This is a genomic window from Streptomyces sp. NPDC001450 (genome assembly GCF_053597295.1).
Map to the genome: position 1 here is coordinate 1 of NZ_JBSFHY010000017.1, position 115,343 is coordinate 115,343.

General features: G+C 71.1%; 107 protein-coding genes, 1 tRNA gene, 1 pseudogene and 1 riboswitch (1 of these 110 running past the window's edge). Of the genes and pseudogenes, 89 read left to right on the forward strand and 20 right to left on the reverse strand.

Annotated elements, in window-relative coordinates; translation table 11 throughout:
- Positions 1-739: 739 nt before the first annotated feature.
- Positions 740-1,006 carry a hypothetical protein gene (locus tag ACWC5O_RS20045; RefSeq protein WP_450588582.1) on the reverse strand — a complete coding sequence of 89 codons (267 nt, stop codon included), beginning with the start codon at positions 1,004-1,006 and terminating at the stop codon, positions 740-742.
- 330 nt (positions 1,007-1,336) lie between these two features.
- On the opposite strand from ACWC5O_RS20045, the gene ACWC5O_RS20050 reads away from it, so the two are divergent.
- From ACWC5O_RS20050 to ACWC5O_RS20090, 9 genes are all read left to right on the forward strand, one after another.
- On the forward strand, positions 1,337-2,623 hold the full coding sequence (locus ACWC5O_RS20050) for an ABC transporter substrate-binding protein (RefSeq protein ID WP_450588584.1): 1,287 nt from the start codon (positions 1,337-1,339) through the stop codon (positions 2,621-2,623).
- A gap of 11 nt (positions 2,624-2,634) precedes the next feature.
- On the forward strand, positions 2,635-3,594 hold the full coding sequence (locus ACWC5O_RS20055) for a carbohydrate ABC transporter permease (RefSeq protein ID WP_450588586.1): 960 nt from the start codon (positions 2,635-2,637) through the stop codon (positions 3,592-3,594).
- On the forward strand, positions 3,591-4,472 hold the full coding sequence (locus tag ACWC5O_RS20060; RefSeq protein ID WP_450588588.1) for a carbohydrate ABC transporter permease: 882 nt from the start codon (positions 3,591-3,593) through the stop codon (positions 4,470-4,472). The genes ACWC5O_RS20055 and ACWC5O_RS20060 overlap by 4 nt, the downstream gene beginning before the upstream one ends.
- A gap of 10 nt (positions 4,473-4,482) precedes the next feature.
- The gene (locus tag ACWC5O_RS20065) at positions 4,483-5,073 is read left to right on the forward strand and encodes a hypothetical protein (protein ID WP_450588590.1); all 591 of its coding nucleotides are present in this window, start codon (positions 4,483-4,485) and stop codon (positions 5,071-5,073) included.
- 100 nt (positions 5,074-5,173) lie between these two features.
- Entirely contained in the window at positions 5,174-7,906 is a 2,733-nt protein-coding gene (locus ACWC5O_RS20070) for an exo-rhamnogalacturonan lyase family protein (RefSeq protein ID WP_450588591.1), read from the forward strand.
- 124 nt (positions 7,907-8,030) lie between these two features.
- Complete coding sequence (locus ACWC5O_RS20075; RefSeq protein WP_450588593.1) at positions 8,031-8,477, forward strand: SRPBCC family protein; 447 nt, start codon at positions 8,031-8,033, stop codon at positions 8,475-8,477.
- Positions 8,478-8,516: 39 nt separating this feature from the next.
- Positions 8,517-8,591 (forward strand) — tRNA-Val (locus ACWC5O_RS20080).
- A 128-nt stretch (positions 8,592-8,719) separates the two neighbouring features.
- Positions 8,720-9,148 carry a DUF2207 domain-containing protein gene (locus ACWC5O_RS20085; protein WP_450588594.1) on the forward strand — a complete coding sequence of 143 codons (429 nt, stop codon included), beginning with the start codon at positions 8,720-8,722 and terminating at the stop codon, positions 9,146-9,148.
- Entirely contained in the window at positions 9,097-10,491 is a 1,395-nt protein-coding gene (locus ACWC5O_RS20090) for a DUF2207 domain-containing protein (RefSeq protein WP_450588596.1), read from the forward strand. The genes ACWC5O_RS20085 and ACWC5O_RS20090 overlap by 52 nt, the downstream gene beginning before the upstream one ends.
- A 48-nt stretch (positions 10,492-10,539) precedes the next feature.
- Here ACWC5O_RS20090 and ACWC5O_RS20095 read toward each other — a convergent pair whose 3' ends face one another.
- Positions 10,540-11,265: an exonuclease domain-containing protein gene (locus tag ACWC5O_RS20095; RefSeq protein WP_450588598.1), complete on the reverse strand. Its 726-nt coding sequence runs from the start codon at positions 11,263-11,265 to the stop codon at positions 10,540-10,542.
- 168 nt (positions 11,266-11,433) lie between these two features.
- Here ACWC5O_RS20095 and ACWC5O_RS20100 point away from each other — a divergent pair, with 168 nt between their 5' ends.
- The 3 genes from ACWC5O_RS20100 to thrS all read left to right on the forward strand — a co-directional run bounded on the left by ACWC5O_RS20100 (position 11,434) and on the right by thrS (position 15,314).
- The gene (locus ACWC5O_RS20100) at positions 11,434-12,000 is read left to right on the forward strand and encodes a DUF4365 domain-containing protein (RefSeq protein ID WP_450588600.1); all 567 of its coding nucleotides are present in this window, start codon (positions 11,434-11,436) and stop codon (positions 11,998-12,000) included.
- A complete protein-coding gene (locus ACWC5O_RS20105; RefSeq protein WP_450588601.1) occupies positions 11,997-13,238 on the forward strand; it encodes a hypothetical protein in 1,242 nt (413 codons plus the stop codon). Before ACWC5O_RS20100 ends, ACWC5O_RS20105 begins: the two co-directional genes overlap by 4 nt.
- 99 nt (positions 13,239-13,337) lie before the next feature.
- Positions 13,338-15,314 carry a threonine--tRNA ligase gene (gene thrS / locus ACWC5O_RS20110; RefSeq protein WP_450588603.1) on the forward strand — a complete coding sequence of 659 codons (1,977 nt, stop codon included), beginning with the start codon at positions 13,338-13,340 and terminating at the stop codon, positions 15,312-15,314.
- Between the two features lie 34 nt (positions 15,315-15,348).
- Here the strand turns inward: thrS and ACWC5O_RS20115 are convergent, their stop codons facing one another.
- A complete protein-coding gene (locus ACWC5O_RS20115; protein ID WP_450588605.1) occupies positions 15,349-16,008 on the reverse strand; it encodes a potassium channel family protein in 660 nt (219 codons plus the stop codon).
- A gap of 67 nt (positions 16,009-16,075) precedes the next feature.
- Between ACWC5O_RS20115 and ACWC5O_RS20120 the strand changes: the two genes are divergently transcribed.
- On the forward strand, positions 16,076-16,633 hold the full coding sequence (locus ACWC5O_RS20120) for an HIT family protein (protein WP_450588607.1): 558 nt from the start codon (positions 16,076-16,078) through the stop codon (positions 16,631-16,633).
- Between the two features lie 33 nt (positions 16,634-16,666).
- On the opposite strand, the gene ACWC5O_RS20125 is transcribed toward ACWC5O_RS20120, so the two are convergent.
- A complete protein-coding gene (locus tag ACWC5O_RS20125; RefSeq protein ID WP_450588609.1) occupies positions 16,667-18,313 on the reverse strand; it encodes a hypothetical protein in 1,647 nt (548 codons plus the stop codon).
- 212 nt (positions 18,314-18,525) lie between these two features.
- Positions 18,526-20,724: an elongation factor G-like protein EF-G2 gene (locus ACWC5O_RS20130; protein ID WP_450588611.1), complete on the reverse strand. Its 2,199-nt coding sequence runs from the start codon at positions 20,722-20,724 to the stop codon at positions 18,526-18,528.
- 283 nt (positions 20,725-21,007) lie between these two features.
- On the opposite strand from ACWC5O_RS20130, the gene pgsA reads away from it, so the two are divergent.
- The 15 genes from pgsA (at position 21,008) to ACWC5O_RS20205 (ending at position 36,262) form a co-directional block, all read left to right on the forward strand.
- Positions 21,008-21,682 carry a phosphatidylinositol phosphate synthase gene (pgsA, locus tag ACWC5O_RS20135; protein WP_450588613.1) on the forward strand — a complete coding sequence of 225 codons (675 nt, stop codon included), beginning with the start codon at positions 21,008-21,010 and terminating at the stop codon, positions 21,680-21,682.
- Positions 21,679-22,587, forward strand: coding sequence for a phosphatidylinositol mannoside acyltransferase (locus ACWC5O_RS20140; protein WP_450588615.1), 909 nt, complete (start codon positions 21,679-21,681; stop codon positions 22,585-22,587). The genes pgsA and ACWC5O_RS20140 overlap by 4 nt, the downstream gene beginning before the upstream one ends.
- On the forward strand, positions 22,584-23,744 hold the full coding sequence (locus ACWC5O_RS20145; RefSeq protein ID WP_450588617.1) for a glycosyltransferase family 4 protein: 1,161 nt from the start codon (positions 22,584-22,586) through the stop codon (positions 23,742-23,744). Before ACWC5O_RS20140 ends, ACWC5O_RS20145 begins: the two co-directional genes overlap by 4 nt.
- 49 nt (positions 23,745-23,793) lie before the next feature.
- Positions 23,794-24,336, forward strand: coding sequence for a hypothetical protein (locus tag ACWC5O_RS20150; RefSeq protein ID WP_450588619.1), 543 nt, complete (start codon positions 23,794-23,796; stop codon positions 24,334-24,336).
- Positions 24,337-24,451: 115 nt separating this feature from the next.
- Positions 24,452-25,357 carry a pyridoxal 5'-phosphate synthase lyase subunit PdxS gene (gene pdxS / locus ACWC5O_RS20155; RefSeq protein WP_450588621.1) on the forward strand — a complete coding sequence of 302 codons (906 nt, stop codon included), beginning with the start codon at positions 24,452-24,454 and terminating at the stop codon, positions 25,355-25,357.
- 13 nt (positions 25,358-25,370) lie between these two features.
- Positions 25,371-25,976, forward strand: a complete 606-nt coding sequence (gene pdxT, locus ACWC5O_RS20160; RefSeq protein ID WP_450588623.1) for a pyridoxal 5'-phosphate synthase glutaminase subunit PdxT — start codon at positions 25,371-25,373, stop codon at positions 25,974-25,976.
- Positions 25,977-26,024: 48 nt separating this feature from the next.
- On the forward strand, positions 26,025-26,777 hold the full coding sequence (locus ACWC5O_RS20165; RefSeq protein ID WP_450588625.1) for a YebC/PmpR family DNA-binding transcriptional regulator: 753 nt from the start codon (positions 26,025-26,027) through the stop codon (positions 26,775-26,777).
- A gap of 136 nt (positions 26,778-26,913) precedes the next feature.
- A complete protein-coding gene (ruvC, locus tag ACWC5O_RS20170; protein WP_450588627.1) occupies positions 26,914-27,453 on the forward strand; it encodes a crossover junction endodeoxyribonuclease RuvC in 540 nt (179 codons plus the stop codon).
- Complete coding sequence (ruvA, locus tag ACWC5O_RS20175) at positions 27,450-28,055, forward strand: Holliday junction branch migration protein RuvA (protein ID WP_450588629.1); 606 nt, start codon at positions 27,450-27,452, stop codon at positions 28,053-28,055. Before ruvC ends, ruvA begins: the two co-directional genes overlap by 4 nt.
- Before the next feature lie 105 nt (positions 28,056-28,160).
- On the forward strand, positions 28,161-29,234 hold the full coding sequence (gene ruvB / locus ACWC5O_RS20180) for a Holliday junction branch migration DNA helicase RuvB (RefSeq protein WP_450588631.1): 1,074 nt from the start codon (positions 28,161-28,163) through the stop codon (positions 29,232-29,234).
- Between the two features lie 176 nt (positions 29,235-29,410).
- A complete protein-coding gene (gene yajC / locus ACWC5O_RS20185; protein ID WP_450588633.1) occupies positions 29,411-29,917 on the forward strand; it encodes a preprotein translocase subunit YajC in 507 nt (168 codons plus the stop codon).
- 140 nt (positions 29,918-30,057) lie between these two features.
- Positions 30,058-31,833: a protein translocase subunit SecD gene (gene secD / locus ACWC5O_RS20190; protein WP_450588635.1), complete on the forward strand. Its 1,776-nt coding sequence runs from the start codon at positions 30,058-30,060 to the stop codon at positions 31,831-31,833.
- A gap of 3 nt (positions 31,834-31,836) precedes the next feature.
- Entirely contained in the window at positions 31,837-32,946 is a 1,110-nt protein-coding gene (gene secF / locus ACWC5O_RS20195; RefSeq protein WP_450588637.1) for a protein translocase subunit SecF, read from the forward strand.
- Positions 32,943-33,491 (forward strand): adenine phosphoribosyltransferase, encoded by a 549-nt coding sequence (locus ACWC5O_RS20200; protein WP_450588639.1) that lies wholly within the window; start codon positions 32,943-32,945, stop codon positions 33,489-33,491. Before secF ends, ACWC5O_RS20200 begins: the two co-directional genes overlap by 4 nt.
- A gap of 260 nt (positions 33,492-33,751) precedes the next feature.
- Positions 33,752-36,262 carry a RelA/SpoT family protein gene (locus tag ACWC5O_RS20205; protein WP_450588641.1) on the forward strand — a complete coding sequence of 837 codons (2,511 nt, stop codon included), beginning with the start codon at positions 33,752-33,754 and terminating at the stop codon, positions 36,260-36,262.
- Between the two features lie 71 nt (positions 36,263-36,333).
- On the opposite strand, the gene ACWC5O_RS20210 is transcribed toward ACWC5O_RS20205, so the two are convergent.
- Both ACWC5O_RS20210 and ACWC5O_RS20215 read right to left on the reverse strand, forming a co-directional pair.
- On the reverse strand, positions 36,334-37,563 hold the full coding sequence (locus tag ACWC5O_RS20210; protein WP_450588643.1) for a DUF349 domain-containing protein: 1,230 nt from the start codon (positions 37,561-37,563) through the stop codon (positions 36,334-36,336).
- Positions 37,564-37,717: 154 nt separating this feature from the next.
- Positions 37,718-38,542: a peptidylprolyl isomerase gene (locus tag ACWC5O_RS20215; RefSeq protein ID WP_450588645.1), complete on the reverse strand. Its 825-nt coding sequence runs from the start codon at positions 38,540-38,542 to the stop codon at positions 37,718-37,720.
- Between the two features lie 178 nt (positions 38,543-38,720).
- On the opposite strand from ACWC5O_RS20215, the gene ACWC5O_RS20220 reads away from it, so the two are divergent.
- From ACWC5O_RS20220 to rpsD, 5 genes are all read left to right on the forward strand, one after another.
- Positions 38,721-39,428 carry an MBL fold metallo-hydrolase gene (locus ACWC5O_RS20220; RefSeq protein ID WP_450588647.1) on the forward strand — a complete coding sequence of 236 codons (708 nt, stop codon included), beginning with the start codon at positions 38,721-38,723 and terminating at the stop codon, positions 39,426-39,428.
- Between the two features lie 13 nt (positions 39,429-39,441).
- Positions 39,442-40,704: a histidine--tRNA ligase gene (gene hisS / locus ACWC5O_RS20225; RefSeq protein WP_450588649.1), complete on the forward strand. Its 1,263-nt coding sequence runs from the start codon at positions 39,442-39,444 to the stop codon at positions 40,702-40,704.
- A gap of 210 nt (positions 40,705-40,914) precedes the next feature.
- Positions 40,915-41,571, forward strand: a complete 657-nt coding sequence (locus ACWC5O_RS20230) for a vitamin K epoxide reductase family protein (protein WP_450588651.1) — start codon at positions 40,915-40,917, stop codon at positions 41,569-41,571.
- Positions 41,572-41,615: 44 nt separating this feature from the next.
- A complete protein-coding gene (locus tag ACWC5O_RS20235; RefSeq protein ID WP_450588653.1) occupies positions 41,616-42,971 on the forward strand; it encodes a replication-associated recombination protein A in 1,356 nt (451 codons plus the stop codon).
- 305 nt (positions 42,972-43,276) lie between these two features.
- The gene (rpsD, locus tag ACWC5O_RS20240; protein WP_020938857.1) at positions 43,277-43,891 is read left to right on the forward strand and encodes a 30S ribosomal protein S4; all 615 of its coding nucleotides are present in this window, start codon (positions 43,277-43,279) and stop codon (positions 43,889-43,891) included.
- Positions 43,892-43,912: 21 nt separating this feature from the next.
- On the opposite strand, the gene ACWC5O_RS20245 is transcribed toward rpsD, so the two are convergent.
- The gene (locus tag ACWC5O_RS20245; RefSeq protein WP_450588656.1) at positions 43,913-46,117 is read right to left on the reverse strand and encodes an ATP-binding protein; all 2,205 of its coding nucleotides are present in this window, start codon (positions 46,115-46,117) and stop codon (positions 43,913-43,915) included.
- 170 nt (positions 46,118-46,287) lie between these two features.
- Here ACWC5O_RS20245 and ACWC5O_RS20250 point away from each other — a divergent pair, with 170 nt between their 5' ends.
- From ACWC5O_RS20250 to nusB, 13 genes are all read left to right on the forward strand, one after another.
- Positions 46,288-46,737: a DUF948 domain-containing protein gene (locus ACWC5O_RS20250; RefSeq protein WP_450588658.1), complete on the forward strand. Its 450-nt coding sequence runs from the start codon at positions 46,288-46,290 to the stop codon at positions 46,735-46,737.
- 7 nt (positions 46,738-46,744) lie between these two features.
- The gene (locus ACWC5O_RS20255; protein ID WP_450588660.1) at positions 46,745-47,092 is read left to right on the forward strand and encodes a hypothetical protein; all 348 of its coding nucleotides are present in this window, start codon (positions 46,745-46,747) and stop codon (positions 47,090-47,092) included.
- A complete protein-coding gene (gene alaS / locus ACWC5O_RS20260; protein ID WP_450588661.1) occupies positions 47,092-49,764 on the forward strand; it encodes an alanine--tRNA ligase in 2,673 nt (890 codons plus the stop codon). The genes ACWC5O_RS20255 and alaS overlap by 1 nt, the downstream gene beginning before the upstream one ends.
- A gap of 25 nt (positions 49,765-49,789) precedes the next feature.
- Complete coding sequence (gene ruvX / locus ACWC5O_RS20265) at positions 49,790-50,254, forward strand: Holliday junction resolvase RuvX (protein ID WP_450588663.1); 465 nt, start codon at positions 49,790-49,792, stop codon at positions 50,252-50,254.
- Between the two features lie 122 nt (positions 50,255-50,376).
- Entirely contained in the window at positions 50,377-52,083 is a 1,707-nt protein-coding gene (gene mltG, locus ACWC5O_RS20270; RefSeq protein WP_450588665.1) for an endolytic transglycosylase MltG, read from the forward strand.
- Positions 52,064-52,903: a shikimate dehydrogenase gene (locus ACWC5O_RS20275; protein ID WP_450588666.1), complete on the forward strand. Its 840-nt coding sequence runs from the start codon at positions 52,064-52,066 to the stop codon at positions 52,901-52,903. The genes mltG and ACWC5O_RS20275 overlap by 20 nt, the downstream gene beginning before the upstream one ends.
- 177 nt (positions 52,904-53,080) lie before the next feature.
- On the forward strand, positions 53,081-54,265 hold the full coding sequence (gene aroC, locus ACWC5O_RS20280; RefSeq protein ID WP_450588668.1) for a chorismate synthase: 1,185 nt from the start codon (positions 53,081-53,083) through the stop codon (positions 54,263-54,265).
- A 32-nt stretch (positions 54,266-54,297) separates the two neighbouring features.
- Positions 54,298-54,780 (forward strand): shikimate kinase, encoded by a 483-nt coding sequence (locus ACWC5O_RS20285; RefSeq protein WP_450588848.1) that lies wholly within the window; start codon positions 54,298-54,300, stop codon positions 54,778-54,780.
- Positions 54,777-55,868 (forward strand): 3-dehydroquinate synthase, encoded by a 1,092-nt coding sequence (gene aroB / locus ACWC5O_RS20290; protein WP_450588670.1) that lies wholly within the window; start codon positions 54,777-54,779, stop codon positions 55,866-55,868. Before ACWC5O_RS20285 ends, aroB begins: the two co-directional genes overlap by 4 nt.
- A gap of 181 nt (positions 55,869-56,049) precedes the next feature.
- Entirely contained in the window at positions 56,050-56,913 is an 864-nt protein-coding gene (locus ACWC5O_RS20295; RefSeq protein WP_450588671.1) for a Pro-rich N-terminal domain-containing protein, read from the forward strand.
- A 194-nt stretch (positions 56,914-57,107) separates the two neighbouring features.
- On the forward strand, positions 57,108-58,214 hold the full coding sequence (locus ACWC5O_RS20300; protein ID WP_450588673.1) for an aminopeptidase P family protein: 1,107 nt from the start codon (positions 57,108-57,110) through the stop codon (positions 58,212-58,214).
- Between the two features lie 56 nt (positions 58,215-58,270).
- Positions 58,271-58,837 (forward strand): elongation factor P, encoded by a 567-nt coding sequence (gene efp / locus ACWC5O_RS20305; RefSeq protein ID WP_015661807.1) that lies wholly within the window; start codon positions 58,271-58,273, stop codon positions 58,835-58,837.
- Positions 58,838-58,839: 2 nt separating this feature from the next.
- Positions 58,840-59,274: a transcription antitermination factor NusB gene (gene nusB, locus ACWC5O_RS20310; protein WP_450588675.1), complete on the forward strand. Its 435-nt coding sequence runs from the start codon at positions 58,840-58,842 to the stop codon at positions 59,272-59,274.
- A gap of 164 nt (positions 59,275-59,438) precedes the next feature.
- On the opposite strand, the gene bldD is transcribed toward nusB, so the two are convergent.
- Complete coding sequence (bldD, locus tag ACWC5O_RS20315; protein ID WP_450588677.1) at positions 59,439-59,942, reverse strand: transcriptional regulator BldD; 504 nt, start codon at positions 59,940-59,942, stop codon at positions 59,439-59,441.
- Positions 59,943-60,194: 252 nt separating this feature from the next.
- On the opposite strand from bldD, the gene pyrR reads away from it, so the two are divergent.
- The 13 genes from pyrR to metK all read left to right on the forward strand — a co-directional run bounded on the left by pyrR (position 60,195) and on the right by metK (position 74,540).
- On the forward strand, positions 60,195-60,767 hold the full coding sequence (pyrR, locus tag ACWC5O_RS20320) for a bifunctional pyr operon transcriptional regulator/uracil phosphoribosyltransferase PyrR (RefSeq protein WP_450588679.1): 573 nt from the start codon (positions 60,195-60,197) through the stop codon (positions 60,765-60,767).
- Between the two features lie 123 nt (positions 60,768-60,890).
- The gene (locus tag ACWC5O_RS20325) at positions 60,891-61,871 is read left to right on the forward strand and encodes an aspartate carbamoyltransferase catalytic subunit (RefSeq protein WP_450588681.1); all 981 of its coding nucleotides are present in this window, start codon (positions 60,891-60,893) and stop codon (positions 61,869-61,871) included.
- 5 nt (positions 61,872-61,876) lie between these two features.
- Positions 61,877-63,163: a dihydroorotase gene (locus ACWC5O_RS20330; RefSeq protein WP_450588682.1), complete on the forward strand. Its 1,287-nt coding sequence runs from the start codon at positions 61,877-61,879 to the stop codon at positions 63,161-63,163.
- Entirely contained in the window at positions 63,160-63,720 is a 561-nt protein-coding gene (locus ACWC5O_RS20335) for a PH-like domain-containing protein (protein WP_450588684.1), read from the forward strand. Before ACWC5O_RS20330 ends, ACWC5O_RS20335 begins: the two co-directional genes overlap by 4 nt.
- The gene (gene carA / locus ACWC5O_RS20340; RefSeq protein WP_450588686.1) at positions 63,717-64,859 is read left to right on the forward strand and encodes a glutamine-hydrolyzing carbamoyl-phosphate synthase small subunit; all 1,143 of its coding nucleotides are present in this window, start codon (positions 63,717-63,719) and stop codon (positions 64,857-64,859) included. The genes ACWC5O_RS20335 and carA overlap by 4 nt, the downstream gene beginning before the upstream one ends.
- Entirely contained in the window at positions 64,852-68,160 is a 3,309-nt protein-coding gene (gene carB, locus ACWC5O_RS20345; protein ID WP_450588688.1) for a carbamoyl-phosphate synthase large subunit, read from the forward strand. Before carA ends, carB begins: the two co-directional genes overlap by 8 nt.
- Positions 68,161-68,244: 84 nt before the next feature.
- Entirely contained in the window at positions 68,245-69,351 is a 1,107-nt protein-coding gene (locus ACWC5O_RS20350) for a quinone-dependent dihydroorotate dehydrogenase (RefSeq protein WP_450588690.1), read from the forward strand.
- Complete coding sequence (pyrF, locus tag ACWC5O_RS20355) at positions 69,348-70,193, forward strand: orotidine-5'-phosphate decarboxylase (RefSeq protein WP_450588691.1); 846 nt, start codon at positions 69,348-69,350, stop codon at positions 70,191-70,193. Before ACWC5O_RS20350 ends, pyrF begins: the two co-directional genes overlap by 4 nt.
- A 269-nt stretch (positions 70,194-70,462) precedes the next feature.
- Positions 70,463-70,786 (forward strand): integration host factor, encoded by a 324-nt coding sequence (locus tag ACWC5O_RS20360; protein ID WP_003977346.1) that lies wholly within the window; start codon positions 70,463-70,465, stop codon positions 70,784-70,786.
- Positions 70,787-70,846: 60 nt separating this feature from the next.
- Complete coding sequence (gene gmk, locus ACWC5O_RS20365; protein ID WP_450588693.1) at positions 70,847-71,404, forward strand: guanylate kinase; 558 nt, start codon at positions 70,847-70,849, stop codon at positions 71,402-71,404.
- A 75-nt stretch (positions 71,405-71,479) separates the two neighbouring features.
- A complete protein-coding gene (gene rpoZ, locus ACWC5O_RS20370) occupies positions 71,480-71,749 on the forward strand; it encodes a DNA-directed RNA polymerase subunit omega (protein ID WP_023842852.1) in 270 nt (89 codons plus the stop codon).
- A gap of 106 nt (positions 71,750-71,855) precedes the next feature.
- Positions 71,856-73,058, forward strand: a complete 1,203-nt coding sequence (gene coaBC, locus ACWC5O_RS20375) for a bifunctional phosphopantothenoylcysteine decarboxylase/phosphopantothenate--cysteine ligase CoaBC (RefSeq protein ID WP_450588695.1) — start codon at positions 71,856-71,858, stop codon at positions 73,056-73,058.
- A 273-nt stretch (positions 73,059-73,331) separates the two neighbouring features.
- The gene (gene metK, locus ACWC5O_RS20380) at positions 73,332-74,540 is read left to right on the forward strand and encodes a methionine adenosyltransferase (protein ID WP_450588696.1); all 1,209 of its coding nucleotides are present in this window, start codon (positions 73,332-73,334) and stop codon (positions 74,538-74,540) included.
- 65 nt (positions 74,541-74,605) lie between these two features.
- On the opposite strand, the gene ACWC5O_RS20385 is transcribed toward metK, so the two are convergent.
- Positions 74,606-75,400, reverse strand: a complete 795-nt coding sequence (locus ACWC5O_RS20385; RefSeq protein WP_450588697.1) for a S1 RNA-binding domain-containing protein — start codon at positions 75,398-75,400, stop codon at positions 74,606-74,608.
- Between the two features lie 57 nt (positions 75,401-75,457).
- Here ACWC5O_RS20385 and ACWC5O_RS20390 point away from each other — a divergent pair, with 57 nt between their 5' ends.
- Positions 75,458-77,605: a primosomal protein N' gene (locus ACWC5O_RS20390; protein WP_450588699.1), complete on the forward strand. Its 2,148-nt coding sequence runs from the start codon at positions 75,458-75,460 to the stop codon at positions 77,603-77,605.
- Positions 77,606-77,694: 89 nt separating this feature from the next.
- On the opposite strand, the gene ACWC5O_RS20395 is transcribed toward ACWC5O_RS20390, so the two are convergent.
- Positions 77,695-78,246, reverse strand: a complete 552-nt coding sequence (locus ACWC5O_RS20395) for a hypothetical protein (RefSeq protein WP_450588701.1) — start codon at positions 78,244-78,246, stop codon at positions 77,695-77,697.
- A 300-nt stretch (positions 78,247-78,546) separates the two neighbouring features.
- On the opposite strand from ACWC5O_RS20395, the gene fmt reads away from it, so the two are divergent.
- The 10 genes from fmt to ACWC5O_RS20445 all read left to right on the forward strand — a co-directional run bounded on the left by fmt (position 78,547) and on the right by ACWC5O_RS20445 (position 88,380).
- On the forward strand, positions 78,547-79,479 hold the full coding sequence (fmt, locus tag ACWC5O_RS20400; protein ID WP_450588703.1) for a methionyl-tRNA formyltransferase: 933 nt from the start codon (positions 78,547-78,549) through the stop codon (positions 79,477-79,479).
- 101 nt (positions 79,480-79,580) lie between these two features.
- The gene (locus ACWC5O_RS20405) at positions 79,581-81,008 is read left to right on the forward strand and encodes an RsmB/NOP family class I SAM-dependent RNA methyltransferase (RefSeq protein ID WP_450588704.1); all 1,428 of its coding nucleotides are present in this window, start codon (positions 79,581-79,583) and stop codon (positions 81,006-81,008) included.
- A gap of 80 nt (positions 81,009-81,088) precedes the next feature.
- Positions 81,089-81,751 carry a GAP family protein gene (locus tag ACWC5O_RS20410; protein WP_450588705.1) on the forward strand — a complete coding sequence of 221 codons (663 nt, stop codon included), beginning with the start codon at positions 81,089-81,091 and terminating at the stop codon, positions 81,749-81,751.
- A gap of 116 nt (positions 81,752-81,867) precedes the next feature.
- Positions 81,868-82,554 (forward strand): ribulose-phosphate 3-epimerase, encoded by a 687-nt coding sequence (rpe, locus tag ACWC5O_RS20415; RefSeq protein ID WP_450588706.1) that lies wholly within the window; start codon positions 81,868-81,870, stop codon positions 82,552-82,554.
- Between the two features lie 90 nt (positions 82,555-82,644).
- Complete coding sequence (locus tag ACWC5O_RS20420; protein ID WP_145881078.1) at positions 82,645-83,688, forward strand: sugar-binding transcriptional regulator; 1,044 nt, start codon at positions 82,645-82,647, stop codon at positions 83,686-83,688.
- Between the two features lie 51 nt (positions 83,689-83,739).
- Positions 83,740-84,183 (forward strand): ribonuclease domain-containing protein, encoded by a 444-nt coding sequence (locus ACWC5O_RS20425; protein WP_450588708.1) that lies wholly within the window; start codon positions 83,740-83,742, stop codon positions 84,181-84,183.
- Entirely contained in the window at positions 84,180-84,509 is a 330-nt protein-coding gene (locus ACWC5O_RS20430) for a barstar family protein (RefSeq protein WP_450588709.1), read from the forward strand. Before ACWC5O_RS20425 ends, ACWC5O_RS20430 begins: the two co-directional genes overlap by 4 nt.
- 133 nt (positions 84,510-84,642) lie before the next feature.
- Complete coding sequence (locus ACWC5O_RS20435; RefSeq protein ID WP_450588710.1) at positions 84,643-86,085, forward strand: GuaB1 family IMP dehydrogenase-related protein; 1,443 nt, start codon at positions 84,643-84,645, stop codon at positions 86,083-86,085.
- 344 nt (positions 86,086-86,429) lie between these two features.
- Positions 86,430-87,917, forward strand: coding sequence for an amino acid permease (locus ACWC5O_RS20440; protein WP_450588712.1), 1,488 nt, complete (start codon positions 86,430-86,432; stop codon positions 87,915-87,917).
- A gap of 10 nt (positions 87,918-87,927) precedes the next feature.
- On the forward strand, positions 87,928-88,380 hold the full coding sequence (locus ACWC5O_RS20445) for an Lrp/AsnC family transcriptional regulator (RefSeq protein WP_030343799.1): 453 nt from the start codon (positions 87,928-87,930) through the stop codon (positions 88,378-88,380).
- Positions 88,381-88,468: 88 nt separating this feature from the next.
- Here ACWC5O_RS20445 and ACWC5O_RS20450 read toward each other — a convergent pair whose 3' ends face one another.
- Complete coding sequence (locus ACWC5O_RS20450) at positions 88,469-89,209, reverse strand: GntR family transcriptional regulator (protein ID WP_450588715.1); 741 nt, start codon at positions 89,207-89,209, stop codon at positions 88,469-88,471.
- Positions 89,210-89,435: 226 nt separating this feature from the next.
- On the opposite strand from ACWC5O_RS20450, the gene ACWC5O_RS20455 reads away from it, so the two are divergent.
- From ACWC5O_RS20455 to ACWC5O_RS20490, 8 genes are all read left to right on the forward strand, one after another.
- The gene (locus ACWC5O_RS20455; protein WP_450588717.1) at positions 89,436-90,596 is read left to right on the forward strand and encodes an ABC transporter substrate-binding protein; all 1,161 of its coding nucleotides are present in this window, start codon (positions 89,436-89,438) and stop codon (positions 90,594-90,596) included.
- Complete coding sequence (locus tag ACWC5O_RS20460) at positions 90,593-91,492, forward strand: ABC transporter permease (protein ID WP_450588719.1); 900 nt, start codon at positions 90,593-90,595, stop codon at positions 91,490-91,492. Before ACWC5O_RS20455 ends, ACWC5O_RS20460 begins: the two co-directional genes overlap by 4 nt.
- Positions 91,477-92,295 carry an ABC transporter permease gene (locus tag ACWC5O_RS20465; protein WP_450588721.1) on the forward strand — a complete coding sequence of 273 codons (819 nt, stop codon included), beginning with the start codon at positions 91,477-91,479 and terminating at the stop codon, positions 92,293-92,295. Before ACWC5O_RS20460 ends, ACWC5O_RS20465 begins: the two co-directional genes overlap by 16 nt.
- A 3-nt stretch (positions 92,296-92,298) precedes the next feature.
- Positions 92,299-93,375 carry an ABC transporter ATP-binding protein gene (locus tag ACWC5O_RS20470; protein ID WP_450588723.1) on the forward strand — a complete coding sequence of 359 codons (1,077 nt, stop codon included), beginning with the start codon at positions 92,299-92,301 and terminating at the stop codon, positions 93,373-93,375.
- A gap of 14 nt (positions 93,376-93,389) precedes the next feature.
- On the forward strand, positions 93,390-94,856 hold the full coding sequence (locus ACWC5O_RS20475; protein WP_450588725.1) for an HAD-IA family hydrolase: 1,467 nt from the start codon (positions 93,390-93,392) through the stop codon (positions 94,854-94,856).
- A 100-nt stretch (positions 94,857-94,956) separates the two neighbouring features.
- Positions 94,957-97,380 (forward strand): nitrate- and nitrite sensing domain-containing protein, encoded by a 2,424-nt coding sequence (locus ACWC5O_RS20480; protein WP_450588727.1) that lies wholly within the window; start codon positions 94,957-94,959, stop codon positions 97,378-97,380.
- Positions 97,370-97,807, forward strand: a complete 438-nt coding sequence (locus tag ACWC5O_RS20485; protein ID WP_450588729.1) for a roadblock/LC7 domain-containing protein — start codon at positions 97,370-97,372, stop codon at positions 97,805-97,807. The genes ACWC5O_RS20480 and ACWC5O_RS20485 overlap by 11 nt, the downstream gene beginning before the upstream one ends.
- Before the next feature lie 7 nt (positions 97,808-97,814).
- The gene (locus tag ACWC5O_RS20490) at positions 97,815-98,198 is read left to right on the forward strand and encodes a DUF742 domain-containing protein (RefSeq protein ID WP_450588731.1); all 384 of its coding nucleotides are present in this window, start codon (positions 97,815-97,817) and stop codon (positions 98,196-98,198) included.
- On the opposite strand, the gene ACWC5O_RS20495 is transcribed toward ACWC5O_RS20490, so the two are convergent.
- Positions 98,134-99,003: a helix-turn-helix domain-containing protein gene (locus ACWC5O_RS20495; protein WP_450588732.1), complete on the reverse strand. Its 870-nt coding sequence runs from the start codon at positions 99,001-99,003 to the stop codon at positions 98,134-98,136. The genes ACWC5O_RS20490 and ACWC5O_RS20495 overlap by 65 nt on opposite strands.
- Positions 99,004-99,124: 121 nt before the next feature.
- Here ACWC5O_RS20495 and ACWC5O_RS20500 point away from each other — a divergent pair, with 121 nt between their 5' ends.
- Together ACWC5O_RS20500 and ACWC5O_RS20505 are read left to right on the forward strand one after the other, a co-directional pair.
- Positions 99,125-99,547: a hypothetical protein gene (locus tag ACWC5O_RS20500; protein WP_450588734.1), complete on the forward strand. Its 423-nt coding sequence runs from the start codon at positions 99,125-99,127 to the stop codon at positions 99,545-99,547.
- A 49-nt stretch (positions 99,548-99,596) separates the two neighbouring features.
- Positions 99,597-100,082: a zinc-binding dehydrogenase gene (locus ACWC5O_RS20505; protein ID WP_450588736.1), complete on the forward strand. Its 486-nt coding sequence runs from the start codon at positions 99,597-99,599 to the stop codon at positions 100,080-100,082.
- On the opposite strand, the gene ACWC5O_RS20510 is transcribed toward ACWC5O_RS20505, so the two are convergent.
- Positions 100,051-100,602, reverse strand: a complete 552-nt coding sequence (locus ACWC5O_RS20510) for a Repetin (RefSeq protein ID WP_450588738.1) — start codon at positions 100,600-100,602, stop codon at positions 100,051-100,053. The two genes, ACWC5O_RS20505 and ACWC5O_RS20510, sit on opposite strands and share 32 nt — an antisense overlap.
- Positions 100,603-100,907: 305 nt before the next feature.
- Between ACWC5O_RS20510 and ACWC5O_RS20515 the strand changes: the two genes are divergently transcribed.
- Together ACWC5O_RS20515 and ACWC5O_RS20520 are read left to right on the forward strand one after the other, a co-directional pair.
- Entirely contained in the window at positions 100,908-101,696 is a 789-nt protein-coding gene (locus ACWC5O_RS20515) for a carbon-nitrogen hydrolase family protein (protein ID WP_450588740.1), read from the forward strand.
- Positions 101,697-101,769: 73 nt separating this feature from the next.
- Positions 101,770-103,467 carry a flavin monoamine oxidase family protein gene (locus tag ACWC5O_RS20520; protein ID WP_450588742.1) on the forward strand — a complete coding sequence of 566 codons (1,698 nt, stop codon included), beginning with the start codon at positions 101,770-101,772 and terminating at the stop codon, positions 103,465-103,467.
- Positions 103,468-103,500: 33 nt separating this feature from the next.
- Here ACWC5O_RS20520 and ACWC5O_RS20525 read toward each other — a convergent pair whose 3' ends face one another.
- Both ACWC5O_RS20525 and ACWC5O_RS20530 read right to left on the reverse strand, forming a co-directional pair.
- Positions 103,501-104,430, reverse strand: a complete 930-nt coding sequence (locus ACWC5O_RS20525) for an LLM class F420-dependent oxidoreductase (RefSeq protein WP_450588743.1) — start codon at positions 104,428-104,430, stop codon at positions 103,501-103,503.
- Positions 104,431-104,526: 96 nt separating this feature from the next.
- Entirely contained in the window at positions 104,527-105,213 is a 687-nt protein-coding gene (locus tag ACWC5O_RS20530) for a DUF5995 family protein (protein WP_450588745.1), read from the reverse strand.
- Positions 105,214-105,788: 575 nt separating this feature from the next.
- Between ACWC5O_RS20530 and ACWC5O_RS20535 the strand changes: the two genes are divergently transcribed.
- Positions 105,789-106,907 (forward strand): glycoside hydrolase family 6 protein, encoded by a 1,119-nt coding sequence (locus tag ACWC5O_RS20535; RefSeq protein WP_450588849.1) that lies wholly within the window; start codon positions 105,789-105,791, stop codon positions 106,905-106,907.
- Here ACWC5O_RS20535 and ACWC5O_RS20540 read toward each other — a convergent pair.
- Positions 106,889-107,131: pseudogene (locus tag ACWC5O_RS20540) on the reverse strand (nitrate reductase); the annotation flags it as partial. The gene ACWC5O_RS20535 and the pseudogene ACWC5O_RS20540 overlap by 19 nt on opposite strands.
- A gap of 190 nt (positions 107,132-107,321) precedes the next feature.
- Here ACWC5O_RS20540 and ACWC5O_RS20545 point away from each other — a divergent pair.
- Positions 107,322-108,578: an alginate lyase family protein gene (locus ACWC5O_RS20545; protein WP_450588747.1), complete on the forward strand. Its 1,257-nt coding sequence runs from the start codon at positions 107,322-107,324 to the stop codon at positions 108,576-108,578.
- A 98-nt stretch (positions 108,579-108,676) separates the two neighbouring features.
- Positions 108,677-109,135: an acyl-CoA thioesterase gene (locus ACWC5O_RS20550; RefSeq protein WP_450588749.1), complete on the forward strand. Its 459-nt coding sequence runs from the start codon at positions 108,677-108,679 to the stop codon at positions 109,133-109,135.
- On the opposite strand, the gene ACWC5O_RS20555 is transcribed toward ACWC5O_RS20550, so the two are convergent.
- Entirely contained in the window at positions 109,095-110,306 is a 1,212-nt protein-coding gene (locus ACWC5O_RS20555; protein WP_450588750.1) for an MFS transporter, read from the reverse strand. The two genes, ACWC5O_RS20550 and ACWC5O_RS20555, sit on opposite strands and share 41 nt — an antisense overlap.
- A 120-nt stretch (positions 110,307-110,426) precedes the next feature.
- Between ACWC5O_RS20555 and ACWC5O_RS20560 the strand changes: the two genes are divergently transcribed.
- Entirely contained in the window at positions 110,427-111,635 is a 1,209-nt protein-coding gene (locus ACWC5O_RS20560) for an ROK family transcriptional regulator (protein WP_450588752.1), read from the forward strand.
- A gap of 29 nt (positions 111,636-111,664) precedes the next feature.
- Here ACWC5O_RS20560 and ACWC5O_RS20565 read toward each other — a convergent pair whose 3' ends face one another.
- On the reverse strand, positions 111,665-112,405 hold the full coding sequence (locus ACWC5O_RS20565) for an SDR family oxidoreductase (protein ID WP_450588754.1): 741 nt from the start codon (positions 112,403-112,405) through the stop codon (positions 111,665-111,667).
- A gap of 104 nt (positions 112,406-112,509) precedes the next feature.
- Complete coding sequence (locus tag ACWC5O_RS20570) at positions 112,510-113,403, reverse strand: RNA polymerase sigma-70 factor (protein WP_450588756.1); 894 nt, start codon at positions 113,401-113,403, stop codon at positions 112,510-112,512.
- A 258-nt stretch (positions 113,404-113,661) separates the two neighbouring features.
- Positions 113,662-113,792: riboswitch (FMN riboswitch) on the forward strand.
- 164 nt (positions 113,793-113,956) lie between these two features.
- Between ACWC5O_RS20570 and ACWC5O_RS20575 the strand changes: the two genes are divergently transcribed.
- The 3 genes in view from ACWC5O_RS20575 to ACWC5O_RS20585 are tightly spaced (each overlapping or abutting the next) and all read left to right on the forward strand, a layout consistent with a single transcriptional unit that may run on beyond the window.
- A complete protein-coding gene (locus ACWC5O_RS20575; RefSeq protein ID WP_450588758.1) occupies positions 113,957-114,562 on the forward strand; it encodes a riboflavin synthase in 606 nt (201 codons plus the stop codon).
- Entirely contained in the window at positions 114,559-115,200 is a 642-nt protein-coding gene (locus tag ACWC5O_RS20580; protein ID WP_450588760.1) for a nicotinamide mononucleotide transporter family protein, read from the forward strand. Before ACWC5O_RS20575 ends, ACWC5O_RS20580 begins: the two co-directional genes overlap by 4 nt.
- A protein-coding gene (locus ACWC5O_RS20585; protein WP_450588762.1) for a bifunctional 3,4-dihydroxy-2-butanone-4-phosphate synthase/GTP cyclohydrolase II crosses the window boundary here: on the forward strand, positions 115,197-115,343 show its 5' end (the start). 1,215 nt of this gene lie beyond the right edge of the window; only the first 147 of its 1,362 coding nucleotides appear in the window; it begins with the start codon at positions 115,197-115,199; its stop codon lies beyond the right edge, outside the window. Before ACWC5O_RS20580 ends, ACWC5O_RS20585 begins: the two co-directional genes overlap by 4 nt.

Sequence of the window (115,343 nt, forward strand, 5' to 3'; positions counted from 1 at the left end):
GGTCGTGCGGCACATGGGTGAGATCGGGCTGCTCGTGGACCACCCGATACAGGGCGGTCGACTCCGGCTGCCGCGCGGTGCTCGTACGGGGCGGGGTCCCGACATCGTCTGCCTCCTCCTGTTGCTATCTCTATTCACATCCTGACTGTCTGAATAGAACTAGTCGTCGTCGTGTGCACGCTCCCCAAAGGTCACCGTGGACGTTACGCCGTCCGGTGGATCATCGTTCCGGGACCCGACTGTGTCCGCACCCACGAGCCGCCCGCCCGAATCACCTCCGCCGCTGCGGCCGAAGCCCGACCTCGCGGTCTGCGGCACGCCCGCGGCTCCGCTGCGGAGGTGCCGGCCGCGCTGCGCGCACTCCTCCATCCCGATCCGGCAGTCCAGGCCAGGGTCGTGACAGCGACCTGGAGCTGCTGCACCTGGAAGGGTGGATCCACCCGGCCGCGGTACCCGCCGTCCGGTACATCGCCGCGATCCCCTCCGACCCCCGCACCGCGGCCGTGGGCTCGTACCCGCACACCGGCGACGCATACCGACCGCGCCCACTGCGGGGAGAGCTGCTGAGCCGGCTGGGCGCCCCCCTCGGCCACGCGGCCGAGAACGCCGAGGCCGCCAGGAGATCCGGGCGGCCGCCCACTCCGGACGAGGAAGCCCCTGCTCGCCTCCCGCCCGGCGTTCTACCAGGCCGTGGCCCCGTTCCTGCACGACGACGACCCGGAGGTGTCCACCGCCGCGTTCATGGCCGCCGCCCCTCTGGCTGCCGCTCCCCGCGCCCCATCGCGCGGACCTCGCTGGTCGCGCCCGCCGGCTTCTCGCCGCCAGTGCCGAGCCCCACCGCCGCGTGCGCGCACTCGACGCCCTCGTGACCTGGGGGTACGACATCGAGGGCCTCCAGACCCCCGAAGACCGCCTGCTGCGGGCTCAGCTCGGCTCGATCGGTACCGAACCGCCCTTCCAGGGCCCACCGCGGCTGTCCCTCGGCCGGCGGCGCGAGCGACGCCACCGACGCGTTTCCGGGCGTCCTGCCGCGCCTTGCCGCCCGTACGTCCTCGACGGCCGTGGCCGCTTCGTCCCGTGGGACCGCTCCGCGCGGGCCACGGCTTCCGATCGGTCGGCCCGCCTCCCTGCCCGCCGGACAGTGACCCCCGACCTGCGCCATCTCCCCGCCCACGCGCCCCCGCACACCGGCTGGACGGCCCGCGCGCCGACCCCCGCCGCGAAGAAAATCCTGTCCGAATCATTGACGCACCTCCGGCCCCTCCGTAACTTGTGCCAGCAAGCGCTTACTTGAAACGATTCATGCGGCGACGACGCTGCGGGGAGGGGCCCGACTGTGGGAACCGGCAGGAATCTTGAGAGGCGTACGATCCTGAAGGCGGCCGGGGCCTCGGCCGCCGCGCTCGGGCTCGCCACGGCGACCGGGTGTGGTGGCGAAAGCGGTTCCGGGAACGGGACGGTGACGATCCGTTACTCGTGGTGGGGTGCCGAGGAACGGGCCAAGAAGATCAACCAGACGATCGCGCTCTTCGAGAAGAAGTACCCGAAGATCAAGGTCAAGACCGACTTTCAGACGTACCAGTCGTTCTGGGAGAAGTTCCAGACGCAGGCGGCCGGCGGAAATCCCCCGGATGTTTTCCAGAACGCCGTCACATTTCTTCGGAAGTACGACAAGCGCGGAATTCTTCTGGACCTCAAGTCCCAGGTGCAGGCGGGCAATCTGAGCCTGGATCACTTCCGCGCCGGCGCCACTAAGGTCGGCGAGGTCGACGGAAAGCAGCTCGGCGTTCCCGTCGGTTCCAACACCATGGCGCTCGTCATCGACAAGAAGGTCTTCCAGAAGGCGGGCGTCGAGCCGCAGCCGGGCTGGACCTGGGACGAGTACTTCAAGGCCCTGAAGACCATCCACGACAGGACGAAGGTCGCCGGGGACACCGGCTACTTCGCCATCATGTACCTGTACGACCTCTACCTCCGCCAGAACGGGAAGGCCTTCTTCACCAAGGACGGACTCGGTTTCGACAAGTCCGACCTGACGGAGTGGTGGACGGACGGCTACAACCGCGTCAAGGCCGGCATCGTCACCGACCCGAAGGTCGTCCAGCAGGACATGCCCAAGTCCTCCCTCTCCGCCGGCCACGGCGCCTCGGAGTTCACCTGGGACAACTTCACCGTCCGCTACTCCGCGGAAGGCGACAGCACATACGGCCTGGCCCCGATCCCCACGACCGACGGCAAGAACACCGGCCAGTACCTCGCCTCCCTGATGCTGAGCGCCTCCGCCCGCACCTCCCACCCCAAGGAGGTCGCCCAGTTCATCGACTTCATGGTCCACGACCCCGAGGTCGGCAAGATCATGGGCTACGACCGCGGCATCCTCGCGAGCACCGAGCAGTACGAGGCGTTCAAGCCGACCGACGCGGTGAACAAGGAGATCGCGCAGTACGAGGAGGACACCGCCAAGTCCGGCGTCCTCGGCACGATCACCCCGCACCCCTCCGGTGCCGACACCATCGAGGCCGCCTTCCTGCGCCTCGGCGGCGACCTCGGGCAGGGCAAGAGCAAGGTCGCGGACGCGGTGAAGCAGTTCTTCACCGAGTCCGAGGCCGCCTTCCAGGCCTGATGGGACGTGCCGTGACGCTCGTCAAGGACTCCGTGCCCGCCACCCGCGAGGCACGCCCGGCCGCCCGCGCCACCGCGGGGCGGCCGGGCCGCCGCCGGGAGAACCTCGCCGGCTACCTCTTCATGTCCCCGTGGATCGCCGGCTTCCTGCTGCTGACCGCGGGCCCGATGGTGGCCTCGCTGTACTTCGCGTTCACCGACTACAACCTCTTCAACACTCCGAAGTGGGTCGGGTTCGACAACTTCACCAAGATGTTCGACGACCCGCGCTGGCAGAAGTCGGTGGAGGTGACGGCCAAGTACGTCGTCATCGGCACCCCGCTGAAGCTGCTGCTCGCCCTCGGTGTCGCCCTGCTCCTCGCGCAGAGCCGCCGCGGCCAGTCCTTCTACCGGGCCGCCTTCTACGCCCCCTCGCTCATCGGCGCGAGCGTCTCGGTCGGCTTCGTCTGGCGTTCGCTCTTCTCCGACGGCGCCGTCGTGGACCGTACCCAGACCTTCCTCGGCTTCCACGTCGGCGGCTGGGTCGGCAACGCCGACTGGGTGCTGTACTGCCTGGTCGCGCTGACCGTCTGGCAGTTCGGGGCGCCCATGGTCATCTTCCTGGCCGGGCTCAAGCAGGTGCCCAGGGAGCTGTACGAGGCCGCCGAGATGGACGGCGCGGGACCCTTCCGGAAGTTCTGGAACGTCACCCTGCCGATGATCTCCCCGGTGCTGTTCTTCAACGTGCTCCTGGAGACCATCCACTCCTTCCAGATCTTCGGCTCGGCCTACGTGGTCTCCAACACCTACTGCGGGCCGGCCGACGCCACGCTCGTCTACACCTGCTACCTGTACCAGCAGGGCTTCAAGAACGCCCAGATGGGCTTCGCCGCCGCCATGGCCTGGATGCTGCTGCTCGCCGTGGCCCTGGTGACGGCCGTCCTCTTCTGGTCCCAGAAGAGGTGGGTGCACTACGAGGAGGACGCCCGATGAGCTCCCCCGAACCCTCGGCCTCCCTGAGCGGGGGAGCGGCCCGCAGGCGCACCGGCTCGCTGGTCTGGCATCTGGGCGCCCTGCTGATCCTCGCCGTCATCCTGTACCCGGTCGTCTGGGTGGTCGGGGCCTCGTTCAAGCCGGGCAGGGACATCATCAACAGCCTCACGCTGTTCCCGTCCCACCCGATCCTCGGCAACTTCAAGGGCCTGGCCGACGGCGTCGCGGACATCTCGATCCGGACCTTCTTCCAGAACTCCCTCGTCTACGCGCTCGGTGCCGTCGCAGGCGTCCTCATCTCCTGCTCGCTGACCGCGTACGCCTTCGCGCGCATCAGGTACGCCGGGCGCAACCTGCTGTTCTCCCTCATGATCGGCACGCTGCTGCTGCCGTACCACGTGCTGCTGATCCCGCAGTACGTGATGTTCCAGAAGCTGGGCTGGATCAACACCTACGCCCCGCTGCTGATCGGCAAGTACCTCGCGACCGAGGCCTTCTTCGTCTTCCTCATGGTCCAGTTCATGCGCAGCCTGCCCCGCGAGCTGGACGAGGCCGCCCGGCTCGACGGCTGCGGCCACCTGCGCATCTACTGGTCGATCGTGCTGCCGCTGTGCCGGCCCGCGCTGATCACCAGTGCGATCTTCACCTTCATCAACGCCTGGAACGACTTCATGGGCCCGCTGATCTACCTCAACGAGCCCGGCAAGTACACCGTCTCCCTCGGCCTGATGATGTTCCGCGACTCCGACGGCGTGGCCGCCAACTACGGCGGCATGATCGCCATGTCCCTGGTCGCGCTGCTGCCGGTGCTGCTGTTCTTCCTCGCCTTCCAGCGGTACCTGATCGACGGCATGGCGACCTCCGGACTGAAGGGCTGAGGCAGGCACCATGACGGAAGCACGTGTGAAGCCGCGCAGGGAGTCCCTGCTCGCGGAGAGGTTCGGGGTCTTCGCCGAGTGTCTGCTCGCCGGTGTGTGGATCGCGGTGGCCTCCCTCGGAGTCGTCACGTACCCGGCCGCATTCGCCGCCGGCGCCCGGCATCTGCGCCGTCGTACGGCTCATGAGGGCGGCGGCCTGCGGGAGTTCGTCGCCGACTTCCGGGGCGCGCTGCGCGGCGGCTGGGCCGTCGGGGCCGTCGGGTGGGTCGCGGTGGCGCTGGTCCGGGTGGACGTCCAGGCCGTGCGCGCGGGGCTGCCCGGCGGGCCGCTCGCCGGTGCCGTGGGCCTGTTCGCGCTGCTCGGCCTCGCTGTGGCCGGGCTGCGCACGGCGGCCGTGTGGACACCGGGGAGCCGCTGGCGCGCCCTGCTCGCCGACGCGGGCCGCCGTACGGTCCTCGACCCCGCCGGATCCTTCCTGCTCGTCGGCGGAGCGGTCCTGACCTGCTGTTCCGCTCTGCTCATCGCACCACTGGCGGTCCCCGTGCTCGGGGCCGTCGCGGCGGCGGCCGTCGCCGTGGAGGAGCGGTACCGGCACCGCTGAGCCTGCGGTGCCCTCGATCAAGGTCGGTGTCCCGGGGCGCCGCACCTGTATCTGTCATGCCCCTGACCAGCTCGCACGTGCCCGCACGGAAGGAAAGACCATGTCTCCCATCCCCCGCAGGTCCCTCCTCAAGGCGGCCGCCGTCGCCGGAGCCGCCGCCCGGTTCAGCTGGGCACTGGGGGCGAGCGACGCGCAGGCCGCGCCCGCGGCCGACGGCGCCGACCCGGTGACGCTGGACTGGCTGGAGGAAGGCGGCCTCGGCGCCGCGCCCGGCTCCACCGTCGGCGTGCCCTGGCCGATGGGCGCCTACCAGGAGGACCAGACCTTCGCGCTCACGGACGCCGACGGCAAGGACGTCCCCGTACAGACCTGGCCGCTCGCCCACTGGCCCGACGGCTCCCTCAAGTGGACCGCGCACGCGGTCAGTTCGGGCTCCGGCAAGCTCACCCTCACGACCGGCACCCCCAAGGCCCCCGACCAGAAGGTCACCGTCGACAAGAGCGGCGGCACCATCGACGTCTCCGCCGGTGTCATCACCGCGAAGATCGGCAAGAACGGCTCGACCCTCATCAAGTCGGTCATCCGCGGCTCGACCGAGATCGCCAGGAACGGGCGGCTGGTGCTCGTCCGGCAGCCCGAGGCCGAGGACGAGGACCAGGGAACGGTCAGGACGGAGCGCTTCGACGGCGCGATCGACGAGGTCACCGTCGAACAGGACGGCCCGGTCCGCGCGGTGGTCCGCATCGACGGCAAGCACCGCAAGGGCGACCGCAGTTGGCTGCCGTTCTCGATCCGGCTGTACTTCTACGCCGGTTCCGAGTCCTTCCGCATGGTGCACACCATCACCTACGACGGCACGCTGGAGCCCGGGAAGGCCGGCGGTGACTTCATCCGCGGGCTCGGCGTACGGTTCGCCGTGCCGATGCGGGACGCGGCCTACGACCGGCACATCCGCATCGGCGGCGAGGGCACCGGCCTGCTGCGGGAGGCCGTCCAGGGCATCACCGGGCTGCGCCGCGACCCGGGCGCCGCCGTCCAGGCCGCCCAGTACGCGGGCCGGAAGCTGCCCGACCCCGCCACCTGGGACCAACGCGTCACCACCCGCCTGCAGTACATCCCGCACTGGGGCGACTACACCCTCTCCCAGCTCTCCGCCGACGGCTTCACCCTGCGCAAGCGCACCAAGAAGGGCTACGGCTGGATCACCGCCGGCGGCGGGGGGCGGGCCTCCGGCTTCGGCTACGTCGGCGGCGCGAGCGGCGGCTTCTCCTTCGGCCTCAGGGACTTCTGGGAGAAGTTCCCCGCCCAGCTCGACATCCGCGACGCCCACACCGGCGAGGCCACCGTCACCCTCTGGCTCTGGTCGCCCGAGGCACAGCCCATGGACCTGCGCTTCTACCACGACGGCATGGGCCAGGACACCTACGCCGAGCAGCTCGAAGGCCTCAACATCACCTACGAGGACTACGAGCCGGAGTTCGGCACCCCCTACGGCATCGCCCGCACCTCCGAACTCCTCTTCTGGGCCAACGAGTCGACGCCCGCCGCCGAGACCCTCGCCGACCAGGTGACGGCCGTCCGGACGCTGCCACAGCTCGCCGCCCCGCCCAAGCAGCTCATCAAGGCCAGGGTCTTCGGCCCCGGCCTCTACTCCGAGCCGGACCGCTCCACCGCCGCCAAAGCGAAGATCGAGGACCACCTCGACTTCCTCTTCACCTACTACAAGGACCAGGTGGAGATGCGCCGTTGGTACGGCTTCTGGGACTACGGCGACATCATGCACACCTATGACTCGGCCCGGCACGTGTGGCGGTACGACGTCGGCGGCTACGCCTGGGACAACTCCGAGCTCTCGCCGGACCTGTGGCTCTGGTACGCGTACCTCAGAAGCGGCCGCTGCGACATCTTCCGCTTCGCCGAGGCGATGACCCGGCACACCGGCGAGGTCGACGTCTACCACCTCGGCAAGTGGGCCGGCCTCGGCACCCGGCACGGCGTCCAGCACTTCGCCGACAGCGCCAAGCAGCAGCGCATCGCCAACACCACCTACCGGCGCTTCTACTACTTCCTCACCGCCGACGAACGCGTCGGCGACCTCATGCGCGCCAACGTCGACTCCGACGAGACGTTCCTCGTCCTCGACCCGCAGCGCAAGGTCCGCACCGACCCGTACACCCCTGACCCGCACGCCCTGTCGATCGGCTTCGGCACCGACTGGAGCGGACTGGTGTCGGCGTGGCTGACGGAGTGGGAGCGCAAGGGCCCCAAGTGGGAGAAGGCCAAGGCCCGGGTCCTGTCCACCATGGAGACCATCGCCGCCCAGCCCAACGGCTTCGTCCAGGGCAGCGGACTGTACGACATCGACACCGGCAGGTTCGCCGTCGCCGACAAGCCGGTGGTGGCGGTCTCCCACCTCTCGGCCGTCTTCGGCCTGGGCGAGCTGTGCGCCGAGCTCATCGACCTGGTCGACCTGCCGAAGTTCAAGGAGGCCTACCTCGACTACTGCCGCTACTTCAACGCCACCAAGGCCGAACAGGCGGCCCGCTACGGCAGCAACTTCGGCACCCTGCTGCTCTTCCAGGGCCACTCGCGCCTGGACGCCTACGCCGCCGTACAGACCGGTGACGCGGCGCTCGCCAAGCGCGCCTGGACCAAGTTCTACAGCTCCGACGGCTACACCGAGTCCTCGCCGTGGAAGACCGAGAAGCTGACCGGACCGGCCACGCTGGTCGAAGGGAGCGAGGCGAGCTGGGTGTCGACCAACGACACCGCGCTGTACGGCCTCGCGGCCATCGAGAACCTCGCCCTGCTCGGCGACAAGATGCCCAGCTGACAGCATTGGGGGAGCGCCGTCGCACGGGCGGCGGCGCTCGTCCCCCGAGTGTGGTTCGCGTCACGGCACGGCGCATGAGTACGCGTACTCAGATCAAGGCGTCCACCAGGGCAGACTCTCGGACATGGACTGGACCCACTACCGCTTTCGCAGCCTGTGGTCCCTGCCCGCCCCGCCGGCCGCGGTGTACGCGGTGCTGGAGCGGCCCGAGGGCTATCCCGACTGGTGGCCGCAGGTACGGGCGCTGACCCGGCTCGACGACAGCACCGGCGTCATCACCATCCGCTCCGTGCTGCCGTACGCCATGACCTTCACCGCGCGCGAGACGCGCCGCGACCCGGCCGCCGGTGTCCTGGAGATCGCCGTGTCCGGAGACATCGAAGGCTGGGTCCGCTGGACGGTCACGGCCGACGGCGCGGGCACGCTGGCCCGCTACGACCAGGTCGTCGACGTCACCAGGCCCCTGCTCAGACGGCTGGCCGTGCCGGGACGCCCCGTCTTCCGGCTCAACCACCGGCTGATGATGGCAGCAGGGCGGCGCGGACTGCTGCGCCACCTGGAAGCGGTTTGAAGTAACACCGCAGGGACCTGTATTGTTCAGTGCGTTCCCGGGCGATTAGCTCAGTGGGAGAGCGCTTCGTTCACACCGAAGAGGTCACTGGTTCGAACCCAGTATCGCCCACCACCGACAAGGCCGACCTGCACATGCAGGTCGGCCTTGTCGTATGCGCCGAATGGTTTCGCGTCTGCTGCGCGTCTTCGAGGGGGTCTCATGAGCGGTGGGGAAGCGGGAGAAAGAGAAGACGGGGGAAGGTGACCTCCATACGACGGCGCAGGGTGCGGTCGCTGATCGTCATCGTCGTCGTCCTGGTGGTGTTCGGCGGGGTCGCCGCCGTCGCCCAGGCTCTCTCGAACAAGGAGCGGGTCACGTCGATTTGGGTCGGCGCCGTGATCCGCGCCGACGGCAGCGCCCGGATCACCGAGGTCATCGACTACGACTTCGGGCACTCGGGCGAAACCCACGGCATCTACCGTGACGTGCCGGACGCGGACTTCTACGACAAGGGCGTCCGCGCCACCATGGACGGCCACAAGGTCCCCTATGAAGGCACGATCGGCGACTCTACCGGGACGAGAACGGCAGGGAGGGCTACGCCGAGCGCCTCAAGGTGGGCGACCCCCACCACAGGGTGGGCGGAGTCCACCGCTACCGCATCGAGTACACGCTCCCGGACGTGGTGAAGGGCCGCAAGCTCGCCTGGGACGCGGTCGGCACCGGCTGGAAGGTCGACCGGGCCGACGTGGAGATCCATGTCGTCGACGCGTACGGCTTCACCCGCATCCGCTGCGTACACGGCAGTTGGGACGACGGGAAGCCCTGCACGGCCCGGCAGGGCGAGCCGGGCCACCTCGTCGTCAAGCTCGACAAGCTCAGCGGCCATGAGGGCCTCACCCTCTATGCCACGGCCGACAGGACCAGGACCGCGAGCACGGCGGCCCTGCCCGCGGCACCCACCGGCAAGGCCGTCGGCACGACCCTTCCGCATCCGATGCGGGGCGGTGGGATCTTCCTCGCCGTGGCGTTGGCCTGCGCCGCGCTGACGGTCTGCGCGCTTCGGTTCATCGGGCGCGACCGTGTGGTGGAGGACGGCGGGCGGGTGCGGCGCGTCGAGATCGAGCGGCTCGCCCGCACGGTCACCCCGTCCGCCGCGCCGCCCGACGAGCTGACTCCGGCGCAGGGCGGCATCCTGCGCGTCGAGACGGTCACGGACCAGCACAAGGTGGCCTGGCTGCTCAGCGCCGCGGCCGACGGCCATATCGCCATCGACGGGGATGACGAGTATCCGGTCCTGGAGCGGCACGACGCCGAGGGCCGGCCGGTGAACCGGGAGGTCAGGGACGTACTGGACAAGATGTTCTCCACCCGTACCAGCCTGGCCCTCGGATCGCGCGACCACTGGTTCCGGGAGGGCTGGCAGGACCTCTCCCGGGAGCTGGAGAACTGGCGCATGGGGAGCGACCTGTGGGACAGGTCCGCCACGAAGCGTGTCCTAGGGGCACGTGGGGCCGATCTGGCCGCGGCGCTGCTCGGCTTCGTCCTCGCGGTCACCGGCGGCATCCTGAACGGCCGTCGGATCGCGGCCGGACTCCCCGTCCTGCTCGTCGGCGCCTTCGCCGCCGGTCTCGGCGTCGCCCTTCTGGCCCGGGTCTGGGAGCTGGACCGGCGCACCCCGCGCGGCACCGCGCTCTGGCTCCGGGTCGAGGCGTTTCGGCGCTACCTGGCCGACCCGGCCGGCTGTCCTGGTGAACTGCCCGTCGGGGAGCAGGCGGATCGTTACACGGCATGGGCGGTGGCCCTCGGTGTCGAATCCGCCTGGGAACGGGCCATCGGCGCTTCGACATCGACAGCGAGGGCGCCGTGGCGATTCTCCCTCGACTCCACCGACGTCCTGCTCGCCGCCGTGGTTCTGTCCAGCGCCGCCCCGCCCTCCAGCTCCGGCGGTTCCGGCGGGGGCGGTGGAGGCGGTTCCTCCAGCGGCGGGGTCGGCGGCGGCGCCGGGGGCGGAGGCGGCGGCTCCTGGTGATGTCCGGGGGCGCCGGCCGCGGCGCCCCGCTCCCTCACGCCCCCTCCGTCACGCCGCCGCCGGCAGCTCCGGCCGCAGCGGCCACTCCGTGCTGACGATCTCCTCCGAGCCGCTGCGCGCGAACCACGCCTGAAGACCGCGGGCCTGCGCCGCGTGCCAGGTGGCCTGGAGCGTGTGCAGCTCGGCAGGAGCCAGACGCTCCAGCCGGGTCGCGAAACGGCGGCCCACGGCGCGTACGACGTCCAGCGCGGCCAGCGCGTCCGCCGCCGCGTCGTGCGCGCCCTCCAGCGTCACGCCGTAGTGCGCGCACAGGTCGGTCAGCGTGCGCCGGCCCTTGCGGTAGCGGTCCAGGTGCTTGTCCAGGACCCGGGGATCCAGCACGTGCAGCGGGCTCGCCTCGAACCAGCGGTCCAGCGAGGAGGCGCGGTGCCGGCGCAACTCCCGGTCCAGCAGCGTGAGATCGAACGGCGCGTTCATCACCACCAGCGGGCGGCCCATCGCCGCGTGCTCGGCCAGCTGCTCGGCTATCTCGAACATCACCGGCGCCGGCCAGCGGCCGTTGTGCTGCAGGTGTTCATCCGTCAGACCGTGCACCGCCGTCGCCGCCTCCGGCACCGGCACGCCCGGGTTCACCAGCCAGCGGGTGACCCGGGGCCGGGTGCCCGGCGCGTCCTGGACGACGACGGCGGCCGACACGATCCGGTCGGTCTCCACGTCGACGCCCGTCGTCTCCGTGTCGAAGGCGGCCAGCGCCCCCTCGTACCAGTACGTCATCCCAACCCAACTCCTCGTTCACCCACGGCAGATGAAGTTCCGTCTTCTGCCCGTTTGGTGATACCCGGGCCGTTTGCGCCGTACGCCGCGAGGACACAACAGGAGTGCGGGTCTTTGCAGTTCAGCAGCCCGCAGCGGGGAAACTCTTGGCTTGGAAGGCTGTTGGTCATGGCCATAGCGCAGCCCGAGCGGGGCGGGCTGCTGCCCGAACGCACGGGCACCGTCCGCGGCACGCTCGCCACCACGGCCTGCATGGAGACACTGCAGGTCGGATATCTGCACGCGGTCGCCGCCGCGGCGGGCTGCTCGCTGTCCCAGCCCTTCCCGGACAACGGCATCGACTGGCACGTCAGCCACAGCGCACCCGGACACACCGTCGACGACGAGGTCACCATCAAGGTGCAGCTCAAGTGCACCTACCAGGTCCCGCCGAACCCCCCGGGCCGCTTCTTCTCCTTCACGCTCGACAACGACCACCTGCGCAAACTCGCCCGCACGCCCGTCTCGGTGCACAAGATCCTGGTCGTCATGCTGGTTCCGCGCTCCCAGGACGACTGGCTGCGCGCCAGCCACGACCGGCTCGACCTCAGGCACTGCTGCTACTGGGTCAACCTCGCCGGCCACCCGGTCACCGGCCGGCACCGGAGCACCGTGCGGATACCGACCTCGCGCATCTTCGACGACCGTGCGCTGTGCGAGATCATGACGCGGGTCGGGACGGGAGGCAGGCCATGAGGATCCGTCCGTACGACGAGCCGGCCCGGCAGGTCCGGCCGCACCCCGACGACCTGGCCTGGAACCGGCCGCCCGACCCCGCCGAGGTCGACCCCGCCGTGCTCGGCGCCCTGCTGCGCAGGCACGGCTGGCAGCGGCGCGGGGGAGCGGCCGGGCGCTACGGCCGCTGGACCCCGCCCGGACCGGGCGGCAGCGGGACCAGCCTGCTGGTGCCCGAGAACCGGGCCTTGCCCGACAGCGACGACCTGCTGGGCGAGGCCCTCGACGCACTCGCCCGCAGCGACACCCCCGCCGCGCGCGAGGTGCTGATCTCCCTCGCCGTGCCCAGCGACGAGATCCGCTGGCGGCGGGACACCCCGAGCGGGCCCGTCGGCGCCTCCGCCTGGGCGGTCGACGAGCGCCTGCGCACCGCGGCCCGCCAGATGCTCCTCGCCGCCGCGCTCGCCACGCGCGCGCGTGCCGGCTACTACGGAGCCCGGCACCGCCGGTCCGCCGCCGCGCTCCTGGAGAACGTCCTCGTCGGCCCCACCGCCGAAGGCCACCGGCTGACCGCCTTCGTGCCCGTCCCCACCGGCCGCTCGCTCGCCGTCCGCCTCCACCAGGCCCTGTACGCGGCCCGCGAGGCCATCGACTACCAGCGGGCCACCGGCGGCATGGACGCCTTCGACGGCGCCGTCGAGGCCGGCGTCAGCCGCGAGCTGACCGAGGCGCTGACCACACTCGTCCGCGGCTCCGAAGGCGCCCGCATCGCCATCGCCTGGGCCCCCGGGGCAGGGGTGCCCGAAGGCTGCGCCGCCTCCGCCGAACCCGTCGAGTTCTCACCCGGCGACCTGCCCGTGCTGCACGCGGCCGGCGCCCGCTACCTGCAGGGGGAACCCTCCGTGCCGGTCCGGATCACCGGCACGGTGGTCCGCCTGCGCCGCTCCGGACCGCGCGGCGAGGGCACCGTACGGCTGCGGGTGCTCGCGGGCGCCGAGGTCCCGCACGTCCGCGTCACCCTGGACGAGGAGGACTACCGCATCGCCGGCCACGCCCACCTCGTCGGCCTCCCGGTGCGGGTGCACGGCCGCCTCGAACGCCGCGGCGGCTTCCGCAGGCTCACCGGTGCCTCCGGGGTCGTCCCCGTGCAGGTGGACGACGCCGAGCGGGACCGGCTGATGAAATCCCTGCAGGGGACCGATGAGGAAGGGACCTTCTTCGAGGAGGCGTACGGGGAGGCGTACGGGGGCGAGGACTGAGGGTGACCGTTTCGCGGTCGGTGGTGTCGGGTCGGTACGATCCCTTGTGCGCGCGCTCCTGGTATGGCGCCGCACCCCACCTTCAGTCAGGAGAGACCGGTGTCAGACGTCCGTGTGATCATCCAACGCGATTCCGAGCGGGAAGAACGCGTGGTGACGACGGGCACTACGGCCGCCGACCTCTTCGCGGGCGAGCGGTCGATCATCGCCGCGCGCGTGGGCGGTGAGCTGAAGGACCTCGCGTACGAGCTGTCCGACGGTGACGACGTCGAGGGCGTCGAGATCTCCTCCGAGGACGGCCTGAACATCCTGCGCCACTCCACCGCGCACGTCATGGCGCAGGCCGTGCAGGAGCTGTTCCCCGAGGCCAAGCTGGGCATCGGGCCGCCGGTCAAGGACGGCTTCTACTACGACTTCGACGTCGAGAAGCCGTTCACGCCCGAGGATCTCAAGGCCATCGAGAAGAAGATGCAGGAGATCCAGAAGCGGGGCCAGCGCTTCTCCCGCCGCGTCGTCACCGACGAGGCCGCCCGCGATGAGCTGGCGGACGAGCCGTACAAGCTGGAGCTGATCGGCCTCAAGGGCTCGGCGTCGCACGACGACGGCGCGGACGTCGAGGTCGGCGCCGGCGAGCTGACGATCTACGACAACCTGGACGCCAAGACCGGCGACCTGTGCTGGAAGGACCTCTGCCGCGGTCCCCACCTGCCCTCGACCCGGCTCATCCCGGCGTTCAAGCTGATGCGCAACGCGGCCGCCTACTGGCGCGGCAGCGAGAAGAACCCGATGCTCCAGCGCATCTACGGCACCGCGTGGCCGTCCAAGGACGAGCTGAAGGCGTACCTCGACTTCCTCGCCGAGGCGGAGAAGCGCGACCACCGCAAGCTGGGCAACGAGCTGGACCTCTTCTCGATCCCCGAGCAGATCGGCTCCGGCCTCGCCGTCTTCCATCCCAAGGGCGGCATCGTCCGCCGCGTGATGGAGGACTACTCGCGCCGCCGCCACGAGGAGGAGGGCTACGAGTTCGTCTACACCCCGCACGCGACGAAGGGGAAGCTCTTCGAGACGTCCGGGCACCTGGACTGGTACGCCGAGGGCATGTACCCGCCCATGCAGCTCGACGAGGGCGTGGACTACTACCTCAAGCCCATGAACTGCCCGATGCACAACCTGATCTTCGACGCGCGCGGCCGCTCGTACCGTGAACTGCCGCTGCGTCTCTTCGAGTTCGGGACCGTGTACCGGTACGAGAAGTCGGGTGTCGTGCACGGCCTGACCCGCGCCCGCGGCTTCACCCAGGACGACGCGCACATCTACTGCACCCGTGAGCAGATGTCCGAGGAGCTGGACAAGACGCTCACCTTCGTCCTCGGCCTGCTGCGCGACTACGGCCTGACCGACTTCTACCTGGAGCTGTCCACGAAGGACCCGGAGAAGTTCGTCGGCTCCGACGAGGTCTGGGAGGAGGCGACCGAGACGCTGCGCCAGGTCGCCGAGAAGCAGGGCCTGCCCCTCGTCCCGGACCCGGGCGGCGCCGCCTTCTACGGCCCGAAGATCTCCGTCCAGACCAAGGACGCGATCGGCCGCACCTGGCAGATGTCGACCATCCAGCTCGACTTCAACCTGCCCGAGCGCTTCGACCTGGAGTACACCGGCCCGGACGGCTCCAAGCAGCGCCCGGTGATGATCCACCGCGCCCTCTTCGGCTCCATCGAGCGCTTCTTCGCGGTGCTCCTGGAGCACTACGCGGGTGCCTTCCCGGCGTGGCTGGCCCCCGTCCAGGCGATCGGCATCCCGATCGGCGACGGGCACGTCGAGTACCTGGAGAAGTTCGCCGCGGCGGCCCGGAAGAAGGGCCTGCGCGTCGAGGTGGACTCCTCCTCGGACCGTATGCAGAAGAAGATCCGCAACGCCCAGAAGCAGAAGGTGCCCTTCATGGTCATCGCGGGCGACGAGGACATGTCGAACGGCTCGGTGTCCTTCCGCTACCGCGACGGCTCGCAGGAGAACGGCATCCCGTTCGACGAGGCCATCGCCAAGATCGCGCAGGTCGTGGAGGAGCGGACCCAGGTCTGATCCGGCACGTGTCCGGCACGAAGGTCCCCGGGGTTCAGCTTCCCGGGGGCCTTCGGTCGCTCTCGCGGGTGAAGGTCTGCATCAGCCAGGACGAGAACGAACCCGTCACCGCACCCAGCAGCGCCAGCCCGCCCACCATCATCCCGGTCGCGATCACCCGGCCGCCCGGGGTCACCGGCGTGATGTCGCCGTAGCCGACCGTGGTCAGGGTCGAGGCGGTCCACCACACGGCGTCCCCGAACGTCAGCATGGTGGCACCGGGCGCTCCACGCTCCTGCTGGTAGACCGCGAGGGCGCCGGAGAAGCCGAGCAGCAGGGTGGACAGGCTCGCGTAAGCCATCACGCGCGCGTGCAGGGAGAGCAGGGGCTCTCCCCGCCGTCTCTGGATGACGTCGTAGAGCGGGACGATCCGCAGTGGACGCAGCAGGGGCAGGAAGACCACGACCGTGTGCAGGAAATGCGTGGTCACGAAGTGCGGGAAGGGCTGCCCGCTGAGCCTCCAGCGCACCGTGTAGTCCCCGGCGAACAGCAACCAGAGGCCCAGAATCGTGAACCGGCACACGTCATGCCAGAAGGCCGGCATGTCTACGGCCAGGACATGGGTGGCATAGGCGCCGATGAAGACCAGCGACGCCAGGAAGAGGGGGATTTCGGTTCGCTGCTCCCAGCGAGCCAGAGAGCTGTCGTCGTCCACCGGCCAAGCTTGGCCGGTGACCGCCGTCCTGCCGCCCCGGCGACACGCCACGAAGGGACGAAGCCATATGCTGCCTTGCATGACGAGTGAGCCGGAGCAGCAGATGGGAGTGGGGACGCAGGACGCGTTCCAGCGCCTGTGGACACCCCACCGGATGGCCTACATCCAGGGCGAGAACAAGCCGACCGGCCCGGGGGCCGGCGACGGCTGCCCCTTCTGCTCCATCCCGGCCAAGTCCGACGAGGACGGCCTGATCGTCCGCCGCGGCGAGCATGTGTACGCCGTCCTCAACCTCTACCCGTACAACGGCGGCCACCTGATGACCGTGCCCTACCGGCACGTGGCCGACTACACCGACCTGACCGGGCCGGAGACCGCCGAGCTGGCCGAGCTGACCAAGCAGGCGATGACGGCCCTGCGCACCGCCTCCGGCGCGCACGGCTTCAACATCGGCATGAACCAGGGCACGGTGGCCGGCGCCGGCATCGCGGCCCACCTGCACCAGCACATCGTCCCGCGCTGGGGCGGCGACACGAACTTCATGCCGGTGGTCGGCCACACGAAGGTGCTGCCGCAGCTGTTGGCGGACACGCGGAAGATGCTGGCGGAGGCTTGGCCGGCGTAGGTCCCTGGGTGCCCCCTTGGCAGGGGGCACCCCCTACGCGTCGTACAGGTCGGCCTTCTTCGGCGCCGCATCCTGCACCAGACCACTGAGCACGGACGAGCGGTTGCCGAACTTCGCCGTGTCCACGCCGTTCTCCGCCAGGACCCGGAGCGCGGCCGAGTGCACCACCCGCAGCACCGGTGTGGCCGCGCGCAACGCGTCGTCGGCCATGAAGCGGTGCCGCCAGGGCTGGTCGGCCCAGGCGTGCCGGAGGCCGAAGGGCTCGGGCAGGGCGAGGGAGCCGCCGAGCCAGTTGAGAAGCGGCGGATACCAGGTCAGCGGGGCGCGCGCGGCGAGCCGTACCACCTCGTCGGTGCGGATCAGCGGCAGCTTGACCGTGCGGGTCTCCCACGGCTTGAGGGACTTGGTGACCTCCTTGGTCGGCGCCTCCGGCTTCGCGTGGAACAGCGGGTTCACCGGCCCCAGCGCGTGCCCGGTCACCTCGATGCGCAGCGTCTCGTGCAGCACGGTCACCGTGATCAGCATGGTGAGGACCAGCTGGCCGTCCCACAGGATCCACTGCACGCCCAGATAGTGCCGGTCACCGCTGCCGAACTGCTGCTTGTTGCAGATGTCCTGTATGGCGTGCGGCTTGACCTGGAACGCTTCGACGTCCGTGCCCTCCGGCCGGGACACCGCCTTCGCGTTCTCACCGATCGGCGTGACGATCCAGTGCCGTATCGAGGGCCGCGGGAAGCCGCCGGTGTTCAGCGGGCCGCGCTCCAGCATGCGCAGCTGGTCGTGGATCGCGCGTATGACGTCCCAGCTGCGGAAGGGGTGGATCTCCCGGGTGGGGTCGGCGGGCACCAGGTCCTCGGCCAGCTGCCAGGCGCCCCAGCGGGTGCCCATGCCGAGTATGCCCTTGGGGCCGGCGTAGAAGACCGAGTTGGACTGCTGCTCGGCGCTGAGCCGGGCCAGCGACTGGCGCAGCTGCTCGGCGGCGGTCTCGCCGGGGCTGCGCGGCACGGCCTCGGGGACCTTGGCGCCGACGCTGGTGCCCGAGAGCAGACCGTCCCAGCGCGCCCGCAGGTCCTTCGCGGTGCGCTCGCAGATCTGCTTGGCCCAGAACCAGCCCAGCACCGGGGCGACAACGCATCCGCGCGCGTACCACGCCCAGAATCCGCTGAACGGCATCTTCAGCAGGAAGAGCGCGGCGACCACGCCGACCCCGGCGAGCAGGGCGGTGGCGAGCGCTCCGGCCCGCTTGTCGTCGCGCTTGGTGACGTACGTGCGCAGCTGGAAGACGAGCAGCCAGCCGATCAGTCCCGGCAGGAAGATCAGGCCGCACACCACCGTGACCAGGGACAGCCGGTTGTCCCGCTCCCGGCGGATGTTGTTGGCCGCCAGGCAGTGCTCCACGACGACCTGGGGCTCGGCGCCGAAGGACTGGATGAGCGGCTTGCGCCCCGGCGCGAGCATGCGGTCGACGACGGCCCGCGAGAAGGCCTCGCCGAGGTTGGGCCTGAGCAGGGCGATCCGGCCGGCCTTGACCGTCGACTGGTGCCACTCGTTGTCGGTCTTCTTGATGTCCTCGACCACGTTGTCCCGGTAGGCCGCCGAGGCCAGCGCGAAGGTCGCCGCCTGGCCCTCGTCGCCGGACACGGGCACCTGCGGTCCGTCCCACTCCGTTCCAACCGACATTCCCGCCCCCATCGCCGCCGGTGTCGCTTCTGCGGCCTTCCCGACTTCCTTGCCCCGCACACCTGTTGCACAGCCCGTCGTGCCGATAACACGCCACGACCGCACGAGTTCCGCACACCGTGATCAGGTGATCAGCGTATCCGCAGCCACTGACACCGCGTCGGCGGACGGCCGAAGCCGCCCGCCGGCGCATGGCGCGGACCGGTGGTGAACTACGAGGATTCGCCCGCCTGTTCGCGGATCCGCTCGGCGATCTGCGGCGGCATCGGCTCGTGCCGGGCGTACGCCCGGTCGAAGCGCGCCGTCCCGTGCGACAGGGAGCGCAGGTCGATCGCGTAGCGGCCGATCTCGAACTCGGGCACCTCGGCGCGGACCAGGGTCCGTCCGGAGCCCACCTGCTCGGTGCCGAGCACCCGGCCGCGCCGGCTCGACAGGTCGCTCATCACCGCGCCCACGTAGTCGTCGGTGACCAGCACGGTCACCTCGGCCACCGGCTCCAGCAGATGGATCCGCGTCTGGCCCGCGGCCTCGCGCAGGGCCAGCGCGCCCGCCGTCTGGAAGGCGGCGTCGGAGGAGTCCACCGAGTGCGCCTTGCCGTCCAGCAGCGTGATCCGCACGTCCACCAGCGGATACCCGGCGACCACGCCCTTCGCGGCCTGCGCCCGTACGCCCTTCTCCACGGACGGGATGAACTGGCGCGGTACGGCGCCGCCCACCACCTTGTCCACGAACTCGATGCCCGAGCCGCCCGGCAGCGGCTCCACCTCGATCTCACAGATGGCGTACTGCCCGTGCCCGCCGGACTGCTTGACGTGCCGGCCGCGCCCCGCGGCCTTCGTCGCGAACGTCTCCCGGAGGGAGACCCGGTGCGGGACGACGTCGACCTGGACGCCGTACCGGCTGCGCAGCCGCTCCAGGGCGACGTCCGAGTGGGCCTCGCCCAGGCACCACAGGACCACCTGGTGGGTGTCCTGGTTCTGTTCGAGGCGCATCGTCGGATCCTCGGCGACCAGCCGGCTCAACCCCTGCGAGAGCTTGTCCTCGTCCGCCTTGCTGTGCGCGTGGATGGCGAGCGGCAGCAGCGGGTCGGGCATCTGCCAGGGCTCCATCAGGAGCGGGTCGTCCTTGGCCGAGAGCGTGTCCCCGGTCTCGGCGCGGCCGAGCTTGGCCACGCACACCAGGTCGCCCGCGACGGCGTGCGTCACCGGGCGCTGCTGCTTGCCGAAGGGCGTGGACAGCGCGCCGATCCGCTCGTCCACGTCGTGATCCTCGTGCCCGCGGTCGGCCAGGCCGTGCCCGGAGACGTGCACCGTCTCGTCGGGGCGCAGGGTGCCGGAGAAGACGCGGACCAGCGAGATCCGGCCGACGTACGGGTCGGAGGCGGTCTTCACGACCTCGGCGACCAGCGGGCCGCTCGGGTCGCAGGCCTTCAGCTCGCGCGGCTTGCCGTCGATGGTGGTGACCCCGGGCATGGGGTGCTCGAACGGGGTCGGGAACCCGCCGGTGATCAGCTCCAGCAGTTCGACCGTGCCGAGGCCCTGCCGGGCGCCGTCGGCGGCGGGGGCGGCCGCCAGGACCGGGAAGAAGGTGCCGCGCGCGACGGCCCGCTCCAGGTCGTCGATCAGCGTCTTGACGTCGATCTTCTCGCCGCCCAGGTAGCGGTCCATGAGGGTCTCGTCCTCGCTCTCGGCGATGATCCCCTCGATGAGCCGGTTGCGGGCCTCCTCGATGCCCGGCAGCTGGTCCTCGCCGGGCTCGGACTCCTTGCGCTCCCCGGACGCGTAGTCGAACAGCTTCTGCGACAGCAGCCCGATCAGCCCGGTCACGGGCGCGTGCCCGTCAGGGCCCTCCGGCCCGCGCAGCGGCAGATACAGCGGCAGCACGGCGTCGGGGTCGTCGGCGCCGAAGGCCTCCGCGCACACCCGAGTCATCTCCTCGAAGTCCGCCCGGGCGGCCTCCAGGTGCGTGATCACGATCGCGCGGGGCATGCCGACGGCCTGGCACTCCTCCCACACCATGCGGGTCGAGCCGTCCACGCCGTCCGAGGCCGAGACGACGAAGAGGGCCGCGTCCGCCGCTCGCAGACCGGCCCTCAGCTCCCCGACGAAGTCGGCGTACCCAGGGGTGTCGAGGACGTTGATCTTGAACCCGTCCCACTCGACCGGGGCCAGGGAGAGCTGTACCGAGCGTTGCTGCCGGTGCTCGATCTCGTCGTAGTCGGAGACGGTGCCGCCGTCCTCCACGCGGCCCGCCCGGTTGACAGCCCCCGCGGTCAGCGCGAGGGCCTCCACCAGAGTCGTCTTGCCCGAACCGGAGTGGCCGACCAGCACCACATTCCGTACGGACGCGGGGTGGTCGGCCGCCACTGCCCTGCCGGCGGCCCCGGGGTGTGTTTGCGCCTTGTCGCCCATGATCCTGCCTCCCGTGGACGGTGAGGTCACTGTGGGCGCGGACACGCGGCACCGCGTGCACTGGCGGCTCCTGCGACGCCCGCGGTCCTTCGAGCTTTCCACTCCCGTCATGCTGCGTCCATACGACGGACGTCGATCCCGCCGCGCGCCCCCCGCGCGTGCGGGTGTGCACCCGGCTCGCGGCACGACTGCGGGTGCCCGCCCGTCACGTACGCGCACGCGTGACTACGATGGGCCAGCCGGTGGCCACCAGGGCCGCGGCGCCACGACCGTCGGGAAGGCCATGCTGAACAAGTACGCGCGTGCATTCTTCACGCGTGTCCTCACACCGTTCGCCGCGTTTCTGATCCGCCGCGGCGTCAGCCCCGACGCGGTCACGCTCATCGGCACGGCCGGTGTGGTCGCCGGCGCGCTGGTCTTCTTCCCCCGGGGCGAGTTCTTCTGGGGCACGATCGTGATCACCCTGTTCGTCTTCTCCGACCTGGTCGACGGCAACATGGCCCGCCAGCTGGGCCGCTCCAGCCGCTGGGGCGCCTTCCTGGACTCCACGCTCGACCGGGTGGCCGACGGCGCGATCTTCGGCGGCTTCGCCCTGTGGTACGCGGGCAACGGCGACAACAACGCCCTGTGCGCCGTCTCGATCTTCTGCCTGGCCAGCGGCCAGGTGGTGTCGTACACCAAGGCGCGCGGCGAGTCGATCGGACTGCCGGTCGCCGTCAACGGCCTCGTCGAGCGCGCCGAGCGGCTGGTGATCTCGCTGGTGGCGGCCGGTCTGGCCGGCCTCCACAAGTTCGGCGTCCCGGGCATCCAGATCCTCCTCCCGATCGCCCTGTGGATCGTCGCCGTGGGCAGCCTCGTCACCCTCGTCCAGCGGGTCGTCACCGTCCGCCGCGAGTCCGCCGAGGCGGAGGCCGCGGCGCAGCAGGACGTGTCCCAGGGGAGGGAAGCGGCGAAGTGAGCACCGCCGACCGGCTCACCGACGGGCTGTACGGCCTCGGCTGGAGCACCGTCAAGAAGCTTCCGGAACCCGTTGCGGTCCGCCTCGGCCGGTCCATCGCCGATCTCGCCTGGAAGCAGCGTGGCAAGGGCGTCCTGCGGCTGGAGGCGAACTACGCGCGCGTGGTGCCCGACGCCGGCCCCGAGCGCCTCGCCGAACTCTCCCGCGCGGGCATGCGCTCGTACCTGCGCTACTGGATGGAGTCCTTCCGGCTGCCCGCCTGGAGCGCCGAGCGCGTGAGGACGGGCTTCGAGTGCACGGACGTGCACCTCCTGACCGACGGGATCGCCTCCCCCCGGGGCCTGATCCTCGCGCTGCCGCACATGGCCAACTGGGACCTGGCCGGCGCCTGGGTCACCACCAAGCTGGAGACGCCGTTCACCACGGTCGCCGAGCGGCTGAAGCCCGAGACGCTCTACGACCGCTTCGTCGCGTACCGCGAGGGCCTTGGCATGGAGGTCCTGCCGCACAGCGGCGGCACCGCCTTCGGCACCCTGGCCCGGCGGCTGCGTGACGGCGGCCTGGTCTGCCTGGTCGCCGACCGTGACCTGTCCGCGTCCGGCGTCGAGGTCGACTTCTTCGGCGAGCGGACCCGGATGCCCGCGGGCCCGGCCCTGCTCGCCCAGCAGACGGGCGCGCTGCTGATGCCCGTCACACTCTGGTACGACGCCTCGCCCGTCATGAAGGGCCAGGTGCATCCCCCGATCGAGGTACCCGAGTCAGGTACCCGGGCCGAGAAGACGTCTGTCATGACACAGGCACTGGCCGACGTCTTCGCCAAGGGGATCGCCGACCACCCGGAGGACTGGCACATGCTCCAGCGCCTGTGGCTCGCCGACCTCGACCCCGCGAAGGGACCCTCGTGAGAATCGGGATCGTCTGCCCGTACTCCTGGGACGTGCCCGGTGGCGTCCAGTTCCACATCCGCGACCTCGCCGAGTACTTCATCCGCCTCGGCCACGAGGTCTCCGTCCTCGCCCCGGCCGACGACGACACCCCGCTGCCGCCGTACGTCGTCTCGGCCGGCCGCGCGGTCCCGGTGCCGTACAACGGCTCGGTGGCCCGCCTGAACTTCGGCTTCCTGTCGGCCGCGCGCGTGCGGCGCTGGCTGCACGACGGCGCGTTCGACGTGGTGCACATCCACGAGCCGACCTCCCCGTCGCTCGGCCTGCTGACCTGCTGGGCGGCCCAGGGCCCCATCGTGGCCACCTTCCACACCTCCAACCCCCGCTCGCGCGCCATGATCGCCGCGTACGCGATCCTGCAGGCCGCGCTGGAGAAGATCAGCGCGCGCATCGCGGTCAGCGAGTACGCCCGCCGCACCCTGGTCGAGCACCTGGGCGGCGACGCGGTGGTCATCCCCAACGGCGTCGACGTCGACTTCTTCGCCAAGGCCGAGCCGAACCCCGAGTGGCAGGGCGACACGCTCGGCTTCATCGGCCGGATCGACGAGCCCCGCAAGGGCCTGCCGGTCCTGATGGCTGCCCTCCCGAAGATCCTCGCCGCGCGTCCGCAGACGCGGCTGCTGGTCGCGGGCCGCGGCGACGAGGAGGCCGCCGTCGAGGACCTGCCCGAGGAGCTGCGCTCCCGCGTCGAGTTCCTCGGCATGATCAGCGACGAGGACAAGGCGCGCTTCCTGCGCAGCGTCGACCTGTACGTCGCGCCCAACACCGGCGGCGAGAGCTTCGGCATCATCCTCGTCGAAGCCATGTCGGCGGGCGCCCCCGTCCTCGCCTCCGACCTGGACGCCTTCGTCCAGGTCCTCGACCAGGGCGCGGCCGGCGAGGTCTTCGCCAACGAGGACGCGGACGCCCTGGCCGAGGCGGCCGTACGCCTGCTGGCGGACCCGGACCGCCGGGCCGAACTGCGCGAGCGGGGCAGCGCCCACGTCCGCCGCTTCGACTGGTCCACCGTCGGCGCGGACATCCTGTCGGTGTACGAGACGGTCACCACCGGTACGTCGGCGGTGGCCACGGACGAGCGGACGGGACTGCGGGCACGGTTCGGGCTGGCGCGGGACTGAGGCGAGGGTCCGCCTCCGGCCGGCCTCCAGAGACGACTAACCTTCGCCCGTGACCGCAACCCTCATCTGGATCCTCGTCGCGCTCGTCGCCATCGGCCTGTACCTGAGCTGGACGGCCGGACGGCTGGACCGGCTGCACGTGCGGATGGACGCCGCGCGGGCCGCGCTGGACGCGCAGCTGCTGCGGCGGGCCTCTGTGACGCAGGAACTGGCGACCTCGGGCGTGCTGGACCCGGCCGCCTCGATCGTGCTCTACGAGGCCGCGCACGCCGCCCGGCAGGCCGAGGAGGAGCAGCGGGAGGTGGCGGAGAGCGAGCTGAGCCAGGCGCTGCGCGCGGTGTTCGAGGATCCGCAGCAGGTCGAGGCCGTACGGGAGGCCCCGGGCGGCGAGGCGGCGGCCTGTGAGCTGGCCGAGGCGGTACGCCGGGTCCCCATGGCCCGCCGCTTCCACAACGACGCCGTGGGGGCCGCCCGCAGGCTCCGGGAGCACCGCAAGGTGCGCTGGTTCCGACTGGCCGGCCACGCTCCCTTCCCGCTGGCCTTCGAGATGGACGACGAGCCTCCCGCGGCCCTGGTGGAGCGGGCCTCCTGAACCCTCGGCGGGCCAAAAGGATCCACCGGGTTGCCATTGGCCCTTGCTGTGGCCTGGTCCACTCACGTTTCCTCTCTGGAGCAGAAAACCCTCTTTCACTTCAGTGAGGTCACCCGTGTCCACCACCGACAACCAGGCTCCCGAGACCGGCACCGCCCGCGTGAAGCGCGGTATGGCTGAGCAGCTCAAGGGCGGCGTGATCATGGACGTCGTCACGCCGGAGCAGGCGAAGATCGCCGAGGACGCGGGCGCCGTCGCGGTCATGGCCCTGGAGCGGGTCCCGGCCGACATCCGCAAGGACGGCGGCGTGGCCCGCATGTCCGACCCGGACATGATCGAGGGCATCATCAACGCCGTCTCCATCCCGGTCATGGCGAAGTCCCGCATCGGCCACTTCGTCGAGGCCCAGGTGCTGCAGTCCCTCGGCGTCGACTACATCGACGAGTCCGAGGTCCTCACCCCGGCCGACGAGGTCAACCACTCCGACAAGTGGGCCTTCACCACCCCCTTCGTCTGTGGTGCCACCAACCTGGGCGAGGCCCTGCGCCGCATCGCCGAGGGCGCCGCGATGATCCGCTCCAAGGGCGAGGCCGGCACCGGCAACGTCGTCGAGGCCGTCCGCCACCTGCGCCAGATCAAGAACGAGATCGCCCGCCTGCGCGGCTACGACAACCACGAGCTGTACGCCGCCGCCAAGGAGCTGCGCGCCCCTTACGAGCTGGTCAAGGAGGTCGCCGAGCTGGGCAAGCTCCCGGTGGTCCTCTTCTCCGCCGGTGGGGTCGCCACCCCGGCCGACGCCGCCCTGATGCGCCAGCTCGGCGCCGAGGGTGTGTTCGTGGGCTCCGGCATCTTCAAGTCCGGCGACCCGGCCAAGCGCGCCGCCGCCATCGTGAAGGCCACCACCTTCTACGACGACCCGAAGATCATCGCGGACGCCTCCCGCAACCTGGGCGAGGCCATGGTCGGCATCAACTGCGACACCCTCCCCGAGACCGAGCGCTACGCGAACCGCGGCTGGTAAGGCACCGGAACACATGAACACCCCCGTCATAGGCGTCCTGGCCCTCCAGGGCGACGTACGGGAGCACCTCATCGCCCTGGCCGCGGCCGACGCCGTGGCCAGGCCGGTGCGGCGCCCCGAGGAACTCGCCGAGGTCGACGGTCTCGTCCTGCCCGGCGGCGAGTCCACCACCATCTCCAAGCTGGCCGTCCTCTTCGGAGTGATGGAGCCCCTCCGCGCGCGCGTACGCGACGGCATGCCCGTCTACGGCACCTGCGCCGGCATGATCATGCTCGCGGACAAGATCCTCGACCCGCGCTCGGGCCAGGAGACCATCGGCGGCATCGACATGATCGTGCGCCGTAACGCCTTCGGACGGCAGAACGAGTCCTTCGAGGCGGCGGTCGACGTCAAGGGAGTCGAGGGCGATCCTGTAGAGGGCGTCTTCATCCGCGCCCCCTGGGTCGAGTCCGTGGGGGCCGAGGCCGAGGTGCTCGCCGAGCACGACGGCCACATCGTCGCGGTCCGCCAGGGCAACGCGCTCGCCACGTCGTTCCACCCGGAACTGACCGGCGATCACCGCGTGCACTCCCTGTTCGTCGACATGGTGCGCGCCAACCGGACACCGGAGTCCTTGTAGGATCTCTGGCGTTCATACAGAGACGGGTTACGCGAAGGAGACAGGCAGATGTCCGGCCACTCTAAATGGGCCACGACGAAGCACAAGAAGGCCGTGATCGACGCCAAGCGCGGCAAGCTCTTCGCGAAGCTGATCAAGAACATCGAGGTCGCGGCGCGCATGGGCGGCGTCGACCTCGAGGGAAACCCGACCCTCTACGACGCGGTCCAGAAGGCCAAGAAGCAGTCGGTCCCGAACAAGAACATCGACTCCGCGATCAAGCGCGGCGGTGGTCTCGAGGCCGGCGGCGCCGACTACGAGACGATCATGTACGAGGGCTACGGCCCCAACGGTGTCGCGGTGCTCATCGAGTGCCTCACCGACAACCGCAACCGCGCCGCCTCCGACGTGCGTGTCGCCATGACCCGCAACGGCGGCAACATGGCCGACCCGGGTTCGGTGTCGTACATGTTCAGCCGCAAGGGCGTCATCATCGTCCCCAAGGGCGAGCTGACCGAGGACGACGTCCTGGGTGCCGTCCTGGACGCGGGTGCCGAGGAGGTCAACGACCTCGGTGAGACCTTCGAGGTCATCAGCGAGGCCACCGACCTGGTCGCGGTCCGCACCGCCCTCCAGGAGGCCGGGATCGACTACGACTCCGCCGAGTCCAGCTTCGTGCCGTCCGTCCAGGTCGAACTGGACGAGGAAGGCGCCAAGAAGATCTTCAAGCTGATCGACGCGCTCGAGGACAGCGACGACGTGCAGAACGTCTTCGCCAACTTCGACGTCAGCGACGAGATCATGGAGAAGGTCGACGCGTAACGCCGCCGCGGGCTTCGCGGGTTCTCACGGGCCGACGGGACAACCCGTCGGCCCGTCGCCGTGCCGGGCCTTGGTGCGGGGCGTTGTCGGTGGCACCCGATAGCCTGCACGAACAGGCCGTCGAAGGGAGGGGCGCGTGCGCGTGTTGGGGGTGGACCCCGGACTGACGCGATGCGGTGTCGGCGTGGTCGAGGGGGTCGCGGGCCGGCCGCTCACCATGCTCGGCGTCGGGGTCGTACGGACACCCGTGGACGCCGACCTGAGCCTCAGACTGCTCGCCGTCGAGCAGGGCATCGAGGAGTGGCTGGACGAGCACCGGCCCGAGTTCGTCGCCGTCGAGCGCGTCTTCAGCCAGCACAACGTGCGCACGGTGATGGGCACCGCCCAGGCCAGCGCCGTCGCCATGCTGTGCGCCGCCCGGCGTGGCATCCCCGTCGCCCTGCACACCCCCAGCGAGGTCAAGGCCGCCGTCACCGGCAGCGGCCGCGCCGACAAGGCCCAGGTCGGAGCCATGGTCACCCGCCTGCTGCGGCTCAGCGCCCCGCCCAAGCCGGCCGACGCCGCCGACGCCCTCGCCCTCGCCATCTGCCACATCTGGCGCGCCCCCGCCCAGAACCGGCTCCAGCAGGCCGTCGCCCGGCACACACTCCACGCAACGAAAGGCCGTACGGCATGATCGCGTTCGTGAGCGGCCCGGTCGCCGCCCTCGCCCCCGACTCCGCGGTGGTCGAGGTGGGCGGCATCGGCATCGCCGTCCAGTGCACCCCGAACACGCTCTCCGGCCTGCGCATGGGCCGGCAGACCAAGCTCGCCACCTCCCTGGTCGTGCGCGAGGACTCGCTGACCCTGTACGGCTTCGCGGACGACGACGAGCGCCAGGTCTTCGAACTGCTGCAGACCGCGAGCGGGGTGGGACCGCGCCTCGCCCAGGCGATGCTCGCCGTGCACACGCCGGACGCACTGCGCCGCGCCGTCGCCACCGCTGACGAGAAAGCCCTCACCGCCGTCCCCGGTATCGGCAAGAAGGGCGCGCAGAAGCTGCTGCTCGAGCTGAAGGACCGGCTCGGCGCCCCCACCGGCGCCCCCGCGGTCGGCGCCCCGGTCACCCAGGGCTGGCGCGACCAGCTGCACGCGGCCCTCATCGGCCTCGGCTACGCCACCCGCGAGGCCGAGGAAGCCGTGACCGCCGTGGCACCCCAGGCGGAGGCGGCGGGCGGCACCCCCCAGGTGGGCCAGCTGCTGAAGGCCGCCCTGCAGACCCTGAACCGCGCCCGCTGACCCACCGGACCCCGAGGCACATCACCTGCTGTGCTCTCCCGGGGACCGCCCCCGGACCCCCGGCCGACCTGACCGACTCGGCGCGCCATCACGAGGAGAACCGCAGTGAACTGGGACGACACGACCGACGCCGACGCCGCCCCCGAGCGGCTGGTGGGCTCTGTCGCCGACCGGGAGGACCAGGCCGTCGAGGCCGCCCTGCGCCCCAAGGACCTCGGCGAGTTCATCGGCCAGGAGAGGGTGCGCGAACAGCTCGACCTGGTCCTGCGCGCCGCACGCGCGCGCGGGGCGACCGCCGACCACGTGCTGCTCTCCGGCGCGCCCGGCCTGGGCAAGACCACCCTGTCGATGATCATCGCGGCCGAGATGGGCGCCCCCATCCGCATCACCTCGGGCCCCGCCATCCAGCACGCCGGCGACCTCGCCGCGATCCTCTCCTCCCTCCAGGAGGGCGAGGTCCTCTTCCTGGACGAGATCCACCGCATGTCCCGGCCCGCCGAGGAGATGCTGTACATGGCCATGGAGGACTTCCGCGTCGACGTCATCGTCGGCAAGGGCCCCGGGGCCACCGCCATCCCCCTGGAGCTGCCCCCGTTCACGCTGGTCGGCGCCACCACGCGCGCGGGCCTGCTGCCGCCCCCGCTGCGCGACCGCTTCGGCTTCACCGCGCACATGGAGTTCTACGAGCCCGGCGAGCTGGAGCGCGTCGTGCACCGCTCGGCGCACCTGCTCGACGTCGAGATCGAGCCGGACGGCGCAGCCGAGATCGCCGGCCGTTCCCGCGGCACGCCCCGTATCGCCAACCGCCTGCTGCGCCGCGTGCGCGACTACGCGCAGGTCAAGGCCGACGGCGTGATCACCCGCGAGATCGCCGCGGCCGCCCTCGCCGTCTACGAGGTCGACGCGCGCGGCCTGGACCGCCTTGACCGGGCCGTCCTGGAGGCGCTGCTGAAGCTGTTCGGCGGCGGTCCGGTGGGCCTGTCGACGCTCGCCGTCGCGGTGGGGGAGGAGCGGGAGACCGTCGAGGAGGTCGCCGAACCGTTCCTGGTCAGGGAGGGTCTGCTGGCCCGCACCCCACGGGGCCGGGTCGCCACTCCCGCGGCGTGGACGCACCTCGGAATGACCCCGCCCCGCTCGTCAGCCGGGGGAAGCGGACAACAGGACCTGTTCGGGGCGTGACGGCGCCGTGACGGCGAGGGCAATGGCGGGGGCAGGAACCCAGGTGCCATGCTGAGCGTTGTTCCATGCACGCGGACTCGCTTAGACTCCGCCGATGCCGCCTTTGTGGGCGGCGCCGACCAACCCCCATCCATCAGGCCGCTCACCGCGCGGTCGCGCGAAGGAAATTCCGTCCCGTGAATGCCTTTACCCTTCTCCCCTTCATCGTGCTCATCGCGGCCATGTTCCTGATGACGCGCTCGGCCAAGAAGAAGCAGCAGCAGGCCGCCAACATGCGGAACGAGATGCAGCCCGGCTCCGGTGTCCGCACCATCGGGGGGATGTACGCGACGGTCAAGGAGGTCAACGAGGACACCGTCCTCCTCGACGCCGGGCCGGGCGTCGACCTCCTCTTCGCCAAGAACGCGATCGGCGCCGTCCTCTCGGACGACGAGTACAACCGCATCGTCCACGGCATCGAGCACGACCTGAAGTCCGACGCCGACATCGTCCCGGACGACGCCTCCTCCCTCACCGAGACCGACGAGTCTGCCGACGCCGCTGCCGCCGCCTCCGACGACAAGGCCGTCGACCTTGGTAAGAAGGACGCCGCCGAGGACAAGGCCGACGAGGCCCCCGAGGCCCCCGAGGCCGAGGCGGACGAAGAGCCGAAGAAGACCGACGGCGACACCGACGCGAAGTAGTCACGTCCGGGGTGCGGGGCGCGGGGTGACCGCACCCCACGCACCCCGGGCGCGTCTGTTTTCCGCACGGGAGCCCGACACCATGTCATGGCCGACCGCGCCGACCGTGCGCGGGGCGGCCCGAGAGGGAGTACGAGAAGGTGGCAGCACCTAAGAAGGGCCGGAGCGCGAGCGCCCAGAGCAAGCCAGGGCGCTCGCTGGCCCTCATCCTGATCGCCATCGTGGCGCTGACCGGAGGGATGTTCGCCTCCGGGCACAAGACTCCGCGTCTCGGCATCGACCTCGCCGGTGGTACGAGCATCACGCTCAAGGCGAAGGCCGACCAGGGGTCCGCGATCAACACGGCCAACATGAACACCGCGGTCGACATCATGAACCGCCGTGTCAACGGCCTGGGCGTCTCCGAGGCGGAGGTGCAGACCCAGGGGAACGACCACATCATCGTGAACATCCCCAAGGGCACCAACTCCAAGGAGGCCCAGCAGCAGGTCGGCACCACCGCCAAGCTGTACTTCCGCCCGGTGCTCGCCAGCGGTCCCACGGGCTCCGCCGCGAGCCCCTCGCCGAGCGCGTCCCCCAGCAGCAGCAGCTCGCCGAGCCCGTCGAGCAGCGCCTCCTCCAAGGAGAAGGCGTCCTCGTCCTCCTCCGGGTCCCCGACGCCGACGGCCACCGCCACCTCGCAGGGGCGCGCGGTCACCGACGCCCTGAAGGCCGACGCCACGCCGTCGTCCTCCGGCTCCCCGAGCGCCACGTCCTCGCCGAGCCCGTCCGCGTCGTCCTCCGGCGGCACCGTCGACACCACCAAGCTCCAGGCGCAGTACGCCGCGCTGGACTGCTCCAAGCCCGCCGAGCGCGCCAAGGCCGGCACGAACGCCAAGCCCGGCGAGGCCACCGTGGCCTGCGGTGAGAACAAGAAGGTCTGGTACAAGTACCTGCTCGGCCCGGCCGCCGTGGACGGCACCGAGGTCAAGAAGGCCGCGGCGGTCTTCGACACCCAGGGTGCCGCCGGCTGGCAGGTCCAGATGACCTTCACCTCCAGCGGGTCGAAGAAGTTCGCGGACATCACCGGCGAGCTGGCCAAGAACCAGCCCCCGCAGAACGAGTTCGGCATCGTCCTGGACGGTCAGGTCGTCTCCAGCCCGTTCGTGCAGACGGCCATCTCGGGTGGCCAGGCGGAGATCTCCGGCAGTTTCACGCAGCAGGAGGCGCAGAGCCTCGCCAACATGCTGTCCTACGGTGCGCTCCCGCTGTCGTTCCAGGAGGAGACCGTCACCACGGTGACCGCCGCACTCGGCGGTGACCAGCTGCACGCCGGTCTGCTCGCCGGCGCGATCGGTCTCGCGCTGGTCGTGATCTACCTGATCGCCTACTACCGCGGTCTGTCGATCGTGGCCATGGCCTCCCTGCTGGTCTCCGGGATCCTGACCTACGTGATCATGGCGCTCCTCGGCCCGGCCATCCACTTCGCGCTGAACCTGCCGGCCGTCTGCGGTGCCATCGTCGCCATCGGTATCACCGCGGACTCGTTCATCGTGTACTTCGAGCGCATCCGGGACGAGATCCGCGAGGGCCGCACGCTGCGGCCCGCCGTCGAGCGGGCCTGGCCGCGCGCCCGGCGCACGATCCTCGTCTCCGACTTCGTGTCGTTCCTCGCCGCCGCGGTGCTGTTCATCGTGACCGTCGGCAAGGTGCAGGGCTTCGCGTTCACGCTCGGCCTGACCACCGTGCTCGACGTGGTCGTCGTCTTCTTCTTCACCAAGCCGCTGATGACTCTGCTCGCCCGCCGCAAGTTCTTCGCCAACGGCCACAAGTGGTCCGGCCTCGACCCGAAGAGCCTGGGTGCCAAGCCGCCGCTGCGCCGCACCCGCCGTCCCGCCGGTCCCGCCGCCGGCCCTGTCGACCCGAAGGAGGCGTGAGCGATGTCGAAACTCGGCAACCTCGGCGCTCGACTGCACCGCGGCGAGATCAGCTACGACTTCGTCGGCAAGCGCAAGATCTGGTACGGCATCTCCATCCTGATCACCATCACGGCCATCCTCGGCCTGGCGGTGCGCGGCCTGAACATGGGCATCGAGTTCCAGGGCGGAGCGGTCTTCACCACGCCGACGAAGATGAGCACGTCGGTCGCGAAGGCGGAGGAGTACGCGAAGTCCGCCTCCGGCCATGACGCGGTCGTCCAGAAGCTCGGCAACGGCAGCCTGCGCATCCAGATCGCCGGTATCGACACCGGCAAGTCGGACCAGATCAAGCAGACGCTGGCCAAGGACCTGAACCTCGACCCGGAGAAGCTCGCCGCCGACCTGGTCGGCCCGAGCTGGGGCGAGCAGATCGCCAACAAGGCCTGGGAGGGCCTGGCGATCTTCATGGTGCTCGTGGTGATCTACCTGGCGATCGCCTTCGAGTGGCGCATGGCCGTCGCGGCCCTCGTCGCGTTGATCCACGACATCACCATCACGACCGGTATCTACGCGCTGGTCGGCTTCGAGGTCACGCCCGGTACCGTCATCGGTCTGCTGACGATCCTCGGTTACTCGCTCTACGACACGGTCGTCGTCTTCGACAGCCTCAAGGAGCAGACGAAGGACATCACCAAGCAGACCCGCTGGACGTACAGCGACATCGCCAACCGGTCGATCAACGGCACGCTGGTCCGCTCCATCAACACCACCGTGGTCGCGCTGCTGCCGGTGGCGGGTCTGCTGTTCATCGGTGGCGGTTTCCTCGGGGCCGGCACGCTGAACGACATCTCGCTGTCGCTGTTCGTCGGCCTCGCGGCCGGTGCGTACTCCTCGATCTTCATCGCCACGCCGCTCGTCGCCGACCTCAAGGAACGCGAGCCGGCGATGCAGGCGCTCCGGAAGCGGGTCCTGGCCAAGCGCGCCCAGGCCGCCGCCGAGGAGGACTTCGCGGACGCGCGGTCCGCCGCCGGTGACGAGCCCGAGGACGCCGCCCCCGCCGTGGTGGGTCCGCGCAACCAGCCGTCGTCCCGCAGCCGGGGCCGCGGCCGACCCTCCGGGAAGCGCCGGTGACCGAGCTCGCAGAGATCACGACGCTGCTGCTCAGCCGCATCCGTGACGTCGCGGACTACCCGGAGCCGGGCGTGATGTTCAAGGACATCACGCCGCTCCTGGCGGACCCGGCCGCCTTCACGGCCCTCACGGACGCGCTGGCCGAGATCGCCGCCGGCACCGGCGCGACCAAGGTCGTCGGCCTGGAGGCGCGGGGCTTCATCCTGGGTGCCCCGGTCGCGGTCCGCGCGGGCCTCGGCTTCATCCCCGTACGCAAGGCGGGCAAGCTCCCCGGGGCGACCCTGCGTCAGGCGTACGACCTGGAGTACGGCTCGGCGCAGATCGAGGTGCACGCGGAGGACCTGTCCTCCGGTGACCGTGTGCTGATCGTGGACGACGTCCTCGCCACGGGCGGCACCGCCGAAGCCGCGATCCAGCTCATCCACCGGGCGGGCGCCGAGGTCTGCGGCCTCGCGGTGCTCATGGAGCTGGGCTTCCTGGACGGTCGCGCCCGTCTGGAGCCGGCGCTGAACGGGGCACCGCTGGCGGCGCTGCTCCAGATCTGACAGGTCTGACGTAACCGAGCACCTGTGCTCCACGGCCGCTCCGGCACCACCGGGGCGGCCGTCGCCGTTCCGGTGCGGGACCCGCGCCGCAGGCCGGGAAAACACCTCGAAGCCACTTCCCGGAATCCCACGGCCGTCCCTCGTGTTTCAGGGGTAGACGGTCCTCACATCCGCCTGAAGGCGATGACTGGGCGCAGGATCGCTACCATGGGGTCTCCGGAGCCTGACCGGGGGACCCGGATCGCGCACGAGGAGTCCTCTTGCCAGACGAGGCCCAGCCACTGACCGCCGCCAAGCCCGAGCCCGCCTCGGCACCCGCGGCCAAGCCCGCGCCGAACGTGTCGCACGCGAAGAACGACACCCGCGGGGCGGTCGAGCACGCGCCCGCACCCGTGGAGAAGGCTGCCGAAGTGGCCCGCCCCAAACCGGCCCCGCCCGCGCGCCCCGCCACCGGCCAGCCCGCCCGCACCGGCTCCTCCAACCGCGTCCGTGCCCGCCTCGCCCGCCTCGGCGTCCAGCGCGCGAACCCGTACAACCCCGTGCTGGAGCCGCTGCTGCGGATAGTGCGCAGCAACGACCCGAAGATCGAGAACTCGACGCTCCGGCAGATCGAGCGTGCCTACCAGGTCGCCGAGCGCTGGCACCGGGGGCAGAAGCGCAAGAGCGGCGACCCGTACATCACGCATCCGCTCGCCGTCACCACCATCCTCGCCGAGCTGGGCATGGACCCGGCCACCCTCATGGCGGGCCTGCTGCACGACACCGTCGAGGACACCGAGTACGGCCTGGACGACCTGCGCCGCGACTTCGGCGACGTCGTCGCCCTCCTGGTGGACGGCGTCACCAAGCTGGACAAGGTCAAGTTCGGCGAGGCCGCGCAGGCCGAGACCGTGCGCAAGATGGTCGTGGCGATGGCCAAGGACCCCCGGGTCCTGGTGATCAAGCTCGCCGACCGCCTGCACAACATGCGCACCATGCGCTACCTCAAGCGCGAGAAGCAGGAGAAGAAGGCGCGCGAGACGCTGGAGATCTACGCGCCGCTCGCCCACCGCCTGGGCATGAACACCATCAAGTGGGAGCTGGAGGACCTCGCGTTCGCGATCCTCTACCCCAAGATGTACGACGAGATCGTGCGGCTCGTCGCCGAGCGGGCGCCCAAGCGGGACGAGTACCTCGCCATAGTGACCGACGAGGTCCAGGCCGACCTGCGCGCCGCTCGCATCAAGGCGACCGTCACCGGACGCCCGAAGCACTACTACAGCGTCTACCAGAAGATGATCGTCCGCGGCCGCGACTTCGCGGAGATCTACGACCTGGTGGGAATCCGTGTCCTGGTCGACACGGTCAGGGACTGCTACGCCGCACTCGGCACCGTGCACGCGCGATGGAATCCGGTCCCCGGCCGGTTCAAGGACTACATCGCGATGCCCAAGTTCAACATGTACCAGTCGCTGCACACGACGGTCATCGGACCCAACGGCAAGCCCGTCGAACTGCAGATCCGCACCTTCGACATGCACCGCCGCGCCGAGTACGGCATCGCCGCGCACTGGAAGTACAAGCAGGAGGCCGTCGCCGGCGCCTCCAAGGTCCGTACCGACGTGCCCAAGGCGTCCGGCAAGGACAAGGACGCCATCAACGACATGGCGTGGCTGCGCCAGTTGCTGGACTGGCAGAAGGAGACCGAGGACCCCAGCGAGTTCCTGGAGTCCCTGCGCTTCGACCTGTCCCGCAACGAGGTCTTCGTCTTCACGCCCAAGGGCGACGTCATCGCGCTGCCGGCCGGCGCCACCCCGGTCGACTTCGCGTACGCGGTCCACACCGAGGTCGGTCACCGCACCATAGGAGCGCGGGTCAACGGCAGGCTCGTACCGCTCGAATCCACCCTGGACAACGGCGACTTGGTGGAGGTCTTCACCTCCAAGGCGCCCGGCGCGGGTCCGTCCCGCGACTGGCTCGGGTTCGTCAAGTCGCCGCGCGCCCGCAACAAGATCCGGGCCTGGTTCTCCAAGGAGCGCCGCGACGAGGCGATCGAGCAGGGCAAGGACGCCATCGTCCGTGCCATGCGCAAGCAGAACCTGCCGATCCAGCGCATCCTGACCGGCGACTCCCTCGTCACGCTCGCGCACGAGATGCGCTACTCCGACATCTCCGCGCTGTACGCGGCGATCGGCGAGGGCCATGTCTCCGCGCAGAACATCGTGCAGAAGCTCGTCCAGGCGCTCGGCGGCGAGGAGGCGGCCACCGAGGAGATCGACGAGGCCGTCCCGCCGACCCGCACCCGCGGCCGCAAGCGCCGCTCCAGCACCGACCCCGGCGTCGTGGTCAAGGGCGTCGACGACGTGTGGGTCAAGCTGGCCCGCTGCTGCACGCCCGTTCCCGGCGACCCGATCATCGGCTTCGTCACGCGGGGTAGCGGTGTATCGGTTCACCGCAGCGACTGCGTCAACGTGGAGTCACTGTCCCGTGAGCCGGAGCGCATCCTCGACGTCGAGTGGGCGCCCACCCAGTCCTCGGTCTTCCTCGTCGCCATCCAGGTCGAGGCCCTGGACCGCTCCCGCCTGCTGTCGGACGTCACCCGCGTCCTGTCCGACCAGCACGTCAACATCCTCTCCGCGGCCGTCCAGACCTCCCGCGACCGTGTGGCCACCTCCCGCTTCACCTTCGAGATGGGCGACCCGAAGCACCTCGGCCACGTCCTGAAGGCCGTACGGGGCGTGGAGGGCGTGTACGACGTCTACCGCGTTACCTCGGCGCGCAACCGGTCGTAGGACACCCACGCACGAGGAAGGGCCCCGTACGTCACGTACGGGGCCCTTCTCGGTACGAAGCGGGGGGTGGATCAGCCGCCGAACTCCTGCAGGCCCTTCAGAGCCTGGTCCAGGAGCGCCTGACGGCCCTCCAGCTCACGCTCCAGCTTGTCGGCCTTGGCGTTGTTGCCCTGGGCGCGCGCCTGCTCGATCTGCGCCCTCAACTTGTCCACGGCGGCCTGCAGCTGACCGGTCAGCCCCTCGGCACGCGCGCGCGCCTCCGGGTTGGTCCGGCGCCACTCGGCCTCCTCGGCTTCCTGGATGGCCCGCTCGACCGCGTGCATCCGGCCCTCGACCTTCGGCCGCGCGTCCCGCGGGACGTGACCGATGGCCTCCCAGCGCTCGTTGATCGAGCGGAACGCGGCCCGGGCGCCCTTGAGGTCCGTGACCGGGAGGATCTTCTCGGCCTCCTCGGCCAGCTCCTCCTTGAGCTTCAGGTTCTCCGCCTGCTCGGCGTCCCGCTCGGCGAAGACCGAGCTGCGGGCGGCGAAGAACACGTCCTGGGCGCCGCGGAAGCGGTTCCACAGGTCGTCCTCATGCTCGCGCTGGGCGCGGCCCGCGGCCTTCCACTCCGCCATCAGCTCGCGGTAGCGCGCCGCCGTCGGACCCCAGTCCGTCGAACCGGACAGCGACTCGGCCTCGGCGACCAGCCGCTCCTTGGTCTTGCGTGCCTCCTCGCGCTGCGCGTCCAGCTGCGCGAAGTGGCCCTTGCGACGCTTGGAGAACGCCGACCGGGCGTGCGAGAAGCGGTGCCACAGCTCGTCGTCGGACTTGCGGTCCAGCCGCGGCAGCCCCTTCCAGGTGTCCACCAGCGCCCGCAGCCGCTCACCGGCGGCGCGCCACTGGTCGGACTGCGCCAGCTGCTCGGCCTCGGCGACCAGGTCCTCCTTGGCCTTGCGGGCCTCGTCGGACTGTTTGGCCCGCTGCGCCTTGCGCTCCTCGCGCCGGGCGTCGACCGTCGCCACGAGCTTGTCGAGACGGGTCCGCAGCGCCTCCAGGTCGCCCACCGCGTGGTGCGCGTCCACCTGCTCGCGCAGGTGGTCGATCGCGGTCTGGGCGTCCTTCGCCGACAGGTCCGTCGTCTGCACTCGCTTCTCGAGGAGGCCGATCTCGACAACCAGGCCCTCGTACTTGCGCTCGAAGTAGGCAAGCGCCTCCTCAGGGGAGCCGGCCGCCCAGGAACCGACGACCTGCTCGCCGTCGGCCGTACGCACGTACACGGTCCCCGTCTCGTCGACGCGGCCCCACGGGTCGCTGCTCACAGCGCCTCCTCCACATGATGCCCGCGGGGGCCTCGGCGCCCCCGGGCATCGTCCACAGTTTCGTCACGGCCAACATAGGCGACCAGCGGGTTGCCTGTCCGCATCCAGCGCGACCGAAATTCCGCAGTTGGCCGTGTTGAGCGTCGGTGCGGCGTCAGGACTTGGTGACCGTCGCCTTGTTGATCACGACCGTAGCGTTCGGGGCACCGTCACCGGCACCCGTGTTCTCGCCCGCGGCCGCGATCTTGTCCAGCACCTTCAGACCCGCCGCGTCGATCGTGCCGAACGGCGTGTAGCTGGGCGGCAGCGGGCTGTCCTTGTAGACGAGGAAGAACTGGCTGCCGCCGGTGTGCTTCTGGCCGGTGTTGGCCATTGCCACCGTGCCCGCCGGGTACTTGTTCCCCTTCAGGCTCGCGTCCTTCAGGTTCTCGTCCGGGATCGTGTAGCCCGGGCCGCCGCTGCCGAGGCCTGTCGGGTCGCCGCACTGCAACACGTAGATGCCGTTCGTGGTCAGGCGGTGGCACTTGGTGTGGTCGAAGAAGCCCTTGCCCGCCAGGAAGTCGAACGAGTTCACGGTGTGCGGCGCGGCCGACGACTTCAGCGCGATGCCGATGTCACCGCACGTCGTCGCGAGCTTCATCGTGTACTTCGCCGACGTGTCGATCGACATCGCCGGTTCCTTCTTCCAGGTCTCCTTCGCGATGGAGCCCGCGGCCGGCTTCTCGCACGGATCCGGCGCCTTGCTGGTCGGCGCGGCGCTCGGCGTGACGTCGGCGCTCGCGTTGGTCTTCTTGTCGTCGTCGTTCTTCAGCACACCGGTCGTGTACAGCGCGACACTGCCGATCACGACCACGCCCAGCACCGACGCGATCACGGAGTTGCGCATATTTGCCTTGCGCCGCGCGCTGGTGCGCCGCTGCTGCTGCCGCAAGAACTTCTCCCGGGCGAGCTGACGCCGCCGCTGCTCCTGGCTGACCACCGGGTTCTCTCCTCATGCGTGTCGTGTGTCGACCGGTACGCGTGCGACCTGTGAGCCGACAGCTGCGTGTAGCCCCGTACCGTATATGGGTTCGCTGAGGAAACGGCAGCGCCGGTAGGCTCTGGGCCACGGGCCGCGGCCCGTAAGCCCTCCCGTATCGACACAACGAAGGACGATCGTGCTCATTGCCGGGTTCCCCGCCGGGGCCTGGGGGACGAACTGTTATCTCGTCGCCCCCGCCGCCGGTGAGGAGTGCGTGATCATCGACCCGGGCCACCAGGCCGCCCAGGGCGTCGAGGAAGCGCTGAAGAAGCATCGGCTCAAGCCCGTCGCCGTCGTCCTCACCCATGGCCACATCGATCATGTGGCCTCGGTCGTCCCCGTGTGCGGCGCGCACGACGTACCGGCCTGGATCCACCCCGAGGACCGGTACATGATGAGCGACCCCGAGAGGGCGCTCGGCCGGTCCATCGGCATGCCGCTGATGGGCGAGCTGACCGTGGGGGAGCCCGACGACGTCAAGGAGCTGACCGACGGCGCCAGGCTCGCGCTCGCCGGGCTGGAGTTCTCCGTCGCGCACGCACCGGGCCATACCAGGGGGTCGGTGACCTTCCAGATGCCCGAGACCGCGGACATCCCCCCGGTCTTCTTCTCCGGGGATCTGCTGTTCGCCGGCTCCATCGGACGCACCGATCTGCCGGGTGGCTCCATGGAGGACATGCTCGACTCGCTGGCCCGCGTGTGCCTGCCGCTCGAGGACTCCACCGTGGTGCTGTCCGGCCACGGCCCCCAGACGACCATCGGCCAGGAGCGCGCCACCAACCCCTATCTGCGGCAGGTGGCGGCCGGCCAGGGAGCCTCCCAGGCTCCCCGACGAGGAATGTGACGAGAGAGCTTCCGTGAGTACCTTTCAGGCCCCCAAGGGCACGTACGACCTGATTCCGCCGCGTTCCGCGAAGTTCCTCGCGGTGCGCGAGGCGATCGCGACCCCGCTGCGCAACTCCGGGTACGGCTACGTCGAGACGCCCGGCTTCGAGAACGTGGAGTTGTTCGCGCGAGGCGTCGGCGAGTCGACCGACATCGTCACCAAGGAGATGTACGCCTTCGAGACCAAGGGCGGCGACAAGCTCGCGTTGCGCCCCGAAGGCACCGCCTCTGTGCTGCGCGCCGCGCTTGAGTCCAACCTGCACCGCCAGGGCAACCTGCCGGTCAAGCTCTGGTACTCGGGCTCGTACTACCGCTACGAGCAGCCGCAGGCGGGCCGCTACCGTCACTTCTCCCAGGTCGGCGCCGAGGCGATCGGCGCCGAGGACCCCGCGCTGGACGCCGAGCTGATCATCCTCGCCGACCAGGCGTACCGCTCCCTGGGCCTCAGCAACTTCCGCATCCTGCTGAACAGCCTGGGCGACAAGGAGTGCCGTCCGGTCTACCGGGCCGCGCTGCAGGACTTCCTGCGCGGCCTGGACCTCGACGAGGACACGCAGCGCCGCACCGAGATCAACCCGCTGCGCGTGCTCGACGACAAGCGGGAGTCGGTCCAGAAGCAGCTGGGCGGTGCCCCGCTCCTGCGTGACTACCTGTGCGACGCGTGCAAGACGTACCACGAGGAGGTCCGCGAGCTGATCTCCGCGGCGGGCGTGTCCTTCGAGGACGACCCGAAGCTGGTCCGCGGCCTGGACTACTACACCCGCACCACCTTCGAGTTCGTGCACGACGGCCTGGGCTCCCAGTCCGCGGTGGGCGGCGGCGGCCGCTACGACGGACTGTCCGAGATGATCGGTGGCCCCGCGCTGCCGTCCGTCGGCTGGGCCCTCGGCGTCGACCGCACGGTCCTCGCCCTGGAGGCCGAGGGTGTGGAGCTGGACATCCCGTCCTCGACCAGCGTCTACGCGGTGCCGCTCGGCGAGGAGGCCCGCCGGGTCCTGTTCGCGAAGGTCACCGAGCTGCGCAAGGCCGGCGTCGCGGCGGACTTCTCCTACGGCGGCAAGGGCCTGAAGGGCGCCATGAAGAACGCCAACCGCAGCGGGGCCCGCTACGCGATCGTCGCAGGCGAGCGCGACCTCGCCGAGGGCGTCGTCCAGCTCAAGGACATGGAGTCCGGCGAGCAGACGGCGGTCGGCGTGAACGACATCGTGGCCGAGCTGCAGTCGCGGCTCGGCTAGCCGCACAACACGCGCGCGTGGGCGCCGGATGCCTCCCGGGGGCGTCCGGCGCCTTTGTCGTTGTTGCGCAGTGGTGCTGTCCGGAACCGAACAGGCGGGGCCGGTCGTACGTACATCCTTATGCGGAGCGAACGGTGCGCACCCAGGTGTGTGCGGCACAATGACCGGTGCCCGAAGATGGTCCAACTCTCAAGTGACGGAATCGGCGTGATGAGCAAGACGACAGTCAAAGACGTCTCCACGGAGCCCGGACCCGAGCGTGCCGTCGACGCACCCGGCACGGTGGGCGGCAGCCGCGCCTTCGCCCTGCTGCTGGTGATCACCGGCGCCGCCGGACTGCTCGCCGCCTGGGTCATCACGATCGACAAGTTCAAGCTGCTGGAAGCCAAGGTCGCGGGCAAGACGTTCACCCCAGGGTGCAGCCTCAACCCGGTCGTCTCCTGCGGCAGCGTCATGGAGAGCAAGCAGGCCGCCGCCTTCGGCTTCCCCAACCCGATGCTCGGCCTGGTCTGCTACGGCATCGTCATCTGCGTCGGCGTGAGCCTGCTGGCCCGCGCCCGTTTCCCGCGCTGGTACTGGCTCACCTTCAACTTCGGCACGCTCTTCGGCGTGAGCTTCTGCGCCTGGCTGATGTTCCAGTCGCTGTACCGGATCAACGCGCTGTGCCTGTGGTGCTCGCTGGCCTGGGTCGCGACGATCATCATGTTCTGGTACGTGACCTCGTTCAACATCCGCAACGACTTCCTGCCCGCCCCGCGCTGGCTGAAGTCCTTCTTCGGCGAGTTCACCTGGGTCGTGCCGGTCCTGCACGTCGGGATCATCGGCATGCTGATCCTGACCCGCTGGTGGGACTTCTGGACCAGCTGACATCCCCGGCCGGGTTGTCAGTGGGGTGACATAGGGTTTTCAGCGTGGAACCCGACCTGTTCACCGCCGCAGCAGAGGAACGCCAGGAGAAGGACCCGGCCGGCAGTCCCCTGGCGGTCCGTATGCGCCCGCGCACCCTCGACGAGGTGGTGGGCCAGCAGCACCTGCTCAAGCCGGGATCCCCGCTGCGCAGACTGGTCGGCGAGGGCAACGGCGGCCCGGCCGGACCGTCCTCGGTGATCCTCTGGGGCCCGCCCGGCATCGGCAAGACGACCCTCGCCTACGTCGTCTCCAAGGCCACCGACAAGCGGTTCGTGGAGCTGTCCGCGATCACCGCGGGCGTCAAGGAGGTCCGCGCGGTCATCGACGGAGCCCGCCGCGCCACCGGCGGCTTCGGCAAGGAGACCGTCCTCTTCCTGGACGAGATCCACCGTTTCAGCAAGGCCCAGCAGGACTCCCTGCTCCCCGCGGTCGAGAACCGCTGGGTGACCCTGATCGCGGCGACCACGGAGAACCCGTACTTCTCGGTGATCTCCCCGCTGCTGTCCCGCTCTCTCCTCCTCACCCTCGAACCCCTCACCGACGACGACATCCGCGGACTCCTGAAGCGGGCGCTGACCGACGAGCGCGGCCTCAAGGCGGCCGTGTCCCTCCCCGAGGCCGCCGAGGACCACCTCCTGCGCATCGCCGGCGGCGACGCCCGGCGCGCCCTGACCGCCCTGGAGGCCGCCGCCGGGGCCGCCCTCGACCAGGGCGAGACGGAGATCAGCCTCCAGACCCTGGAGCAGACCGTCGACCGAGCCGCGGTGAAGTACGACCGCGACGGCGACCAGCACTACGACGTCGCCAGCGCCCTGATCAAGTCCATCCGCGGCTCCGACGTCGACGCCGCCCTGCACTACCTGGCCCGCATGATCGAGGCCGGCGAGGACCCCCGCTTCATCGCCCGCCGCCTGATGATCTCCGCCAGCGAGGACATCGGCCTGGCCGACCCGGGCGCGCTGCCCATCGCGGTGGCCGCCGCCCAGGCCGTCGCCATGATCGGCTTCCCCGAGGCCGCCCTCACCCTCAGCCACGTCACCATCGCCCTCGCGCTCGCCCCCAAGTCCAACGCCGCGACCACCGCTATCGGCGCCGCCATGGAGGACGTCCGCAAGGGTCTGGCCGGACCCGTCCCGCCGCACCTGCGGGACGGCCACTACAAGGGCGCGGCCAAGCTCGGCCACGCGCAGGGGTACGTGTACCCGCACGACCTGCCCGAGGGAATCGCCCCGCAGCAGTACGCCCCGGACGCCCTCAAGGACCGCGAGTACTACACACCGACCCGGCACGGCGCCGAGGCCCGGTACGCGGACGCCGTCGAATGGACCCGCAAGCACCTCGGTCGCAGGCGGTCCTGAGCGCCCTGTAGAATCGCTCGAAGTGCTGAGTCCCGCGCAGTCAGAGCGGGACAGCCAGCCGGAGACCCAGTCCCTCGGGACTGACTCCAGGAGCGTCGCGCACCGTCGAACGGTGTCGCGGGCAGCCCACCACCACCCGGAGCCCCGGGAGAGGTCGGTGGGCCACTCGCGTGCTGCACGTATGTGCCCAGACCAGGGGAACGGCTGCCCGGCAGGTCCGATGCGGACCCGGCGGGATTCCCCGGCTGCGGATGCGACCTCCCTCAACTCTGACAAGCCGAAAACTAGGAAAGAGACAAAAGACAGTGGCGAACCAGTCCCGCCCCAAGGTCAAGAAGTCGCGTGCCCTCGGCATCGCGCTGACCCCGAAGGCCGTCAAGTACTTCGAGGCCCGCCCCTACCCGCCGGGTGAGCACGGCCGCGGCCGCAAGCAGAACTCGGACTACAAGGTCCGTCTGCTCGAGAAGCAGCGCCTGCGCGCTCAGTACGACATCTCCGAGCGCCAGCTGGTCCGCGCCTACGAGCGTGCGTCCAAGGTCCAGGGCAAGACCGGTGAGGCCCTGATCGTCGAGCTGGAGCGTCGTCTCGACGCGCTGGTCCTGCGTTCGGGCATCGCCCGCACGATCTACCAGGCCCGCCAGATGGTCGTCCACGGCCACATCCAGGTCAACGGCCAGAAGGTCGACAAGCCGTCCTTCCGTGTCCGTCCGGACGACGTCGTGCAGGTCCGCGACCGCTCCAAGGACAAGACGCTCTTCCAGATCGCCCGTGAGGGTGGCTTCGCCCCCGACGGTGAGACCCCGCGCTACCTGCAGGTGAACCTCAAGGCCCTGGCGTTCCGCCTGGACCGCGAGCCGAACCGCAAGGAGATCCCGGTGATCTGCGACGAGCAGCTCGTCGTCGAGTACTACGCCCGCTGATCCCAGCCCCGGCGCAGCACCTCAGCCCGCCGTCTCCCCACCCTTCCGGGTGGGCGAGGCGGCGGGTTCGCGTTTCCCGTCGTCACCGAGGGCGTGCGACACCGGTCCGCGCGGCGCGGGCTGGGGGACCCCCCTGCTCGAAGAGCTTGGGGGAGCCTCCAGCGGCCGTACACCGCCGCCCCCCAGCGCCCGCGCCACGGTCGCGTCCCCGTCCAGCCGCGCTCCCTCGCGCACGCACTCCTCGTACCGCTCGTCGCCGAGCGCCTGCCGGGCCGTTGCCTCGCACAGCTCGTGCGGGGCGTTGAAGTAGGCCGAGCCGAACAGCGGCAGCCCCACCGACGGCCACATCCGGCCCGCGGCGCCCTGCAGGACCGCCGCCTCGGCCGGGTCGCCCTCGGTCGCCGTCACCAGGGCCAGCAGCTCCAGCGTCAGCACCGAGCCGAGCAGATCGTGGAAGGCGTGCGCGTTGCCCAGACACTCCGCGAGCAGCTCCCGCGCGCCGGCCGGATCCCCGTCCCGCCAGGCCGCGTAGGCCAGCACGAACAGCGCGTACGACCGTGCCCAGCGCTCCCCGTGGTCCTCGCACACCCGGCGCACGTCCTCGCACAGCCGCACCGCCTCCGCCAGGTCCCCCTGGAAGGCCCGCGTCATCGCCAGCTCCACCTGGCCCATCAGCACGTTGCTGTTCAGCTCGCCGATCTCCTGATAGCGGTCGAGCGCCGAACGCAGCAGCTTTTCTGCGCGCGCCATGTCATCCGTGACCAGGGCCAGACAGCCGGTGCGGTGTTCCGCGTACGCCACCGCCGTCACGTCCGCGACCCGCTCCGCCTGCACCCTGCACTCCCGCAGCGCGGCCAGCGCCGGCACGGTGTCGCCCTGGAGGATCGCCACATAGCCGAGCACCCACAGCGCCTTCAGCCGGGACTGCTCGTACTCCGACTCCAGCTCCACGCTGCGCTCCAGCCAGCGCCGCCCCTCCGACAACCGTCCGCAGCCCGCCCAGCAGAACCACAGCGAGCCCGCCAGGTACTGGCCCAGATGCGCCTCTTCCGGCTCGGTCAGGCAGAACTCCAGGGCGGTGCGCAGGTTCGGCAGCTCGACCTCGACCCGCGCGGCCACCTCGCGCTGCCGGGGCGAGAACCACTCCAGCTCGCACCAGGTCGCAAGGCCCAGGTACCAGTCGCGGTGCCGCCGCCGCAGCCGTACCGCGTCCCCCGTCGCCTCCAGCCAGTCGGCGCCGTAGGCCCGGACCGTGTCCAGCATCCGGTAGCGGGGGCCCGTAGGGGTCTCCTCGCGGGAGAGGACCGACTGCGCGAGCAGCTCCGCCAGCACGTCCAGGACGTCCTCGGCGGCCAGCCCGTCCCCGCTGCACACGTACTCGGCCGCTTCCAGGTCGAAGGTCTGCGCGAACACCGAGAGCCGCGCCCACAGCAGCCGCTCGGCCGGCGTGCACAGCTCATGGCTCCAGCCGATCGCCGTCCGCAGCGTCTGATGGCGGGGGAGAGCGTCCCGGCCGCCACCGGTCAGCAGCCGGAACCGGTCGTCCAGCCGCTCCAGCAGCTGCGCCGGTGACAGCGCCCGCAGCCGCCCCGCGGCCAGCTCCAGCGCCAGCGGGATCCCCTCCAGCCGGCGGCACAGCTCCCGCACCACCGGGCAGTCGCCCGTCGCCGGCCCATGCTGCCGGGCCCGGTCCGTGAACAGCTCCACCGCCTCGTCCTCGGCGAGCGGGGCCAGCGGGAACAGCCGCTCGCCCGTCAGCCCCAGCGGACGCCGCCCCACGGCCAGCACCCGCAGCTCCGGCAGCCTGCGCAGCAGCTCGGACACCAGGTCGGCGCAGGCCGCCACCAGATGCTCGAACCCGTCCAGCACCAGCAGGAAACGGCGGCCGGCGAGACGGTCGAGCAGGATCTCCCGGGGCATCCGGGTCGTGTGGTCGGTCAGCCCCAGCGCCTCCACGACCGCGTACTCCACGAACTGCGGATCCCGTACCGACGCCAGCTCGACCCTCGCCCGAGCTCTCGGCTCCGCGCGCGGCGCCGACCGGGCCGCCGCACGGGCGGCCAGCCGGGACTTGCCCACGCCGCCGACCCCGGTCACCGTCACCAGCCGGGCCGCCTCCATCGTCTGGGCCAGCTCGGCGAGTTCGGCCGAGCGCCCGACGAAAGCGGTGAGTTCAAAGGGCAGATCGCCGTCGGCGGAGGGGCCGGGGTGCTGAGGACCTCGCATGGGACACGGAGCGTACTGAACCGTGTTCATTCCGTACAATCGCTTCCCGCGACTCCGCCATCCGCCGACCGTAATCCGGTACGGAGCCCCACCCGTGGCGCGATAGGCTCGGTGCACTGTTTTATTCATGACTCCGATGTTCAGAGCACGTTTCAGGGATCAGGGAGCGGGTGCGCACAGTGTCCGGTGGAGAGGTGGCCGGGATCCTGGTGGCCGTGTTCTGGGCGATCCTGGTCTCCTTCCTCGCCGTCGCACTGGCGAGGCTGGCCCAGACGCTCAAGGCGACCACCAAGCTCGTGGCGGACGTGACCGACCAGGCCGTCCCGCTGCTCGCCGACGCCTCCGCCGCCGTGCGCTCCGCGCAGACCCAGATCGACCGGGTCGACGCGATCGCCTCCGACGTCCAGGAGGTCACGTCGAACGCCTCCGCGCTCTCGACCACCGTCGCCTCCACCTTCGGCGGCCCGCTGGTCAAGGTCGCGGCCTTCGGCTACGGCGTACGCCGGGCGATCGGCGGCCGCAAGGAGAACGGGCCCGCCAAGGAGCCCAGGCGTACCGTGATCGTGGGCCGTACGGTCCCGGCGGCACGGAAGCGGAGCAACCGGGGAAAGAAGGACTGACCGAGCGATGTTCCGCCGTACGTTCTGGTTCACCACGGGTGTCGCCGCCGGTGTCTGGGCCACCACCAAGGTCAACCGCAAGCTGAAGCAGCTGACCCCCGAGAGCCTCGCCGCGACCGCGGCCAACAAGGCCCTGGAGACCGGTCAGCGCCTCAAGGACCGTGCGGTCGGCTTCGCACTCGACGTCCGCGACAACATGGCGCAGCGCGAGGCCGAGCTGGAGGAGGCGCTGGGTATCCAGGAGAACCCCGAACTCCCCGCACCCCGGCGGTACACCGCCATCGAGAACGACCGCAGCAACCCGAAGTACATCGAAGCCCCGATGTACTCGTACAACCGGAATGAGGACCACTGATGGAGTCGGCCGAGATTCGCCGCCGCTGGCTGAGCTTCTTCGAGGAGCGCGGGCACACCGTCGTCCCTTCGGCGTCGCTCATCGCGGACGACCCGACTCTGCTCCTCGTCCCCGCCGGCATGGTGCCCTTCAAGCCCTATTTCCTGGGTGAGGTCAAGCCGCCGTTCCCGCGCGCCACCAGCGTGCAGAAGTGCGTGCGCACCCCCGACATCGAAGAGGTCGGCAAGACCACGCGCCACGGCACGTTCTTCCAGATGTGCGGCAACTTCTCCTTCGGCGACTACTTCAAGGAAGGCGCCATCAAGCTCGCCTGGGAGCTGCTCACCAACCCCCAGGACAAGGGCGGTTACGGCCTCGACCCCGAGCGCCTGTGGATCACCGTCTACCAGGACGACGACGAGGCCGAGCAGATCTGGCACGAGGTCGTCGGCGTGCCCAAGGAGCGCATCCAGCGCCTGGGCATGAAGGACAACTTCTGGTCCATGGGCGTCCCCGGCCCCTGCGGCCCCTGCTCCGAGATCAACTACGACCGCGGCCCCGAGTTCGGCGTCGAGGGCGGCCCCGCCGTCAACGACGAGCGGTACGTGGAGATCTGGAACCTCGTCTTCATGCAGTACGAGCGTGGCGAGGGCATCGGCAAGGACAACTTCGAGATCCTCGGGGACCTGCCGAGCAAGAACATCGACACGGGCCTCGGCCTGGAGCGCCTCGCCATGATTCTGCAGGGCGTGCAGAACATGTACGAGATCGACACGTCCATGGCCGTCATCAACAAGGCCACCGAGCTGACCGGCGTGCGCTACGGCGACGCCCACGGCTCGGACGTGTCCCTCCGCGTGGTCACCGACCACATGCGCACGGCCACGATGCTCATCGGCGACGGGGTCACCCCGGGCAACGAGGGCCGTGGCTACGTCCTGCGCCGCATCATGCGCCGCGCCATCCGAAACATGCGTCTGCTGGGCGCCACCGGTCCGGTCGTCAAGGACCTGATCGACGTCGTCATCGGCATGATGGGCCAGCAGTACCCGGAGCTGGTCACCGACCGCGAGCGCATCGAGAAGGTCGCCCTCGCCGAGGAGAACGCCTTCCTGAAGACGCTGAAGGCCGGCACCAACATCCTCGACACCGCCGTCACCGAGACCAAGCAGGCCGGTTCCTCGGTCCTGGCCGGCGACAAGGCGTTCCTGCTCCACGACACCTGGGGCTTCCCGATCGACCTCACCCTCGAGATGGCCGCCGAGCAGGGGCTGTCCGTGGACGAGGAGGGCTTCCGCCGCCTGATGAAGGAGCAGCGGGAGCGCGCCAAGGCCGACGCCCAGGCCAAGAAGACCGGCCACGCCGACATGGGCGCCTACCGCGAGATCGCCGACTCCGCCGGCGAGACCGACTTCATCGGCTACAGCGACACCGAGGGCGAGTCCACGATCGTCGGCCTCCTGGTCGACGGCGTCTCCTCCCCGGCCGCCACCGAGGGCGACGAGGTCGAGGTCGTCCTCGACCGCACCCCGTTCTACGCCGAGGGCGGCGGCCAGATCGGCGACACCGGCCGGATCAAGGTCGACTCCGGTGCCGTGATCGAGATCCGTGACTGCCAGAAGCCGGTCCCGGGCGTGTACGTCCACAAGGGCGTCGTCCAGGTCGGCGAGGTCACGGTCGGTGCCAAGGCCCACGCCTCCATCGACGCCCGCCGCCGCAAGGCCATCGCCCGTGCCCACTCGGCCACCCACCTGACCCACCAGGCCCTGCGCGACGCCCTCGGCCCGACGGCCGCCCAGGCCGGTTCCGAGAACCAGCCCGGCCGCTTCCGTTTCGACTTCGGCTCCCCCTCCGCCGTCCCGACGGCCGTGATGACCGACGTCGAACAGAAGATCAACGAGGTGCTCGCCCGCGACCTCGACGTGCACGCCGAGGTCATGGGCATCGACGAGGCCAGGAAGCAGGGCGCCATCGCCGAGTTCGGCGAGAAGTACGGCGAGCGGGTCCGCGTGGTGACCATCGGCGACTTCTCCAAGGAGCTGTGCGGCGGCACGCACGTGCACAACACCGCCCAGCTGGGCCTGGTGAAGCTGCTCGGCGAGTCCTCCATCGGCTCGGGTGTCCGCCGTATCGAGGCCCTGGTCGGCGTTGACGCCTACAACTTCCTCGCCCGCGAGCACACGGTCGTCAACCAGCTGACCGAGCTGCTCAAGGGCCGCTCGGAGGAGCTGCCGGAGAAGGTCTCCTCGATGCTCGGCAAGCTGAAGGACGCCGAGAAGGAGATCGAGAAGTTCCGCGCCGAGAAGGTGCTGCAGGCCGCCGCCGGTCTCGCCGAGTCCGCCAAGGACATCAGGGGCATCGCACTTGTCACCGGCCAGGTCCCGGACGGCACCACGCCGGACGACCTGCGCAAGCTGGTCCTCGACGTGCGCGGCCGCATCCAGGGCGGCCGGGCCGCCGTGGTCGCCCTGTTCACGGTCAACAACGGCAAGCCGCTGACCGTCATCGCCACCAACGAGGCCGCCCGCGAGCGTGGTCTCAAGGCCGGTGACCTGGTCCGTACCGCCGCCAAGACCCTCGGTGGCGGCGGTGGCGGCAAGCCGGACGTCGCCCAGGGCGGCGGCCAGAACCCGGCCGCCGTCGGCGAGGCCGTGGAGGCCGTCGAGCGACTTGTCGTCGAGACCGCCAAGTGACAGTGAAGTAAGGAAACGGTCGGAAATGCGCAGAGGACGCCGACTCTCGATCGACGTCGGGGACGCCCGGATCGGGGTCGCCTCGTGCGACCCCGACGGGATCCTCGCCACTCCGGTGGAGACCGTCCCCGGCCGGGACATCCCGGCCGCCCACCGTCGGCTCAGGCAGCTGGTGGAGGAGTACGAACCGATCGAGGTCGTCGTCGGACTCCCTCGCTCCCTCAAGGGGGGCGAGGGTCCGGCCGCGCAGAAGGTCCGCGCCTTCGCCCAGGAACTCGCCAAGGGCATCAAGCCCGTTCCGGTTCGGCTGGTGGACGAGCGGATGACGACCGTGACGGCCAGTCAGGGACTGCGCGCCTCGGGGGTGAAATCCAAGAAGGGCCGGGCCGTCATCGACCAGGCGGCAGCCGTCATCATCCTGCAGCAGGCCCTGGAATCCGAACGGGTGTCAGGTAAAGCACCCGGCGAGGGCGTCGAAGTGGTCATCTGATCGCGATACGGTAACGTTCCGCGCGATGCGGCGGTGTTCGAACAGCCGCCGCACAGCAAGAGGCGGAACGGAAGCCGGTCCACCGGCCATGCGACCGTCGGCCTCGCGGCTCTAGGGGATCGATGACTGAGTATGGCCGGGGCCCTGGCTCCGAACCGTGGCATCCGGAGGACCCGTTGTACGGGGACGGCGGATGGAGAGGACAGCAGGCCCACGTGGGCCAGCAGTCCTCCTACGACGGCCAGGCGCAGCAGCAGTACCCGCAGCCGCAGTACGGCGAGTGGACCCAGGGGCAGCAGCCCGGGTACGACCAGCAGCAGTACCCGCACTACGACGAGCAGGGCCAGCAGCAGTACGGCCAGCAGTACACCGGTCAAAACCAGCAGTACGCGGTGCAGACCCCGCAGCAGTACCAGCACCAGGGCGGCTGGGACGCGTCCGGCACGCACGGCCAGGTGCCGTACGCGCCCGACCCCGGCGACCCGTACGGCCAGCAGCCCGCGGCCTACGGCGGGGAGCAGCCCGACTTCTACGGCACGGAGGACGCCTACCCACCGCCGGTGCCGCCCAGCCGCAGGCGTCCCGAGTCGAAACCGCAACCGGACCCCGAGACCGGCTGGGACCCGGGCGAGGACCAGGGCGAGCACGCCTTCTTCGCCGGAGGCGGCGATGACGACGACGCCGACGACGAGGCGGAGAGCCGGTCCGGCCGCGGCGAACGGCGCGGCAAGAAACCGGTCAAGAGCAAGAAGCGGCGCACCGGCTGCGCCTGCATGGTGGTCGTCCTGGTCTTCGGCGGCGGCCTCGGCACGGTCGGCTACTTCGGCTACAAGTACTACCAAAATCGTTTCGGCCCGGCCCCGGACTACGCGGGCAGCGGCAACGGCGAACAGGTCACGGTCACCATCCCGAAGGGCGCCGGCGGCTGGGAGATCGGTCAGAAGCTGAAGGAGGCGGGCGTCGTCGAGAGCGCGGACGCGTTCGTCTCCGCGCTGCAGGCGAACCCCAAGGGCAAGGGGCTCCAGGAAGGCGTCTACACGCTGGAGAAGCAGATGTCCGCCGCCAGCGCCGTGCAGTTGATGCTCGACCCGAAGAGCCAGAACAATGTGATCGTCACGCCCGGCGAGCGCAACGCGGGTGTCTACGCGGCGATCGACAAGAAACTCGAACTGTCCACCGGCACCACCCGGAAGCTCGCCAAGCAGGAATACAAGAAGCTCGGTCTGCCGAGCTGGGCGCAGCGCAGCAGCGAAATCCAGGACCCGCTGGAGGGCTTCCTGTTCCCGGGTACCTATGCGGCCGCGAAGGGCATGAAGCCCGACGCGATCCTGAAGCAGATGGTCACCCAGGCCAAGGAGAAGTACGCCGCCTACGACCTGCCGTCGAAGGCGAAGACGCTGGGTCTGAACAACCCGTTCCAGCTCGTCACGGTCATGAGCCTGGTCCAGGCCGAGGGCAAGACGCACGACGACTTCCGCAAGATGGCGGAAGTGGTCTACAACCGTCTGAAGCCCACCAACACCGAGACCAACCAGCTGCTCCAGTTCGACTCGACGTACAACTACCTCAAGGGCACGAGCAACATCCACATCTCCGAGAAGGAGATCAACAGCAACCAGAGCCCGTACAACACCTACACCCACAAGGGCCTTCCGCCCGGTCCGATCGGTAACCCCGGTGAGGACGCGATGAAGGCGGCACTGAATCCGACCCACGACGGCTGGATGTATTTCGTGGCGACCGACGGTGTGAACAACACCGAATTCGCCAAGACCAACGAAGAATTCGAAAAGCTCAAGGAAAAATTCAATGCCTCCTCGGGCAACTGACGCCCGCCGGGCCGCCGTGCTCGGATCGCCCATCGCGCACTCCCTCTCCCCGGTGCTGCACCGGGCGGCCTACGAAGCACTCGGACTCACCGACTGGTCGTACGGCCGCTTCGAGATCGACGAGGCCGCCCTGCCCGGCTTCATCGAGAAGCTCGGGCCGGAGTGGGCGGGGCTGTCGCTGACCATGCCGCTGAAGCGGGCGGTCATTCCGCTGGTGGACGAGATCAGCGAGACGGCCGCGTCGGTCGACGCCGTCAACACCGTGGTCTTCACCGAGGACGGCCGTCGCATCGGCGACAACACGGACATCCCGGGCATGGTGGCCGCCCTGCGCGAGCACGGCATCGAACAGGTCGACTCCGCGGCGATCCTGGGCGCCGGCGCCACCGCCTCCTCGGCGCTGGCCGCGCTCGCCCGGGTCTGCACCGGCGAGGTCGTCGCCTACGTCCGCAGCGAGGCCCGAGCCGCCGAGATGCGTCAGTGGGGCGAGCGGCTCGACGTGGACGTCCGTACGGCGCACTGGGCGGACGCGCGGGAGGCCCTGAAGGCGCCCCTGGTGATCGCCACCACCCCGGCCGGGACCACCGACGCCCTCGCCACCGCCGTACCCGAGCGCCCCGCCACCCTCTTCGACGTGCTCTACGACCCCTGGCCCACCGACCTGGCGGCCCGCTGGTCGATGTTCGGCGGCGCCGTCGTCAGCGGCCTCGACCTGCTGGTCCACCAGGCCGTTCTCCAGGTCGAGCAGATGACCGGCCGCTCCCCGGCGCCCCTGGAGGCCATGCGGCACGCCGGGGAGCAGGCGCTCGCCGCGCGCTGAACGGCCGCCTCCGTTCCGCCGCCGTGTCCCGCCTGCTGGACCAGCGGCCGGATACCGCCCCCGGACGTGGGAGGATCGGAGGTGGCGGACCGGGGTCGCGCACCCGGTGGCGCCGTCGCCGTACGCGAGGACGTGCGTACGCAGGGCAGTACCGGGCGCGAACACTGAGGAGCACCGTTGAGCAGGCTGCGTTGGCTGACCGCGGGGGAGTCCCACGGTCCCGCACTTGTCGCGACGCTGGAGGGGCTTCCCGCCGGCGTGCCGATCACGACGGAGATGGTGGCGGACCACCTGGCGCGGCGGCGGCTCGGCTATGGCCGCGGTGCGCGGATGAAGTTCGAGCGTGACGAGGTCACCTTCCTGGGGGGTGTCCGGCACGGTCTCACCCTCGGCTCCCCGATCGCGATCATGGTGGGCAACACCGAGTGGCCCAAGTGGGAGCAGGTCATGGCGGCCGACCCGGTCGACCCCGAGATCCTCGGCGGCCTCGCCCGCAACGCGCCGCTGACCCGGCCCCGGCCCGGCCACGCCGACCTCGCCGGCATGCAGAAGTACGGCTTCGACGAGGCCCGGCCGATCCTGGAGCGCGCCTCCGCCCGTGAGACCGCCGCGCGCGTGGCCCTCGGCGCCGTCGCCCGCTCCTACCTGAAGGAGACGGCCGGCATCGAGATCGTCTCCCACGTCGTCGAGCTGGCCTCCGCCAAGGCCCCGTACGGCGTCTACCCGACCCCGGCCGACGTCGAGAAGCTGGACGCCGACCCGGTGCGCTGCCTGGACGCCGACGCGTCGAAGGCGATGGTCGCGGAGATCGACCAGGCCCACAAGGACGGCGACACCCTCGGCGGTGTGGTCGAGGTGCTCGCCTACGGCGTCCCGGTCGGCCTGGGCTCGCACGTGCACTGGGACCGCCGGCTGGACGCCCGGCTCGCCGCCGCCCTCATGGGCATCCAGGCGATCAAGGGCGTCGAGGTCGGCGACGGCTTCGAGCTGGCCCGGGTGCCCGGCTCCAAGGCGCACGACGAGATCCTCAGCACCCCCGAGGGCATCAAGCGGTCCAGCGGACGCTCCGGCGGCACCGAGGGCGGCCTGAGCACCGGCGAGCTGCTGCGCGTGCGCGCCGCGATGAAGCCGATCGCGACCGTGCCCCGGGCCCTGCAGACCGTCGACGTCTCCACCGGCGAGGCCGCACAGGCCCACCACCAGCGCTCCGACGTGTGCGCGGTCCCGGCCGCCGGCATCGTCGCCGAGGCCATGGTGGCGCTCGTCCTCGCCGACGCCGTCGCGGAGAAGTTCGGCGGCGACTCCGTTCCCGAGACCCGGCGGAACGTGCAGTCGTACCTCGACAACCTCGCCATCCGGTGACCGCCGTGCCTGCGGTCGTACTGGTCGGCCCGATGGGCGTGGGCAAGTCCACCGTCGGGCAGCTGCTGGCCGAGCGGCTCGGCGTCGCGTACCGGGACACCGACGACGACATCGTCACCGCCGAGGGCCGGACCATCGCCGAGATCTTCGTGGACGACGGCGAGGCCGCCTTCCGCACGATCGAGAAGCGCACCGTGCACACCGCGCTCGCCGAGCACGAGGGCGTCCTCGCGCTCGGCGGCGGGGCGATCCTCGACGCGGACACGCGCGCGCTGCTCGCCGGGCACCGGGTGGTCTACCTCTCCATGGACGTGGAGGAGGCGGTCAAGCGCACCGGCCTGAACGCGGCCCGCCCGCTGCTCGCGGTCAATCCGCGCAAGCAGTGGCGCGAGCTGATGGAGGCCCGCCGTCACCTGTACGAGGAGGTCGCCACCGCCGTCGTGCCGACCGACGGCCGCACCCCCGAAGAGGTCACCCAAGCAGCGCTGGACGCACTGGAGTTGAAAGAAGCATGAGCGAGGCAGTCACCCGGATCCAGGTCGCCGGCACCGCGGGCACCGACCCGTACGAGGTGCTGGTCGGCCGGCAACTCCTGGGCGAGCTGGCCGGGTTGATCGGGTCGAGGGTCAAGCGCGTCGCGGTGATCCATCCCGAGGCGCTCGCCGAGACCGGCGACGCACTGCGCGCCGACCTGGCCGAGCAGGGCTACGAGGCCGTCGCCGTCCAGGTGCCCAACGCGGAGGAGGCCAAGACCGCCGAGGTCGCCGCCTACTGCTGGAAGGCGCTGGGCCAGTCCGGCTTCACCCGTACCGACGTCATCGTCGGCGTCGGCGGCGGTGCCACCACGGACCTCGCCGGGTTCGTGGCCGCGACCTGGCTGCGCGGGGTGCGCTGGATCGCCATCCCCACCACCGTGCTCGCCATGGTCGACGCGGCCGTCGGCGGCAAGACCGGCATCAACACGGCCGAGGGCAAGAACCTGGTGGGCGCCTTCCACCCGCCGGCCGGTGTCCTGTGCGACCTGGCCGCGCTGGACTCCCTCCCGGTCAACGACTACGTCTCCGGGCTCGCGGAGATCATCAAGGCCGGCTTCATCGCCGATCCGGTGATCCTCGACCTCATCGAGGCCGACCCCGAGGCCGCCCGCACTCCGGCCGGCCCGCACACGGCCGAGCTGATCGAGCGCTCGATCCGGGTCAAGGCGGACGTCGTCTCCTCGGACCTGAAGGAATCCGGCCTCCGGGAGATCCTGAACTACGGCCACACGCTCGGCCACGCGATCGAGAAGAACGAGCGCTACAAGTGGCGGCACGGCGCGGCGGTCGCGGTCGGCATGCACTTCGCCGCCGAACTGGGCCGTCTGGCGGGCCGGTTGGACGACGCGACGGCGGACCGCCACCGCACCGTCCTCGAGGCGGTGGGCCTGCCGCTGCACTACCGCTACGACCAGTGGCCCAAGCTGCTGGAGACGATGAAGGTCGACAAGAAGTCCCGCGGTGACCTGCTGCGCTTCATCGTCCTGGACGGGCTGGCGAAGCCGACCGTCCTGGAGGGCCCGGACCCGGCGGTCCTCCTCGCCGCCTACGGAGAAGTGGGCCAGTAGGAAGTGGGCCAGTAAGTCCTCTGCTGTTCCCTTCTGCCCGATTCCCTTTCCGGGCCGGGCACTTCGGACCGCCCCCGGTCGTTTCACCAAACGACGGCCGGGGGCGGTACCGTTCGGTAGGGAGCGGGCTCCGTACCCGCCTGCCAGCGCCAAATGTGTGTACGAGACGGAGTGGCAACGGATGCAGCACGCAGTGGGGTCTCCGCTGCCGCCGCCCCACCAGCCGGGGCAGGGACCGCACGCCGGCTGGGCGTCGGCCGCACACCACCCGGGAGTCCCACAGGGTCCCGCACCCGTGCCCCCGCCGCCACCCGGCTACCCCGGAGTCGGACCATCCGTACCCCCCTCCGGCCCCATGTCGCCCGCGCCTCCGCAGCACGCCCCCGTCCCGCCGCCCGACACGACCGGTCACGTACCGCTGCCGCCCGGCGGCCCGGTCGGTGTGCCCACCGCACCCCCGGCCGCGGCTGCCGTCCCGGACCCGACGACCACCACCCTGGCCGTCCTGCTGATCGGCCCCGCGGGCGCGGGCAAGACGAGCGTGGCCAAGTACTGGGCGGACCACCGCCGGGTGCCCACCGCCCATATCAGCCTGGACGACGTACGCGAATGGGTCCGCGCGGGCTACGCGAACCCGCAGTCGGGGTGGAACGACAACTCCGAGGCCCAGTACCGCCTGGCCCGCCGCACCTGCGGCTTCGCCGCCCGGAACTTCCTGGCCAACGGCATCTCCTGCATCCTCGACGACGCCGTCTTCCCGGACCGCCCCGTCGTGGGCCTCGGCGGCTGGAAACGGCACGTCGGCCCCGGCCTGCTCCCGGTCGTGCTCCTGCCGGGCCTCGACATCGTCCTGGAACGCAACGCCGAGCGCATCGGCAACCGTCGCCTCACCGACGAGGAGGTGGCCCGCATCCACGGCCGCATGGCCGGCTGGTACGGCTCAGGCCTCCCGATCATCGACAACTCCCAGCTGGACGTCCCCGGCACGGCCCGCGTCCTGGACGAGGTCCTGACCAGAGCACTGGCAAGCCCCCCGAGCTGGTGACCAAGGCGACCTGGAGCCACCCCAGGGGTGCGGGGCGGTATCGATATGCGGCTCCGCATCGATGTGCGGCTCGCCGCGCGGGCGCGATTTCAACCCCCACCGGCCCGCACCGGCACACAACCGCACCACCCCCACCGACCCCACTCGGCCCCCATCAACCAGCGCAAGCCGGACAAAACTCCTACGATCATCTCATGTCAGAGGTGTACGCGACCCGCCGAGCCCAGCTGAGGGAACGCTGCAACGCGGCCGGCACCGCAGCAGCGCTCATCTCGCGCCCTGCCAACGTGCGCTATCTCGCCGGCGCCGCCCCGCAGGGCTCCGTGCTGTTGCTGGGCAAGAGCGAGAACCTGCTGGTCTGCGCCGGCCCGCTGGACGACCGGCCGACCGAGGGCCGTCCCGACGAGGCCCTGACCGTGCAAGTCCTGCCCTCGCCGGGCGGCGACCCCGCGGTCACTGCAGCCGGCCTCGCCGCAGCGCAGGGGGCCGAATCCCTCGCGGTGGAGGAACACCACCTCACCGTCGCCCGCCACCGGGCCCTCTCCTCCGTCGCCCCCAAGGTGCGCCTCGCCGACCTCGGCGGAGCCGTCGAGCAGCTCAGGGTCGTCAAGGACGAGGAGGAGATCTCCTGCCTCCGCATCGGCGCCGAGATCGCCGACCAGGCCCTCGGCGAGCTGCTGGAGTCCATCCTGGTCGGCCGCACCGAACGGCACCTCGCGCTGGAGCTGGAGCGGCGCCTGGTCGACCATGGTGCCGACGGGCCCGCATTCCCGACCTCGGTGGCCACCGGTCCGAACGCCGGTCGCCGTGGCCACCGCCCCACCGACCGCCGTGTGGAGGAAGGCGACTTCCTCTCCGTCTGCCTGGGCGCCACCTACCGCGGCTACCGCTGCGAGATCGGCCGTACCTTCGTCATCGGCACCTCGCCCGCCGACTGGCAGATCGAGCTGTACGACCTGGTCTTCGCAGCCCAGCGCGCCGGACGCGAGTCCCTGGCGCCGGGTGCCGCCTACCGCGACGTCGACCGTGCGGCACGCCAGGTGCTGGGCTCCGCGGGCTATGCTGAGGCTCTACCACCGCTGACGGGACACGGCGTCGGACTCGAAATCGACGAGGACCCGCAGCTTGGCCCTGCGGCCATGGGTAAACTGGACGCTTGCGTGCCGGTCACCGTCGAACCGGGGGTCCACCTCCCGGGCCGGGGCGGCGTCCGGATCGATGACACGCTCGTCGTACGCCCTGAGGCGGACGGCGGACCCGAGCTACTCACCATCACGACCAAGGAGCTGCTCGCGCTCTAGCCTCGCGCTGTGCGCATGCCCCGGGGTCGTACGTCAGTCCAGGAGATTCCGCAACCGTGGCTTCCACGAACGACCTCAAGAACGGCATGGTGCTCAAGCTCGAAGGCGGCCAGCTCTGGTCCGTCGTCGAGTTCCAGCACGTCAAGCCCGGCAAGGGCCCGGCCTTCGTGCGCACCAAGCTCAAGAACGTGCTCTCCGGCAAGGTCGTCGACAAGACCTTCAACGCCGGCGTCAAGGTCGAGACGGCCACTGTCGACAAGCGCGACATGCAGTTCTCGTACATGGACGGCGAGTACTTCGTCTTCATGGACATGGAGACCTACGACCAGCTGATGGTCGACCGCAAGGCCGTCGGCGACGCCGCCAACTTCCTCATCGAGGGCTTCACGGCCACCGTCGCGCAGCACGAGGGCGAGGTGCTCTTCGTCGAGCTCCCGGCCGCCGTCGAGCTCGTCATCCAGGAGACCGAGCCGGGCGTCCAGGGCGACCGCTCCACCGGTGGCACCAAGCCCGCCACCCTGGAGACCGGCCACCAGATCCAGGTCCCCCTCTTCATCACCACCGGTGAGAAGATCAAGGTCGACACCCGTACGAGCGACTACCTCGGCCGGGTGAACAGCTAACCGTGGCTGCCCGCAACACGGCCCGCAAACGTGCCTTCCAGATCCTCTTCGAGGGCGACCAGCGCGGCGCCGACGTCCTGACGGTCCTCGCGGACTGGATCCGGCTGTCCCGGTCCGACACCCGGCAGCCGCCGGTGAGCGAGTACACGATGCAGCTGGTCGAGGGCTACTCGGAGCACGCGAAGCGCATCGACGAGCTGATCTCCCAGTACGCGGTGGGCTGGACGCTCGACCGGATGCCGGTCGTCGACCGGAACATCCTGCGCCTGGGCGCCTACGAGCTGATCTGGGTGGACGAGACCCCGGACGCCGTCGTCCTGGACGAGATGGTGCAGCTCGCGAAGGAGTTCTCCACGGACGAGTCCCCCTCGTTCGTCAACGGCCTGCTCGGCCGGTTCAAGGAGCTGAAGCCGTCGCTGCGCCGGGACGAGGCGTAGGCGGTACGACAGACGCCGGAGGGCCCGCAGCGAGCGCATGCTGCGGGCCCTCCGGCGTTTCGCCGGACAGTCGAACGGCATCCACGAAAACACCGCCGGGGTGCCCCGAACCGTGCGGTTCAGGCCACCCCGGCGGCACGTTTCTGCTCAGCTGTCGCAGGCGGTCAGGCCTCTTCGTGGGTGGCCACCGCGCGGCGCGCGTCCGAGTCCAGGACACCCCAGCTGATCAGCTGCTCGGTGAGGACCGAGGGGGACTGGTCGTAGATGACGGCGAGGGTGCGCAGGTCGTCCTGGCGGATCGAGAGCACCTTCCCGTTGTAGTCGCCGCGCTGGGACTGGATGGTCGCCGCGTAGCGCTGCAGGGGGCCCGCCTTCTCGGCCGGCACGGTGGCCAGCCGCTCCAGGTCCAGAACCAGCTTCGGCGGCGGCTCGGCGGCGCCGCCCGGCGTGGTGCCCGGCAGGAGCTCCTGCACGGGGACACCATAGAAATCGGCCAACTCGGCGAGACGCTGCACGGTCACGGCACGGTCACCGCGCTCATACGAACCGACCACCACGGCCTTCCAGCGACCCTGGGACTTCTCCTCGACACCGTGGAGGGAAAGGCCCTGCTGGGTGCGGATGGCCCGGAGCTTGGCCCCGAGCTGCTTGGCGTATTCGCTGGACATATAGCTCCCCGGACACTGTGTCGACGCGGTCGGTTGGGTTTCCCGCCGCGCGGCTGGTAACTCACTGTGAGGTTACGCAGCGTGACTCTCATGCGTCAAGCCGAATGGTCCACACCGACTCTTCCGTGGTAGTGGCAGCCGATTGCGCCAGGCGGGTGATCGACGCCCGCTCCGGACCTGCTACGGTGGATGGCGCAAATCCGACGTCCTTTAAGGTCCGTCCCGTGAGGCGGAGAAGGAGGTCCGTTTCGTATGGACTCGCACGCGAACCTGCATGCGTCCGATGCGCGGCCCGTACTCGAAGGCCCCGACATCGCACGGGTGCTGACCCGTATCGCCCACGAGATCGTCGAGCGCGCCAAGGGCGCCGACGACGTGGTGCTCCTCGGCATTCCGACCCGGGGTGTCTTCCTCGCCCGGCGGCTCGCCGCCAAGCTGGAGCAGATCACCGACCGCAAGGTCCCCGTCGGCTCGCTCGACATCACCATGTACCGCGACGACCTGCGCATGCACCCGCCGCGTGCGCTGGCCCGCACCGAGATCCCCGGTGACGGCATCGACGGCCGTCTGGTCGTCCTCGTCGACGACGTGCTCTTCTCCGGGCGCACCATCCGTGCCGCCCTCGACGCCCTGAACGACATCGGGCGCCCGCGCGCGGTGCAGCTCGCGGTCCTGGTCGACCGCGGCCACCGCGAACTGCCCATCCGCGCCGACTACGTCGGCAAGAACCTCCCCACGTCGCTGCGGGAGACGGTCAAGGTCCAGCTCGCCGAGGAGGACGGTCGTGACACCGTGCTGCTCGGCGTGAAGCCGGCCGACCAGTAGCAAGTCGGGCGCGCACGGCCGCTTCGGCGTGCCGACACGCGCACCGGTTTGCCCCACTGTGCCCTCTGGGGGGCGTCCCTCAGACCCCCGGATCCCGATGAACTGCCTTACGGAGCCTGACAGATGCAGCGTCATCTCATCTCGGCCGCCGACCTCACCCGCGACGACGCCGTCCTGATCCTCGACACCGCCGAGGAGATGGCCCGGGTCGCCGACCGGCCGATCAAGAAGCTGCCGACCCTGCGCGGCCGCACGATCGTCAACCTCTTCTTCGAGGACTCCACCCGGACCCGGATCTCCTTCGAGGCCGCGGAGAAGCGGCTGTCCGCGGACGTCATCAACTTCTCCGCCAAGGGCTCCAGCGTGTCCAAGGGCGAGTCCCTGAAGGACACCGCGCAGACCCTGGAGGCGATGGGCGTCGACGCCGTCGTCATCCGGCACGGTGCCTCCGGAGCCCCCTACCGCCTGGCCAACTCCGGCTGGATCGACGCCGCCGTCGTCAACGCCGGCGACGGCACCCACCAGCACCCCACGCAGGCCCTGCTGGACGCCTTCACCATGCGCCGCCGCCTGGTCGGCCGGGACGCCGGCCTCGGCCAGGACCTGGCCGGCAAGCGGATCACCATCGTCGGCGACGTCCTGCACAGCCGGGTCGCCCGCTCCAACGTCGACCTGCTGCACACCCTCGGCGCCGAGGTCACCCTCGTCGCCCCGCCCACCCTGGTGCCGGTCGGTGTCGAGGCCTGGCCGTGCGAGGTGTCGTACGACCTCGACAGCACCCTGCCGAAGTCCGACGCGGTGATGATGCTCCGGGTCCAGCGGGAGCGCATGAACGCCGCCTTCTTCCCGACCGAGCGCGAGTACTCGCGGCGCTACGGCCTCGACGGCGAGCGCATGGCGAAGATGCCCGAGCACGCCATCGTGATGCACCCCGGCCCGATGGTCCGCGGCATGGAGATCACCGCCGAGGTCGCCGACTCCGAGCGCTGCACCGTCGTCGAGCAGGTCGCGAACGGCGTCTCCATCCGGATGGCCGTCCTGTACCTGCTGCTCGGTGGAAACGAGCCCGCCGTCACCCACACCCGCACCAACGAGGAGAAGTAAGACCCATGAGCAAGATCCTTATCCGTGGTGCGAAGGTGCTCGGCGGCGAGCCGCAGGACGTGCTGATCGACGGCGAGACGATCGCCGAGGTGGGCGTCGGTCTCAGCGCCGAGGGCGCAGACGTCGTCGAGGCCGGCGGGAAGGTGCTGCTGCCGGGCCTGGTCGACCTGCACACCCACCTGCGCGAGCCGGGCCGCGAGGACTCCGAGACCGTGCTGACCGGCACGCGCGCGGCCGCCTCCGGCGGCTACACCGCCGTGTTCGCCATGGCCAACACCTTCCCGGTCGCCGACACCGCCGGTGTGGTCGAGCAGGTCTACCGGCTCGGCCAGGAGCACGGCTACTGCGACGTCCAGCCCATCGGCGCCGTCACCGTCGGCCTGGAGGGCAGGAAGCTCGCCGAGCTGGGCGCGATGCACGAGTCGGCCGCCGGGGTCACCGTCTTCTCCGACGACGGCAAGTGCGTGGACGACGCCGTGATCATGCGCCGGGCGCTGGAGTACGTGAAGGCCTTCGGCGGTGTCGTCGCCCAGCACGCGCAGGAGCCGCGCCTCACCGAGGGCGCCCAGATGAACGAGGGCGTCGTCTCCGCCGAGCTGGGCCTGGGCGGCTGGCCGGCCGTCGCCGAGGAGTCGATCATCGCCCGGGACGTGCTGCTCGCCGAGCACGTCGGCTCCCGCGTGCACATCTGTCACCTCTCGACCGCGGGTTCGGTGGAGATCGTCCGCTGGGCCAAGTCCCGCGGCATCCAGGTCACCGCCGAGGTCACCCCGCACCACCTGCTCCTCACCGACGAGCTGGTGCGCACCTACAACCCCGTCTACAAGGTCAACCCGCCGCTGCGCACCGAGCGGGACGTGCACGCCCTGCGCGAGGCGCTCGCCGACGGCACCATCGACATCGTCGCCACCGACCACGCCCCGCACCCGCACGAGGACAAGGACTGCGAGTGGGCCGCAGCCGCCATGGGCATGGTCGGTCTGGAGACCGCGTTGTCAGTGGTCCAGGAGACCATGATCGACACCGGGTTGCTGGACTGGGCCGGCGTCGCCGACCGCATGTCCGTCAAGCCGGCGCAGATCGGACAGGCCACCGGTCAGGGCCGTCCCGTCTCGGCTGGTGAGCCCGCCAACCTCACCCTCGTCGACACGGAATACCGTGGCTCGGTGGACCCCGCGGGCTTCGCCTCGCGCAGCCGCAACACCCCGTACGAGGGACGCGAGCTGCCGGGCCGTGTCACCCACACGTGGCTGCGGGGCAAGGCCACGCTCGTCGACGGGAAGCTCACGTGACACCTGTAATCCTGCTGGCCGAGGCGCAGAAGTCGGCCGAGGTCACCGACTGGCCCGCCCGCATCGGCTGGCTGATCGGCCTCGCCCTCTTCGTCGCGCTCATCTACTGGCTGATGCGCGAGGGCTGGAAGTGGCGCGGCACGCTCCAGGGTGACCTGCCCGAGCTGCCCAGCGCGCCGGAGGAGCCCGGCGAGGCCAGACTGACGATGAGCGGCCGCTACCACGGCTCGACCACGGCCGGGCAGTGGCTGGACCGCATCGTGGCCCACGGCCTCGGCACCCGCAGCCGGGCCGAGCTCACCCTCACGGACGCGGGCCTGGAGGTCGTACGCCCCGGGGCGACCGACTTCTTCGTCCCCACCGCCGCGCTGCGCGGGGCCCGGCTCGACAAGGGCATCGCCGGCAAGGTCCTCACCGAGGGCGGCCTGCTGGTGGTGACCTGGGCCCTCGGGGACAAGCTGATCGACTCCGGCTTCCGCTCCGACCACGCAGCCGAGCACACCGAGTGGGTCGGCACCCTCAACCAGATGACCAACGACACGGAAGGCGCACGATGACGACCTCCACCAGGGGAGCTGCCAAGGTTCCCGCCGTACTCGTCCTGGAGGACGGCCGCACCTTCCGCGGCCGTGCCTACGGGGCCGTGGGGGAGACCTTCGGCGAGGCCGTGTTCTCCACCGGTATGACCGGTTACCAGGAGACCCTCACCGACCCGTCGTACGACCGCCAGATCGTCGTCGCGACCGCCCCGCAGATCGGCAACACAGGCTGGAACGACGAGGACGACGAGTCGAGCCGCATCTGGGTCTCCGGCTACGTCGTACGCGACCCGGCGCGCGTGCCGTCCAACTGGCGGGCCAGGCGCTCCCTGGACGACGAACTGGTCGCGCAGGGCGTGGTCGGCATCTCCGGGATCGACACCCGCGCCCTCACCCGCCACCTGCGCGAGCGCGGCTCGATGCGCGCCGGCATCTTCTCCGGCGAGGCCATCGCCCCCGAGGCCGACCTGCTCGAGCGTGTGCAGGCCCAGCCGCACATGAAGGGCGCGAGCCTCTACGAGGAGGTCGCGACCAAGGAGGCGTACGTCGTTCCCGCGATCGGCGAGAAGCGCTTCACCGTCGCCGCCATCGACCTCGGCATCAAGGGCATGACCCCGCACCGCATGGCCGAGCGCGGCATAGAGGTGCACGTGCTCCCGGCGACGGCATCCGTGGACGACGTCTACGCCGTCGACCCGGACGGAGTCTTCTTCTCCAACGGACCCGGTGACCCGGCCACGGCCGACGGCCCGGTGGCCCTCATGTCCGCCGTCCTGGAGCGCAGGACGCCGCTGTTCGGCATCTGCTTCGGCAACCAGATCCTCGGCCGCGCCCTCGGCTTCGGCACCTACAAGCTGAAGTACGGCCACCGGGGCATCAACCAGCCGGTCCAGGACCGGACGACCGGCAAGGTCGAGGTCACCGCGCACAACCACGGCTTCGCCGTCGACGCGCCGCTCGACAAGGTCAGCGACACGAAGTTCGGCCGCGCCGAGGTCTCGCACGTCTGCCTGAACGACAACGTCGTGGAGGGGCTGCAGCTGCTCGACCAGCCGGCCTTCTCCGTCCAGTACCACCCCGAAGCGGCAGCGGGCCCGCACGACGCCGCCTACCTGTTCGACCGCTTCGTATCCCTGATGGAGGGCCAGCGTGCCTAAGCGCACCGATATCCAGTCCGTCCTGGTCATCGGCTCCGGCCCGATCGTCATCGGCCAGGCCGCCGAGTTCGACTACTCCGGCACCCAGGCGTGCCGCGTGCTCAGGGCCGAGGGCCTGCGCGTGATCCTCGTCAACTCCAACCCGGCGACGATCATGACCGACCCGGAGATCGCCGACGCCACCTACGTCGAGCCGATCACCCCCGAGTTCGTCGAGAAGATCATCGCCAAGGAGCGCCCCGACGCCCTGCTGCCCACCCTGGGCGGCCAGACGGCCCTGAACACCGCCATCTCGCTGCACGAGAACGGTGTCCTGGAGAAGTACGGCGTCGAGCTGATCGGCGCCAAGCCCGAGGCGATCCACAAGGGCGAGGACCGCGACCTGTTCAAGGCCGTGGTCGAGGCCGTCAAGGCGAAGATCGGGTACGGCGAGTCCGCCCGCTCGGTCATCTGCCACTCCATGGACGACGTCCTCAAGGGCGTCGAGCAGCTCGGCGGCTACCCGGTCGTCGTCCGCCCGTCCTTCACCATGGGCGGCGCCGGCTCCGGCTTCGCGCACGATGAGGAGGAGCTGCGCCGCATCGCCGGCCAGGGCCTCACGCTCTCGCCGACCACCGAGGTGCTCCTGGAGGAGTCCATCCTCGGCTGGAAGGAGTACGAGCTGGAGCTGATGCGCGACATGCACGACAACGTCGTGGTCGTCTGCTCCATCGAGAACTTCGACCCGATGGGCGTGCACACGGGTGACTCGATCACCGTGGCGCCCGCGATGACGCTGACCGACCGCGAGTACCAGATCCTGCGCGACATCGGCATCGCCGTCATCCGCGAGGTCGGCGTCGACACCGGCGGCTGCAACATCCAGTTCGCGGTGAACCCCGAGGACGGTCGTGTGATCGTCATCGAGATGAACCCGCGCGTGTCGCGCTCCTCGGCGCTCGCCTCCAAGGCGACCGGTTTCCCGATCGCCAAGATCGCCGCCAAGCTCGCCGTGGGCTACACCCTGGACGAGATCCCGAACGACATCACGCAGGAGACCCCGGCCTCCTTCGAGCCCACGCTCGACTACGTGGTCGTCAAGGCTCCGCGGTTCGCCTTCGAGAAGTTCCCGCAGGCCGACTCCACCCTCACGACCACCATGAAGTCGGTCGGCGAGGCCATGGCCATCGGCCGCAACTTCACCGAGGCCTTCCAGAAGGCGCTGCGCTCGCTGGAGAAGAAGGGCAGCCAGTTCACCTTCGTCGGTGAGCCCGGCGACAAGGACGCGCTGCTGCGCGAGGCCGTGCGCCCCACCGACGGCCGGATCAACACGGTCATGCAGGCCGTCCGCGCCGGCGCCACGCCCGAGGAGGTCTTCGAGTACACGAAGATCGACCCGTGGTTCGTGGACCAGCTCTTCCTGATCAAGGAGGTCGCGGACGAGCTGGCCGCGGCGCCCGAGCTGACCCGCGAGCTGCTCGCCGAGGCCAAGCGGCACGGCTTCTCCGACCAGCAGATCGGTGAGATCCGAGGCCTGCGCGAGGACGTCGTCCGCGAGGTCCGGCACGCCCTCGGCATCCGCCCGGTCTACAAGACGGTCGACACCTGCGCCGCCGAGTTCGCCGCGAAGACGCCGTACTTCTACTCCTCCTACGACGAGGAGACCGAGGTCGCGCCCCGCGAGAAGCCCGCGGTGATCATCCTGGGGTCCGGCCCGAACCGCATCGGCCAGGGCATCGAGTTCGACTACTCCTGCGTCCACGCCTCCTTCGCGCTGTCGGACGCCGGGTACGAGACCGTGATGGTCAACTGCAACCCGGAGACCGTCTCCACGGACTACGACACCTCCGACCGCCTGTACTTCGAGCCGCTGACGCTGGAAGACGTGCTGGAGATCGTCCACGCGGAGTCCCTCGCCGGCCCGATCGCGGGCGTGGTCGTCCAGCTGGGCGGCCAGACCCCGCTGGGCCTCGCGCAGGCCCTGAAGGACAACGGCGTGCCGATCGTGGGCACCCCGCCCGAGGCGATCCACGCCGCCGAGGACCGCGGCGCCTTCGGCCAGGTCCTCGCCGAGGCCGGCCTGCCCGCTCCCAAGCACGGCACGGCCACCACATTCGCCGGCGCCAAGGCGATCGCCGACGAGATCGGCTACCCGGTCCTCGTCCGGCCCTCCTACGTCCTCGGCGGGCGCGGCATGGAGATCGTCTACGACGAGAGCCGCCTCGCCTCCTACATCGCCGAGTCGACCGAGATCAGCCCCTCCCGGCCGGTCCTCGTCGACCGCTTCCTGGACGACGCCATCGAGATCGACGTCGACGCCCTGTACGACGGCGAGGAGCTGTACCTCGGCGGCGTCATGGAGCACATCGAGGAGGCCGGCATCCACTCCGGCGACTCGGCGTGCGCCCTGCCCCCGATCACCCTCGGCGGCTTCGACATCAAGCGCCTGCGCGCCTCCACCGAGGCCATCGCGCGCGGAGTCGGGGTGCGTGGCCTGATCAACATCCAGTTCGCGATGGCGGGCGACATCCTGTACGTCCTCGAGGCCAACCCGCGCGCCTCCCGTACGGTCCCCTTCACCTCGAAGGCGACCGCGGTGCCGCTCGCGAAGGCCGCCGCCCGGATCTCGCTGGGCACGACCATCGCCGAGCTGCGCGCCGAGGGTCTGCTTCCGGCCAACGGCGACGGCGGCGAGCTTCCGCTCGACGCGCCGATCTCCGTCAAGGAGGCCGTCATGCCGTGGTCGCGCTTCCGCGACATCCAGGGCCGCGGCGTCGACACCGTCCTCGGCCCGGAGATGCGCTCCACCGGCGAGGTCATGGGCATCGACTCCGTCTTCGGCACGGCGTACGCCAAGTCGCAGGCGGGCGCCTACGGCCCGCTGCCCACCAAGGGCCGCGCGTTCATCTCGGTCGCCAACCGCGACAAGCGCTCGATGATCTTCCCGGCCCGCGAGCTGGTCGCGCACGGCTTCGAGCTGCTCGCCACCTCCGGCACGGCCGAGGTCCTCAAGCGCAACGGCATCAACGCCACGATCGTGCGCAAGCAGTCCGAGGGCACCGGCCCGAACGGCGAGCGGACCATCGTCCAGCTCATCCACGACGGCGAGGTCGACCTCATCGTCAACACCCCGTACGGCACCGGCGGCCGCCTCGACGGCTACGACATCCGTACGGCCGCGGTGGCCCGCTCCGTACCGTGCCTGACGACCGTCCAGGCGCTCGCGGCGGCCGTCCAGGGCATCGACGCCCTCAACCACGGTGACGTGGGCGTCCGTTCGCTCCAGGAACACGCGGAACACCTGACCGCGGCCCGCGACTAGCAGCCCCGAGGGGGACACCGAAAACGGTGTCCCCCTCGGGGGTCTGGGGGGTGCCCCCCCCAGAAAGCACAGCATGAGGACACCATGTACAAGATCTTTTTCAGTCTCGTCTTCAAGCGCATGGACCCCGAGAAGGCCCACTACCTGGCCTTCCGCTGGATCCGCCTCGCCGTCCGCATCCCCGTGCTGCGCACCTTCGTGGCGGCCGCCCTCGCGCCCCGCTACAAGGAGCTGCGCACGGAGGCCTTCGGGCTGCGCATGCACGGCCCCTTCGGCCTCGCCGCGGGCTTCGACAAGAACGCCGTGGCCATCGACGGCATGTCGATGCTGGGCTTCGACCACGTCGAGATCGGCACGGTCACCGGTGAGGCGCAGCCCGGCAACCCCAAGAAGCGGCTGTTCCGGCTCGTGGCGGACCGGGCGCTGATCAACCGCATGGGCTTCAACAACGACGGCTCGCTCGCCGTCGCGGCCCGTCTGGCCACGCGCGAGCCCGTCTTCACGACCGTCGTCGGCGTCAACATCGGCAAGACCAAGGTCGTCCCGGAGGCGGAGGCCGTCGGCGACTACGTGAAGTCGGCCGAACGCCTCGCGCCGTACGCCGACTACCTGGTCGTGAACGTCTCCTCGCCGAACACGCCCGGCCTGCGCAACCTCCAGGCCACCGAGGCGCTGCGCCCGCTGCTCACCGCCGTACGCGAGGCCGCCGACCGTACCGTCGCCAACCGGCGCGTTCCGCTCCTGGTGAAGATCGCGCCCGACCTCGCGGACGAGGACATCGACGCGGTCGCCGACCTCGCCGTGGAGCTGGGCCTGGACGGCATCATCGCCACCAACACCACCATCGCGCGCGAGGGCCTCGGTCTGAAGTCCGTACCCTCGCTGGTGAAGGAGACCGGCGGACTCTCCGGCGCGCCCCTGAAGGCGCGCTCCCTGGAGGTCCTGCGCCGCCTGTACGCGCGCGTGGGCGACCGGATCACCCTGGTGGGGGTCGGGGGCATCGAGACCGCCGAGGACGCCTGGCAGCGCATCCTGGCCGGTGCCACGCTGGTCCAGGGGTACAGCGCCTTCATCTACGAGGGCCCCTTCTGGTCCCGCGCCATCCACAAGGGCCTCGCCGCGCGTCTGCGCACCAGCCCGTACGCCACCCTCGCCGACGCGGTCGGCGCCGACGTGAGGAAGCCCGCATGACCTCCCTCGAGCCCTTCGGCGCCCGTCTGCGCCGCGCGATGGACGAGCGCGGCCCTCTCTGCGTAGGCATCGACCCGCACGCCGCCCTGCTCGCCGAGTGGGGCCTGAACGACGACGTGGCCGGTCTGGAGCGGTTCAGCCGCACGGTCGTCGAGGCGGTGGCCGACCGGGTCGCCGTCATGAAGCCGCAGAGCGCCTTCTTCGAGCGGTTCGGCTCGCGCGGTGTCGCCGTCCTGGAGAAGGCGGTCCAGGAGGCCCGTGCGGCCGGCACCCTGGTCGTGATGGACGCCAAGCGCGGTGACATCGGCTCCACCATGGCCGGGTACGCCGAGGCATTCCTGCACAAGGACGCCCCGCTGTTCTCCGACGCCCTGACCGTCTCGCCCTACCTCGGCTACGGCTCGCTCAGCCCGGCCGTCGCGCTGGCCCGGGAGAGCGGCGCCGGACTCTTTGTGCTGGCCCTCACTTCGAACCCGGAGGGGCCGGAGGTCCAGCACGCGGTCCGCGCCGACGGGCGCAACGTGGGCGCGACCATGCTGGCCCACCTGGCCGCCGAGAACGCGGGTGAGGAGCCGCTGGGCTCCTTCGGGGCGGTCGTCGGCGCCACGGTGGGCGACCTGTCGTCGTACGACCTCGACATCAACGGCCCGCTCCTCGCGCCCGGTGTCGGCGCTCAGGGCGCGACGGCGGCCGATCTTCCCAAGGTCTTCGGGTCGGCGGTGCGCAACGTCGTCCCGAACGTGAGCCGGGGCGTGCTGCGGCACGGTCCCGACGTCGGGGCACTGCGCTCGGCCACGGAGCGCTTCGCGGAGGAGATCAGGGCCGCCGTCAGCGGCGGCTGAGATCCCCGCCGGGGCGTTCCCATGGACGGCACCAGGGCGATTTGAATGTGAATACATCCTCAAATCGAGGGCAGTATGTCTGAAATGTCCGACCTGACGGCGGCTGACCAGTACTTTTCCGCTGTTCTCGCTGACTCTGGCGGACTTGCCCGCTAGTCTCCGAGCAGAGTGAACGGGCAAAGCGTGTTGCTCGTAGCTCCCCAGGTGTGGGGCGACTAGGTTCCTCACCGGTCCGTATCCGACAGTTCGACATCCGAGGTGACGTAGGCGTGGCTCTTCCGCCCCTTACCCCTGAACAGCGCGCAGCCGCGCTCGAAAAGGCCGCCGCGGCTCGCCGGGAGCGGGCCGAGGTCAAGAATCGACTCAAGCACTCCGGCGCCTCCCTGCACGAGGTCATCAAGCAGGGCCAGGAGAACGACGTCATCGGCAAGATGAAGGTCTCCGCCCTGCTCGAGTCCCTGCCGGGCGTGGGCAAGGTCCGCGCCAAGCAGATCATGGAGCGTCTGGGTATCTCCGAGAGCCGCCGCGTGCGCGGTCTCGGTTCGAACCAGATCGCTTCCCTGGAGCGTGAGTTCGGCAGCACCGGTTCCTGAGTCCGGCTCCTGCCGGACCGGGCGTCCCGGGCACCCCGGGATTGCTGGAATAATCGCTGCATGAGTGAACGTCCGCGGCTGACCGTGCTCTCCGGCCCTTCGGGGGTCGGCAAGAGCACGGTCGTCGCCCATATGCGCAAGGAACACCCGGAGGTCTGGCTCTCGGTGTCGGCCACCACCCGCAAGCCGCGCCCCGGCGAGCGGCACGGAGTCCACTACTTCTTCGTCACCGACGAGGAGATGGACAAGCTGATCGCCAACGGCGAGCTGCTGGAGTGGGCCGAGTTCGCCGGCAACCGCTACGGCACGCCGCGCGCGGCCGTGCTGGAGCGGCTGGAGAACGGCGAGCCCGTGCTGCTGGAGATCGACCTCCAGGGCGCCCGGCAGGTCCGTGACTCGATGGCCGACGCCCAGCTGGTGTTCCTGGCTCCGCCCTCCTGGGAGGAGCTGGTGCGCAGGCTCACCGGCCGGGGGACCGAGCCGCCCGAGGTCGTCGAGCGCCGCCTGGAGGCGGCGAGGACCGAGCTGGCGGCGGAGCCGGAGTTCGACGTGACCTTGGTCAACACCTCCGTCGAGGACGTGGCGAGCGAGCTGCTAGCCTTGGTGGACGTTGTGTGATCGTGACTGCCGTCCGCCAGCGGGCGCCGGCCGGTCACACCGACTGAATCTTTCCCATCCATCGGAAGGTAGAGCGTGTCCTCTTCCATCACCGCGCCCGAGGGCATCATCAACCCGCCGATCGACGAGCTTCTCGAGGCCACCGACTCGAAGTACAGCCTCGTGATCTACGCGGCCAAGCGTGCCCGCCAGATCAACGCGTACTACTCGCAGCTCGGCGAGGGTCTCCTCGAGTACGTCGGTCCGCTCGTCGACACCCACGTCCACGAGAAGCCGCTCTCGATCGCCCTGCGCGAGATCAACGCGGGTCTGCTGACCTCCGAGGCCATCGAGGGCCCGGCGTAGTAGTACTTTCAGATCGCGGTTGACTTATCCACAGGCCCGGCAGTGCTCCTGCCGGGCCTGTGGTGTGTGATGGTCTCGTAGGGTTCCGAGCCGGGGAGAGACGACGGTGGACAAGCCGAGGGTCGTACTGGGGGTCAGTGGCGGGATCGCCGCGTACAAGGCCTGTGAGCTACTGAGAAGGTTCACGGAATCGGGTCACGACGTGCGCGTGGTGCCCACCGACTCCGCGCTGCACTTCGTCGGTGCCGCCACCTGGTCCGCGCTGTCCGGCAACCCGGTCTCCACCAAGGTCTGGGACGACGTCGACGAGGTCCCGCACGTCCGCATCGGCCAGCAGGCCGACCTGGTCGTGGTGGCCCCGGCGACCGCCGACATGCTCGCCAAGGCCGCCCACGGCCTGGCCGACGACCTGCTGACCAACACGCTCCTCACCGCCCGCTGTCCGGTCGTCTTCGCGCCCGCGATGCACACCGAGATGTGGGAGCACCCCGCCACCCAGGAGAACGTGGCCACGCTGCGCCGCCGTGGCGCCGTCGTGATCGAGCCCGCGGTCGGCCGCCTCACCGGTGTCGACACCGGCAAGGGGCGGCTGCCCGACCCGGCGGAGATCTTCGAGGCCTGCCGCCGGGTGCTGGCCCGTGGCGTCACCGAGCCCGACCTCGCGGGCCGCCACGTCGTCGTCTCGGCCGGCGGCACCCGCGAGCCGCTCGACCCGGTCCGCTTCCTCGGCAACCGCTCCTCCGGCAAGCAGGGCTACGCCCTCGCCCGCACGGCCGCGGCGCGCGGCGCCCGGGTGACCCTGATCGCGGCCAACACCGGCCTGCCCGACCCGGCCGGTGTGGACGTCGTTCCGGTGGGCACCGCCGTGCAGATGCGTGAAGCGGTCCTCAAGGCCGCGGCGGACGCCGACGCCGTGGTGATGGCCGCGGCCGTCGCCGACTTCCGTCCGGCGGCGTACGCCGCCGGAAAGATCAAGAAGAAGGACGGCCAGGACCCCGACCCGATCGTCCTGGTGCGAAATCCGGACATTCTCGCCGAGATTTCGGCCGAGCGCGCCCGCCCCGGACAGGTCGTCGTCGGCTTCGCGGCGGAGACGGACGACGTCCTCGCCAACGGCCGCACCAAGCTCGCCCGCAAGGGGTGCGACCTCCTCGTCGTCAACGAGGTGGGGGAGCGCAAGACGTTCGGTTCGGAGGAGAACGAGGCCCTTGTCCTGGGCGCCGACGGCAGCGAGACCCCCGTACCGAACGGTCCGAAGGAGGCCCTCGCGGACGTCGTCTGGGACCTCGTGGCCGCTCGTCTCGGATGATCCCGTTCCGCTGTTCGGCCCCGTCTGATTCAGCCGATCGGCGTCTTCCCGCCACATGACATTCCCCACGACAATGTCGCGTGGCGGCCCTGGCCAAGCCCGCTCGGCATTGTGCAGAATGCCCGTGCCGCAGGTCACAGCGCTCCCGAGAGGCGAGACAGGTGGGCCGGCGGCCGAGTGCGACCGATAAACTGTTGTCGGACGATGCCGGGCGCAGCCCCCGCGTGGTCCGCCAATGATCAGCCAGCAGCCGCTGCAACCCCAGGGAGCGTTGTGTCCCGTCGCCTGTTCACCTCGGAGTCCGTGACCGAGGGTCACCCCGACAAGATCGCTGACCAGATCAGCGACACCATTCTCGACGCGCTTCTGCGCGAGGACCCGACCTCCCGGGTCGCGGTCGAGACCCTGATCACCACCGGCCTGGTGCACGTGGCCGGCGAGGTCACGACCAAGACCTACGCGGACATCGCGACTCTGGTCCGCAACAAGATCCTCGAGATCGGCTACGACTCCTCGAAGAAGGGCTTCGACGGCGCTTCCTGTGGTGTGTCGGTGTCGATCGGCGCGCAGTCCCCGGACATCGCGCAGGGCGTGGACACGGCGTACGAGACCCGGGTCGAGGGCGACGAGGACGAGCTGGACCGGCAGGGCGCGGGCGACCAGGGCCTGATGTTCGGTTACGCGTCCGACGAGACGCCGACCCTGATGCCGCTGCCGATCTTCCTGGCGCACCGCCTGTCCAAGCGCCTCTCCGAGGTCCGCAAGAACGGCACCATCCCCTACCTGCGCCCGGACGGCAAGACGCAGGTCACCATCGAGTACGACGGCGACAAGGCCGTCCGCCTCGACACCGTGGTCGTCTCCTCGCAGCACGCCTCCGACATCGACCTGGAGTCGCTGCTGGCCCCCGACATCCGCGAGTTCGTCGTCGAGCCCGAGCTGAAGGCACTCCTGGACGACGGCATCAAGCTGGACACCGAGGGCTACCGCCTGCTGGTCAACCCGACCGGCCGTTTCGAGATCGGCGGCCCGATGGGTGACGCCGGCCTCACCGGCCGCAAGATCATCATCGACACGTACGGCGGCATGGCCCGCCACGGCGGCGGCGCCTTCTCCGGCAAGGACCCGTCCAAGGTCGACCGCTCCGCCGCCTACGCGATGCGTTGGGTCGCCAAGAACGTCGTGGCGGCGGGCCTGGCCTCCCGCTGCGAGGTCCAGGTCGCCTACGCCATCGGCAAGGCCGAGCCGGTCGGTCTGTTCGTGGAGACCTTCGGCACGGCCAAGATCGACGCCGAGAAGATCGAGAAGGCGATCGACGAGGTCTTCGACCTTCGCCCGGCCGCCATCATCCGCGACCTCGACCTGCTCCGCCCGATCTACTCCCAGACCGCGGCGTACGGCCACTTCGGCCGCGAGCTGCCCGACTTCACCTGGGAGCGCACGGACCGAGTCGACGCCCTGCGCAAGGCTGCTGGGCTGTAAGCCCGCACAGTTCTCTCGCCGAGGCCCGGTCTCCCTTCGGGGGCCGGGCCTCGGCGTGTGCGCCGTCATTCGGCGCGCGCGAGCCGGATCCGGCGCAGCACCCGGTCGATCTCCACGATCCTGACCGCCAGCTCCTGCCCCTCGCTCACGACCTGTCCGTCCAGGTCCGACTCATGGACCAATCCCTGTGCGGCCTCGCCGACCAGTACGAAGACGCCGAACGGGACCACCTTGGTCACCGGTCCCGCCACGACGTCTCCCGTGCCCGCGCTGAGTCTGTCCCAGGGGTCTTCCTGGAGGGCCTTGAGCGAGACGACCACCTCCCCCTGGTGCGTGTCGATGACGACCACCTCGCCGGTGACCCGCTGTCCGGGCCGGACCGCCTCCTCCGGGTGATCGATGGGCGACCAGGTCAGGTCGGGGACGCGGATGAAGCCCGTCCCCGGATAGGCAGGGTGCGCGGGCTCCCCGTCCAGCCGGACGAAGACCCCGAAGTTGTGCACGGCGGCCACGGTGCCCGTGACGACGTCCCCGCGCCGTGTGCTGCGCAGATACCGGTACAGGGCCTCGTCCTCGCACGCCTTGGCGGAGAGCGTGACCTGGCCGCTCTGCTCGGTGACGCCGAACACTTCGGCGGTGATCCGCTGCCCGAGCGAGACCACCTCCCTGGGGTCCTCGAACGCGGCCCACGAGAGGAGATGCCGAGGGATGCATCCGGCCGGCGCCTGCGGATCGTCCCCGTCGAGCTGTACGAGCACGTCGCCGAAGCCGGCCACCGTGCCGGCCCTGGCCTCTCCGTCGGGGAAGGCCGCGAGGCGTTCACGGAGGCGTTCGAGCGGGTCGGGAGCGGGTTCGGTCATGGCCCCGAGCCTAGGCACGGGCGTCCGTTGTCGGTGCCGTTTGGTAAGAATGCAAGCGTGAGCAGCGAGAACGGGCCGGGGGACGGCGGGGGCGCAGGGGCGCCGCCGGAGCAGCTCGCGTTCATTCGGGAGAGCGTGCGGGGGGCCAAGATGCCCCGGGCCAAGCCGCGGACGTGGCGGGGGGCCGCGCTGGCCAAGGAGCTGCCCGTCGCGCGGGTGCTCGTGGACAAGGGCGTGCTGCATCTCGACCGGTACTTCGACTACGCCGTGCCGGAGGAGCTGGACGCCGAGGCGCAGCCCGGGGTGCGGGTGCGGGTGCGGTTCGGAGCCGGACGGCATCGGGTGCGCGAGGGGCGTCGCGAGGGTGGCGGGCTCATCGACGGGTTTCTCATCGAGCGGCTGGCGGAGTCCGAGTACTCCGGGCCGCTGGCCGCCCTCGCCCAGGTCGTGTCGCCCGAACCCGTGCTGAGCGAAGAGCTGCTGGGGCTCGCGCGGGCCGTTGCCGACCGGTATGCCGGGAGCCTCGCCGACGTGCTCCAGCTGGCCGTGCCGCCGCGCAGCGCGCGGGCCGAGGGGCGGCCGTCGCCCGCGCCCCTGCCACCGCCGGCCGCGCCCGAGACCGGGTCGTGGGCGCGGTACGAGCACGGGGGTGCCTTTCTGGAGTCGCTGGCCTCCGGGGGAGCGCCGAGGGCGGTGTGGAACGCGCTGCCGGGCCCGCTGTGGAGCGAGGAGCTGGCCCGGGCCGTCGTCGCGACGCTCGCCTCGGGACGCGGCGCGCTCGTCGTCGTACCGGACGGCCGGGCCGCCGCCCGGGTCGACGCCGCGCTGACCGCGCTGCTCGGCGAGGGCCGGCACGCGCTGCTCACCGCCGACGCCGGGCCCGAGAAGCGGTACGCGCAGTGGCTCGCGGTGCGGCGGGGGAGCGTGCGGGCCGTGGTCGGGACGCGGGCGGCCATGTTCGCTCCGGTGCGGGATCTGGGGCTCGTCGCCATCTGGGACGACGGGGACGACAGCCATAGTGAGCTGCACGCTCCTCAGCCGCATGCGCGGGATGTGCTGCTGCTGCGGGCAGCCCTGGACAAGTGTGCATTTCTGCTGGGCAGTTGGAGCTGCACCGTCGAAGCCGCGCAACTCGTGGAGAGCGGCTGGGCGCGGCCGCTGGTCGCCGGGCGGGAGCAGGTACGGCGGGCAGCGCCCCTGGTGCGGACCGTCGGGGACGACGACCTCGCGCGTGACGAGGCCGCCCGCGCCGCCCGGCTGCCCACCCTCGCCTGGCAGGCGGTCCGGGAGGGCCTGCGGCACGGACCGGTGCTGGTCCAGGTGCCCCGGCGGGGGTACGTGCCGCGCATGGCGTGTGCCCAGTGCCGGGCGCCCGCCCGCTGCCGGCACTGTTCCGGCCCGCTGGAGGCGCAGGACGAGGGGGCGCTGCGCTGCGGCTGGTGCGGGCGCGAGGAGGCGGCCTGGCACTGCCCCGAGTGCGGGGGCTTCCGGCTGCGCGCCCAGGTGGTCGGGGCGCGGCGGACCGCCGAGGAACTGGGGCGGGCCTTTCCCGCCGTACCCGTGCGTACGTCGGGGCGTGAGCATGTGCTGGACACCGTGCCGGGCACACCGGCGCTGGTCGTGAGCACCCCGGGAGCCGAGCCGGTCGCCGAGGGCGGTTACGCGGCCGCCCTGCTGCTGGACGGCTGGGCCATGCTCGGGCGGCCCGACCTGCGGGCCGGTGAGGACGCGCTGCGCCGGTGGATCGCGGCCGGGGCGCTCGTACGGCCGCAGGGAGAGCGGGGGACCGTCGTCGTCGTGGCCGAGCCGACCCTGCGGCCCGTGCAGGCGCTGGTGCGGTGGGATCCCGTGGGGCATGCGGTGCGGGAGCTGGCGGAGCGGGCCGAACTCGGGTTCCCGCCGGTGTCCCGGATGGCGGCCGTGTCGGGCCAGGCCGAGGCTGTCGCCGAGTTCCTGCGCGCTGTCGAACTGCCGCCGGACGCCGAGGTGTTGGGGCCGGTTCCGGTGCCGCCCACGCTCCCCGGGCGACAGCGCAGGCCCGGGGCGCCGCCGCCTGGTGAGCACTGGGAGCGGGCGCTGGTGCGAGTGCCGCCGGGGACCGGGGCCGCGCTGGCCACCGCCCTGAAGACGGCTCAGGCCGCGCGCATGGCGCGGGGCGGCGGAGAAGCGGTGCGGGTGCGGATCGATCCGCCGGACATCGGGTGACCGCCGCGACGGGGGGCGCTGCGGCCCGGCATACGGCTGCCCTCCCGGAGATCGCCCGGGAGGGCAGGGTGCGGGCGTCGGCCGTCGCGTCAGCCGTTGCGCGGGCCGGGGAAGGCCGTCGGCCTGGCGTCGTCGCGCAGCGTCGGGCTGCCCGCGGTCGGCTGGGTCGGCATGGAGCGGGCCGCGGGCACCGTCGGCACCGTGGGCAGGCTGGGCAGGCCGGCGCTCACGTTGAGCGTGCGGGTGCCGGTCGGCTCCGCCGACCGCTCGGTCTCGGCCGCCGCCTGGGCCGCGGCGCGGCGGGCGCCGTAACGGCGGTGCACCGCCTGCTTGGTGACCCCGAGCGCAGAGCCCACCGCGTCCCAGGAGAAGCCGAGTGAGCGGTCGAAATCCACGGCGGCCGTGACGAGGGTTTCCACACTGTCCCGGAGTTCCTGGGCGAGGCGGACCGTCGGGGCGGGGGCACGTCCGTAGACGACGAAGCCCGTGGAAGGGCCGGAGCGGCGCGGGCGGTAGACGTTGCCCAACTGGGCGGTCAGCGTGCGCAGTGCGTCCACCTGCCGGCGGACCCGCTCGATGTCCCGCACCAGCAAGTGCAGGCTGGCCCGGGCCTGGGCGTCGTGGGTTGCGTGGTCGGCCATGAACAAGCCTCTCGAACCGGCGTTGAAAGGAATTGGGCCGGTAAAGCGGCCCGATGTTGTCAACTCTTTCTTGACCAACGCGTTTGCGCTCCGCTGGTCACGGGGTGGGGGCGTACAGGCATATGCGTACGCCTGTCTCCCACCCGCGCACCCCCGAATCCAGTTGGCAGAGAAGCCGAGCGACCTGTGGGGTGCTCGGCGGCGGCTTTTCCCTCCGTGGTCGGCGGCTCCTCGTCGTAGACCTCGTCATAGACTTGTGCGTTGCCCGTCCGACCCCGCCCGAGAGGCCCCAACCCACCCATGAAGCTCGTCTTCGCCGGTACCCCCGAGGTCGCCGTTCCCGCTCTGGACGCTCTCATCGCCTCCGGGCGGCACGAGGTGGCCGCCGTCGTCACGCGGCCCGACGCGCCGGCCGGGCGGGGGCGCAGGCTGGTCGCGTCGCCCGTGGCCGAACGGGCGGAGGAGGCCGGGATCGAGGTGCTGAAGCCGGTCAGGCCCAGGGACCCGGAGTTCCTGGAGCGGCTGAAGGAGATCGGTCCGGACTGCTGCCCCGTCGTCGCCTACGGCGCCCTGCTGCCCAAGGTGGCCCTGGACATCCCGGCGCAGGGCTGGGTCAACCTGCACTTCTCACTGCTGCCCGCCTGGCGCGGGGCGGCCCCCGTGCAGCACTCCATCATGGCGGGCGACGAGATCACGGGGGCGTCCACCTTCCTCATCGAGGAGGGGCTCGACTCGGGTCCGGTGTACGGCACCGTCACCGAGGAGATCCGGGCCACCGACACCAGCGGGGACCTGCTCACCCGGCTCGCGTTCGCGGGTGCCGGGCTGCTCGCCGCGACCATGGACGGCATCGAGGACGGCACGCTGAAGGCCGTACCGCAGCCGGGGGAGGGCATCACCCTCGCGCCGAAGATCACCGTCGAGGACGCCCAAGTGGACTGGGCCACGCCCGCACTGCGGGTCGACCGGGTGGTGCGCGGCTGCACGCCGGCGCCGGGCGCCTGGACCACCTTCCGTGCCGAGCGGCTCAAGCTCATCCAGGTCACGCCCGTGCCCGGGCGCACCGACCTCGTCCCGGGGCAGCTCGCGGTCGGCAAGAACAGCGTGCACGTGGGCACCGGGTCGTACGCCGTCGAGCTGCTGTGGGTGCAGGCACAGGGCAAGAAGCCGATGCGGGCCGCCGACTGGGCGCGCGGGGTGCGCATCGCCGACGGCGAGCGGCTCGGGAGCTGAGGCCCGCACGCCTGAGCCGAGCCCCCGGAAGGCGGGGGTGGCGGTGTTCCGACGTACGCTGGGAACCGCACCCCCTTCTTCACATCCGGAGCACCTTTTTCGTGAGCGAGCAGTCCCGGCGGCCGCGCAGGCCGGCCAAGCCCTACCGTCGTCCCCAGAAGGACCCCGTCCGCATCCTCGCGTTCGAGGCGCTGCGCGCGGTGGACGAGCGGGACGCCTATGCCAACCTCGTGCTGCCGCCGCTGCTGCGCAAGGCACGCGAGAAGGAGGGACCCGAAAAGTTCGACGCGCGGGACGCCGCCCTCGCCACCGAGCTGGTGTACGGGACGCTGCGCCGCCAGGGGACGTACGACGCGGTCATCGCCGCGTGTGTCGACCGGCCGTTGCGGGAGGTCGACCCGCCGGTGCTCGACGTGCTGAGCCTCGGTGCCCACCAGCTGCTCGGGACGCGGATTCCCACGCACGCGGCCGTGTCCGCCTCCGTGGAGCTGGCCCGGGTGGTGCTCGGGGACGGGCGGGCCAAGTTCGTCAACGCCGTGCTGCGCAAGGTCGCGCAGCACGATCTCGACGGGTGGCTGGAGAAGGTCGCGCCGCCCTATGACAACGATCCCGAGGACCACCTCGCCGTGGTGCACTCGCACCCCCGCTGGATCGTCTCCGCGCTGTGGGACTCCCTCGGCGGCGGGCGGGCCGGGATCGAGGATCTGCTGGAGGCCGACAACGAGCGGCCCGAGGTGACCCTGGTGGCACGGCCGGGGCGGGCCACCACCGAGGAGCTGCTCCGCGAGGACGCCGCCGTGCCGGGGCGCTGGTCGCCGTACGCCGTACGGCTCACCGAGGGTGGTGAGCCGGGTGCCGTCGAGGCCGTGCGCGAGAGCCGGGCCGGTGTGCAGGACGAGGGCAGCCAGCTGGTCGCGCTCGCGCTGGCGAACGCCCCGATCGACGGTCCTGACGAGAAGTGGCTCGACGGCTGCGCCGGTCCCGGCGGCAAGGCCGCACTGCTGGCCGCCCTCGCCGCCGAACGCGGGGCCGCGCTGCTCGCCTCCGAGAAGCAGCCGCACCGGGCGGGCCTGGTGGCGAAGGCCCTGCACGGCAACCCGGGGCCGTACCAGGTCATCGCCGCCGACGGGACCAGGCCGCCGTGGCGGCCCGGCACCTTCGACCGCGTCCTGATGGATGTGCCGTGCACCGGGCTCGGCGCCCTGCGGCGGCGCCCCGAGGCCCGTTGGCGGCGGCGTCCCGAGGACCTGGACAGCTTCGCGCCGCTCCAGCGCGCCCTGCTGCGCACCGCTCTGGACTCGGTGCGCGTCGGCGGGGTCGTCGGCTACGCGACCTGCTCGCCGCACCTCGCCGAGACCCGGGCGGTCGTCTCCGACGTGCTCAAGCAGTACCCGGAGGCCGAGCTGATCGACGCCCGGCCGCTGCTGCCCGGCGTCCCCGCGCTCGGCGAGGGACCGGACGTGCAGCTGTGGCCGCATCTGCACGGCACCGACGCGATGTACCTGGCGCTCATGCGCCGCACCGGCTGACGGCACCGGCGGCCGCCGCCGGGAGGTGCGGTCGGCCGCCCCCGCTTACGCTCGGGGTGTCCCGACACGGTGGGGTCGCCATGGTCCTCGATCTGCTGGTGATCGCCCTTGCCATCACGCTGGATCCGCTGCCGCTCACCGCGTTCGTCCTGGTGGTGGCTTCGGCGAAGGGCGTGTGGAAGGGACTCGTCTTCATCCTGAGCTGGCTGGCGTGCCTGGTCGCGGTGATCGCCATCGTCCTGGCCCTGACCGGTGGACATCCGCCGGCACCGAAATCGGCGCCGTCGACGGCCGCGCTCGCGGCGAAGCTGGCGATCGGAGTGGGGTTCGTCGTCTACGGCGAACGCCGACGCCGACAGATGGTGGCCGAACGCGCCCACCGTCGCGCACCGGAGCAGCCGGGCCTGACGTCCGAAATCGACCGCAGCACGGTGTGGACCTCGGCGGGCCTGGCGGTGCTGCTGCAACCGTGGGGCATGGTCGCGGCGGCAGCGACGACAGTGGTGTCCGCGGACCTGTCCCACCCGGCGACCTGGCTGGTCCTCTTCGGCTTCTGTGTGCTGGCCACGGCGAGTCTGCTGGCCATCGAGCTGTACGTGGTGTTCGTGCCGGAGCAGGCCAAGCCCCGGCTGCTCCAGCTGCGCGCCTGGATGAAGGCCCACCAGCAGCAGGCGATCGTGATCCTTTGTCTGGGCCTCGGACTCTGGCTCACAGGGAAGAGCATCTACCAGCTCACCGCGTGAAATCCCTCCCGGCCGGTTGACCACAGGGTGCCCACACACCTCATACAAGTATGATGAACGGTCTCACCTGTGGACCGGCGCGAACATCAGTGCCCCGGACATGGCAGGCTTGGGTCATGGCCGCGCAGATCAACCCCAGCATCCTGTCCGCCGACTTCGCCCGCCTCGCGGACGAAGCGAAGGCGGTCGAGGGCGCCGACTGGCTCCACGTCGACGTCATGGACAACCATTTCGTCCCCAACCTCACGCTCGGCGTGCCGGTCGTGGAGTCCCTGGCCCGTGCGACGGGCACCCCGCTGGACTGCCATCTGATGATCGCGAACCCCGATCGCTGGGCGCCCCAGTACGTCGAGGCGGGTGCCTCGTCCGTCACCTTCCACGTGGAGGCGGCGGCCGCGCCCGTGCGGCTCGCCCGGGAGATCCGCGCCAAGGGCGCCCGCGCCTCCATGGCGCTGAAGCCCGCCACGCCGATCGAGCCGTACGAGGACCTCCTCCCGGAGCTCGACATGCTGCTGATCATGACGGTCGAGCCGGGCTTCGGCGGCCAGGCCTTCCTCGACATCATGCTGCCCAAGATCCGCCGCACCCGTGAGCTGATCAGCAAGCACGGCCTCCAGCTGTGGCTGCAGGTCGACGGCGGCGTGTCGGCGTCCACGATCGAGCAGTGCGCGGACGCGGGGGCGGACGTGTTCGTCGCCGGTTCGGCGGTGTACGGGGCCGCGGACCCGGCCGAGGCGGTGCGGGCGCTGCGCGCCCAGGCGGATTCCGCGACCGCCAAGGCCTCCTGGGCATGCGACCACTGAGCCACGGCAACGTGAACGGTTAAGTGCTCGGCGCCCTTCAGGGCAGATCAGTTGCGCCGAATCTGCAAGGATGAACGGCGAATCCAGAGTGTGAACAGCAGTGAGGAGATCGCCGTGTCGGGTATGTCGGCGGGCCGGTCAGCCATGCGGATGGGACCCGCTGAGCTGGTGCAGGCGGCGGCCATGGCCCGCCGCTTCTACCTCGAGGGCAAGTCCAAGATCCAGATCGCGGAGGAGTTCGGCGTCAGCCGCTTCAAAGTGGCCCGGGTCCTGGAGACCGCCCTCGAACGGGATCTCGTGCGCATCGAGATCCGTGTGCCGGCCGAACTGGACGCCGAGCGCTCCGACGCGCTCCGCGCCCGGTACGGCCTGAGGCACGCCGTCGTGGTCGAGTCCCCGGCCGAGGCCGAGGAGACCCCCGACCCCGAGAACCTCGGCGAGGTCGCCGCCGACCTGCTCGGCGAGCTCGTCAACGAAGGGGACGTGCTCGGGCTGGCCTGGGGCCGGTCCACCATCCACATGGCGGCGGCGCTCGACCGGCTGCCGCCGTGCACGGTGGTGCAGCTGACGGGCGTGTACGACGCCGGGACGTCCGAGCGCGGCTCGGTCGAGGCGGTGCGGCGTGCCGCGCAGGTCTCGGGCGGTGACGCGCACCCCATCTACGCGCCGATGCTGCTGCCGGACGCGGCCACCGCGGCCGCGCTGCGCAACCAGACCGGGATCGCCCGGGCCTACGAGTACTTCGACAAGGTCACGGTCGCCTGCGTCTCCATCGGCTCCTGGGAGCCGGGCATCTCGACGGTGCACGACATGCTCAGCGACGAGGAGCGCGCGCACTACGCCTCGCTCGGTGTCGCCGCCGAGATGGCCGCGCACCTCTTCGACGCCGAGGGGCGTCGGGTCGGACGGGACCTGGGGGAGCGGTGCATCACGGTCAAGGCCGACCAGCTCCGCCGTATCCCCGAGGTCGTGGCGATCGCCGGCGGGCAGCGCAAGGCCTCCGCGATCGACGCGGTGCTGCGCTCCGGGCTGGTCACCAGCCTGGTGACCGACACCTCGGCCGCCGACTACCTGATGACGGCGGGGCCGACGCCGAAGCCCGCGCTCAGCCGCGCGGACCCGGACGGGGTCTGACAGCGGGGCGCGGCGACGCCGTGACGGGACGGCCGTGGCAGCATCCTGGGCATGCTGCTGCGGTTCGTCCCCTCGCCGTTCTCCCGGCGCGCTCCCCGCGCGCTCGCCGGGCTGCTGGTCTGTCTCTCCCTTCTGCTCCCGGTCCTGCTGACGGGCTGCTCGTCGGGCACGGGCACCGCGACCGCCTCGGGCGCCTCGACGCCCGCGTGGGCCCAGGGCATGGCCACCGTCCAGGAGCCCCGGCTGCCGGCCGAGGCCCGGCAGACCCTCGCCCTCATCGACAAGGGCGGCCCCTTCCCGTACGCCAGGGACGGCATCGTCTTCGGGAACTTCGAGGGACTGCTGCCCAAGCACCAGCGCGGCTACTACCACGAGTACACGGTGAGGACGCCCGGCTCGCGCGACCGCGGAGCGCGGCGCATCGTCACCGGGCAGGGCGGGGAGATCTACTACACCGATGATCACTACAACTCGTTCCGGGCGGTGCTGAGATGAGCGAAGACCTGGTGGGCCGGCTCACGGTCACCCTCGACCTCGGGGGTGTCACGGACAAGGCGGGCCTGATGGACCGCACGGCCCGGGCACTGGCGCTGCCCGACTGGTTCGGCCGCAACTGGGACGCACTGCTGGACTCCCTCTCCGACCACACCGTCTGGCCCGAGGGCGCCGTCGAGCAGGGACTGCTGGTCGTCGTACGGGACTGGCGGCCCTACGCCGAGGCGAACCCGGACGAGTGGCGGACCGCGCAGGACGTGTTCGCCGAGGCGGTGGACCGCACCCCCGCGCTCGCCGTCGTCCTGGCCCTTGGAGGATCCTCCTAGACCCGCCCCGACCAGCCTGGATGTTCTGTGGGGGCATGACGGGCCACCCGTCATGGGAGAATGAAGTACGTGCTCATTTCCCCCTGGCGCACCCGTCGGGGGGTCACCTCTGATCGACTGGGATGTGCGGCACGTGCGTTTCCTCAATGACATCCAGCCCGCGTACGACCTGACGTACGACGACGTGTTCATGGTGCCAAGCCGCTCCGCGGTGGGCTCGCGTCAGGGCGTGGACCTCGCCTCGCCCGACGGCACGGGCACCACCATCCCGCTCGTCGTCGCCAACATGACCGCCATCGCCGGCCGCCGCATGGCCGAGACGGTCGCCCGGCGCGGCGGCCTGGTGGTCATTCCGCAGGACATCCCGATCGACGTGGTCACCGACGTCATCACCTGGGTGAAGAGCCGCCACCTGGTGCTGGACACCCCGATCGTGCTGGCCCCGCACCAGACCGTCGCCGACGCCCTGGCCCTGCTGCCCAAGCGGGCGCACAACGCCGGTGTGGTCGTCGACGAGGACCAGCGGCCCGTCGGTGTCGTCACCGAGGCGGACCTGAGCGGCGTGGACCGCTTCACCCAGCTCGAAGTGGTCATGTCCAAGGACCTGCTGCTGCTCGACGCGGACATCGACCCGCACGAGGCCTTCAACACCCTGGACACGCACAACCGCCGCTACGCCCCGGCCGTCGACAAGGACGGCAAGCTCGCCGGCATCCTGACCCGCAAGGGCGCCCTGCGCGCCACGCTGTACACGCCGGCCACCGACACCGAGGGCAAGCTGCGCATCGCCGCCGCCGTCGGCATCAACGGCGACTTCGCGAGCAAGGCCAAGCAGCTGCTCGACGCGGGCGTGGACACGCTCGTCATCGACACCGCGCACGGCCACCAGGAGTCGATGATCAGCGCGATCAAGCAGGTGCGCGCCCTCGACCCGCAGGTGCCGATCGTCGCGGGCAACATCGTCTCCGCCGAGGGCGTCAAGGACCTGATCGACGCGGGCGCGGACATCATCAAGGTCGGTGTCGGCCCGGGCGCCATGTGCACCACCCGCATGATGACCGGCGTGGGCCGCCCGCAGTTCTCGGCCGTCCTGGAGTGTGCCGCCGAGGCGAAGAAGTACGGCAAGCACGTGTGGGCCGACGGCGGCGTCCGGCACCCGCGCGACGTGGCCATGGCCCTCGCGGCCGGCGCGTCCAACGTGATGGTCGGCTCCTGGTTCGCGGGCACCTACGAGTCCCCGGGCGACCTCCAGCAGGACGCGGGCGGCCGTCTGTACAAGGAGTCGTTCGGCATGGCCTCAGCGCGCGCGGTGAGCAACCGCACGTCCGAGGAGTCGGGCTACGACCGGGCCCGCAAGGCGCTGTTCGAGGAGGGCATCTCCACCTCCCGGATGTTCCTCGACCCGGCCCGCCCGGGCGTCGAGGACCTGATCGACTCGATCATCGCCGGTGTCCGCTCCTCCTGCACCTACGCCGGTGCCGGCTCCCTGGAGGAGTTCGCCGAGAAGGCCATCGTGGGCATCCAGAGCGCCGCCGGCTACGCCGAGGGCAAGCCGCTGCACGCCAGCTGGAGCTGAGCCCGACTCCCTTTCCCGCGGCCCCCGTTGTTCCCCTGCCGGGAACAGCGGGGGCCGTCTGCGTGCAGGGGGTCACGGGGAGCCGGACGAGGGTGAACCGTGGGCCGGTGAGGTGCCTGTGCAACGGTCCGCAGCCCACGCGCAACGATTTGTCATACCGGCCCGATGAACGCAATGATCATGCGGGGACGCGCAAGGTTGCTGCATTACGCCCGTTAAGGCCCGCCTCATAGGGTGCTGCGCTGTACGTGGTGTGGCGGGGACTCCGCTCGGTGGGTTCCTGCCCTGCAGGCCCCTACCCGGTCCCCGCCCGTCCTGACCGGCATCGAACAAGGAGCCAGCGCGTGCTCGACCAAGGCGCACCCCCGCAGAACCACAGAACGGCCGCCCCCGCGTCCCCGGGCGTCGCCGCGCGCCTCATGCGTCGCAAGCCCGTGGAACGCCTGGTCGCGGAGGGCGGCCAGGGTGAGGGAGGGCAGCTGAAGCGCTCCCTCGGGCTGTGGCAGCTGACCATGATCAGCATCGGTGCCACCCTCGGTACCGGCATCTTCGTCGTCCTCGGCGACGCCGTCCCGGAGGCCGGCCCCGCGGTCACCCTGGCCTTCGTGATCGCCGGTCTCACGGCGCTCTTCTCGGCCCTGTCGTACGCCGAGCTGGCGGGCAGCATCCCGGTCGCCGGCTCCTCCTACTCGTATGCGTACGCAACGTTGGGCGAACTGGTCGCCTGGGTCTGCGGCTGGTGCCTGGTGCTGGAGTACGGCGTGTCGGTGGCCGCCGTCGCCGTCGGCTGGGGCGAGTACCTGAACGAGCTGCTCGACGGCACCATCGGTGTCACCATCCCGAGCGCCCTGTCCTCGGCTCCGGGCGAGGGCGGCATCATCAACCTGCCCGCCCTGATCGTCGTCCTCCTGGCGATGGTGTTCCTGCTCGGTGGCGCGCGTGAGTCCGCCCGCGCCAACACGATCATGGTCTGCGTGAAGATCGCCGCGCTCGTGCTGTTCTGCGCGATCGGTTTCATGGGCTTCAAGTCCGGCAACTACGCCGACTTCATGCCGCTCGGCATGTCCGGGGTCAGCGCCGCCGGTGCCACGCTGTTCTTCTCGTACATCGGCTTCGACGCCGCCTCCACCGCCGGTGAGGAGGCGAAGAACCCCAAGCGGGACCTGCCGCGGGCGATCATGCTGTCGCTGATCATCGTGACCGCGCTGTACGTGCTCGTCGCGGGCGTCGCCGTGGGTGCCTGGAACTGGAAGAAGTTCGACGGCTCGGAGGCCACCCTCGCCGCGATCATGAACGATGTCACCGGACAGACCTTCTGGGGCACCCTGCTGGCGCTGGGCGCGGTCATCTCCATCGCGAGCGTGGTGCTCACCGTGCTCTACGGCCAGACCCGCATCCTCTTCGCGATGTCCCGCGACGGCCTGGTGCCGAAGGCGCTCGGCAAGGTCCACCCGAAGACCGGCGCTCCCCGCCTCAACACGGTGCTCGTGTCCCTCTTCTGCGGCGTGCTCGCCGCCCTCATCCCGCTCGGCAAGCTCGTCGACGCCACCAGCATCGGCACGCTGTTCGCCTTCGCCCTGGTCAACATCGCGGTCGTCGTCCTGCGGTACAAGCGGCCGGAGCTGGAGCGCACGTTCAGGGTGCCGTTCGGTCCGGTCCTGCCGGTGCTGGGCTTCCTGTTCTGCGCGTACAACATGTTCAGCCTCGACACCGTCACCTGGGTCGTCTTCGGGTGCTGGATGGCCGCCGGGCTCGTGTTCTACTTCCTGTACGGCTACCGCCGTTCCCGTCTCGCGACGCAAGAAGCTCTTGCAACACAAGAAGTGAAGTGAACCACCCCCTGTGCTGAACGATCTCGACGAACGCATCGTGCACGCCCTCGCCGAGGACGCCCGCCGCTCCTACGCGGACATCGGGCAGATGGTCGGTCTGTCCGCGCCCGCCGTCAAACGGCGCGTGGACCGGCTGCGGGCCACCGGAGCGATCACCGGATTCACCGTCCGGGTGGATCCGGCGGCGCTCGGCTGGGAGACCGAGGGGTACATCGAGATCTACTGCCGGCGCAACACCTCGCCGGAGACCATTCAGCGGGGCCTGGAGCGGTACCAGGAGGTCGTGGCCGCGTCGACCGTCACCGGTGACGCGGACGCGATCGCGCAGGTCTTCGCGTCTGACATGCGGCACTTCGAGCGGGTGTTGGAGCGGATCGCCGGCGAGCCGTTCGTCGAGCGGACCAAGTCGGTGCTGGTGCTTTCGCCGTTGCTGCGCAGGTTCTCTTCGGGGGCGCCGGGGTAAGGGCGGATTCCAGCTCGGGGCGCTCTGCCGGATGCCAAGTGCAGGCCGTATGCGGCTGCACCCGGCGCACGGCAGAGCGCTCCGAGCTCTATTCCGGGGTCTTCCGCGCCAGCGCGTTGTTGCCGATCGAGTTGCGCACGCTGAAGCTCACCGCGTCCGGCCGATACCGGTCGTCCGACCACTCCACCGGCCGCCCTTCACGGGTCGTGGTGACCCGCCGCACCCGCAGCAGCGGACTCGTGCGGCGAACCCCCAGCAACTCGGCGTCTTGCGCGCCGCAGGCGACCGCGTCGATGACGTGCTCGCCGTAGGCGAAGACCAGGCCCGTGTCGTCGAAGAGGCGCTGGGTGACGGAGGGGCAGTCGGGCTCGATCGGCTCGACCGCCGGTGCGATCCAGTCGGCGTACACCGTGCGCTCCAGCAGCACCGGCTCGCCGTCCAGGCCGCGGACGCGCAGCACATGCAACACCTGCGTGCCGGCGGACAGTTGAAGCCGCACCGCGTCCTCGTGTGTGGCCGGGCGGTACTCCTGTGCCACCACGTGCCCGGTGGCCTCGCGGCCCATCGCCCGCGCCCACTGGGCGAAGCTGCGCAGTTCCTCGAAGCTCTGGCTGCGGCGGCTGGCGAGGACCACGCGCCGGGCGCCCTGGCGCGAGCCGATCAGGCCCTCGGAGGTGAGGGCGGCGACGGCCTGCCGGACCGTGCCACGCGAGACGCCGTAGTGCGTCGCGAGTTCCGACTCCGAGGGCAGCCGGCTGCCGACCGTGTACTCCTCGCGGTCGATCGCGCGCCGCAGCTCGTCGGCGATCTCCTCGTGTCGCGCCGTCATGCTTCCCCTCTGCTCAGGTCGCTGTGCACAGCGTGACCAGCCTAATCGAGACCTGAGCGTGATCTGTAACGGTCTGGATTGTGCACACAACAAGGGCTCAAAGTTTCGTCACGGTTTACAGACAGGACACCTGTGGCGGGCGTACTGTGACGCAACTTGTTCATACAAGTTCTCCGCAGTTCTGAAACGCACCGCCTCAACCCTCGTGCGCACCCCTGGAGAGACCGTGACCGTGTCCCTGCCGAGAAACGCCGTCCTCGGCGGCTCCCTCGCCGTCGTCGCCGCGCTCGCGCTGAGCGCCTGCGGCGCCGCCCCCGACAACGCGTCCACCAAGACCAAGGACGGCAAGAACGCCGCCACCGCCACCTCCGCGGCCGCCTTCGGCGGTCTTGACGCCCTGGTCAAGGCGGCCAAGAAGGAGGGCACGCTGCACATCATCGCGGTGCCCCGCGACTGGGCGAACTACGGCGCCATCATCGACGGCTTCCAGAAGAAGTACGGCATCAAGGTCGAGGACGAGAGCCCCGACGGCTCCAGCCAGGACGAGATCAACGCCGTGACCTCGCGGAAGGGCCAGGACCGCGCCCCGGACGTCCTCGACCTCGGCTCCTCCTTCGCCCTCAGCGCCGCCCAGCAGGGCCTGCTCGCGCCCTACAAGGTGGCCTCGTACGACGACATCCCCGAGGGCCAGAAGGACCCGCAGGCCCGCTGGTTCAACGACTACGGCGGCTACATCTCCATCGGCTGCGACGCCAAGCGTGTGAAGGCCTGCCCGACCACCTTCAAGGACCTCCTCAAGCCGCAGTACAAGGGTCAGGTCGCGCTCAACGGCAACCCGACCAAGTCCGGCTCGGCCTTCGGTGGCGTCTACGCGGCGGCCCTCGCGAGCGGCGGCTCGTTCGACAACATCCAGCCCGGCCTCGACTTCTTCGCCAAGCTGAAGAAGAACGGCAACTACACGCCCGTCGAGTCCACCCCGGCCACGGTCGAGAAGGGCGAGACGCCCATCAGCATCGACTGGGACTACCTGAACGCCGGCTACGCCGACGAGTTCAAGTCCAAGGGCGTCGACTGGAAGGTCGCGATCCCGAGCGACGGCCAGTACGCCCAGTACTACTCCCAGGCCATCAACAAGGACGCCCCGCACCCGGCGGCCGCCCGCCTGTGGCAGGAGTACCTGTACAGCACCGAGGGCCAGAACCTGTGGCTCAAGGGCTACGCCCGCCCGGCCCTGATGACCGCCATGGAGAAGGCCGGCACCCTGGACAAGACCGCCGCCGCCAAGCTCCCGAAGGTCACCGGCACGCCCTCCTTCCCGACCGAGGACCAGCAGAGCAAGGCCAAGACGGTCATCGCGCAGGGCTGGGGTAAGGCCGTCTCCGGATGACCGCCGCCCTCCCGCGTGCGGACGTGGCGCCCGTCGCTTCGGCGAAGCGGCGGCGCCGCGCCCCCGGCTGGCTCGCCGTGGTGCCCCTGCTGGCGTTCACGGCGGTCGCCTTCGGCCTGCCCGCCCTGGCCGTCCTGGACGGCGCCTTCACGGTCAAGGACCAGGCGACCGGCGCCACCTCCTACACGGCCGAGAACCTCTCGACCTCGCTGCAGGGCCCGTACCTCACCGCGCTGCTGGGCAGCGTGAAGCTGTCGGCGATCTCCGCCGCGCTCGGTGCCCTGCTCGGGCTGCCGCTCGCGCAGGCCGTGGTCAGCTCCCGCTCCCGCGCGTTGCGCGAGGCGGTGCTGACCGCCTCCGGTGTGCTCGCCAACTTCGGCGGTGTCCCGCTGGCATTCGCCTTCGTCGCCACCCTCGGCAACGCCGGCGTCCTGACCGTGCACCTGGGCCTCACGGACAAGGGCTGGGACCTCTACAGCTTCTGGGGCCTGGTCCTCGTCTACCTGTACTTCCTGATCCCGCTGATGGTCCTCACCATCACCCCGGCCCTGGACGGTCTGCGCGTCCAGTGGCGGGAGGCAGCGCTGAACAACGGCGCCACCGGTGTGCAGTACTGGCGGCACGTGGCCCTGCCCGTGCTCGCGCCCTCCCTGCTCGGCGGTCTCGTGCTGCTGTTCGGCAGCGCCTTCGCCGCCTACGCCACCGCCGCCGCGATGGTGGGCAGCGCGGTCCCGCTGGTCACCCTGCAGATCGCCGACGCCCTCTCCGGAAACGTGCTGGTCGGCCAGGAGAACGTCGCCCTCGCCCTCAGCCTCGACATGGTGCTGGTGGCGGGCCTGGTCATGGCCGTGTACCTGCCCCTGCAACGACGGAGCGCCCGATGGCTCGACGCCTGACCCCCTGGCGCTGGGCCGTCCTCGGCCTGGCCGCGCTGTACTTCCTGGTGCCGCTCGCCGCGTCCGTGATCTTCACGGTCGACGTGCCCGGCCAGGGCGTCACCTTCGACGCCTACACCCGGATCCTGTCCACGGACGGCTTCACCTCCAGCCTGCTGCTCTCGCTGGAGCTGGCCGTGGCCACCATCGCGGTGGTCCTGCTGCTGATGGTGCCCGCCGTGGTCGCGCTGCGGCTCGGCGCGCCCAAGCTGCGGCCGGTGGTCGAGGTGGTCTGCTCGCTGCCGCTGGTGGTGCCGCCGATCGCGTTCGTCGCCGGGATCGTGACCGTGCTGAAGTGGGGCCCGGAGCACTTGTCCCGGACCCCGCTGTTCCAGACGTTCGTGGTGATCCAGAACGAGAACTTTCCGATCGTGCTGGTCCTCGCCTACGTCGTGATGGCCCTGCCCTTCGTCTACCGCGCCCTGGACACGGGCCTGCGCGCCATCGACGTGCGCACCCTCGTGGAGGCCGCCCGCAGCTGCGGCGCCTCCTGGCCGCAGGCCCTCGTGCGGGCCGTGCTGCCGAACCTGCGCGGGGCGCTGCTGAACGCGACCTTCCTCACGCTGGCGCTGGTGCTCGGTGAGTTCACCGTCTCCCACCTGCTCGGGTACGAGCCCTTCGCCGTGTGGATCTACAACGTCGGCGGCTCGCAGGCCCAGATGTCCGTCGCCGTGTCCGTGCTCAGCCTGCTCGTCACCTGGGTCCTGCTGCTCGCGCTCGCCGGCGCCGGCGGACGTACCCGAACCGCTTCCTCCCGGGGATGAACCATGACCGTCACCACGCTTGAGAAGGCCTCCGCCGAGAAGGCCGCAACCGTCGAATTCCAGGGACTGCGGAGGGAGTTCGGGGCCACCGTCGCCCTCGACGGACTCGACCTGACCGTCCGTCCGGGGGAGTTCCTGGCCCTGCTCGGCCCGTCCGGCTGCGGCAAGACCACCGCGCTGCGCATGCTCGCCGGATTCGAACACCCGGACTCCGGTGCGGTGTTGGTGGACGGCGAGGACGTCACCCATGTCCCGGCCCACCGCCGGGACGCCGGGATGGTCTTCCAGTCGTACAGCCTCTTCCCGCATCTGAACGCCGTCGACAACGTCGCCTTCGGGCTGCGCATGCGCAAGGTCCGTACGACCGAACGGCGGGCCCGCGCGGCCGAGTTGCTGGAGCTGGTCGGACTCGGCGACAAGGGGGAGCGGTTCCCGCACCAGCTCTCCGGCGGCCAGCAGCAGCGCATCGCGCTCGCCCGCGCCCTCGCCCTGCGCCCGCGCGTCCTGCTGCTCGACGAGCCGCTGTCCGCGCTGGACGCCAAGGTGCGCCTGACCCTGCGCGAGGAGATCCGCAGGCTCCAGCAGGAACTCGGCATCACCACCCTCTTCGTCACCCACGACCAGGAGGAGGCCCTCTCGGTGGCCGACCGGGTCGCCGTCATGCGCACCGGACGGCTCGAACAGTGCGCCGAACCAGCCGAGTTGTACGGCCGCCCCGCCACCGCCTTCGTCGCCGAGTTCGTCGGCACGATGAGCCGGATCCCGGGCGAGCTGAAGGACGGCACGGTCGAGGTGCTCGGGCAGCGGCTGCCGGCCGACGGCGAGGTGCCGGACGGCGCGGTCGACGTGCTGGTGCGGCCGGAGTCCGTCCAGGTGCGGGCCGACGAGCAGGGCAGCGCCCGAGTCGTCGCCACCGCCTTCCTGGGCGCCGTCGTCCGGGTCACCGTACGGCTCGCCGACGGCACCGAGGCCAAGGCCGACCTGCCCGCCCACGAGGCCGCCGGGCTCGGCGCCGGAGCCGCCGTCGCCGTGTCGCTGCCCGAGCGCCCGGTGCTGGTGGCCGAACGAATCCAGAAGTGAGGAACGACAACAACGTGACCGCCCACACCCCCGAACTCCCGCTACAGGCTGTTCTGTTCGACATGGACGGCACGCTCGTCGACACCGAGCGGCTGTGGTGGGAGGCGGTCGAGCAGGTCGCCGGACGCCCGTTGAGCGAGGCCGACCAGCCGGAGGTGCTCGGCCGGGCGGTCGAGCACACAGCCGCCTGGCTCGCCGCCGCCACCGGCCGGGCCGACGCCGATCTCGCGGCCGAGTTGCACCGGGAGTTCGCCGCCCGCGTCCGCACCGGCATCGTGCCCCGCCCCGGCGCGCTCGACCTGCTGGACGCGCTGGCCGCCGCCGGCGTCCCGACCGCCCTGGTCACCGCGTCCCCGCGCGCGGTCGCCGACGTCGTGCTCGACGCCCTCGGCGCCGGACGGTTCGCGGTCTCCGTCACCGCCGACGACACCGCCCGCACCAAGCCGGCCCCCGACCCCTACCTCGCCGCCTGCCGGGCGCTCGACGTCGACCCGGCGGCCTGCGTGGCCGTCGAGGACACCGAGACCGGCGTGGCCTCCGCCGAGGCCGCCGGGTGCGCCGTACTCGCCGTGCCGTCCCTCGCGCCGATCGGCGCGGCACCCGGGCGGACCGTGCGCGACAGCCTCGCCGGCGTCACGCCCGAGGAACTGCGCCGGATGATCGCGCCCGAACTCAGCGTCATGAGCTGGAACCTGTGGCTCGGCGGCAGCGAGGTCGACGACCACCGGGCCAAGCAGGTCAAGGCCGTCCTGGAGAGCGGCGCCGACGTCGTCGGACTCCAGGAGACCGCCGGTACGGCCGCCCAGGAGCTGGCCGAGGCGCTCGGCTGGCACCACCACCGGGCCGGGGAGAACCTCGGCGTCATCAGCCGGCACCCGATCACCGCCCGCTTCGGCGACCCCGACGTCGGCTTCTACGGCGCCGCCGGCGTCCGGATCCACGTCGCGCCCGGCCACGAGGTCGACGTGTGGACGGCCCACCTGCACTACACGCCGTACGGGCCCTACGAGGCCGCCTTCGACGGGCTCGGCGCACCCGAGCTGATCGCCCACGAGGACGTACGGCTCGCTCAGATGCGGGACGCGCTGCACCGGATCGCCGAGTCGTCCTCCGACGGCGTGCCGGCCGTGCTCGTCGGCGACTTCAACTGCCCCTCGCACCTGGACCGGCCGGACGTGGCCTGGCCGGTGACGCGGGCGGCGGCGGACGCCGGCTTCGCCGACTCCTACCGTGAGGCCCACCCCGACCCGGTGGCCGAGCCCGGGCACACCTGGTCGCCGATCCACCCGGTGCACGAGGACGGCAGCGGACGCCCGGAACCGCAGGACCGGATCGACTACGTCCTGCACCGCGGCCTGACCGTGCGCGACGCGCGGACCCTGGTCGTCGGCGCCCCGCGCCCGTGGCCCGACGTCGCGGGCAACGACTGGCCCTCGGACCACGCGGCCGTCGTGACCACCTTCGAACTGCCTCGGAAGTGACCCAGGGTTACCGCAGGTCACCATTGCGGACCAGGTGGCGATCCCGTAGGTTGTGCCGGACTTTCCACTGCTACTGACTGGTAACACGGGCAGGTACCCCATGCGCTGGCCCGTCGGCCGTCCCACCACCGTCCGTGCGCGGATCGTGGCGCTCGCTCTCACCCCGGCCGTCGCGCTGATGGCCCTGTGGAGCTTCGCCATGGTGTCGGTCACCGCCGAACTGCGCGCGCTGATCCGGCTCCAGGGGGTGTACGAGGACTTCGGCACCCCCGTGGACACCGCGATCGGGCAGATCCAGATCGAGCGCCGGATGTCCGCCGCCTACCTGGGCGCCCGCCTCGACACGGCCACGGCGGGGGACCTGCTCGGCCAGCAGCGCCGTACCGACCGGGCCGTCGACGCCATGCGGCACGCGGTCCGGGACGGGGACCGCGGCCGGCTCACGGACCGGCAGCGGCAGGCTCTGGACACCATGACCGCCGCCACCGGGAAGCTGGAGGGGCTGCGCGAGCGCGTGCTGTCCAGGAACATCACCTGGGACCAGGCGGTCGACGAGTACAGCGCGCTCGTCGAGCCCGGCTTCGACGTGCAGTCCACGCTCACCGCGCTCCAGGCCGGGCAGCTGGCCCGGGAGGCGCAGGTCGTCATCGAGCTGGTGCGGGTACGGGAGTTCGTGTCCCGGGAGGACGCCCTGGTCGCCGGGGCACGGGCGGCCGGGACCCTGACCGACCGGCAGTACGACACCCTCACCGCCACCATCGAGGACCGGCGCGTCTTCGAGCGGACGTACGTGCCGGACCTGCCCGCCGACTCGCGCGGCCTGTTCGAGGAGTTCCAGCGCGGTGACCTCTACCGCTCGCTGACGCGGGGCGAGGACGCGCTGCTGCGGGCCGGAGCCGCGGGAGCCGGGCAGGCCGTCGCGGCGGACACCTGGCGGACGACCTCCGACCGGGCCGTCAAGCGCTACATGCAGCTGTGCACCCGCTCCGCCGAGAACTCCGCGGCGCGCGGCCGGGACCTCGCCTATCACGAGCTGACCAAGGCCGCCGTCGTCGGCGCGGTCGGGCTGGCCGCCGTCGCACTGTCCCTGTGGTTCGCGGTGCGGGGTGCGCGGCGCATCTCGCGGCGCCTGGAGAGCCTGCGGGACGCGGCCGACGTGCTGAGCACACGGAAACTTCCGGACGTGATGCGCAGGCTGAGCGCCGGCGAACAGGTGGACGCGCTGGCCGAGGCGCCGCCGCTCGCCGCCGACGAGATCAGGGACGACGAGATCGGCCAGGTCGGCCGGTCCTTCAACACCGCGCGGCTCGCCGCCGTGGAGGCCGCCGTCAGGCAGGCCACCCTGCGCCGGGGCCTGTTCGCGGTGCTGCTCAACATCGCGCGCCGCAACCAGGCGCTGGTGCACCGGCAGCTGAAGCTCGTCGACACGCTGGAGCGGCGCACCGACGACCCGGACGTCCTGCGCCAGCTGTTCCGCATCGACCATCTGACGACCCGGATGCGCCGGCACGCGGAGAGCCTGATCATCCTCTCCGGCTCGGCGCCCGGCCGCCGCTGGCGCAGGCCCGTGCCGGTCGCGGACGTCGTCGCCTCGGCGGTGAGCGAGATCGAGGACTACGCGCGCGTGGTGGTGCCGCCGATGCCCGAGGTCGGCGTCGCGGCGGACGCGGTCGCCGACGTCGTGCATCTCGTCGCCGAACTCCTGGAGAACGCCACGGCGTTCTCACCGCCGCACACCCAGGTCACCCTGCGCCCCGGGCGGGTCGGCAGCGGCTTCGTGCTGGAGATCGACGACCGCGGGCTCGGCCTCGACGCCGAGCAGCGCGCGGAGGCCCACCGCACCCTCACCGATCCCGACGCCTTCGACCCCACCCGGCACGACCGGCTCGGCCTGTACGTCGTCGGCCGCCTCGCCGCCCGGCACGGCATCGAGGTGAACCTGCGGGACTCGCCGTACGGCGGTACGACCGCGGTGGTGCTGCTCCCGGAGGGGGTGCTGGCGGCGGTCGAGCCGACGGGCGCGCCGTTCGCCGGAGCCGAGGGACGGGACCCGGCCGGGCACCCGCCGATGCCGGTCGAGCAGCCGATGCCGGTCGAGCGGAGAGCGCCGGTGCTGGAGCTGCCCACCAGGAAGCGGTCCACGCCGCAGCCCGCCACGGCACCCGGGCCTTCACCGCACGAGCCCCGTACTCCGGACGCCCCTGCACCGGATGCCGCCCCCGACCCCGAGGCCACTCCCGACCATGTGGCCACTCCCGACCATGTGGCCACTCCCGACCCGGCGCCCACCCCCGCCCTGCCCACCCGCACCCGTCAGGCCTCCCTCGTCCGCGAGCTGCGCGACGATCCGCCGCCCCGTGACACGGAGCCCGGGCGCGAGGTCGACGCCGAGGAGATGCGGGCGATCTTCGGCGCCTTCCAGCGGGGCCTGGACCGCGGCCGTAAGGGCCTGCCGGCGACCACGGACACAGACGACGCGACCACCGACGCCGACGAAGGGACGGACACCGACGATGCACGGTGACGACGAGACCCCCGAGAACCCGGTCCCGCCCGCCGGAACGCCCGGCACGGATCTCGGCTGGTTGCTCGACGACCTCGTGGCCCGGACCGACCATGTCCGCCAGGCGGTCCTGCTGACCGCCGACGGCCTGCCGCTCAGCTGCTCGGAGGGCATGCGCCGACGGGACATCGAGCACCTGGCCGCCGTCTGCTCCGGCTTCCACGGCCTCGCCCGCTCGGCGGGTGAGCGGTTCGAGGCGGGGGAGGTGCGGCAGACCATGGTCATGCTGGAGGACGCCTACCTCTTCATCACCCCGGCCGGCCACGGCAGCCGCCTCGCCGTGCTGAGCGAGGCGCGGACCGACGTGGGACAGCTCGCCCACGAGATGGCCCTGCTCGTCCGCCGCCTCGGCCGCCATCTGGACGCCGCCACCCGCTCGGCCCCCTGATCCCGCGGTGAGCGACGAGCACTGGTACGAGGACGAGACCGGGTCGATGGTCCGTCCCTACACCGTGACCCGGGGCCGCACCCGGCCCTCGGACCGGCACACCATCGACCTCATGTCCCGGGTCACCGCCCTGGAGCCGGACGGCGCGGCGCGCCCGGAACTCGACCACGCCCGCGCCGCGCTGCTCCACCTGATCCGCCGCGGCGCACGCCCCGTGGCCGAGCTCGCCGCGGACGCCGACCTGCCCCTGACCGTCGTACGGGTCCTGCTCGGCGACCTGGCGGAGGCCGGTCTGATCCGCATCGACGAGCCCCGTCGCCTGCCGGTCAGCGGTCCGGCCGCCGATCCGGGGCTGCTGCGGGAGATCGTGGAGCGGCTGAAGGAGCTGTAGCCGCGGCGCCGACGAGTTCGGTCAGCATCCCGGCGGTCTGCTGGTCCGCCGGCAGGAAGGCCTCGAGGCGCAGCTCGGCGACCGTGACGTCGGTGGCCGTGCCGAAGTGCGTGAGCGTGGTGATCAGCGTCAGCTCGCGGTCGTCGTCCGGATCGGGCGCCCGCAGCCGCAGCGGTACGGCGAAGCCGAGGTGGTCGGGTGACTCGCGCGGGCGCGCCGGTGCCAGCTCGGCGAGGTCGGCCACCAGCCGCCGCAGCCGGTCGTCCGGGTTGCGCGCGCTTTCGGCCCGGACCGCGTCGACGATGTGACACGCCCACTGCTCCAGGTTGACGATGCGGGGCGCCAAGCCCTGCGGATGCAGCAGCACCCGGGGGACGCTCACCGGCGGGACGAGGAGGTGCGGGGCCACGCCGGCGATGATCGCGTGGAAGGCGGCGTTGGCCGAGACGAGGTCGCCGTGCCGGTCGACGACCACCGCCGGGTACGGCAGATGGCCGTCCAGGATCCGTTCGAGCGCGGTACGGATCGGTTCGAGCCGCGGGTCGTCCAGGCTGCTCTGCGGGTACACCGGTGCGAATCCGGCCGCGAGCAGCAGCTCGTTGCGCTCGCGGATCGGCACCTCCAGGGACTCGGCCAGGCGGATGATCATCGAGCGGCCGGGGGCCGACCGGCCGCTCTCGATGAAGCTGACGTGCCGCTGCGTGGTTCCGGCGCGCGTGGCCAGCTCCAGCTGGCTGACCCGCCGCCGGGTGCGCCACTCGCGCAACGCGCCGCAGAAGGGGCCTCTGGTCGATTCACCGATCATGTCTCCTGTGTAGCCCGCCCGGCCGCGACCGGGCGATACCCCGCGGGGAATTGCCGCAGGTACGCACGGCGCAGCAGGGTCGTTGCCGTACACCGGCCCTGCGCAACCGAGGGGAACGACCATGTCCGACACCGACATCCGCCGCCTCACCGAGAAGTACGTCGCCGTTTGGAACGAACCCGACGCGGAGCGGCGCCGCACCGCGATCCGTGACCTGTGGTCCGACGACGCGGTCCATGTGCTGCAGCCGCCCAAGGCGCTGGTGCAGGCCGCCGAGGGGCTGGGCTTCGACCGGCTCGTCCTGGAGGCACGCGGGCACGAGGCGCTGGAGCTCCGGGTGGCGCGCGCCCACGAGGAGTTCGTCGCGCCCGGCGCCTTCGTCTTCCGCTCGCGCGACGACGCCGACCGGCTCCACGACGTCGTCAAGTTCCATTGGGAGATGACGCCCAGGGACGGCGGGGAGGTCGCCGGGGTGGGCCTGGAGATCCTCGTGCTCGGCCCCGACGGCCGCATCGTCGGCGACTACCAGTTCATCGAGGGGTGACCGGCGGTGATCCCTTCCACGGTACGCAGCTATCACCTCGGCTCCGGCGGTGGCCTGGACGGACGCGCGAGTGATCGCCACGACCGGCAGCCCGGCCAAGGCGGCGCGCCTGCGCGAACTGGGGGCCGACGCGGTCGTCGATTACCGCGACGTCCCGGACTGGCACAGCGCCGTCCGGGAGCAGACCGGCGGGCGGGGTGTCGACCGTGTCGTCGACACCGCCGGGACGCTGAACCAGTCGCTGAGGTCGGTCGCCGTCGACGGGCATGTCGCCCTCGTCGGATCCGTCTGCGGCGACTGGTCTCCGCTCGACCCCCGGCTGCTGTTCGGTGCCGCCGCCACCGTCCGCGCGGTGGCCGTGGGCAGCCGCGCCCAGTTCACCGCCATGAACGACGCCATCGCCGCGCACCGGCTGCGACCGGTGGTCGACCGGGTGTTCCCCTTCGAGGTACTACGAGACGGCGAGCCCGCTCGGAAAGGTGGTCATCGGCGTCGGGTGACCCTCACAGCGCCGGGTTCCACGGGACGACCCTGAAGTCGCCCGTGCCCTGCTTCACCTTCTCGAAGGGGGCCGACGACACGCACGGCGGCAGGTCCTTGGTGTCCGTGGGGCTGCCGACCCCCGCCCAGCTGTACCCCAGCCGGTCGTGCCGTCCGAGGTCGTGGACCGTGACGCCGACCCGCCTGCCCTTGGCCCCCGGCAGGTCCGAGGCCGTGATCACGCCGGAGACGACGGCGACCTTCCCGCCGGTGACCAGGCAGTCCACCTTCGCCTCGGCCCAGGCGCCCTGCCCGTGCAGGTAGTGGCTGAACGCGAACGTTCCGGTGGCCTTCCGCGGGTTCCTTGTGTCCTGCGCCGCCAGATGTGCGTCGAAGGAGAAGGTGATGTCGTCCCCTGCCGACCGGTACAGCTTGGCCTTGCCGGTGAGCGCGGCGGCCTCACGCTGGGGATGGTGCATCCCGGCTCCCGAGGCCACAGCCGCGCCCGCCGTCCCGGCGGTGATCAGCAGGGCGACGGCACAGGTGATGGCGGCGATCCTCGTACGACGCTGCATGACGGTCCTTTCCGCAGGTCAAGCGTGTGAACTGAACGCTCACCACTCTCCCGGCGGCGGGCCGTCGGCGCATCGCTCCGCGGGCGGCATCCCGCCTCCCCCGTCCGGCGGGGAAGTCCCGCCGTGACCTGCGTCTCCGGGTGGAGGGGAACCCCGCCTCGGGGCGCGCAACGAATCGCCGCCCGACCCCCCTGCCACGCAACAAACCACGCACCGGCGCGCAACGGCTCCCGCTTGTCCGGCCGAGCGCGCCGACCGTACCTTTTTTGTGGCCCCAAAACCCCCCTTTCCGGTGAGGAACCCGCATGCGCACCGCACTGCTCCAGAGCTCCGGCCGCCCCGGCTCGATCGCCGAGAACCTCAAGGTCCTCGACGAGGCCGCGGGCCGCGCCGCCGCCGCGGGCGCCGCGCTGCTGGCCGCTCCGGAGATGTTCCTCACCGGTTACGCGATCGGCGACGCCATCGGCCGCCTCGCCGAGCCCGCCGACGGCGACTGCGCCGACGCGATCGCCGAGATCGCCGTCCGGCACGGCCTGGCCATCGTCTACGGCTACCCGGAGCGCGACGGCGAGACCGTCTACAACTCCGCCCAGCTGATCTCCGCCGACGGCACCCGGCTCGCGAACTACCGCAAGACCCACCTCTTCGGCTGCTTCGAGCGCGACCACTTCACGCCGGGCGAGCAGCCGGTCGTCCAGGCCGAGCTGAACGGCCTGACCGTCGGCCTGATGATCTGCTACGACGTCGAGTTCCCGGAGAACGTCCGCGCCCACGCGCTGGCCGGCACCGACCTGCTGATCGTGCCGACGGCGCAGATGCACCCCTTCCAGTTCGTCGCCGAGTCCCTCGTGCCGGTGCGGGCCTGGGAGAACCAGATGTACGTCGCGTACGTCAACCGCGTCGGCCCCGAGGGCGAGTTCGAGTTCGTCGGACTGTCCGTCCTCGCCGGCCCCGACGGCATCGCCCGCACCCGCGCCGGCCGCGGCGAGGAGCTGGTGTTCGCCGACGGCGACCCCGCCTTCCTGGCCGCCTCCCGCGAGGCCAACCCGTACTTGCAGGACCGCCGCCCCGGCCTGTACAGGTCCCTGGTCTGACCCCCCGAGTCCGCCCCGCCTCACCCCACCCGAGCCTTCCCCGCCCCACCCCCGCGCAAGGAGTCCGTACCCCATGACGTCCACGGTGCCCAACGCCGTCGAGCACGCCGACGAGCAGCAGCCGCCGATCACCATGTTCGGCCCGGACTTCCCCTACGCCTACGACGACTTCCTCGCCCACCCGGCGGGGCTCGGCCAGATCCCGGCGACCGAGCACGGCACCGAGGTCGCCGTCATCGGTGGCGGCCTGTCCGGCATCGTGGCCGCCTACGAGCTGATGAAGATGGGCCTCAAGCCCGTCGTCTACGAGGCCGACCAGCTCGGCGGCCGGCTGCGCACCGTCGGCTTCGACGGCTGCGACGAGTCGCTGGGCTGCGAGCTGGGCGCGATGCGCTTCCCGCCGTCCTCCACCGCCCTGCAGCACTACATCGACATGGTGGGCCTGGAGACCAAGGCCTTCCCGAACCCGCTGGCCGAGGCCACCCCGTCCACCGTCGTGGACCTCAAGGGCGAGTCGCACTACGCCGAGACGATCGACGACCTGCCCCAGGTGTACCGGGACGTCGCCGAGGCCTGGAACAAGTGCCTCGACGAGGGCGCCGACTTCTCCGACATGAACCGCGCCATGCGTGAGCGCGACGTCCCGCGCATCCGCGAGATCTGGGCGAAGCTGGTCGAGAAGCTCGACAACCAGACCTTCTACGGCTTCCTCTGCGACTCCGAGGCCTTCAAGTCCTTCCGGCACCGCGAGATCTTCGGCCAGGTCGGCTTCGGCACCGGCGGCTGGGACACCGACTTCCCGAACTCGATCCTGGAGATCCTGCGGGTCGTCTACACCGAGGCCGACGACCACCACCGCGGCATCGTCGGCGGCTCCCAGCAGCTGCCGCTGCGCCTGTGGGAGCGCGAGCCCGAGAAGATCGTCCACTGGCCCTACGGCACCTCGCTGAAGTCCCTGCATGTGGACGGCGAGCCGAAGCCGGCCGTGACCCGGCTGCACCGCACCGCGGGCAACCAGATCACGGTGACGGACGCGAACGGCGACATCCGCACCTACAAGGCGGCCGTCTTCACCGCCCAGTCCTGGATGCTGCTGTCCAAGATCGCCTGTGACGACTCGCTCTTCCCGATCGACCACTGGACCGCGATCGAGCGCACCCACTACATGGAGTCCTCGAAGCTGTTCGTGCCGGTCGACCGGCCGTTCTGGCTGGACAAGGACGAGGAGACGGGCCGGGACGTCATGTCGATGACGCTCACCGACCGCATGACCCGCGGCACCTACCTGCTCGACGACGGCCCGGACAAGCCCGCCGTGATCTGCCTGTCCTACACCTGGTGCGACGACAGCCTGAAGTGGCTGCCCCTGTCCGCGAACGAGCGGATGGAGGTCATGCTGAAGTCGCTCGGCGAGATCTACCCGAAGGTCGACATCAGGAAGCACATCATCGGCAACCCGGTGACCGTCTCCTGGGAGAACGAGCCCTACTTCATGGGCGCGTTCAAGGCCAACCTGCCCGGCCACTACCGCTACCAGCGGCGCCTGTTCACGCACTTCATGCAGGACCGGCTGCCCGAGGACAAGCGGGGCATCTTCCTCGCCGGCGACGACATCTCCTGGACGGCCGGCTGGGCGGAGGGCGCGATCCAGACCGCGCTGAACGCGGTCTGGGGCGTCATGCACCACTTCGGCGGCGAGACCGACGCGGCCAACCCGGGCCCGGGTGACGTCTACGACGAGATCGCCCCGGTGGAGCTTCCCGAGGACTGACCGGGAATCGGACCAAGGCGCGGGCGGCCGGGCTCAGACTCCGGCCGTCCGCGCCTTTTCAAACACCTCGGCGGCGACGTCCTTGAGCTCCTCGGCGTCTCGCGCGGTGCCCTGGAGGTCGACGAGGATCTCCTCCAGGCCGATCTGCGCGTGCGCCACCAGGTCCTCGACGATCTGGTCGACGTCGCCCTGGAAGGGCCGGCGGTCCGCGCCCTCGTACGCCTTGGGCAGGCGGACGCAGTTCACCCTCAGCACTGTCTGGATCGGCTCCGTGCGGCCGCGCTCGGCCGCCAGCTGCTGCAACTGCTGCCACTGCGCTGCGATCTGCTCCACGCCCATGCCCACCGGAAGCCAGCCGTCCGCGTGGTCCACGAGCCGGGTCAGCGCCTTCTTGTTGCTCGCGGCCAGCAGGATGGGGATGGGCCGGGCGGGTTTGGGCCCGACCACGGCGGACTCGATCTTGGTGATACGGCCGTCGTAGCGCACCGGGTCGGGACCCCACACCGCCCGGCACACCTCGATGATCTCGTCGAGCACCTTGCCGCGCTCCGCGATCGGCCGGACGCCCGCGGCTGCGTACTCGTCCAGCGACCAGCCGGTGCCGAAGCCCGCGATCACCCGGCCGCCGCTCGCCGCGTCCAGCGAGGCGAGGGTCTTGGCGAGCTGGAACGGGATGTGCAGCGGAGCGACCAGCACGCTGGAGCCGAGCCGGGCCCGCTCGGTGGCCGCGGCCGCCAGGGTGAGGGTGACCAGCGGGTCCGCCACGTTCCGGTACTGGTCGGGCCAGGGCAGGCCCTCGATGCCGTACAGGCCCTGGGAGGCGGGCTCCGGGAACAGGGCTCGCTCGAAGACCCACAGGCTGTCGTAACCGATCTCCTCGGCGGCGCGCGCCACGTCGGGCACGTCCTTGCCGAGGGAGTACTGCTGCATCTGGGGAAGACTCAGGCCGAGCCGGGTCGCCATACCGCTGCTCCTCTGCGCTGGGTGTTGAACCGTCAACGTAGGGCGAGGGCGGGGCAGTTCCGCAGGAGGCTCGCCCATGGGCCGGATCCGGCCAGGTCAGTCGGCCAGCGGGGTGAGCAGCATGCGGCCCGCGAAGCCGACCGCCGCGTCGAGGCGCTCGGTGAACTCCTCCACGACGTCCTCGCAGCGGCGCAGCGCCCACAGGGCCCGGGCCGCCGTCCAGGTCGCGTCCCGCGCCCGCTCCAGGCTCCAGGAGCCCAGCAGATGGGTGATCGGGTCGGCGATCTGCAGCAGGTCGGGGCCCGGCATCAGATCCTCGCGGATGCGCTCCTCCAGCGAGACGAGGAGGTCGCCCACGCGCTCGAACTCGTCCTCCAGGTCGGCCGGTTCGCAGCGGAGCGTACGGCAGGTGTCCACCACGGCGAGCGCCAGATCGTGCCCGATGTGCGCGTTGATGCCCGCGAGCGCGAACTGCAGCGGCCGTACCCCGGGATGGCGGCGGAACTGGAACAGGGGCCGCCAGCAGGCGGGTGGACGGCGGTCCCGCTCCACCGCGTCGACCGCCGCCAGATACCGCTCGGCGAACCGCACGTCCAGCGCGGACGCCGCCCGCCGGTCCGGGAACTCCCCGGCGTCCAAGCGCCGGTCGACCTCCTCGGTGACGGCGAGGTAGACGCGGTTGAACACGGCGACCCCGTCCCGCTCGGGCAACTCCGCGTCGAGGACACGCATCCGCGCGACCACGGCGTCGACGGGCGTACTGAGGTGTTCCGACTGCGCCATGGGGGAAGGGTCCCAGCCTTGCCCCACCCCACGCACCGACCGTCCCCAGGCTTCGCCGGAACGGGGTAATGCGGGGGGGCATCGTGCGGGAAGGGTGGGGCGACTTCGCGGGAGGGGCGGGGTGACTTCGCGCGGGTAAGGCGGGAGCGGCATAGCCCGGGAGGGGCGAGGGTGGCACCGCGTGGGAGGGGCGAGGGTGGCACCGCGCGGGAGGGGCGAGGGCGGCACCGCGCGGGAGGGGCGAGGGTGGCACCGCGTGGGAGGGGCGAGGGCGGCACGGTCCGGGAAGGACGGGAGCGGCACCGCGTGGGAGGGGCGAGGGCGGCACGGTCCGGGAAGGACGGGAGCGGCACCGCGTGGGAGGGGCGAGGGCGGCACGGTCCGGGAAGGACGGGAGCGGCACCGCGTGGGAGGGGCGAGGGCGGCACCGCGCGGGAAGGACGGGAGCGGCACCGCGTCGGAAGAGCGGAGCGGCATCGCACGTGTGGAGGGGGAGCGAGACCGTGTCAGGCTTACGTACTCGGCGGCTGGCCGCGCGGCGGGCCGCGCGCAGGCGGGCCCGTAGGCGTGCGGCGATGGTCGTGGTGGCCTCGGTGGTCACCCTGGTCGGTACCGTGACCGGGATGATCTCGGCGCTGGACCACCGCCGGGGCTCCGGCCAGGCCCGGCCCGAGGTGACCCACACCCCGCGCCCCGCGCCCCGACCCGCCCTACCCGCGCCGTCGCCCTCCTCGTCGAGGACCACGCGGACTCCCGCGGCGGAGGCGAAGGAGCCGGAGCCGCCGGACCCCGGCCCCACCGCGACCCGCACCGAGAGGAAGCAGCGGACCGGCGCCATGACCCCCCGCCTCTACCGCCACCCCGACTCCCAGGTGATGGACTGGGTCCGCGCCCACCCCGGCGACCCGCGCACCGCAATCATCTCGTCCCGGATCGCCGATCAGCCGGCCGCGGTGTGGTTCGCCGAGTACAGCCCGGACACCATCGCCGCCCAGGTGCGTGCGGTCACCGCGGGTGCGGCGGCGCAGGGCCGGGTCCCGGTGCTCGTGCCGTACGCGATCCCCGACCGCGACTGCGGTGGCGCCTCCCGGGGCGGGGCGCCGGACCTCGCGGCCTACGACGCCTGGATCGACGCCTTCGCCCGGGGGCTGGGCTCGGGGGAGGCGATCGTGGTCCTGGAGCCGGACTCGATCGCCCAGTCCGGCTGTCTCTCGGACGCGGACCGGGCCGCCCGCTTCGCCTCGCTGGCCCGCGCGGGCCGGGCCCTGAAGGCAGCGAACCCACGCGCGCGGGTCTACTACGACGCCGGCCACTCCGGCTGGAACCCGCCCGCCAAGCAGGCCGCCCTCCTGAAACAGGCGGGAGCCGACGCCGCCGACGGCATCTTCAGCAACGTCTCCAACTTCCGAACCACCGCCGACGAGATCGCCTACGACCGGCAGGTCCTCGACGCCCTCGGCAGCCCCGCGAGCCTCGGCGCGGTCATCGACACCAGCCGCAACGGCAACGGCGCACCGCCCGACGGCCAGTGGTGCGACCCGGCGGGGCGGAGGATCGGCCGGCCACCGACCCTGACCACGGGCGAGGCCCGCATCGACGCCTACCTGTGGGTGAAGCTGCCGGGGGAGTCCGACGGCTGCCGGGGCGCGGCCGGGACGTTCACGCCGTCGTACGCCTACGACTTGGCGCGCTGACCGTCCTCCTCGTCGTACGTGGACGTGCCCTCGTCCAGCAGTGGCTCCTGCGGCTTGAGGTGGGCCGGCGCGAAGGCGCCCAGGGCGTGGTACCCGGTGATGACGACCAGGGTGCCCAGCGCGATGCCGCTCAGGGTGAAGTTCTCGCTGAACTTCATGGAGACGTTGCCGACGCCGACGACGATGCCCGCGGCCGCCGGGACCAGGTTCAGCGGGTTGCGCAGCGGGTGTGCGCCCGTCACCGTGCAGATTCCAGCGCACGCCGAGGTCCATGGTGGGTTTTCGCTTTCTCTGTGCGTGAAGACGGTCTGGACCATTGTCACGGGTACCTGGCCGCTCTACGCTCGCACGGTCCTATTCATGAACTACGTTCACGTATCTGATCAACCTGATCCGTGATGATCGGAGTGCTCGATGAGTGGAAGATCCCGTGCGACCGTGCTGCTGGCCGCCATGGTGACCTTCGCGGCCGTGCTCGCCCCCTCCGCCCACGCGGCACCCAAGGCCCCCCGGACGGCCGTCCTCGACGGCGCCCGCCTCCAGCGGACCCGGTCCCGTCCGGACCATGACCCCCGGCTCCGGCGCGCGCTCGAGGACCTGACCACCCGCGCGGACGCCTGGCTGGACCAGGGCCCCTGGACGGTCGTCGACAAGCCGAAGCCCGCCCCCGGCGGTGACGTCCACGACTACCTGAGCCAGGCCCCCTACTGGTGGCCCACCACGACCCCCACCGCCGACAACCCCTGGGGCTGCCCGTACGTCCAGCGCGACGGGCAGCGCAATCCCGAGGTCGACAGCGGCACCGACCGGCAGGACGTGGAGAAGGTCTTCGACTCCACGTACGACCTCTCGCTCGCCTGGTACTACACCGGCAGACGGAGCTACGCCGAGAAGGCCGGGCGGATCCTGCGCACCTGGTTCCTCGACCCGGCCACCCGCATGAACCCCAACCTGGACCACGCCCAGTTCATCCCCTGCAAGTACGACGGCCGGGCCATCGGCGTCATCGACTTCTCGCAGTCGTACACGAGCGTGCTGGACGCCCAGGCGATCCTCGCCACCGGAGCCCCGGGCTGGAGCGCCGAGGACCGCGCCGCGATGGGCGAGTGGAACACCGGCTTCCTCGGCTGGCTGAAGAACAGCGACTTCGGCAGGCAGGAGGGTGCGGCCGCCAACAACCACGGCACCTTCTACGACATGCTGCTCGCCGCCCTCGCCTACGCCACCGGCGACACGGACCTGGCCCGGCGGACCGTGCTCGACGCGCGCGCCGCGCGGATCGACCCGCAGATCGCCGCCGACGGCAGCCAGCCGCAGGAACTGGCCCGCACCCGCAGCTGGCACTACTCGGCCTTCGACCTCGTCGCCTACACCCGGCTCGCCGCCATCGGCCGGCACGTGGGCGTGAACCTCTGGGCCTACCGGGGGCCGGACGGGCGGAGCCTGTTCAAGGCGGTGGACTATCTGCTGCCGGCCGCGACCGGCACCGCCGCCTGGCCGCACCCCGAGCTGGAGTTCCACCGGTACGCGGCGAGCGACGTCGTCCACGCGGCGGCGGACGCCGGTGACGCGGCGGCGAAGGCGGCCGTGCCTCGGCTCCAGGCGCCTCCCGGCGGTGACCTGTGGGCGCTGAGGCCCGCCGCCGAGCAGCTGGACTCGATAGCGGGCTGACCGGGCCTGACCAGGTCCCTTCCCGACCGGGGCTGCTGAGCGGTCGCTTAGTATGGGGCGTTCCCACCGCCCCGTACCCACGTTCAGGAGCCCCTCCCGTGACCGCCGAAGCCCCGATCGCCCCCGCCGTCGCACATGGCCGGCTGATCCCCGTCACCGTCCACTTCGACGATCTGGACGCGCTCGGGCTGCTCCACAACGCCCGCTATCCGCTGATGGTGGAGCGCGCCTGGACCGAGCTGTGGAGCGAGTACGGCATCCGGTTCGACGGCGACTGGGTGGCCGCCGGCGACGCCTGCAACGCCGTCCGTGAACTGCGGATCAGTTACGAGGCGCCGGTGACCCGCCCGGGCACCTACGCCGTCCACCTCTGGCTGGAACGGCTCGGCACCACCGGCCTGACCTACGGCTTCCGCTTCTGCTCGGCCGACGGCACGCAGACCTACGCGCAAGGTGCCCGGGTCCTGGTCCGGCTGGACGCGACGACCCTGCGCCCCGCGCCGTGGAGCGACTCCTTCAGGGCCGCGGCTCGGGAACTGCTGCGGCCTGCGGACTGACCTGCGTCCGGCCGCCGCGCTCGGCCGTGCGCAGCACCCCCGCGAACACCGCGAGCCCGCAGGCCAGCGCGGTCACCACGCAGAACGAGACCACCAGGCTGGTCGCCTGCGCCACCCCGCCGATCAGGCTGGGCGCGATCAGCCCCGAGGTGTAGGTGATGGTCGCCACGCCCGCTATCGCCTGGCTGGGGTTGGGGCCGGCGTGACCGGCCGCCGCGAAGCACAGCGGCACGACCACGGCGATCCCGAGCCCCATCAGCGCGAACCCGGCCATCGCCACCGCCGGGTGCTCCGCGACGACGACCAGCAGGCCGCCAAGACCGGCCAGGACGCCGCCGGCCCGGACGGTGACCGCGCCGAAGCGGTTCACCGCCGCGTCCCCGGCGATCCGGGCCACCGCCATCGTGAGCATGAACCCGGTCGTCGACGCCGCCGCCAGACCGGCCGAGCTGTCCAGCCGGTCCCGCAGGAACACCGCCGACCAGTCCAGGCTCGCCCCCTCCGCGAACACCGCGCAGAAGCCGACCGCGCCGATCAGCAGCGCCGAGCGGGGCGGCAGCGCGAACCGCGGCGGCGGCTCCTCGTCCTCGCCGGGCTGCACGTCGAGGACCCAGGTGCAGGCCAGCAGGCCGAGCAGGGTGAGGACTGCGGCGGCCAGCGCGAAATGCAGGCGCGCGTCCGAGCCCAGGTGGGCGGCGAGCGTACCGGCGGCCGAGCCGATGAGCGCGCCCGCGCTCCACATGCCGTGCAGTCCGGACATGATCGACTTCCCGAGCAGCCGCTCCACCTCGACACCCAGCGCGTTCATCGCCACGTCGGCCATGCCCGCGGTCGCCCCGTAGGTGAACATCGCCAGGCACAGCGCGTACAGGTTCGGCGCGAAGGACGGCAGGATCAGTGACAGCGTCCACAACGCGATCAGCCCGCGCAGCGCCGTACGGCTGCCGAAGCGGTGGCTGATGCGGCCCGCCAGCGGCATCGCGCACGAGGCGCCGAACGCCGTGAACGCCAGCGCGAACCCGAGCTGCCCCGCGCCCAGTGAGGCGTGGTCCTGGATCCACGGCACGCGGGTCGCGAACGAGCCGGTCACGGCGCCGTGCACGGCGAACACGGCCGCCACGGCATACCGGGCGCGCCTGACCTCGTCACGCGTGTACCCCACGTCACCCATGTTCCAGCCCCTCCCCGGGAGTTCCATACCGCCTCGTCTCGGCATCGCCGTAAACTATCAGGGTCCCTGCCTGATAGATAGCGAGTATTGCGGCCGCCCGCGTCTGGGAGGATTCCGGTCATGCCCGCATCACCCAGCACCGCCCGGGCCATCAACGACCGGCTCGCCCTGCGTCTGTTGCAGCAGGAAGGCCCGCTGACGGCAGGGCAGTTGAAGCAGCTGACCGGACTGTCCCGGCCGACGGTCGCCGACCTCGTCGAACGCCTCACCGCCTCCGGCCTGATCACCGTGGTCGGCGAGTCCGGCGAGCAGCGCCGGGGCCCCAACGCCCGGCTCTACGGCATCGTCGCCGAGCGCGCCCACCTGGCCGCGCTCGACGTACGCACCGGGGGCGTCTTCGTGCTGGTCTCCGACCTCGTCGGGCGGGTGCTGGCCGAGGCGGCCGTGCCGATCGGCGGAGACACCGGGACCGGGCCCGCCGTGGAGCAGGCGGTGGCGGCCGTGGAGCGCACCGCGAAGGAGGCCGGCGCCGACCGGCTGCACACCGTCGGCATCGGAGCGCCCGGTCTCGTCGACCCCGCCACCGGCGACCTGCGCGACTCCGGGGGTCTGCCCGCCTGGCACCGGCGCCTGGCCGCGGCCCTGCAGGAACGGCTGCCCGAGGCCCGGGTCACGGTGGAGAACGAGACCAACCTGGCCGCCCTGGCCGAGCAGCGCGAGGGCGCCGCCCGCGACCGGGACACCTTCGTCCTGCTCTGGCTGGGCCATGGCGTGGGCGCCGCCGTCGTCCTGGACGGCACCCTGCGCCGCGGCGCCTCCGGCGGCACGGGCGAGATCGGCTTCCTGCCGGTGCCGGGGACGACCGCGCTGCCCTCGGCGACGGACTGCGACGGCGGCTTCCACTCGCTGGCCGGGGCGGCGGCGGTCGGCGCACTGGCCCGGGAGTTCGGCCTGCCGAGAGCGGAGCCGATGGACGGGCCCGGTGTCGCGGTGGTGGTGCGCGAGGCGGCCGCGGAGGTGACCGGCCCGCCCGGCGGGGATCCCGGCCCCGCCGACCGCTTCCTCGACGCCCTCGCCCACCGGGTCGCCATCGGGGCCGCCTCCGTCGTCTCCATCCTCGACCCCGGCTGCGTGGTCCTGGGCGGGGAGGTCGGGCAGGCCGGGGGAGCGGTGCTCGCCGCACGCGTGGAGGAGCGGCTCCGCCGTATGTCACCGCTGGCCACCGAGGTGCGGGCCGGCAGCCTGGGCGGCGCCGCCGTCCTGCGTGGCGCCCTGCTGACGGCCCGGGACCGGGCCCAGGACGAACTGTTCGCACCGGCGGAGCGCTAGTCGTCCAGGGCGCCGGCCGTACCGGGGCGTCACTGCCCGAAGCGGCGCGCCAGGAACTCCTCGAACGTCCTCTTGCCCACAGCCTGCTCCGGTGCGAGATGGCCGCCCGCGCGGAAGGCGCGGTACGTCTTCCCGAACAGGGGCATGCCGAGCACAGGCCGGCGCCGTCCCGTCGCCCGGAGATAGGCGCGGGCCAGCGAGTCGAACGACCGGACCTCGGGCCCGCCCATGTCCGGTACCCGCCCCGCCGGTGCCGCGAGGGCCAACTCGGCCAGGCGGTCCGCGACTTCGGCCACCTCCACCGGCTGGTCCGGCACCCCGGCCGGCACCAGCACGACGGGCGGCTTGGCCAGTCCCTGGAGAAGCGTCACCACAAGGTCGTGGAACTGCGTCGCCCGCAGCACGGTCCAGCCGAGCCCCGACTCCTCGATCCGCCGCTCCACCGCGAGCTTGGACCTGTAGTAGCCGAACGGCACCCGGTCGACGCCGACGATGGAGATGTACACCAGGTGGCCCACCCCGGCCCGCCGTGCCGCCGCGATCAGGTGGTCCGCCGCCTGCTCGTCGCCGCGCGGAGAGCTCGCGCAGTGCACGACCGTCTCCACGCCGTCGAGGGCCGCGTCCAGGCCGGGCCCGCCCTCGCGCAGGTCGACGGCGTAGGGCTGGGTGTGCCGGCTGAGCACCCGCACCTCGTGCCCGTCCGCCCGCAGCCGCTCGGTGACGAGCCGTCCGAGCGTGCCGGTTCCGCCGGTCACCAGGATCGTGGTCATGCTGTTTCCGTCCCTCCGGACTCCGGGACGCCCCCGGTGGAGCGCCCGTCGTCAGCTGAGACCGCGCAGCCCCGTGAAATGTGACAATCCCCGGCGGGCCCGGGCTACGGACGGGTGAGCTGCCGCCGTACGTGCTCCAGCTTGTCCGGGTTCAGCACGGCCCACACGCCCGCGACCAGCCCGTCCACCAGCTCGAACTCGACGACCCCGACCAGCGTGCCGCCCACCCACGAGGCCACCCCGATCGCGCCGTTGACCTCCACCACCGTGTACTCCAGGCCCACGGCGAAGCGCTGCGAGGCGCCCGCCACGAAGCGGGCGACCTTCTCCCGGCCCTCGATCGGCCGCAGGGCCGCCGTGACCTTGCCGCCGCCGTCGCTCCACCAGGTCACGTCCGCCGCGAGCAGCTTCTCCAACCCGGTGAGGTCACCCTCCCGGGCCGCCGTGAGGAACGACGTGACCAGCTCCTCCCGCCGCTCGGGAGCGGGGTCGAACCGGGACTCCCTCACGGCCACCCGGCCCACCGCCCGCCGGTACAGCTGACGGCAGTTGGCCTCGCCCAGGTCCAGGACGTCCGCGATCTCCCGGTGGCCGTACCCGAACGCCTCGCGCAGCACGTACACCGCGCGCTCGGTGGGTGTCAGCCGCTCCAGCAGCACCAGCATCGCCATCGAGACCTGCTCGCGCGCCTCGGCGGACTCCAGCGGCCCGAGCGTCCCGTCGGAGGTGGCCACCGGCTCCGGCAACCACTCCCCGACGTACTCCTCGCGGCGCGCCCGGGCCGAGGTCAGCCGGTTCAGGCACAGGTTGGTGACGGTCTTGGCGAGCCACGCCCCGAGATGCTCGATGCCCGCGCGGTCGGCGCCGCTGAGCCGCAGATACGCGTCCTGCACGGCGTCCTCCGCCTCCTGCGCGGAGCCGAGCAGGCGGTAGGCCAGGCCGAACAGCCGGGGGCGGTGGGACTCGAACTCGTCGGCGAGCGGTGGTGGCGTCGTCATGGGCCCAGCCTGTCAGAGGCATGACGACCCGGCGGCGGGCAAGGGCCGTCGTCACCGCCACCGGGCCCGCCCGCACCCTAAAAGGACTAGACCAGTGTGGTCAATGGGTCTGGGCCAAGGTCAACCCCCACTCGCCGTACGGCAGTTGACCAGGCCGGTTCCGCCGCGCAAGGCCGGCGACACAGGCTGTGAGGGAGCCCACACCCTCCGCCTGTCTGGAACACGACCCGGCGTGGCACACTGGCCGTGTACCAGAAGCAGCGCACTCCGGGGTCGGTGAAAGTCCGAACCGGCGGTTACAGTCCGCGACCCGGTCGCTTCCAGCGACCGGTTGACCAGGTGAAATTCCTGGACCGACGGTTAAAGTCCGGATGGGAGGCAGTGCGCGGCGGGCGGGCATGTTCGTGTGCGCGCCGCCGTATCTGGGCTCGTCCGTGCGCGGGCGGGTCCCTTTTCGGCGTCGGCAGAGCTCACGGTCTTGCTCACCCGTACATTCTGTCGTCATCGACAGGCCCCGGAGTCCGTGCCCGAATGAGGCAGGAGGACCCGGGAAGTGTTCACCGGAATCGTCGAAGAGCTGGGTGAGGTCACCGCCGTCGAGAACCTCGGCGACGCCTCTCGTTTCCGGCTCCGCGGCCCCGTCGTGACCGAGGGCGCGCAGCACGGCGACTCCATCGCCGTGAACGGCGTCTGTCTCACCGTCGTGGAGCACGAGGGCGACGAGTTCACCGCCGACGTCATGGCCGAGACCCTGAAGCGCTCCAGCCTGGGCGTGCTCACCGTCGGCTCCCGGGTCAACCTCGAGCGCCCCACAGCCGTGGGCGCGCGCCTCGGCGGGCACATCGTGCAGGGCCACGTGGACGGCACCGGGCAGGTGCTGGCCCGCACGCCCTCCGAGAACTGGGAGATCGTCAGGATCTCGCTGCCCGCGGACCTCGCCCGCTACGTCGTCGAGAAGGGCTCCATCACGGTCGACGGCATCAGCCTCACCGTCGTCGAGGCGGGCCCGGACTACTTCACCGTCAGCCTCATCCCGACCACCCTCGACCTGACCACGCTCGGCCACAAGCAGCCCGGCGACCCGGTCAACCTCGAGGTGGACGTCATCGCCAAGTACGTGGAGCGGCTGCTCACGGCCGGTCAGGGGGCCGGCGAGTGAGCTGGCTGAACTCCGAGGCGTTCACCATGTTCGGCCAGCACATCATCTGGTCCGACATGGTCGGCAACATCCTCGGCCTCATCGCCCTCGCCCTCGGCTGGGGCCGCTCCCTGTGGACCTGGCCGGTGCAGTTCCTGTCCGGCCTCGTCCTCTTCGCCGCCTTCTACGGCCACCTGACCGGCAGCGCCGGCAAGCAGGCCGTCGTCATGGCCGTCGCCCTGTACGGCTGGTGGCAGTGGCAGCGCAGCAAGGGCAAGGCCGAGGACGGTCACATCGCCCCGCGGTTCGCCACCTGGCGCGAGCGCGTGGCGATGCTCGCCGCGGCCGCCGCCGGCACCGTCGCGGTGGCCCTGCTGTTCACGGCCTACCCGAAGCTGTCCTGGGACCCCTGGCCGGACGCCTACATCTTCGTCGGCACCATCGTCGCCATGTACGCCCAGGCCAAGGGCATGGTCGAGTTCTGGTTCGCCTGGCTGCTCGTCGACCTCGTCGGCGTGCCCCTCAACTTCGCCAACGGCTACGCCTTCTCCGGTTTCGTCTACGTCATCTACGGCGCGCTCGTCCTGTGGGGCATGCGCGACTGGTGGCTGCGCTCCCGCCGGATCGCGCAGCCGGTCCTGGAAGGAGCACCGGCATGACTACGGCACCCGTCCTCTACAGCCCGGACGACATCGAGGACTTCACGCTCGACCCGGTCGAGCAGGCCATCGCCGACATCGCCGCCGGCCGCCCGGTCGTGGTCGTCGACGACGAGGACCGGGAGAACGAGGGCGACCTCGTC

Coding starts and splice junctions, on each gene's coding strand:
- ACWC5O_RS20060 (WP_450588588.1), top strand. CDS start 3,591: ATGAGCTCCCCCGAACCCTCGGCCTCCCTGAGCGGGGGAGCGGCCCGC.
- ACWC5O_RS20065 (WP_450588590.1), top strand. CDS start 4,483: ATGACGGAAGCACGTGTGAAGCCGCGCAGGGAGTCCCTGCTCGCGGAG.
- ACWC5O_RS20070 (WP_450588591.1), top strand. CDS start 5,174: ATGTCTCCCATCCCCCGCAGGTCCCTCCTCAAGGCGGCCGCCGTCGCC.
- ACWC5O_RS20075 (WP_450588593.1), top strand. CDS start 8,031: ATGGACTGGACCCACTACCGCTTTCGCAGCCTGTGGTCCCTGCCCGCC.
- ACWC5O_RS20095 (WP_450588598.1), bottom strand. CDS start 11,265: ATGACGTACTGGTACGAGGGGGCGCTGGCCGCCTTCGACACGGAGACG.
- ACWC5O_RS20100 (WP_450588600.1), top strand. CDS start 11,434: ATGGCCATAGCGCAGCCCGAGCGGGGCGGGCTGCTGCCCGAACGCACG.
- ACWC5O_RS20105 (WP_450588601.1), top strand. CDS start 11,997: ATGAGGATCCGTCCGTACGACGAGCCGGCCCGGCAGGTCCGGCCGCAC.
- ACWC5O_RS20120 (WP_450588607.1), top strand. CDS start 16,076: ATGCTGCCTTGCATGACGAGTGAGCCGGAGCAGCAGATGGGAGTGGGG.
- ACWC5O_RS20125 (WP_450588609.1), bottom strand. CDS start 18,313: ATGTCGGTTGGAACGGAGTGGGACGGACCGCAGGTGCCCGTGTCCGGC.
- ACWC5O_RS20130 (WP_450588611.1), bottom strand. CDS start 20,724: ATGGGCGACAAGGCGCAAACACACCCCGGGGCCGCCGGCAGGGCAGTG.
- pgsA (WP_450588613.1), top strand. CDS start 21,008: ATGCTGAACAAGTACGCGCGTGCATTCTTCACGCGTGTCCTCACACCG.
- pdxT (WP_450588623.1), top strand. CDS start 25,371: ATGAACACCCCCGTCATAGGCGTCCTGGCCCTCCAGGGCGACGTACGG.
- ACWC5O_RS20165 (WP_450588625.1), top strand. CDS start 26,025: ATGTCCGGCCACTCTAAATGGGCCACGACGAAGCACAAGAAGGCCGTG.
- ruvA (WP_450588629.1), top strand. CDS start 27,450: ATGATCGCGTTCGTGAGCGGCCCGGTCGCCGCCCTCGCCCCCGACTCC.
- secF (WP_450588637.1), top strand. CDS start 31,837: ATGTCGAAACTCGGCAACCTCGGCGCTCGACTGCACCGCGGCGAGATC.
- ACWC5O_RS20230 (WP_450588651.1), top strand. CDS start 40,915: ATGAGCAAGACGACAGTCAAAGACGTCTCCACGGAGCCCGGACCCGAG.
- ACWC5O_RS20245 (WP_450588656.1), bottom strand. CDS start 46,117: ATGCGAGGTCCTCAGCACCCCGGCCCCTCCGCCGACGGCGATCTGCCC.
- ACWC5O_RS20255 (WP_450588660.1), top strand. CDS start 46,745: ATGTTCCGCCGTACGTTCTGGTTCACCACGGGTGTCGCCGCCGGTGTC.
- alaS (WP_450588661.1), top strand. CDS start 47,092: ATGGAGTCGGCCGAGATTCGCCGCCGCTGGCTGAGCTTCTTCGAGGAG.
- ruvX (WP_450588663.1), top strand. CDS start 49,790: ATGCGCAGAGGACGCCGACTCTCGATCGACGTCGGGGACGCCCGGATC.
- mltG (WP_450588665.1), top strand. CDS start 50,377: ATGACTGAGTATGGCCGGGGCCCTGGCTCCGAACCGTGGCATCCGGAG.
- ACWC5O_RS20275 (WP_450588666.1), top strand. CDS start 52,064: ATGCCTCCTCGGGCAACTGACGCCCGCCGGGCCGCCGTGCTCGGATCG.
- ACWC5O_RS20285 (WP_450588848.1), top strand. CDS start 54,298: ATGGGCGTGGGCAAGTCCACCGTCGGGCAGCTGCTGGCCGAGCGGCTC.
- aroB (WP_450588670.1), top strand. CDS start 54,777: ATGAGCGAGGCAGTCACCCGGATCCAGGTCGCCGGCACCGCGGGCACC.
- ACWC5O_RS20295 (WP_450588671.1), top strand. CDS start 56,050: ATGCAGCACGCAGTGGGGTCTCCGCTGCCGCCGCCCCACCAGCCGGGG.
- ACWC5O_RS20300 (WP_450588673.1), top strand. CDS start 57,108: ATGTCAGAGGTGTACGCGACCCGCCGAGCCCAGCTGAGGGAACGCTGC.
- bldD (WP_450588677.1), bottom strand. CDS start 59,942: ATGTCCAGCGAATACGCCAAGCAGCTCGGGGCCAAGCTCCGGGCCATC.
- pyrR (WP_450588679.1), top strand. CDS start 60,195: ATGGACTCGCACGCGAACCTGCATGCGTCCGATGCGCGGCCCGTACTC.
- ACWC5O_RS20325 (WP_450588681.1), top strand. CDS start 60,891: ATGCAGCGTCATCTCATCTCGGCCGCCGACCTCACCCGCGACGACGCC.
- ACWC5O_RS20330 (WP_450588682.1), top strand. CDS start 61,877: ATGAGCAAGATCCTTATCCGTGGTGCGAAGGTGCTCGGCGGCGAGCCG.
- carA (WP_450588686.1), top strand. CDS start 63,717: ATGACGACCTCCACCAGGGGAGCTGCCAAGGTTCCCGCCGTACTCGTC.
- ACWC5O_RS20350 (WP_450588690.1), top strand. CDS start 68,245: ATGTACAAGATCTTTTTCAGTCTCGTCTTCAAGCGCATGGACCCCGAG.
- pyrF (WP_450588691.1), top strand. CDS start 69,348: ATGACCTCCCTCGAGCCCTTCGGCGCCCGTCTGCGCCGCGCGATGGAC.
- gmk (WP_450588693.1), top strand. CDS start 70,847: ATGAGTGAACGTCCGCGGCTGACCGTGCTCTCCGGCCCTTCGGGGGTC.
- ACWC5O_RS20385 (WP_450588697.1), bottom strand. CDS start 75,400: ATGACCGAACCCGCTCCCGACCCGCTCGAACGCCTCCGTGAACGCCTC.
- ACWC5O_RS20395 (WP_450588701.1), bottom strand. CDS start 78,246: ATGGCCGACCACGCAACCCACGACGCCCAGGCCCGGGCCAGCCTGCAC.
- fmt (WP_450588703.1), top strand. CDS start 78,547: ATGAAGCTCGTCTTCGCCGGTACCCCCGAGGTCGCCGTTCCCGCTCTG.
- ACWC5O_RS20410 (WP_450588705.1), top strand. CDS start 81,089: ATGGTCCTCGATCTGCTGGTGATCGCCCTTGCCATCACGCTGGATCCG.
- rpe (WP_450588706.1), top strand. CDS start 81,868: ATGGCCGCGCAGATCAACCCCAGCATCCTGTCCGCCGACTTCGCCCGC.
- ACWC5O_RS20425 (WP_450588708.1), top strand. CDS start 83,740: ATGCTGCTGCGGTTCGTCCCCTCGCCGTTCTCCCGGCGCGCTCCCCGC.
- ACWC5O_RS20430 (WP_450588709.1), top strand. CDS start 84,180: ATGAGCGAAGACCTGGTGGGCCGGCTCACGGTCACCCTCGACCTCGGG.
- ACWC5O_RS20450 (WP_450588715.1), bottom strand. CDS start 89,209: ATGACGGCGCGACACGAGGAGATCGCCGACGAGCTGCGGCGCGCGATC.
- ACWC5O_RS20460 (WP_450588719.1), top strand. CDS start 90,593: ATGACCGCCGCCCTCCCGCGTGCGGACGTGGCGCCCGTCGCTTCGGCG.
- ACWC5O_RS20465 (WP_450588721.1), top strand. CDS start 91,477: ATGGCTCGACGCCTGACCCCCTGGCGCTGGGCCGTCCTCGGCCTGGCC.
- ACWC5O_RS20470 (WP_450588723.1), top strand. CDS start 92,299: ATGACCGTCACCACGCTTGAGAAGGCCTCCGCCGAGAAGGCCGCAACC.
- ACWC5O_RS20480 (WP_450588727.1), top strand. CDS start 94,957: ATGCGCTGGCCCGTCGGCCGTCCCACCACCGTCCGTGCGCGGATCGTG.
- ACWC5O_RS20485 (WP_450588729.1), top strand. CDS start 97,370: ATGCACGGTGACGACGAGACCCCCGAGAACCCGGTCCCGCCCGCCGGA.
- ACWC5O_RS20495 (WP_450588732.1), bottom strand. CDS start 99,003: ATGATCGGTGAATCGACCAGAGGCCCCTTCTGCGGCGCGTTGCGCGAG.
- ACWC5O_RS20500 (WP_450588734.1), top strand. CDS start 99,125: ATGTCCGACACCGACATCCGCCGCCTCACCGAGAAGTACGTCGCCGTT.
- ACWC5O_RS20510 (WP_450588738.1), bottom strand. CDS start 100,602: ATGCAGCGTCGTACGAGGATCGCCGCCATCACCTGTGCCGTCGCCCTG.
- ACWC5O_RS20515 (WP_450588740.1), top strand. CDS start 100,908: ATGCGCACCGCACTGCTCCAGAGCTCCGGCCGCCCCGGCTCGATCGCC.
- ACWC5O_RS20520 (WP_450588742.1), top strand. CDS start 101,770: ATGACGTCCACGGTGCCCAACGCCGTCGAGCACGCCGACGAGCAGCAG.
- ACWC5O_RS20525 (WP_450588743.1), bottom strand. CDS start 104,430: ATGGCGACCCGGCTCGGCCTGAGTCTTCCCCAGATGCAGCAGTACTCC.
- ACWC5O_RS20530 (WP_450588745.1), bottom strand. CDS start 105,213: ATGGCGCAGTCGGAACACCTCAGTACGCCCGTCGACGCCGTGGTCGCG.
- ACWC5O_RS20535 (WP_450588849.1), top strand. CDS start 105,789: ATGGTCGTGGTGGCCTCGGTGGTCACCCTGGTCGGTACCGTGACCGGG.
- ACWC5O_RS20545 (WP_450588747.1), top strand. CDS start 107,322: ATGAGTGGAAGATCCCGTGCGACCGTGCTGCTGGCCGCCATGGTGACC.
- ACWC5O_RS20555 (WP_450588750.1), bottom strand. CDS start 110,306: ATGGGTGACGTGGGGTACACGCGTGACGAGGTCAGGCGCGCCCGGTAT.
- ACWC5O_RS20560 (WP_450588752.1), top strand. CDS start 110,427: ATGCCCGCATCACCCAGCACCGCCCGGGCCATCAACGACCGGCTCGCC.
- ACWC5O_RS20565 (WP_450588754.1), bottom strand. CDS start 112,405: ATGACCACGATCCTGGTGACCGGCGGAACCGGCACGCTCGGACGGCTC.
- ACWC5O_RS20570 (WP_450588756.1), bottom strand. CDS start 113,403: ATGACGACGCCACCACCGCTCGCCGACGAGTTCGAGTCCCACCGCCCC.